At 58.6% G+C, this 111,243-nt stretch carries 109 protein-coding genes and 3 pseudogenes (2 of these 112 only partly in view); 57 read left to right on the top strand and 55 right to left on the bottom strand.

Annotation, left to right across the window (positions count from 1 at the left end; all coding sequences use genetic code 11):
* Positions 1–554: pseudogene (tnpC, locus tag BLQ41_RS26600) on the top strand (IS66 family transposase); it begins 711 nt to the left of the window's first position.
* A gap of 38 nt (positions 555–592) precedes the next feature.
* Positions 593–772 (top strand): annotated as a pseudogene (locus tag BLQ41_RS31080) (hypothetical protein); the annotation flags it as partial.
* A gap of 402 nt (positions 773–1,174) precedes the next feature.
* Here the strand turns inward: BLQ41_RS31080 and BLQ41_RS26590 are convergent.
* Complete coding sequence (locus tag BLQ41_RS26590) at positions 1,175–2,380, bottom strand: adenylyl-sulfate kinase (RefSeq protein ID WP_090186532.1); 1,206 nt, start codon at positions 2,378–2,380, stop codon at positions 1,175–1,177.
* A 28-nt stretch (positions 2,381–2,408) separates the two neighbouring features.
* Positions 2,409–3,614 carry a CDP-glycerol glycerophosphotransferase family protein gene (locus BLQ41_RS26585; RefSeq protein WP_090186529.1) on the bottom strand — a complete coding sequence of 402 codons (1,206 nt, stop codon included), beginning with the start codon at positions 3,612–3,614 and terminating at the stop codon, positions 2,409–2,411.
* Between the two features lie 284 nt (positions 3,615–3,898).
* Between BLQ41_RS26585 and tnpB the strand changes: the two genes are divergently transcribed.
* The 7 genes and pseudogenes from tnpB to fabF all read left to right on the top strand — a co-directional run bounded on the left by tnpB (position 3,899) and on the right by fabF (position 10,709).
* Positions 3,899–4,258: an IS66 family insertion sequence element accessory protein TnpB gene (gene tnpB, locus BLQ41_RS26580; RefSeq protein ID WP_231997070.1), complete on the top strand. Its 360-nt coding sequence runs from the start codon at positions 3,899–3,901 to the stop codon at positions 4,256–4,258.
* A gap of 27 nt (positions 4,259–4,285) precedes the next feature.
* The gene (locus BLQ41_RS31485) at positions 4,286–4,462 is read left to right on the top strand and encodes a hypothetical protein (RefSeq protein ID WP_408003481.1); all 177 of its coding nucleotides are present in this window, start codon (positions 4,286–4,288) and stop codon (positions 4,460–4,462) included.
* Positions 4,463–5,292: pseudogene (tnpC, locus tag BLQ41_RS26575) on the top strand (IS66 family transposase). It abuts the gene before it with no gap.
* A 674-nt stretch (positions 5,293–5,966) separates the two neighbouring features.
* Positions 5,967–7,961, top strand: a complete 1,995-nt coding sequence (locus BLQ41_RS26570; RefSeq protein WP_090186523.1) for a polysaccharide biosynthesis protein — start codon at positions 5,967–5,969, stop codon at positions 7,959–7,961.
* A 112-nt stretch (positions 7,962–8,073) separates the two neighbouring features.
* Positions 8,074–8,409 (top strand): ComEA family DNA-binding protein, encoded by a 336-nt coding sequence (locus BLQ41_RS26565; RefSeq protein WP_090186520.1) that lies wholly within the window; start codon positions 8,074–8,076, stop codon positions 8,407–8,409.
* Between the two features lie 198 nt (positions 8,410–8,607).
* On the top strand, positions 8,608–9,402 hold the full coding sequence (locus BLQ41_RS26560; protein ID WP_090186516.1) for an SDR family NAD(P)-dependent oxidoreductase: 795 nt from the start codon (positions 8,608–8,610) through the stop codon (positions 9,400–9,402).
* A gap of 32 nt (positions 9,403–9,434) precedes the next feature.
* A complete protein-coding gene (gene fabF / locus BLQ41_RS26555; protein ID WP_090186513.1) occupies positions 9,435–10,709 on the top strand; it encodes a beta-ketoacyl-ACP synthase II in 1,275 nt (424 codons plus the stop codon).
* On the opposite strand, the gene BLQ41_RS26550 is transcribed toward fabF, so the two are convergent.
* Complete coding sequence (locus BLQ41_RS26550) at positions 10,706–11,263, bottom strand: TetR/AcrR family transcriptional regulator (protein ID WP_090186510.1); 558 nt, start codon at positions 11,261–11,263, stop codon at positions 10,706–10,708. The genes fabF and BLQ41_RS26550 overlap by 4 nt on opposite strands.
* A gap of 176 nt (positions 11,264–11,439) precedes the next feature.
* Here BLQ41_RS26550 and BLQ41_RS26545 point away from each other — a divergent pair, with 176 nt between their 5' ends.
* Together BLQ41_RS26545 and BLQ41_RS26540 are read left to right on the top strand one after the other, a co-directional pair.
* A complete protein-coding gene (locus BLQ41_RS26545; protein WP_090186507.1) occupies positions 11,440–12,090 on the top strand; it encodes a GntR family transcriptional regulator in 651 nt (216 codons plus the stop codon).
* 15 nt (positions 12,091–12,105) lie between these two features.
* Positions 12,106–12,957, top strand: a complete 852-nt coding sequence (locus tag BLQ41_RS26540; RefSeq protein WP_090186504.1) for an urea carboxylase-associated family protein — start codon at positions 12,106–12,108, stop codon at positions 12,955–12,957.
* A gap of 44 nt (positions 12,958–13,001) precedes the next feature.
* Here the strand turns inward: BLQ41_RS26540 and BLQ41_RS26535 are convergent, their stop codons facing one another.
* Positions 13,002–13,169: a DUF2897 family protein gene (locus BLQ41_RS26535; RefSeq protein WP_090186501.1), complete on the bottom strand. Its 168-nt coding sequence runs from the start codon at positions 13,167–13,169 to the stop codon at positions 13,002–13,004.
* 124 nt (positions 13,170–13,293) lie between these two features.
* Positions 13,294–14,658: an ethanolamine permease gene (eat, locus tag BLQ41_RS26530; protein ID WP_090186498.1), complete on the bottom strand. Its 1,365-nt coding sequence runs from the start codon at positions 14,656–14,658 to the stop codon at positions 13,294–13,296.
* Positions 14,659–15,073: 415 nt separating this feature from the next.
* Between eat and kdpF the strand changes: the two genes are divergently transcribed.
* The 6 genes from kdpF (at position 15,074) to BLQ41_RS26500 (ending at position 23,071) form a co-directional block, all read left to right on the top strand.
* Positions 15,074–15,163: a K(+)-transporting ATPase subunit F gene (gene kdpF, locus BLQ41_RS26525; RefSeq protein ID WP_007899818.1), complete on the top strand. Its 90-nt coding sequence runs from the start codon at positions 15,074–15,076 to the stop codon at positions 15,161–15,163.
* Positions 15,164–15,171: 8 nt separating this feature from the next.
* Positions 15,172–16,866 carry a potassium-transporting ATPase subunit KdpA gene (kdpA, locus tag BLQ41_RS26520; RefSeq protein WP_090186496.1) on the top strand — a complete coding sequence of 565 codons (1,695 nt, stop codon included), beginning with the start codon at positions 15,172–15,174 and terminating at the stop codon, positions 16,864–16,866.
* 10 nt (positions 16,867–16,876) lie between these two features.
* Positions 16,877–18,934 (top strand): potassium-transporting ATPase subunit KdpB, encoded by a 2,058-nt coding sequence (gene kdpB, locus BLQ41_RS26515; RefSeq protein WP_090186494.1) that lies wholly within the window; start codon positions 16,877–16,879, stop codon positions 18,932–18,934.
* A gap of 104 nt (positions 18,935–19,038) precedes the next feature.
* On the top strand, positions 19,039–19,584 hold the full coding sequence (kdpC, locus tag BLQ41_RS26510) for a potassium-transporting ATPase subunit KdpC (protein ID WP_090186491.1): 546 nt from the start codon (positions 19,039–19,041) through the stop codon (positions 19,582–19,584).
* 87 nt (positions 19,585–19,671) lie between these two features.
* Positions 19,672–22,323: a sensor histidine kinase gene (locus tag BLQ41_RS26505; protein WP_090186487.1), complete on the top strand. Its 2,652-nt coding sequence runs from the start codon at positions 19,672–19,674 to the stop codon at positions 22,321–22,323.
* Positions 22,324–22,372: 49 nt separating this feature from the next.
* Positions 22,373–23,071, top strand: coding sequence for a response regulator (locus tag BLQ41_RS26500; protein WP_090188849.1), 699 nt, complete (start codon positions 22,373–22,375; stop codon positions 23,069–23,071).
* A 141-nt stretch (positions 23,072–23,212) separates the two neighbouring features.
* Here the strand turns inward: BLQ41_RS26500 and BLQ41_RS26495 are convergent, their stop codons facing one another.
* A complete protein-coding gene (locus tag BLQ41_RS26495; protein WP_033055757.1) occupies positions 23,213–24,253 on the bottom strand; it encodes a patatin-like phospholipase family protein in 1,041 nt (346 codons plus the stop codon).
* Positions 24,254–24,474: 221 nt separating this feature from the next.
* Between BLQ41_RS26495 and BLQ41_RS26490 the strand changes: the two genes are divergently transcribed.
* From BLQ41_RS26490 to BLQ41_RS26480, 3 genes are all read left to right on the top strand, one after another.
* Positions 24,475–24,753 carry a hypothetical protein gene (locus tag BLQ41_RS26490; RefSeq protein WP_090186485.1) on the top strand — a complete coding sequence of 93 codons (279 nt, stop codon included), beginning with the start codon at positions 24,475–24,477 and terminating at the stop codon, positions 24,751–24,753.
* A 46-nt stretch (positions 24,754–24,799) separates the two neighbouring features.
* Entirely contained in the window at positions 24,800–25,567 is a 768-nt protein-coding gene (locus tag BLQ41_RS26485; protein WP_090186483.1) for a CHAD domain-containing protein, read from the top strand.
* Positions 25,568–25,802: 235 nt separating this feature from the next.
* Positions 25,803–26,600, top strand: coding sequence for an acyl-CoA thioesterase (locus tag BLQ41_RS26480; RefSeq protein WP_090186481.1), 798 nt, complete (start codon positions 25,803–25,805; stop codon positions 26,598–26,600).
* On the opposite strand, the gene BLQ41_RS26475 is transcribed toward BLQ41_RS26480, so the two are convergent.
* The 3 genes from BLQ41_RS26475 to BLQ41_RS26465 all read right to left on the bottom strand — a co-directional run bounded on the left by BLQ41_RS26475 (position 26,601) and on the right by BLQ41_RS26465 (position 29,595).
* Positions 26,601–26,966, bottom strand: a complete 366-nt coding sequence (locus BLQ41_RS26475; RefSeq protein ID WP_090186478.1) for a terminase — start codon at positions 26,964–26,966, stop codon at positions 26,601–26,603.
* 218 nt (positions 26,967–27,184) lie between these two features.
* Positions 27,185–28,666, bottom strand: a complete 1,482-nt coding sequence (locus BLQ41_RS26470; protein ID WP_090186475.1) for a methyl-accepting chemotaxis protein — start codon at positions 28,664–28,666, stop codon at positions 27,185–27,187.
* Positions 28,667–28,785: 119 nt separating this feature from the next.
* Positions 28,786–29,595: a TatD family hydrolase gene (locus BLQ41_RS26465; RefSeq protein ID WP_090186473.1), complete on the bottom strand. Its 810-nt coding sequence runs from the start codon at positions 29,593–29,595 to the stop codon at positions 28,786–28,788.
* Between the two features lie 235 nt (positions 29,596–29,830).
* Between BLQ41_RS26465 and BLQ41_RS26460 the strand changes: the two genes are divergently transcribed.
* From BLQ41_RS26460 to BLQ41_RS26450, 3 genes are all read left to right on the top strand, one after another.
* Positions 29,831–31,252, top strand: coding sequence for an MltF family protein (locus tag BLQ41_RS26460; RefSeq protein WP_090186471.1), 1,422 nt, complete (start codon positions 29,831–29,833; stop codon positions 31,250–31,252).
* Between the two features lie 103 nt (positions 31,253–31,355).
* Complete coding sequence (locus tag BLQ41_RS26455) at positions 31,356–31,790, top strand: DoxX family protein (protein ID WP_090186469.1); 435 nt, start codon at positions 31,356–31,358, stop codon at positions 31,788–31,790.
* A gap of 248 nt (positions 31,791–32,038) precedes the next feature.
* Positions 32,039–32,347: a hypothetical protein gene (locus BLQ41_RS26450; RefSeq protein WP_090186466.1), complete on the top strand. Its 309-nt coding sequence runs from the start codon at positions 32,039–32,041 to the stop codon at positions 32,345–32,347.
* Between the two features lie 17 nt (positions 32,348–32,364).
* Here BLQ41_RS26450 and greB read toward each other — a convergent pair whose 3' ends face one another.
* From greB to BLQ41_RS26435, 3 genes are read right to left on the bottom strand one after another with little or no spacing between them, the layout of a single operon-like run.
* Positions 32,365–32,862: a transcription elongation factor GreB gene (gene greB / locus BLQ41_RS26445; RefSeq protein ID WP_090186464.1), complete on the bottom strand. Its 498-nt coding sequence runs from the start codon at positions 32,860–32,862 to the stop codon at positions 32,365–32,367.
* 34 nt (positions 32,863–32,896) lie between these two features.
* On the bottom strand, positions 32,897–35,401 hold the full coding sequence (locus BLQ41_RS26440) for an ABC transporter permease (RefSeq protein WP_090186460.1): 2,505 nt from the start codon (positions 35,399–35,401) through the stop codon (positions 32,897–32,899).
* Positions 35,401–36,084, bottom strand: coding sequence for an ABC transporter ATP-binding protein (locus BLQ41_RS26435; protein ID WP_007943616.1), 684 nt, complete (start codon positions 36,082–36,084; stop codon positions 35,401–35,403). The genes BLQ41_RS26440 and BLQ41_RS26435 overlap by 1 nt, the downstream gene beginning before the upstream one ends.
* Positions 36,085–36,094: 10 nt before the next feature.
* Between BLQ41_RS26435 and BLQ41_RS26430 the strand changes: the two genes are divergently transcribed.
* From BLQ41_RS26430 to BLQ41_RS26420, 3 genes are all read left to right on the top strand, one after another.
* Positions 36,095–36,700, top strand: coding sequence for an arylesterase (locus tag BLQ41_RS26430; protein WP_167360508.1), 606 nt, complete (start codon positions 36,095–36,097; stop codon positions 36,698–36,700).
* Positions 36,701–36,756: 56 nt separating this feature from the next.
* Positions 36,757–37,050: a hypothetical protein gene (locus tag BLQ41_RS26425; protein WP_003226812.1), complete on the top strand. Its 294-nt coding sequence runs from the start codon at positions 36,757–36,759 to the stop codon at positions 37,048–37,050.
* Positions 37,051–37,152: 102 nt separating this feature from the next.
* Positions 37,153–38,124: a L,D-transpeptidase family protein gene (locus tag BLQ41_RS26420; RefSeq protein WP_090186455.1), complete on the top strand. Its 972-nt coding sequence runs from the start codon at positions 37,153–37,155 to the stop codon at positions 38,122–38,124.
* Between the two features lie 123 nt (positions 38,125–38,247).
* Here the strand turns inward: BLQ41_RS26420 and oprI are convergent, their stop codons facing one another.
* Positions 38,248–38,499, bottom strand: a complete 252-nt coding sequence (gene oprI / locus BLQ41_RS26415; RefSeq protein WP_002553018.1) for an outer membrane lipoprotei OprI — start codon at positions 38,497–38,499, stop codon at positions 38,248–38,250.
* A gap of 644 nt (positions 38,500–39,143) precedes the next feature.
* Here oprI and BLQ41_RS26410 point away from each other — a divergent pair.
* Positions 39,144–39,431 (top strand): GNAT family N-acetyltransferase, encoded by a 288-nt coding sequence (locus BLQ41_RS26410; RefSeq protein ID WP_020800382.1) that lies wholly within the window; start codon positions 39,144–39,146, stop codon positions 39,429–39,431.
* Positions 39,432–39,501: 70 nt separating this feature from the next.
* On the opposite strand, the gene BLQ41_RS26405 is transcribed toward BLQ41_RS26410, so the two are convergent.
* Positions 39,502–40,578: a 3-deoxy-7-phosphoheptulonate synthase gene (locus tag BLQ41_RS26405; RefSeq protein WP_090186452.1), complete on the bottom strand. Its 1,077-nt coding sequence runs from the start codon at positions 40,576–40,578 to the stop codon at positions 39,502–39,504.
* 161 nt (positions 40,579–40,739) lie between these two features.
* Positions 40,740–41,183: a PilZ domain-containing protein gene (locus BLQ41_RS26400; protein ID WP_090186450.1), complete on the bottom strand. Its 444-nt coding sequence runs from the start codon at positions 41,181–41,183 to the stop codon at positions 40,740–40,742.
* Between BLQ41_RS26400 and BLQ41_RS26395 the strand changes: the two genes are divergently transcribed.
* The 5 genes from BLQ41_RS26395 (at position 41,182) to cysB (ending at position 45,139) form a co-directional block, all read left to right on the top strand.
* Positions 41,182–41,568, top strand: coding sequence for a thioredoxin family protein (locus BLQ41_RS26395; protein ID WP_090186449.1), 387 nt, complete (start codon positions 41,182–41,184; stop codon positions 41,566–41,568). The two genes, BLQ41_RS26400 and BLQ41_RS26395, sit on opposite strands and share 2 nt — an antisense overlap.
* Positions 41,565–42,521 (top strand): putative 2-dehydropantoate 2-reductase, encoded by a 957-nt coding sequence (locus BLQ41_RS26390; RefSeq protein WP_090186448.1) that lies wholly within the window; start codon positions 41,565–41,567, stop codon positions 42,519–42,521. The genes BLQ41_RS26395 and BLQ41_RS26390 overlap by 4 nt, the downstream gene beginning before the upstream one ends.
* A 25-nt stretch (positions 42,522–42,546) precedes the next feature.
* The gene (locus BLQ41_RS26385) at positions 42,547–43,452 is read left to right on the top strand and encodes a 5'-nucleotidase (protein ID WP_090186446.1); all 906 of its coding nucleotides are present in this window, start codon (positions 42,547–42,549) and stop codon (positions 43,450–43,452) included.
* 95 nt (positions 43,453–43,547) lie between these two features.
* Positions 43,548–44,051: a universal stress protein gene (locus BLQ41_RS26380; RefSeq protein WP_090186442.1), complete on the top strand. Its 504-nt coding sequence runs from the start codon at positions 43,548–43,550 to the stop codon at positions 44,049–44,051.
* A gap of 113 nt (positions 44,052–44,164) precedes the next feature.
* Positions 44,165–45,139 carry an HTH-type transcriptional regulator CysB gene (cysB, locus tag BLQ41_RS26375; RefSeq protein WP_008148549.1) on the top strand — a complete coding sequence of 325 codons (975 nt, stop codon included), beginning with the start codon at positions 44,165–44,167 and terminating at the stop codon, positions 45,137–45,139.
* Between the two features lie 6 nt (positions 45,140–45,145).
* Here the strand turns inward: cysB and BLQ41_RS26370 are convergent, their stop codons facing one another.
* Both BLQ41_RS26370 and BLQ41_RS26365 read right to left on the bottom strand, forming a co-directional pair.
* Positions 45,146–45,628: a GreA/GreB family elongation factor gene (locus BLQ41_RS26370; protein WP_090186440.1), complete on the bottom strand. Its 483-nt coding sequence runs from the start codon at positions 45,626–45,628 to the stop codon at positions 45,146–45,148.
* Between the two features lie 2 nt (positions 45,629–45,630).
* Positions 45,631–46,041: a hypothetical protein gene (locus BLQ41_RS26365; protein WP_090186437.1), complete on the bottom strand. Its 411-nt coding sequence runs from the start codon at positions 46,039–46,041 to the stop codon at positions 45,631–45,633.
* Between the two features lie 123 nt (positions 46,042–46,164).
* On the opposite strand from BLQ41_RS26365, the gene earP reads away from it, so the two are divergent.
* Both earP and BLQ41_RS26355 read left to right on the top strand, forming a co-directional pair.
* The gene (gene earP, locus BLQ41_RS26360; RefSeq protein ID WP_090186435.1) at positions 46,165–47,322 is read left to right on the top strand and encodes an elongation factor P maturation arginine rhamnosyltransferase EarP; all 1,158 of its coding nucleotides are present in this window, start codon (positions 46,165–46,167) and stop codon (positions 47,320–47,322) included.
* A 48-nt stretch (positions 47,323–47,370) separates the two neighbouring features.
* Entirely contained in the window at positions 47,371–47,940 is a 570-nt protein-coding gene (locus tag BLQ41_RS26355) for an elongation factor P (RefSeq protein WP_007943632.1), read from the top strand.
* A 245-nt stretch (positions 47,941–48,185) separates the two neighbouring features.
* On the opposite strand, the gene BLQ41_RS26350 is transcribed toward BLQ41_RS26355, so the two are convergent.
* Both BLQ41_RS26350 and BLQ41_RS26345 read right to left on the bottom strand, forming a co-directional pair.
* Positions 48,186–48,605, bottom strand: a complete 420-nt coding sequence (locus tag BLQ41_RS26350; protein ID WP_047527178.1) for an organic hydroperoxide resistance protein — start codon at positions 48,603–48,605, stop codon at positions 48,186–48,188.
* 273 nt (positions 48,606–48,878) lie between these two features.
* On the bottom strand, positions 48,879–49,340 hold the full coding sequence (locus BLQ41_RS26345) for a MarR family winged helix-turn-helix transcriptional regulator (RefSeq protein WP_090188847.1): 462 nt from the start codon (positions 49,338–49,340) through the stop codon (positions 48,879–48,881).
* Positions 49,341–49,588: 248 nt separating this feature from the next.
* Between BLQ41_RS26345 and BLQ41_RS26340 the strand changes: the two genes are divergently transcribed.
* Positions 49,589–50,323: a sulfite exporter TauE/SafE family protein gene (locus BLQ41_RS26340; RefSeq protein WP_408003523.1), complete on the top strand. Its 735-nt coding sequence runs from the start codon at positions 49,589–49,591 to the stop codon at positions 50,321–50,323.
* Here the strand turns inward: BLQ41_RS26340 and BLQ41_RS26335 are convergent.
* On the bottom strand, positions 50,313–51,167 hold the full coding sequence (locus BLQ41_RS26335) for a LysR family transcriptional regulator (protein WP_090186430.1): 855 nt from the start codon (positions 51,165–51,167) through the stop codon (positions 50,313–50,315). The two genes, BLQ41_RS26340 and BLQ41_RS26335, sit on opposite strands and share 11 nt — an antisense overlap.
* Before the next feature lie 96 nt (positions 51,168–51,263).
* On the opposite strand from BLQ41_RS26335, the gene BLQ41_RS26330 reads away from it, so the two are divergent.
* On the top strand, positions 51,264–51,479 hold the full coding sequence (locus BLQ41_RS26330) for a DUF1127 domain-containing protein (RefSeq protein WP_090186426.1): 216 nt from the start codon (positions 51,264–51,266) through the stop codon (positions 51,477–51,479).
* Positions 51,480–51,543: 64 nt separating this feature from the next.
* Positions 51,544–52,773: a winged helix-turn-helix domain-containing protein gene (locus BLQ41_RS26325; protein ID WP_090186423.1), complete on the top strand. Its 1,230-nt coding sequence runs from the start codon at positions 51,544–51,546 to the stop codon at positions 52,771–52,773.
* A 42-nt stretch (positions 52,774–52,815) separates the two neighbouring features.
* On the opposite strand, the gene BLQ41_RS26320 is transcribed toward BLQ41_RS26325, so the two are convergent.
* Entirely contained in the window at positions 52,816–54,162 is a 1,347-nt protein-coding gene (locus BLQ41_RS26320; RefSeq protein ID WP_008017196.1) for a class II 3-deoxy-7-phosphoheptulonate synthase, read from the bottom strand.
* Positions 54,163–54,310: 148 nt separating this feature from the next.
* On the opposite strand from BLQ41_RS26320, the gene BLQ41_RS26315 reads away from it, so the two are divergent.
* On the top strand, positions 54,311–55,066 hold the full coding sequence (locus BLQ41_RS26315) for a spermidine synthase (protein WP_090186421.1): 756 nt from the start codon (positions 54,311–54,313) through the stop codon (positions 55,064–55,066).
* A gap of 131 nt (positions 55,067–55,197) precedes the next feature.
* Here BLQ41_RS26315 and BLQ41_RS26310 read toward each other — a convergent pair whose 3' ends face one another.
* Positions 55,198–55,989 carry a crotonase/enoyl-CoA hydratase family protein gene (locus tag BLQ41_RS26310; protein WP_090186418.1) on the bottom strand — a complete coding sequence of 264 codons (792 nt, stop codon included), beginning with the start codon at positions 55,987–55,989 and terminating at the stop codon, positions 55,198–55,200.
* 423 nt (positions 55,990–56,412) lie between these two features.
* Here BLQ41_RS26310 and BLQ41_RS26300 point away from each other — a divergent pair, with 423 nt between their 5' ends.
* Positions 56,413–58,086, top strand: coding sequence for a DEAD/DEAH box helicase (locus BLQ41_RS26300; protein ID WP_059403638.1), 1,674 nt, complete (start codon positions 56,413–56,415; stop codon positions 58,084–58,086).
* 108 nt (positions 58,087–58,194) lie between these two features.
* Here the strand turns inward: BLQ41_RS26300 and BLQ41_RS26295 are convergent, their stop codons facing one another.
* Positions 58,195–58,962: a DODA-type extradiol aromatic ring-opening family dioxygenase gene (locus BLQ41_RS26295; RefSeq protein ID WP_090186415.1), complete on the bottom strand. Its 768-nt coding sequence runs from the start codon at positions 58,960–58,962 to the stop codon at positions 58,195–58,197.
* 103 nt (positions 58,963–59,065) lie between these two features.
* On the opposite strand from BLQ41_RS26295, the gene BLQ41_RS26290 reads away from it, so the two are divergent.
* Positions 59,066–59,719: a thiopurine S-methyltransferase gene (locus tag BLQ41_RS26290; RefSeq protein ID WP_090186413.1), complete on the top strand. Its 654-nt coding sequence runs from the start codon at positions 59,066–59,068 to the stop codon at positions 59,717–59,719.
* 192 nt (positions 59,720–59,911) lie between these two features.
* Here the strand turns inward: BLQ41_RS26290 and htpX are convergent, their stop codons facing one another.
* Together htpX and BLQ41_RS26280 are read right to left on the bottom strand one after the other, a co-directional pair.
* Positions 59,912–60,799: a protease HtpX gene (gene htpX / locus BLQ41_RS26285; protein WP_090186410.1), complete on the bottom strand. Its 888-nt coding sequence runs from the start codon at positions 60,797–60,799 to the stop codon at positions 59,912–59,914.
* Between the two features lie 316 nt (positions 60,800–61,115).
* Entirely contained in the window at positions 61,116–62,327 is a 1,212-nt protein-coding gene (locus BLQ41_RS26280) for a pyridoxal phosphate-dependent aminotransferase (RefSeq protein WP_090188845.1), read from the bottom strand.
* A gap of 225 nt (positions 62,328–62,552) precedes the next feature.
* On the opposite strand from BLQ41_RS26280, the gene msrB reads away from it, so the two are divergent.
* From msrB to BLQ41_RS26265, 3 genes are all read left to right on the top strand, one after another.
* Positions 62,553–62,948 carry a peptide-methionine (R)-S-oxide reductase MsrB gene (gene msrB, locus BLQ41_RS26275; RefSeq protein ID WP_090186407.1) on the top strand — a complete coding sequence of 132 codons (396 nt, stop codon included), beginning with the start codon at positions 62,553–62,555 and terminating at the stop codon, positions 62,946–62,948.
* A gap of 103 nt (positions 62,949–63,051) precedes the next feature.
* Entirely contained in the window at positions 63,052–63,537 is a 486-nt protein-coding gene (locus BLQ41_RS26270; protein ID WP_090186405.1) for a glutathione peroxidase, read from the top strand.
* Positions 63,534–63,995, top strand: a complete 462-nt coding sequence (locus BLQ41_RS26265; protein ID WP_090186402.1) for a MarR family winged helix-turn-helix transcriptional regulator — start codon at positions 63,534–63,536, stop codon at positions 63,993–63,995. Before BLQ41_RS26270 ends, BLQ41_RS26265 begins: the two co-directional genes overlap by 4 nt.
* Here BLQ41_RS26265 and BLQ41_RS26260 read toward each other — a convergent pair.
* The gene (locus tag BLQ41_RS26260) at positions 63,979–66,300 is read right to left on the bottom strand and encodes a hybrid sensor histidine kinase/response regulator (RefSeq protein ID WP_090186400.1); all 2,322 of its coding nucleotides are present in this window, start codon (positions 66,298–66,300) and stop codon (positions 63,979–63,981) included. The two genes, BLQ41_RS26265 and BLQ41_RS26260, sit on opposite strands and share 17 nt — an antisense overlap.
* Positions 66,301–66,468: 168 nt before the next feature.
* Between BLQ41_RS26260 and BLQ41_RS26255 the strand changes: the two genes are divergently transcribed.
* Positions 66,469–67,359: an ATP-binding protein gene (locus tag BLQ41_RS26255; protein WP_090186397.1), complete on the top strand. Its 891-nt coding sequence runs from the start codon at positions 66,469–66,471 to the stop codon at positions 67,357–67,359.
* Entirely contained in the window at positions 67,356–67,838 is a 483-nt protein-coding gene (locus tag BLQ41_RS26250) for a GAF domain-containing protein (RefSeq protein ID WP_090186394.1), read from the top strand. Before BLQ41_RS26255 ends, BLQ41_RS26250 begins: the two co-directional genes overlap by 4 nt.
* Here BLQ41_RS26250 and BLQ41_RS26245 read toward each other — a convergent pair whose 3' ends face one another.
* The 9 genes from BLQ41_RS26245 to BLQ41_RS26205 all read right to left on the bottom strand — a co-directional run bounded on the left by BLQ41_RS26245 (position 67,839) and on the right by BLQ41_RS26205 (position 79,653).
* Positions 67,839–70,784, bottom strand: coding sequence for an HD domain-containing phosphohydrolase (locus tag BLQ41_RS26245; RefSeq protein WP_090186392.1), 2,946 nt, complete (start codon positions 70,782–70,784; stop codon positions 67,839–67,841).
* A 48-nt stretch (positions 70,785–70,832) separates the two neighbouring features.
* Positions 70,833–74,474 carry a transporter substrate-binding domain-containing protein gene (locus BLQ41_RS26240; protein ID WP_090186390.1) on the bottom strand — a complete coding sequence of 1,214 codons (3,642 nt, stop codon included), beginning with the start codon at positions 74,472–74,474 and terminating at the stop codon, positions 70,833–70,835.
* An 8-nt stretch (positions 74,475–74,482) separates the two neighbouring features.
* Entirely contained in the window at positions 74,483–75,109 is a 627-nt protein-coding gene (locus BLQ41_RS26235) for a response regulator transcription factor (RefSeq protein ID WP_090186388.1), read from the bottom strand.
* 246 nt (positions 75,110–75,355) lie between these two features.
* Entirely contained in the window at positions 75,356–75,760 is a 405-nt protein-coding gene (locus BLQ41_RS26230) for a response regulator (RefSeq protein WP_090186385.1), read from the bottom strand.
* A 159-nt stretch (positions 75,761–75,919) separates the two neighbouring features.
* Positions 75,920–77,251 carry a deoxyguanosinetriphosphate triphosphohydrolase gene (locus tag BLQ41_RS26225; protein ID WP_090186381.1) on the bottom strand — a complete coding sequence of 444 codons (1,332 nt, stop codon included), beginning with the start codon at positions 77,249–77,251 and terminating at the stop codon, positions 75,920–75,922.
* A gap of 67 nt (positions 77,252–77,318) precedes the next feature.
* Positions 77,319–78,482 (bottom strand): EAL domain-containing protein, encoded by a 1,164-nt coding sequence (locus BLQ41_RS26220; protein ID WP_090186379.1) that lies wholly within the window; start codon positions 78,480–78,482, stop codon positions 77,319–77,321.
* Between the two features lie 126 nt (positions 78,483–78,608).
* Positions 78,609–78,950 (bottom strand): hypothetical protein, encoded by a 342-nt coding sequence (locus BLQ41_RS26215; RefSeq protein ID WP_090186376.1) that lies wholly within the window; start codon positions 78,948–78,950, stop codon positions 78,609–78,611.
* Complete coding sequence (locus BLQ41_RS26210) at positions 78,947–79,336, bottom strand: phage holin family protein (RefSeq protein WP_090186373.1); 390 nt, start codon at positions 79,334–79,336, stop codon at positions 78,947–78,949. Before BLQ41_RS26210 ends, BLQ41_RS26215 begins: the two co-directional genes overlap by 4 nt.
* A gap of 2 nt (positions 79,337–79,338) precedes the next feature.
* On the bottom strand, positions 79,339–79,653 hold the full coding sequence (locus BLQ41_RS26205; protein ID WP_090186370.1) for a DUF883 family protein: 315 nt from the start codon (positions 79,651–79,653) through the stop codon (positions 79,339–79,341).
* Positions 79,654–79,958: 305 nt separating this feature from the next.
* Between BLQ41_RS26205 and BLQ41_RS26200 the strand changes: the two genes are divergently transcribed.
* Positions 79,959–81,167: an ammonium transporter gene (locus tag BLQ41_RS26200; RefSeq protein WP_090188842.1), complete on the top strand. Its 1,209-nt coding sequence runs from the start codon at positions 79,959–79,961 to the stop codon at positions 81,165–81,167.
* A gap of 1 nt (position 81,168) precedes the next feature.
* Here BLQ41_RS26200 and BLQ41_RS26195 read toward each other — a convergent pair whose 3' ends face one another.
* Positions 81,169–82,884 (bottom strand): cation:proton antiporter, encoded by a 1,716-nt coding sequence (locus BLQ41_RS26195; protein WP_090186368.1) that lies wholly within the window; start codon positions 82,882–82,884, stop codon positions 81,169–81,171.
* 207 nt (positions 82,885–83,091) lie between these two features.
* Between BLQ41_RS26195 and BLQ41_RS26190 the strand changes: the two genes are divergently transcribed.
* The 3 genes from BLQ41_RS26190 to BLQ41_RS26180 all read left to right on the top strand — a co-directional run bounded on the left by BLQ41_RS26190 (position 83,092) and on the right by BLQ41_RS26180 (position 84,775).
* The gene (locus tag BLQ41_RS26190; protein ID WP_090186365.1) at positions 83,092–83,328 is read left to right on the top strand and encodes a glutaredoxin family protein; all 237 of its coding nucleotides are present in this window, start codon (positions 83,092–83,094) and stop codon (positions 83,326–83,328) included.
* Between the two features lie 167 nt (positions 83,329–83,495).
* Positions 83,496–83,813, top strand: coding sequence for a transcriptional regulator (locus BLQ41_RS26185; protein ID WP_090186362.1), 318 nt, complete (start codon positions 83,496–83,498; stop codon positions 83,811–83,813).
* A gap of 71 nt (positions 83,814–83,884) precedes the next feature.
* On the top strand, positions 83,885–84,775 hold the full coding sequence (locus tag BLQ41_RS26180) for a pseudouridine synthase (RefSeq protein WP_090186358.1): 891 nt from the start codon (positions 83,885–83,887) through the stop codon (positions 84,773–84,775).
* A gap of 68 nt (positions 84,776–84,843) precedes the next feature.
* On the opposite strand, the gene BLQ41_RS26175 is transcribed toward BLQ41_RS26180, so the two are convergent.
* Together BLQ41_RS26175 and mobA are read right to left on the bottom strand one after the other, a co-directional pair.
* Positions 84,844–85,065 carry a YgdI/YgdR family lipoprotein gene (locus BLQ41_RS26175; protein WP_090186354.1) on the bottom strand — a complete coding sequence of 74 codons (222 nt, stop codon included), beginning with the start codon at positions 85,063–85,065 and terminating at the stop codon, positions 84,844–84,846.
* A 76-nt stretch (positions 85,066–85,141) separates the two neighbouring features.
* Positions 85,142–85,744: a molybdenum cofactor guanylyltransferase MobA gene (gene mobA / locus BLQ41_RS26170; RefSeq protein ID WP_090186351.1), complete on the bottom strand. Its 603-nt coding sequence runs from the start codon at positions 85,742–85,744 to the stop codon at positions 85,142–85,144.
* Positions 85,745–85,825: 81 nt separating this feature from the next.
* On the opposite strand from mobA, the gene moaB reads away from it, so the two are divergent.
* Positions 85,826–86,365: a molybdenum cofactor biosynthesis protein B gene (gene moaB / locus BLQ41_RS26165; protein WP_090186349.1), complete on the top strand. Its 540-nt coding sequence runs from the start codon at positions 85,826–85,828 to the stop codon at positions 86,363–86,365.
* A gap of 22 nt (positions 86,366–86,387) precedes the next feature.
* Positions 86,388–87,575 (top strand): molybdopterin molybdotransferase MoeA, encoded by a 1,188-nt coding sequence (locus BLQ41_RS26160; RefSeq protein WP_167360551.1) that lies wholly within the window; start codon positions 86,388–86,390, stop codon positions 87,573–87,575.
* 66 nt (positions 87,576–87,641) lie between these two features.
* Here the strand turns inward: BLQ41_RS26160 and BLQ41_RS26155 are convergent, their stop codons facing one another.
* Entirely contained in the window at positions 87,642–87,950 is a 309-nt protein-coding gene (locus BLQ41_RS26155; protein WP_090186343.1) for a hypothetical protein, read from the bottom strand.
* A gap of 323 nt (positions 87,951–88,273) precedes the next feature.
* Here BLQ41_RS26155 and yegS point away from each other — a divergent pair, with 323 nt between their 5' ends.
* Entirely contained in the window at positions 88,274–89,179 is a 906-nt protein-coding gene (gene yegS / locus BLQ41_RS26150) for a lipid kinase YegS (protein WP_090186341.1), read from the top strand.
* On the opposite strand, the gene BLQ41_RS26145 is transcribed toward yegS, so the two are convergent.
* The 3 genes from BLQ41_RS26145 to BLQ41_RS26135 form a co-directional block, all read right to left on the bottom strand.
* On the bottom strand, positions 89,176–89,835 hold the full coding sequence (locus BLQ41_RS26145) for a response regulator (RefSeq protein WP_090186338.1): 660 nt from the start codon (positions 89,833–89,835) through the stop codon (positions 89,176–89,178). The two genes, yegS and BLQ41_RS26145, sit on opposite strands and share 4 nt — an antisense overlap.
* Entirely contained in the window at positions 89,832–90,725 is an 894-nt protein-coding gene (locus tag BLQ41_RS26140) for a sensor histidine kinase (protein ID WP_090186336.1), read from the bottom strand. Before BLQ41_RS26140 ends, BLQ41_RS26145 begins: the two co-directional genes overlap by 4 nt.
* Positions 90,726–91,153: 428 nt before the next feature.
* Positions 91,154–91,624: a hypothetical protein gene (locus BLQ41_RS26135; RefSeq protein WP_090186333.1), complete on the bottom strand. Its 471-nt coding sequence runs from the start codon at positions 91,622–91,624 to the stop codon at positions 91,154–91,156.
* 463 nt (positions 91,625–92,087) lie between these two features.
* Here BLQ41_RS26135 and BLQ41_RS26130 point away from each other — a divergent pair, with 463 nt between their 5' ends.
* Positions 92,088–93,023 (top strand): chemotaxis protein CheV, encoded by a 936-nt coding sequence (locus BLQ41_RS26130; protein ID WP_090186330.1) that lies wholly within the window; start codon positions 92,088–92,090, stop codon positions 93,021–93,023.
* A gap of 91 nt (positions 93,024–93,114) precedes the next feature.
* Entirely contained in the window at positions 93,115–93,921 is an 807-nt protein-coding gene (locus tag BLQ41_RS26125; RefSeq protein ID WP_090186328.1) for an MOSC domain-containing protein, read from the top strand.
* A 73-nt stretch (positions 93,922–93,994) separates the two neighbouring features.
* Here the strand turns inward: BLQ41_RS26125 and ppnP are convergent, their stop codons facing one another.
* The 8 genes from ppnP to BLQ41_RS26085 all read right to left on the bottom strand — a co-directional run bounded on the left by ppnP (position 93,995) and on the right by BLQ41_RS26085 (position 103,435).
* Complete coding sequence (gene ppnP, locus BLQ41_RS26120; RefSeq protein WP_010461229.1) at positions 93,995–94,279, bottom strand: pyrimidine/purine nucleoside phosphorylase; 285 nt, start codon at positions 94,277–94,279, stop codon at positions 93,995–93,997.
* A gap of 61 nt (positions 94,280–94,340) precedes the next feature.
* Positions 94,341–94,889: an exonuclease domain-containing protein gene (locus tag BLQ41_RS26115; RefSeq protein ID WP_090186325.1), complete on the bottom strand. Its 549-nt coding sequence runs from the start codon at positions 94,887–94,889 to the stop codon at positions 94,341–94,343.
* Positions 94,890–94,960: 71 nt separating this feature from the next.
* A complete protein-coding gene (locus BLQ41_RS26110; protein ID WP_090186324.1) occupies positions 94,961–96,922 on the bottom strand; it encodes an acetyl/propionyl/methylcrotonyl-CoA carboxylase subunit alpha in 1,962 nt (653 codons plus the stop codon).
* A 108-nt stretch (positions 96,923–97,030) separates the two neighbouring features.
* On the bottom strand, positions 97,031–97,828 hold the full coding sequence (locus tag BLQ41_RS26105) for an enoyl-CoA hydratase/isomerase family protein (protein ID WP_090186321.1): 798 nt from the start codon (positions 97,826–97,828) through the stop codon (positions 97,031–97,033).
* Positions 97,825–98,982, bottom strand: coding sequence for a citronellyl-CoA dehydrogenase (gene atuD, locus BLQ41_RS26100; protein ID WP_090186319.1), 1,158 nt, complete (start codon positions 98,980–98,982; stop codon positions 97,825–97,827). The genes BLQ41_RS26105 and atuD overlap by 4 nt, the downstream gene beginning before the upstream one ends.
* Positions 98,983–99,115: 133 nt before the next feature.
* A complete protein-coding gene (atuC, locus tag BLQ41_RS26095; protein WP_090186316.1) occupies positions 99,116–100,732 on the bottom strand; it encodes a geranyl-CoA carboxylase subunit beta in 1,617 nt (538 codons plus the stop codon).
* A 3-nt stretch (positions 100,733–100,735) separates the two neighbouring features.
* Entirely contained in the window at positions 100,736–101,620 is an 885-nt protein-coding gene (locus tag BLQ41_RS26090; RefSeq protein WP_090186314.1) for an SDR family oxidoreductase, read from the bottom strand.
* A gap of 12 nt (positions 101,621–101,632) precedes the next feature.
* Positions 101,633–103,435, bottom strand: a complete 1,803-nt coding sequence (locus tag BLQ41_RS26085) for an acyclic terpene utilization AtuA family protein (RefSeq protein ID WP_090186311.1) — start codon at positions 103,433–103,435, stop codon at positions 101,633–101,635.
* A gap of 177 nt (positions 103,436–103,612) precedes the next feature.
* On the opposite strand from BLQ41_RS26085, the gene BLQ41_RS26080 reads away from it, so the two are divergent.
* Positions 103,613–104,239, top strand: a complete 627-nt coding sequence (locus BLQ41_RS26080; protein WP_090186308.1) for a TetR/AcrR family transcriptional regulator — start codon at positions 103,613–103,615, stop codon at positions 104,237–104,239.
* Between the two features lie 92 nt (positions 104,240–104,331).
* Positions 104,332–105,126, top strand: a complete 795-nt coding sequence (locus tag BLQ41_RS26075; RefSeq protein ID WP_197678902.1) for a substrate-binding periplasmic protein — start codon at positions 104,332–104,334, stop codon at positions 105,124–105,126.
* Between the two features lie 16 nt (positions 105,127–105,142).
* Here the strand turns inward: BLQ41_RS26075 and BLQ41_RS26070 are convergent, their stop codons facing one another.
* Positions 105,143–105,691, bottom strand: a complete 549-nt coding sequence (locus BLQ41_RS26070) for an RNA polymerase factor sigma-70 (protein WP_090186305.1) — start codon at positions 105,689–105,691, stop codon at positions 105,143–105,145.
* 330 nt (positions 105,692–106,021) lie between these two features.
* On the opposite strand from BLQ41_RS26070, the gene BLQ41_RS26065 reads away from it, so the two are divergent.
* Positions 106,022–106,834, top strand: coding sequence for an alpha/beta fold hydrolase (locus BLQ41_RS26065; protein ID WP_090186302.1), 813 nt, complete (start codon positions 106,022–106,024; stop codon positions 106,832–106,834).
* A 70-nt stretch (positions 106,835–106,904) separates the two neighbouring features.
* Here BLQ41_RS26065 and dsbG read toward each other — a convergent pair whose 3' ends face one another.
* From dsbG to BLQ41_RS26045, 4 genes are all read right to left on the bottom strand, one after another.
* A complete protein-coding gene (dsbG, locus tag BLQ41_RS26060; RefSeq protein WP_090186301.1) occupies positions 106,905–107,675 on the bottom strand; it encodes a thiol:disulfide interchange protein DsbG in 771 nt (256 codons plus the stop codon).
* Positions 107,651–108,517, bottom strand: coding sequence for a TlpA disulfide reductase family protein (locus BLQ41_RS26055; RefSeq protein WP_090186299.1), 867 nt, complete (start codon positions 108,515–108,517; stop codon positions 107,651–107,653). Before BLQ41_RS26055 ends, dsbG begins: the two co-directional genes overlap by 25 nt.
* Entirely contained in the window at positions 108,517–110,259 is a 1,743-nt protein-coding gene (dsbD, locus tag BLQ41_RS26050) for a protein-disulfide reductase DsbD (RefSeq protein ID WP_090186296.1), read from the bottom strand. The genes BLQ41_RS26055 and dsbD overlap by 1 nt, the downstream gene beginning before the upstream one ends.
* A 124-nt stretch (positions 110,260–110,383) precedes the next feature.
* Positions 110,384–111,243, bottom strand: the 3' portion of a protein-coding gene (locus BLQ41_RS26045) for a tetratricopeptide repeat protein (protein WP_090186294.1). The gene runs 91 nt beyond the window's last position; only the last 860 of its 951 coding nucleotides appear in the window; its start codon lies beyond the right edge, outside the window; the stop codon is at positions 110,384–110,386.

Raw genomic sequence — 111,243 nt, 5'->3', positions numbered from 1 at the left:
GCGCGACGCAAGTTTGTCGAGGCGCAAAAAGTGCAACCCAAAGGCAAAACTGGGCGTGCCGATATAGCCCTGAATCTGATCAACAAGCTGTACGGTATCGAGCGAGATTTAAAAGAAGTCGGCGATGAACATCGTCATGAAGGTCGACGGCAAAACAGCCTGCCGGTCCTGGCGCAGTTACACGCCTGGCTGGAGAAAACGCAGCCTCAGGTGACGGCGCAAAATGCGCTGGGCAAAGCCATCAGTTATCTGGTCCGCAACTGGGACAAGTTAGTCCGTTACACCGAAGCCGGTTTTTGCCAATCGACAACAATACGGCGGAGCGTGCGATCAGGCCCTTCGTGATCGGGCGCAAGAACTGGCTGTTCAGCGACACGCCCAAAGGCGCGACGGCCAGCTCTCAACTTTACAGTTTGGTCGAGACGGCTAAAGCCAACGACCAAGATCCCTATGCGTGGCTGCGCCACGCACATTGAACGGTTGCCGCAGCAGCCGCAGTAGAAGACTTCGAAGCCTTTCTGCCGTGGAACTGCACGCCGCAAATACCAAGATAGCTATACCCCCACCTTTTAAATGTGGGGTTCATGGATCGCATACGGACATTCGGCGTTTGTTCGAGGGCTTCCATTTCGAGACGCTTGACATCCGTTACAGCAATTCCAATCAGCGACAGGGGAAGGCCGAGCTGAGTGGTGAACTGGTTATCATGAATTGGGAGCTGTCGGCTTTTGGAGGATTGTTCAAGCCATTGCTGTGTAGATCTTGGTGCTGAAAGACGGGCGCATGAGCGCGGCACCTTGCCAAGGCTTATGCTTTAGTGGCCGCCAAAACGCCAAGCGAGCACCCCAGTGGCCTGCCATGGACGTGGTGCGACTGGTTCGGTTGCCAGGCGCGCCGTCGCTCTTGAAGGTTTGACTCTAGTCACCGGCCAGTCAGGTGCTGCTGTTGTCATTCATGAGCGGATCGCTTTCGTAGAGATAGACTTTTTCGGCTTTCGCGCCGAGCGTATAATTATAACTGGCTCCTGAAAGAAATCGGGAGCACAGCATCAGGTTTTAAATGGCGGTATTGAATGTGTGGCCGATGGATCGCTTACATTTCTTCTTTATGAGAGAGGATGCAAGAAGAAATAAAAATCTCGCTGAAAATAATTAACATGCTCGTATTGGCGAGTTTAAGTTATCTTTCTTGCGATAACGCGCGCTACTGTAGGATCATCATCGCCATGTTTGGCCAGGCCACTCCTCTCTAAACAATAGTCGATAGCAAATCCTATCTGAGCGAGTCGTTCGCAAAAATCATCAAGGTTTATAAAGCGTCTGTAGTGGTCAGTTAAACGCTCGTTTAAGCCCACAATGACCCCGTCATTCATTAATCTATCTTTATCTGTTCTAAACTCTAAGTAGATTTTTCCTTCCGGCTTGAGTACTTGGTAAGAGTAATTGAGTGCTTGAATTTCATCTTCAAGAGACATTGCATGCATCACAAAGCGTCCATACACTACATCTACAACCGCTGGCATGCCTGAGGTTTTTTTACCAAATTCGCCATCAACGAAGTCTATGTTTAAAATGCCTTCGTCACGCGCTCGTTGCTTATTTGTATTAGTGGCTACTACTGATTGGTCAATTGCTGTTATTCGATGTTTTTTGGAAAAATAAAATGAGTCCCTTCCGTTTCCGCATCCGAACTCCAGTACATGACAGTGGTTGCCGAAGTGGTTTTCATTGCAGAATATGGCAAATGAAGAGGGAGGGGTCGGAGCGACTCGTTTTTTGTAATAAGAGTCCCAATACTTTGCTCGCTCATTATAAGAGGCGGGAATAGGTAGAGAAACTGCGTCCGCTAGCGGCAACGTATTCATGAACTTTTCTATGATTTCAGTTGCTGCAATTTGAGGAGTGGTTTTACCGAAGTTTTTGACGATAATATCCGGATTGCTCGGTTCCTCAAAACCAACAGATGTGGACAAAATATTTCCTGTCGCTTTTGCTGCAAGGTAAATACCTTTCGGGTCACGCTCTGCTCTTATATCTAGTGGGACGTCAAGATAGGCTTCAAGGTAAAATAGATTGGATAAACGATTTTCGGCTCTAACGGATTCAAACATTGCGACAGTGGCGATGACTACAGTTATGCCGTTATCACATATCCGTTTGCATAGCCTAGAATAAACATAAGCCAGCCGTTTTCGCTCATCCAAGTCGTGCCCGAATTTTTCCCCGAGAATACTTCTCAAGTCATCTCCGTCCAAAAAAAGCACAGGAAGCCCTTTCGATTTCAACTCTTCGCTAACGATTCTTGCGACCGTAGATTTCCCGGCTCCTGAATAACCGGTCACCCAAATTAAACCACCTGCTTGCATAATTTTACTGCTCATTTAGTACCCCTACTCAGAAGGAGTCAATTTAAAGTGACTTAAGAAATTTGGCGACTCGAGCGGAACCGCCACCTCTTGTAGATCCAAAGTATTTGTCGAAAAGATAGTCTATCAATTTTTGATTTTCATCCAAAGATATTTGGGAGGTCAAAAACTTCGGCAGAGTTTGAATATTTTCTGGTGTGAATACTGGTAGATATTTTTTTAATTCTAGAACTGAAGAGTCTACATTGATCGGCAGGGAGTCAGCTCCAGGTACATCTAGGAAAATTACATTTTTTCCAATAAATATTGATGAAAATGGGGTGCCACCATAGTCGGCTATGATCAAGTCGGCCGCGCTAAAAAGCTCATTCATGTTTCGAGTGGAGCTACGGTCAATTTTTAAATTGTTTCTTTCAAGCTCATAGATAAAATCTTTTTCTTGCACGAACGATAATGGGTGTGGCCTTACAATAACGTTAAATTCACCATCCAGATCAGCGATCAACTTAGCATAAACTGGGATTGATGAGCCGACGCCGCCAAGGGTTGGCATCCATAGAAGAGTCTTTTTTTGGTCGGACACATCAAATTCTTTTTTGATGCTGGAAAGATCAATTTTCGAATCAAAATAATCGTCGTAACGCGGATAGCCCATGATAAACGTTTTTCCTGAAAAACGCTCTTTGACTATTCGCTCATCGTTTACTCCGTGGCATAGAAATATATCGTATATTTCGTTCCAGTCCATCAGGCTCCAAGCATCACTAAGGTCCGCACCGTACATGTATCTAATCTGTTTTCTTCCGATTTGCAGTGGAAGAAGGAGTTCGATATCAACATTGTATTGCCATATTGGTTGGCGCCCAAGAGCTATCAATATTCGATTGAGCAGCTTTTTTGAAATGTCTTTTTTTGTGGTTTTTTTTATAGATTTGGTTGTCCCCGATATCGGGTGATTTGTTACCACGTAATCGAAAAATATGCCGCTGTTGATGAGGTGCTGTATGTCAAATACTTGGTATTTTTCTTGTCTGATATGGTTGAAGAATGATGGAGTACCTTCTTTTTCATCCCCGTTTTCATCGATATAAAACTGCTCGGTAAGCACGATGGCGAACTCAGAGTTTCCCAATGCTTTCCAAACGTTTTCATAATGATTCAACATCATGGGTTCGTGCAGTAAAAAAGCATATTTTTTAGTTGGGTAAATATACTTAATATTTAAAAGTTTTTGCTGTGCCTTTTTCATAATGTTGTTGTTAAGAAGTTCCTTTGCAGCTGAGCTCGAAAGCCATAGTGGCGACGTTGTATAGTACCAGTTCTGGTCTCGGGAGGCTTCGAGTCATCCGTGCCCATCGACTCAACGCCGTCGAACGCACCGGCCCTCGTCATTGGAGGAAAGAGCTGGATGTTCAGCTACAGGGGCGACGGCCAAGGCATCATAATTTCTCACGGAGAGCCTCCGACCTTGATCGGTAACCGCTATTTGATGCCTGATGCTGTGCTCCTGATCTCTTTCAGTAGCCAGCGGCCATGATGCGTCCCGATGCCAAAGTTGAAAAAGTATACCTCTACCCTAAACCCGTAGACTTTCGAAAATCCATCGACGGCCTAGCCGCACTGGTGGAGCTGGATATCAAAGTGGCGGTGTTCGATCCGGTGCTTTTCGTCTTACTCAACAAACCCCGCAATCGGGTGAAGATTTTGTATTGGGAACGCAACGGCTTCTGCCTTTGGCTCAAACGCCTTGAATCCGAACGCTGCAAAACATCGCCTGACCATACCGACGAAGCCATCGTGCTAACAGTCCAGGAGCTGAACTGGCTGCTCGATGGTTTTGATCTGTGGCGCAACCGTCCACATCAGGTTTTGACAGCTCGATTTGTCGCCTGATTCGGTATAATCCAGGGCATGGTTTCCATGCCCAAGGACCTTCCTAGCGATCCGGTTTTGCTCAAGCAACTGCTTGCGCAGATGTTGAGTGAGCGCGAGTCGGACAAGGGCAAAATCGTTCATCTCGAAGAAGAAAACTCGCTGTTGCGTCAACGCCTTTTCGGGCGCAAGTCAGAGTTGGCTGCCGATCCTGCGACCCCGTAAATGGCCTTGTTCAACGAAGCTGAAAGCGTCGCCGAGTTGGTCGACGAAGCGGTTGAAGAAGAGGTCATAGCGCTGACCAAGCGACGGGGCAAACGCAAGCCTCTGCCCGCCGATCTTCCGCCTATTGAAGTCATTCACGAACTGCCCGAGCACAAGCTGACCTGCGCCTGCGCCTGCGCCTGCGCCTGCCGCAAGCACTCCATTGGCGAGGAAATCAGCGAGCTGCTGGAGATCGTGCAGATGCAAATCCGTGTGATCAAACATGTGCGCAAGGTCTACGGTTGCCGCGATTGCGAAACCGCACCGGTTACCGCAGACAAGCCTGCGCAACTTATCGAAAAGAGCATGGCCAGCCCCAGTGTGTTGGCGATGTTGCTGACGGCCAAATACGTCGACGGTTTGCCGATTCGCCGCTTCGAAGAAGTCCTCGGTCGCCACGGCGTCGATATTCCACGCCAGACCTTGGCGCGCTGGGTTATCCAGTGCGGTGAACACCTGCAGCCCTTGTTGAATTTGATGCACGACCGGCTACTGGAGAGCCGCGTCATCCACTGCGATGAAGCGCGTGTTCAGGTAATGAAAGAGCCAGATCGAGAGCCCACCAGCCAATCCTGGATGTGGGTGCAAACCGGTGGCCGCCGAATCAGCCCGTTTTCTTGTTTGACTACGCGACCAGTCGGGCGCAGCAGGTTCCGTCGCGCTTGCTCGAAAGCTATCGGGGCTACCTGATGACCGATGAATACGCTGGTTACAACGCGCTAGGTGTACAGCCTGGTATCGAGCGTATGGGCTGTTGGGTAGAGGCCCGGTTGAAACCGCCGGAGAGATAGCGAAATGTATGGGTGTCTCTGAGAATAGGGCGTGGCCAGGGCACGTGTTTACAGATTTTACCATCCCGACTGGGTTTAATTCTTTAAGCTTTCCGAAGTCCTGTGTTTCTATTATATGGAACAATTTGTCGCCGGCTGGAAAATATTGTGATCGGCCCTTGGATTTTATTGTTCTTGATAAAACGATGCCGGGTTCGTTACCTCGAAATGAGTTTGAGAAAGTACTGGCTTCAACTGATGAAAAACTAGTGGTGTCAAAAAAAACGACCGTGCCGCCCGGATTGAATTGGCTGGAACAGGTGCGTTTAACAACCAACACTTTAAAAGCGTATGCGATATGCCAACCGTGCAAGTGTTTGAGGTTGTCCAGTAGTTGTTGCTGAAAAATAGTGATTGATTTACCGGTCGTTCGGCGAATAGAGACACGGCACAAAACATCAAATTGAGTCCCTCACTGCAGAGAGGGGCGCCGCAGGTACAGGTGTGGGGGCGGTCGACGGTGTCGCATGATGGTTCTATTTGGCGTTGACTTGGGCAGTCACATAGCGAATTCTCTGTGCTTTTCCGATTCGACGCAGACGAATTGTGATTTTTCTGTGACGATACTCCTCCCCCTACGTACAATGAGGCTGCCGATTAACCCAAGGGAGTAGGCCGGATTGGTAAAGGGGTATATGGATAGATTACGCGCGTTTTTGCTGGCGTTACCGCGTCGGCGGAAACGGATGATCCAGGTTTTTACTGACGTAGTATTGGTCTGGGGTGCCCTGTGGATGGCATTTATCGTGCGGCTGGGCATCGACGACATGGTGAATCCATTCCGCGAGCATTTGTGGTTGTTCGTCAGTGCTCCGCTGATCGCCATTCCGCTGTTTATCCGGTTTGGCATGTATCGTGCGGTGATGCGCTACTTTGGCAATGATGCGCTCATCGAGATATTCAAGGCCGTCACGTTATCTTCCTTGATACTTTCCGTCATTGTTTACTGGTACAGCAACCATCAGGCCGTGGTGCCGAGGTCCATCGTCTTCAACTATTGGTGGCTCAGCCTGGTCATCATTGGTGGCCTGCGTCTGGGTATGCGCCACTATTTTATGGGCGACTGGTTTTCGGCGTCTAACAGAAAGCCTTTCTCCCGCCGCGAAGATGGCCTGACGAAAGTTGCCATCTATGGTGCGGGCGCTGCCGGTAATCAGTTGGTTGCCGCGCTACGTATGGGGCGTGTAATGCGCCCTGTAGCGTTTATCGATGACGATGCTGGTATTGCCGACCGGGTCATTTCGGGGTTGCAAGTCTACAAACCTAAACAAATTCAACAGATGATAGATGTGACCGGGGCTCAGGAGGTCCTGCTTGCCGTTCCTTCTTCGAGCCGTGGGCGCCGTCGAGAAATCCTCGGCTTCCTGGAAGGGTTTCCGTTACACGTGCGCAGTGTGCCCGGCTTCATGGATCTGGCCAGCGGCAGGGTCAAAGTCGATGATATCCAAGAAGTAGATATCGCCGACTTGCTGGGGCGAGATGCCGTTCCAGCACAGCACGCTTTGCTGGAGCATTGCATCAAGGGTCAAACGGTCATGGTGACCGGTGCTGGCGGTTCCATTGGTTCTGAGCTATGCCGGCAGATCATTGAGTTGGCGCCTACGACATTACTGTTGTTTGATCACAGCGAGTTTAATCTGTACACCATCCTCTCCGAACTGGAGAGACGAATCCTACGCGAGTCATTGCCGGTCAGGTTGTTGCCGGTTCTGGGGTCGATCCGTCATCCACACAAGCTCCTTGATGTGATGAAGACCTGGCGTGTGGATACCGTTTATCACGCGGCGGCTTATAAGCACGTACCCATGGTCGAGCACAACATCGCCGAAGGGGTGCTCAATAATGTCATGGGCACACTTAATACCGCTCAGGCTGCGGTGCAAGCTGGTGTTTCCAACTTCGTATTGATCTCCACCGACAAGGCAGTAAGACCGACCAATGTGATGGGGAGTACCAAGCGACTTGCCGAGTTGACCCTTCAAGCCCTGAGCCGCGAAATCGCCCCAGTCTTGTTCGGCGACAAAGGCAATGTTTCGCGCGTCAACAAAACCCGTTTCACCATGGTTCGTTTCGGCAATGTGTTGGGTTCGTCGGGCTCAGTCATCCCGCTGTTCCACAGCCAGATCAAATCCGGTGGTCCGTTGACGGTTACCCACCCGAAGATTACTCGTTATTTCATGACCATTCCCGAAGCCGCGCAATTGGTCATCCAGGCTGGCTCCATGGGGCAGGGCGGCGATGTGTTTGTCCTGGACATGGGCGAGCCGGTGAAGATAGTCGAACTGGCTGAAAAAATGATTCACCTGTCGGGGTTGAGTATTCGTTCGGAGAAGAACCCACAAGGGGACATCTCTATTGAATTCACCGGTCTGCGCCCGGGCGAGAAACTCTATGAGGAGTTGTTGATCGGTGACAACGTCGCGGCTACCCAGCATCCGATGATCATGAGCGCTAACGAAGACCATCTACCCTGGGATGTCCTCAAGGGGCGTTTGGCGGAGTTGCTGGGGGCTGTAGAAGAGGACGACTACGCCCGCGTCCGCCAACTCCTTCGCGAAACAGTCAGCGGCTACACCCCCGACGGCGAGATCGTCGACTGGATCTACCAGCAACGCCGTCTCGAACCCTGATTGTTTCACATCCTGCAATAGACACACTTTTGACAGCTCCACCACATCGCCTAAGTTTGGAGGGCAGCTTCGGAAAAGCTGCTTTCCTAATCGATGTCATGGAGCTTCAATTATGCGTACTGGTTATTTCTACTCCCTGGTTTTTGCCCTGCTCACCAGCGCCTCTATTGCTGCAATTGCCGCGCCTACGGTGAAGCCTGAGACAGGCAACGCACCTTTGGTGCTGGAAGTTTCCCCTCAAGCGCAAACTGGAAAAGTCGATCTTAATGGCGCTGATGCACCCACCCTGCAGCGTGAGCTGTCCGGTATCGGGGAAGCCAAGGCCAAGGCGATTGTTGCTTATCGTGACAGTAATGGTCCATTTTCGTCCGTAGACGAATTGCTGGAAGTGAAAGGCATCGGTAAAGCGATCCTGGATAAGAATCGCGAGAAGCTGGAAGTGAACTAAGCTTTAACATCAACGCCGAGAGGCCGGTCATTGACCGGCCTTTTTGCATTGTGGCGTAAAGCGAGGTGGCGTGCCTTTCATCGGAGTCAAAAAAATTACGGCTATCATATTGCTTTAAGATTATGCCTATAATAATTCTCCTATTTGCTGATGCGCCCAAGCGCTCATCTCTCTATCGCATCTCTCAGGAGCACACTCATGAACACTCTCCAGACCCAAGGTACAGCCCTCGTCACCGGAGCATCCTCCGGTATCGGTGCCATTTACGCTGAGCGTTTGGCAGCTCGTGGTTTTGATTTGTTGCTGGTTGCTCGTGACGAGCAGCGGCTGGAGGCTGCGGCGAGCACGTTGCGCGCCGAGCATGGCATCAAGGTGGAAGTGCTCAAGGCGGATCTCACACAACGGGATGATGTGCTGAAGGTTGAGCAACGGCTTCGCAGTGATTCGAGTATCAGCCTGTTGCTCAACAACGCAGGCGTAGCTGCCGATGGTTTGTTGGCAAACGCCGACATGGAGCAACTGGAGCGCCTGATCCAGCTGAACGTTACGACAGTCACCCGCCTGGCATCAGCAGCAGCCGCCAGTTTTGCCAAGGCCGGGCGCGGCTCTATCATCAATATTGCCTCGGTGGTGGCGTTGTTCCCCGAGCGATTCAATGCGACTTACAGCGCCAGCAAGGCTTATGTGTTAAGCCTGACCCAGTCGTTGAATGCGGAGCTGGAAGGCACCGGGGTCAAAGTGCAGGCGGTGTTGCCAGGCGTAACACGCACCGAGATCTGGGAGCGTTCCGGTATCGATGCAACACAGATTCCGGCGGATATGGTGATGGAGGCGGGGGAAATGGTCGATGCGGCGTTATCCGGCCTGGACCAAGGTGAGCTGGTCACCATTCCATCGTTGCCAAACGCCGCGGAGTGGGACGACTTTGTAAAGGCTCGCCTGGTCATGGCGCCGAATCTTTCCAAAAGTACGGCCGCCGCGCGCTACAAGTGAGGCGCCTTCAATCGGTTTGAGGTAAATGCGGTATGAGTGATCGTCGAGTAGTGGTAACAGGCATGGGGCTGGTTTCTCCGCTGGGTAGCAGCGTTGAGGCCGTGTGGGAGCGTCTGTTGGCGGGGCGCTCCGGTTTGCGTCAGTTGCCTGACGAGGTGGTCGCTGATCTACCTGCCAAGGTCGGAGGCGCAGTGCAGACGTTGGCGGAGGATCCCGAGGCGGGTTTCGACCCGGATCGTGCGACGCCGCCCAAAGAGCAGAAGAAGATGGACCGCTTCATCCTGTTTGCCATGGAAGCTGCGCGTCAGGCGTTGGAGCAGGCCGGCTGGCAAGCTCAGGATGCCAATGCCCAGGAACGCACGGCCACGATCATCGGCTCGGGCGTCGGTGGTTTCGGTGCGATTGCCGATGCGGTTCGGACCACCGACAGCCGCGGCCCGCGACGTTTGTCGCCGTTCACCATTCCTTCATTTCTGGTCAACCTGGCGGCCGGCCATGTGTCGATCCAGCATGGATTCAAGGGCCCGTTGGGTGCTCCGGTGACGGCGTGTGCGGCCGGGGTGCAGGCGATTGGAGACGCCGCGCGGCTGATTCGATGTGGTGAGGCGGACATCGCCGTGTGCGGTGGCGCGGAGGCTGCGATCGATCGCGTCAGTCTTGCCGGGTTCGCCGCGGCTCGCGCGTTGTCCAGCGGTTACAACGACACTCCGGAGCGTGCCTCAAGGCCGTTCGACAGTGGCCGTGATGGCTTCGTGATGGGTGAGGGCGCTGGCCTTCTGGTGATCGAATCACTGGACCATGCGCTGGCTCGCGGTGCTCAACCCTTGGCTGAACTGGTCGGTTACGGCACCACTGCGGACGCCTTTCACCTGACCGCGGGCCCTGAAGACGGCAGCGGTGCGCGTCGGGCAATGTCGTTGGCGTTGGCCCAGGCAGGCATTTCGGCTGCACAGGTGCAGCATCTCAACGCTCATGCCACCTCCACTCCGGTGGGCGACCTTGGAGAGTTGGCGGCGATCAAGTCGTTGTTTGGTTCGGACAACAAGATTGCGGTGACTTCGACCAAGTCGGCGACCGGGCATTTGCTTGGCGCAGCAGGCGGGATCGAGGCGATTTTTACCCTGTTGGCGATCCGCGATCAGATCGTTCCACCGACCCTCAACTTCGAAAACCCGGATCCAGCGGCGCAAGGCGTAGACATCGTCCACGGTCAGGCACGGCCGATGGCTATCGAGTATGCATTGTCCAACGGCTTTGGTTTTGGCGGTGTGAACGCCAGCGTGCTGTTCAAGCGCTGGGAGGGTTAAGCCAGAGGCTGTTTGAGAAACTCGCCGGTCACGTCGAGAATCCGCTGGGCCAGGTCCGGGTTCTCGACACTGCGCGATAGCAGCAACGCCCCGACCAGGGCGGACATTATGACGATGCTGCGATCAGCGGCGTCTTCACCTTCAAGCGTGCCTTGTACTTGTTCAAGCCTTGCGTGGAGCACCGCATCGGAAGTCGGGCTGGGTTGTCCGCGCAATCCCAGTTCCGATGACATGGTCGGCAGCGGGCAACCTTCATGGGGTGAAGTCTGGTGCCATTGTGACAAGTAGGTGTCGATGAACGCTTCCAGCGGATGTTCCTGAGCGAACAGCTCGGCGCAGACAACGTCGCACTGTTCACCGGCAGCCTGCAGGGCTTTCTCCACCAACTCGTCCTTGGACTTGAAGTGTGAGTAAAAGCCGCCGTGCGTCAATCCCAATGCTTTCATCAGCGGTTGCAGGCCGGTCGCGCCGATACCGTCACGGCGAAATCGTACTGAAGCTTCTTTGATTATGCGTTGGTGTGTCTGGGCTTTATGGTCCTGCGAGTAACGCATCGTGTATCTCCGCAACAATGCGCCATCTTAACCAATGAAAATGGGATGGTGACTGTACTTCTACTTCTAAAAAGCATGCAGATGCGTCGATCTTGGTCGAAGGGTATTCCCAGTGGTGGCACGAATAGTGATTACTCATTAGCTGACGATTGTTGAACAATCCTGAGGCGATGAATATGAACAGTGGTATGTCGCTGGCCGACCACATCACATTGGAGCTACGTGCCGACATCATTGGCGGCCGTTTACTGCCTGGCATGGCGTTGGTAGAGAACGATCTGGTGTCCGCCTACAACGCCTCTCGCAATACAATACGCGAGGCGTTGCATCGCCTGGGGCAGGAAGGCCTGACCCGTTACGTGCGCAACAAGGGCGTTATGGTGCGCAGGCTGGGTGTCGATGACGTGCGGGACTTGTTCAACGTGCGTCGCACCCTCGAATTGCAAGCCATCAGTGCCAGTCTGCCGCTGCGCAGCTATCAGTCCGATCGCATGCTCCAAGCCCTGGAAGCCACCGAGCTTGCTCGCGAGCGTGAGGACTGGCGCGCCGTCGGGACCCACAGCCTGGCCTTTCATCAACACATTGTCGGTTTGCTGCGCAGTTCGTTGTTCGATGAGTTTTTCACCAACATCGTTGCGCAACTGCGCCTGGTGTTTTGCTCCGCGCCGGATGAATCACGGTTTCAGGCGCCCTGGCTGGCTCGAGACCGGCAGATTCATGACCTGCTGACCGAGGGCGAAAAGGCCGCGGCTCAAGATGCCATGAGCCTTTATCTCGACGATTCCGAACACCTCCTTTTGCAAATGCTTGCTCCTTCCCATCACTGATCGAGGATTCGTGCCATGTACAAAGACTATCCGGCGGCCTATCAAGTCAGCAAAGGCTCGGCCTTGCAGGTGGACACCGCCTTCTACGAGCGGATCCGCGATGCGAAGGAGGGGCGCACGTTGATCGAGCAGTTCGAAGTGCCGATCCGCACTGGTCGGGCCTGGAACGTGCCAGCCGGGCATGTGTTTCGGGTGACCACGCCGGTCGGCCCGCAAGTCGGCGACTTCAACGTCTGGAATGCCAACGACCCACGCGAACGTCTGTGGGCGGCGCGGACCCGGCAGTTGCAAGGCGCGCATGTCAGCACCCATGACCGGCTCTGGTCGAACCTGCCATTTTTACGGCCGCTGGTGACGATTACCGACGACAGCCTGGCCGGATACGGCATCGATGAACATGGCGGTCGTTTGCACGATTTGCTCGGCACGCGCTGCGACCCCTACGTGAACAAAATGCTCACCGGCGAGGACTTCCACCATCACTGCCATTCCAACCTGACTCGCGCCGTGTTGCCCCATGGCCTGACCGAATTTGACGTGCATGACGTGCTGAACATTTTCCAGTGCACGGGCCTGAACCACGACGACATGTACTTCATGAAAGCCTGTCCGGCGCAGAAAGGCGATTATCTGGAGTTCTTTGCCGAGATCGATTTGCTGTGCGCGCTTTCGACCTGCCCGGGCGGTGACCTGTCGCTGGCCATGTGGGGGCCCGATGCGCAGGATCCGCTAAGCGTCTGTCGCCCGCTGGGGGTGGAGATTTATAGGTTGGAGGAATCTTTGCTCGAGGGCTGGAGCCAGCCCGAGCGCGCGGCCTACAAAGGGCTGCACGGCTTGCACATTGCCAAGGCGGATTGGGAAAAGTAGCCACGCAAAACCCTGTCGTTCATTAAGAGCGACAGGGTTTTTGTTCAGCGGTCCTGCGCATCCTTGGCGTCCGCTTGTGCGTTACGTTCCGCGACACGTTTACGTTGTTCTTCGGTCAGATCGACCTTGGTGGCGGTGTCGCGCAACATCATCAAACCGCCAACGATCGAGCCGATTGCAACGACCAGAATCAACCAGGCATACCAGGGCATAGGGCTCTCCTTGAGGGCAGGACGGTGGGCGGATTTCGCCAACCGATCGTGCATACCACTTTGAGCGATGGAAAATCGCAGTGGTTCCATTCTATGCCTGATATGAGTGCAGCCAGTGAGCTGTTTATAGCCCGGTCAGCATGGCGTCCGCTGGCGCATCGGCGCGCAGTTGTGCGGTGAGCATGAAGTACACGAAACCCACCGCCATGAAGCCGAGGAAAATCACCCCGATCAGTGCGTTGAACCACGCCATCGCCACCAGGCACACCACGGCCAGTACCAGCGCAATCATCGGCACCAGTGGATAGCACGGCGCGCGAAAAGTGCGTTCCAGGTTCGGTTCGGTTTTACGCAACTTGAACAGGCTGAGCATGCTCATGATGTACATCACGATCGCGCCGAACACGGCCATGGTGATCATCGCCGCCGTCAGGGTCATGCCGCCGAGGTTGATCAAACCGTCGCTGTAGATCGCCGCAATACCGATCACGCCGCCCGCGATGATCGCCCGGTGTGGCGTCTGGAAGCGCGAGAGCTTGGCCAGGGATTTGGGCAGGTAACCGGCCCGGGCGAGGGCGAAGAACTGCCGAGAGTAACCCAGGATGATCCCGTGGAAACTCGCCACCAGACCGAACAGGCCGATCCATACCAGCATGTGCAACCAGCCCGAGCTTTCGCCGACCACGGTTTTCATGGCTTGTGGCAGCGGATCGTTGATGTTCGACAGGGTGCGCCAGTCGCCGACGCCACCGGCAAAGAACATCACGCCCATCGCCAGCAACACCAAGGTCAGAATGCCGCTGATGTAGGCCTTGGGAATCGTGCGCTTGGGGTCCTTGGCTTCTTCGGCGGCCATCGCTGCGCCTTCGATTGCCAGGAAGAACCAGATGGCAAACGGAATCGCCGCGAACATCCCGGCTATCGCCGGCGCCCCGAACACATCGGAACCGGCCCAGCCATTGAGCGCGAAGTTACTGAAGCTGAACGCTGGAGCGACCACGCCCATGAATACCAGCAACTCGGCGACGGCCAGCACGCAGACCACCAGTTCGAAGGTTGCCGCCAATTTCACCCCGAGAATGTTCAACCCCATGAACACGATGTAAGCGCCGACCGCTGCGTGTTTCGGGTCGAGGGCCGGGAATTGCACGTTGAGGTAAGCGCCGATGGCCAAGGCAATCGCCGGCGGCGCGAAGACGAATTCGATCAGTGTCGCCAGTCCGGCAATCAATCCGCCTTTTTCGCCAAAGGCGCGGCGGCTGTAGGCAAAGGGACCGCCCGCGTGAGGAATCGCGGTGGTCAACTCGGTGAAACTGAAGATGAAGCAGGTGTACATCGTGGCGACCATAAACGAGGTCACCAGAAAACCCAGCGTCCCGGCCACACCCCAGCCATAACTCCAACCGAAGTATTCACCGGAAATCACCAGCCCGACGGCGATGCCCCACAAGTGCAACGTGCCGAGTGTGGGTTTGAGTTGTGTGTTCATGCGTTTGCTCCCTGAACGGTTTGGAAAGCGTCGGGGAGGGCGTTTGCAGTGGGCGTGCCAGTGTTCGGATAGCGGTCGTAAAGCGCCAAAAGGTGTCGTATCGGGGATGTTCGACGCTGGATGTGCGCATTTTGGTGCGCCAGCTGAGGGCGTGGGTGCCTGTAATGCCGCCTTCGCGGGCAAGCCCGCTCCCACAGGGATCGCGTTGTATGGGCAAACGCATTTCAAATGTGGGAGCGGGCTTGCCCGCGAAGAGGCCCGCCCAGACACAACAAAACCTCCCTGTAACCCCCGCGTAAACCCACTCTTTACGCTTTCTTTATGCCCAGCCAACCCCCTCGGTCTCGTTCCTTTACAGCCTCCCTGCCGACAATGACTCCACACGCGGCAATACGCCGTAACACGGAGAACTTCCATGAGCGTTCTGGACGGGGTGTCACTGCTATTGGCAGTGGGGCTGTTCATTTATCTGTTGGTTGCGCTGTTGCGCGCGGACCGGAACTAGGAGCGGCTATGCACAGTTATGACTATTGGCTGATCCTCGCCTTCTTCGCCCTGGTGCTGATCCCGGCACCGTTTCTGGGGCGGTTCTACTACAAGGTCATGGAAGGTCAGCGCACTTGGCTGTCGCCCATCCTTGGACCGGTCGAGCGCGGTTGTTATCGGGTGGCCGGCGTTGATCCGCAGGCCGAACAGAGCTGGCAGAAATACACCCTGGCCTTGCTCGCCTTCAACCTCGCAGGCTTCTTGCTGTTGTTCATGATCCTGCTGTTCCAGGACCACTTGCCGCTCAACCCGCAGAACCTGCCGGGTCAGGAGTGGACACTGGCGTTCAACACCGCCGTCAGCTTCATGACCAACACCAACTGGCAGTCCTACAGCGGTGAAGCGTCGCTGAGCTACCTGAGCCAGATGGTCGGCCTCACCGTGCAGAACTTCGTCAGCGCCGCGACCGGCCTGGCAGTATTGGTTGCGTTGTGCCGCGGTATCGGTCGCAAGTCGACCAAGACCCTGGGTAACTTCTGGGTCGACATGACCCGCGCGACCCTCTACGGCTTGCTGCCGCTGTGCCTGCTGCTGGCGTTGTACCTGGTCTGGCAAGGCGTACCGCAAACCTTCGCGCAGTATGTGAATGCCGTGACGATGCAAGGTGTCGATCAGGTGATCCCGCTCGGCCCGGCCGCCAGCCAGATTGCGATCAAGCAACTGGGCACCAACGGCGGTGGCTTCTTCGGCGTCAACTCGGCGCATCCGTTCGAGAACCCGACGGCGTGGAGCAACCTGTTCGAACTGGCCTCGATCATTCTGATCCCGGTCGCCCTGGTGTTCACCTTCGGCCATTACGTGAAAGACCTGCGTCAGAGCCGCGCAATCATCGCCTGCATGCTGGCGCTGTTCCTGATCGGCGGTGCGACGTCGCTGTGGGCTGAATATCAGCCGAACCCGAGCCTGAACAACGTCGCCGTTGAACAGACCGCGCCGCTTGAAGGCAAGGAAGCGCGCTTCGGCACCACCGCCACCGTGCTGTGGTCGGTGACTACCACGGCGGCGTCCAACGGTTCGGTCAACGGCATGCACGACAGCCTCAACCCGCTGAGCGGCATGGTCGCGATGGTCAACATGATGGTCGGCGAAGTGATCTTCGGCGGCGTCGGTGCCGGGCTCTACGGCATGTTGCTCAACGTGCTGATCGCCGTGTTCCTCGCCGGCCTGATGATCGGCCGCACCCCGGAATACCTCGGTAAGAAACTGCAAGCGCGGGAAGTGCAACTGCTGGTGGTGACCTTGCTGGTAATGCCGGTCGGCGTGCTGGTGCTGGGCGCGATTGCCGCGAGCCTGCCTGGTCCTGTTGCGGCGGTGAGTAACCCCGGCGCCCACGGTTTCAGTCAGTTGCTCTACGCCTACACCTCGGCCAGCGCGAATAACGGTTCGGCGTTCGGCGGCTTTAGTGCCAACACCACGTTCCACAACTTGATGCTCGGTCTTGGCATGTTGATCGGTCGCTTCGGTTACATCCTCCCGGTACTGGCGTTGGCCGGCAGCCTGGCGATGAAGAAAACAGCACCGATCGGCCAGAACAGCTTCCCGACCCATGGTCCGTTGTTCGTGACGTTGCTGACCGTGACCATTTTGCTGGTGGGTGGTTTGACCTTCTTGCCGACGCTGGCGCTGGGCCCGATTGCCGAACATCTGAGTATGGGCTTCTAAGGAATCCATCATGAATATGCCTGTAAGCAAAACCGCCGTCGTCAAGACGCCGGAACAACCGAAAACCGCGATCTCGGCCCTGTGGCGTCCGGCGCTGGTGCAAGCCTTCGTCAAGCTCGACCCTCGACAGTTGCAGCGTGCGCCGGTGATGCTGGTGGTCGAGCTGACCGCGATCCTGACCACCGTGCTGTGCTTCATTCCCGACACCGCCGTGCCGACCTTCGTCGCCGCGCAAATCGCCCTGTGGTTGTGGTTCACCGTGCTCTTTGCCAACTTCGCCGAAGCCTTGGCCGAAGGGCGTGGCAAGGCTCGCGCCGACAGCCTCAAGGCCGGCAGCGAGGGCTTGAGCGCGCGCCGCAAAACCAGCAACGGCAGCTTCCAAGTGGTGCCGGCCACCAGTCTGCGCAAAGACGATGTGGTCCGCGTCGAAGCAGGGGAAATGATCCCCGGCGACGGCGAGGTGATTGAAGGTATTGCCGCGGTCAACGAAGCGGCAATTACCGGTGAATCCGCGCCGGTGATCCGCGAATCCGGTGGCGACCGTTCCGCCGTCACCGGCAACACGCGGCTGGTGTCCGACTGGCTGCTGGTGCGCATCACCGCCAACCCCGGTGAGTCGACACTGGACCGTATGATTGCGTTGGTCGAGGGTGCCAAACGGCAGAAAACCCCGAACGAGGTCGCGCTCGACATCCTGCTGATCGGCCTGACCCTGATCTTCCTGTTGGTGGTCGTGACGCTGCAACCGTTCGCCCACTTCGCCAACGGCAACCTGCCGCTGGTGTTCCTGGTGGCGTTATTGGTCACGCTGATTCCAACCACGATTGGCGGCTTGCTGTCCGCCATCGGGATCGCCGGGATGGACCGTCTTGTGCGCCTGAACGTGATCGCCAAATCCGGTCGCGCTGTGGAAGCGGCGGGGGACGTACACGTCCTGCTGCTGGACAAGACAGGCACCATCACCTTTGGTAACCGTCGTTGCACAGCGGTTCATCCGGCACCGGGCGTCACTGCCAAGGAGCTGGCCGAAGGTGCGTTATTTGCCTCGTTGGCCGATGACACGGCTGAAGGCAAATCCATCGTCGAATACCTGCGTGGGACCCACCCACAATCCGAGCCAGCGGCCGATGTGTTGACCGCTGTGCCGTTCAGCGCTGAAACCCGCCTCTCTGGCGTCGACTATCAGGGCCGCGTGTATCGCAAGGGCGCGGTGGATTCGCTGCTGGCGTTCGTCGGCCTGAAACGTGCTGACATGGCACCAGCCCTGTCGCGGGAAATCGACAAGATCGCCCAGAGCGGCGGCACGCCGTTGCTGGTTTGCGCCGAAGGTAAATTGCTCGGTGCGATCCACCTCAAGGACGTGGTCAAACCCGGCATTCGCGAGCGTTTCGCCGAGCTGCGCAAACTTGGGATTCGCACGGTCATGGTCACCGGCGACAACCCGCTGACCGCCGCGGCGATTGCCGCCGAAGCGGGCGTCGACGACGTGCTGGCCGAAGCCACGCCGGAGAAAAAACTGGCGCGCATTCGTCACGAGCAGAACGACGGTCGCCTGGTCGCGATGTGCGGCGACGGCGCCAACGATGCCCCGGCCCTGGCCCAGGCGGATGTGGGCATGGCGATGAACGACGGCACCCAGGCGGCGCGCGAGGCGGCGAACATGGTCGACCTCGACAGCGATCCGACCAAGCTGCTGGACGTGGTGCAGATCGGCAAGGAATTGCTGGTGACCCGTGGCGCGCTGACGACCTTTTCCATCGCCAACGACGTGGCCAAATACTTCGCGATCCTGCCGGCGCTGTTCGCCTCGATCTATCCGCAACTGGGCGTGTTGAACGTCATGCATCTGACCAGTCCGCAGAGCGCGATCCTGTCGGCCATCGTGTTCAACGCCTTGATCATTGTGGTGCTGATTCCACTGGCGCTGCGCGGCGTGCGGGTGCAGGCGGCAAGTGCGGCGGCGCTGTTGCGACGCAATCTGCTGATCTATGGCCTGGGCGGGCTTCTGGTGCCGTTCGTGGGCATCAAGGCTATCGATATGTTGTTGACGGCGTTGCATCTGGTTTGACCCGGAACGGCGGTGTGTCAGACACACCGCCTTCGCGGGGCTTGCCGCGATGAGAGCAACTCGGTGCTCCTGAGTGAGCACTTTACGAATTCGAGGAGTTTGAAATGTCCACAATGATACGTCCGGCCCTGAGCCTGCTGGTCCTGATGACCCTGATTACCGGCGTCGCCTACCCATTGGTCGTCACCGGTGTCGCCCAGGTCGCTTTCCCGGATCAGGCCAATGGCAGCCTGGTGCGCGACGCTGCTGGCAAAGTCCGCGGCTCGTCACTGATCGCTCAGGATTTTGTCGGTGACGCCTGGTTCCATCCACGGCCATCAGCCGGTGCCTTTGCCACCGTGTCGAGCAGCGCGAGTAACTTCTCGCCGAGCAACCCGGCCTTGGCCACTCGGGTGATCGACGATGCCAATAAACTGCTGGTGCCAGGCCAGGGTCCGGTGCCATTGGCGATGCTGACCACCTCCGGCAGTGGTCTCGATCCCCACTTGCCTCCGGCGGCGATTGCCTATCAACTGGCGCGTGTCGCGGCGGCGCGTAATCTTCCAGTGACGACGCTTCAGCAACTGCTGGATGCGCACATCGAGCAGCCGCTCGTTGGCCCGCCTGTGGTGAATGTGCTGGCGTTGAACATGGCGCTGGAAAAACTGTAAATCTGTGGTGCCGCCAATCGCGGGCTTGCCCGCGAAGAGGGCCTGACAGTCACTGCATCAACATCAGAATGAGAGAGAGCTTCAAGCATGAGTGACTCCGGCCGCGCCGATGCGTTGTTAGCAGACCTGCCCCGCGATGGCCGTGGCCGGCTCAAGGTTTTCCTCGGCGCCGCGCCCGGCGTTGGCAAGACCTACGCCATGCTGCAAGCGGCTCATGCGCAAATGCGCCAGGGCGTAAAAGTCATCGCCGGCGTGGTCGAAACCCACGGTCGCGCCGAGACCGAGGCGCTGCTCGGCGGCTTGCCGCAACAGCCCTTGGTGCGCTCGGAATACCGTGGCGTGATGCTCGAAGAAATGGACCTCGACGGCCTGCTCGCAGCGAAGCCAAAACTGGTGCTGGTCGACGAACTGGCCCACACCAATGCTCCGGGCAGTCGTCACACCAAACGCTGGCAAGACATCCAGGAACTGCTCGCCGCCGGCATCGACGTGTTCACCACGGTCAACGTCCAGCACCTGGAAAGCCTCAACGATCAAGTGCGCGGCATCACCGGCGTACAGGTTCGTGAAACCCTGCCGGACTGGGTGCTGCAGGAAGCCTACGAACTGTTGCTGATCGACCTGCCGCCGCGCGAACTGCTCGAGCGTCTGCGCGACGGTAAAGTCTACGTGCCGGAGCAGGCGCGGGCAGCCATCGACGCCTTCTTCACCCAGACCAACCTCACCGCCCTGCGCGAACTAGCGATGCAAACCGCCGCCGCCCAGGTCGACGATGATCTGGCCCAGGGTTATCGCCAACTCGGTCAGGACGCGCCGGCGGTGCGCGGTCGCTTGTTGGTGGGCGTCGATGGCGATGCCCAGGCCGAGCGCCTGGTGCGTCACGCCAGCCGCGTCGCCCAGCGTCGACACCTGCCGTGGAGCCTGGTGCATGTGGACAACGGCCGTGTGCGTGACGAGCAATCGCGCTTGCGCCTGCAAAGCGCCCAGCAGTTGGCCGAGCGCCTGGGTGGCGAAGTGGTGTTGCTGCGCGCAGGCGAGGTTGCCAAGACGCTGATCCAGCACGCCGCCGAACGCCGCGCCAGTCTGGTGTTGGTCGGCCAGTCCCGTCCGTGTTTGCGTCGTCGCTTGTTCGGCGGCGGGTTGGCGTCACGCTTGCTGCGCGATGCGCGCGGGCTGGAAATCAACGTGCTCGACAGTGATCACGAACCGAATCAGCCGCGTCAGCGTTCGTCGCAGTCGCTGGTCTGGTTCGACTACGCGCTGGCGGTGGTGGCGACGGTGTTGGCCAGTGGATTGGCCTGGGCTGTGGCGAGTGTCTTGCCGCTGCCGAACATCTCGCTGGTGTTCCTCGCGGCGGTGTTGCTGGTCGCGGTGCGCAGCAGTCTTGGTCCGGCGTTGGCCTGTGCGGCGCTGTCGTTTCTGACTTACGACTTTTTGTTCATTCCGCCGAATTTTTCCTTCAGCATCCAGCGCGAAGAAGATGTGCTGACCTTGCTGTTCTTCCTGCTGATGGCGGCCCTCACCGGTAACCTGGCGGCACGCCAACGGCGGCAATTGCAGGCGTTGCGCGACACCCAGGAAGAGACCACCGAACTGCTCGACCTGTCGCGCAAACTGACCGCCGCCACCGACCGCCAGGCTGTGGTCAGCGCCGCTGCCCAGCACCTGAATGGCTGGAGCGATCTGAAATTATGCCTGCTCAATCGGGACGGCCAGGGCGGCTGGAAAGTCGAAACCGGTGGCCCGCTGGAGTTTTCCGAAGCCGAACGCGCCGCCGCTGATTGGGCCTGGCAACATGACCAACCGGCGGGAGCGGGCACCGGCACGCTGCCGTTCGGGCGTTGGTGGTGGTGGCCGCTGTCGGTGGAAGACGGGCCGCTGGCGTTGCTCGGCGTGTGCGCCAAAGAGGGCCAGACTCTGAGCGGGCAGCGGCGGCGCTTGTTGACCGCGTTGAGCCAGCCGCTGGCTCAGGCCCTGGCCCGTGCGCAACTGGCCGAAGACCTGGAAGCGGCGCGGCTGCACGGCGAAACCGAACAGTTGCGCAGTGCGCTGCTGGCCTCGGTGTCCCACGATTTGCGCACGCCGCTGACCTCCATGCGCGGCAGCATCGACAGCCTGCTGGCCCTCGGCGAAGCGATTCCGCTGGAGGATCGCCGCGAACTGCTCGAAGGCACCCGCGATGAAGCCGAACGCCTCGATCGCTACATTCAAAACCTGCTGGACATGACACGCCTCGGTCACGGCGCCCTGAAGCTGGCGCGGGACTGGGTGTCGCCGGCCGACATTGTCGGCAGTTCGCTCAATCGCCTGCGTGCGGTGCTGGCGCCGTTACAGGTCAGCACCGAAGTGCCGCCCGAATTGCCGCTGCTCTATGTGCACGCCGCGCTCATTGAGCAGGCGTTGGTCAACGTACTGGAAAACGCTGCGCGATTTTCCCCGGCCCATGGGCGTGTGCAATTACGCGCCGGGGTCGATGACAACGAGCTGTTTTTTTCAGTGAGCGATGAAGGACCGGGGATTCCGGAAGAGGAGCGGGCCAAGATTTTCGACATGTTCTACACCGCCGCCCGAGGCGATCGCGGCGGGCAGGGCACCGGGCTGGGTCTGGCGATCTGTCAGGGCATGGTCGGTGCCCATGGCGGGCGGATCAGCGTCGCCGATGGCATCGAAGGGCGGGGCACCTGCATCACGCTGCACTTACCTTTGCAGGATCAGCCAGACGCTGAAATTGAGCGTTGAAAGTGAAGCCTGATACCCTCTGGACATCTTTATGCTGCGATCCGAAACCATGAGCCAGACCGCGACCATTTTGGTCATCGACGACGAACCGCAGATCCGCAAATTCCTGCGCATCAGCCTCGCTTCCCAAGGCTACAAAGTCCTGGAGGCCGGCACCGGCAGCGAAGGCCTGGCGCAGGCGGCATTGAACAAACCCGATTTGCTGGTGCTCGACCTCGGCCTGCCGGACATGGATGGCCAGCAAGTACTGCGGGAGTTTCGCGAATGGTCGACGGTGCCGGTGCTGGTGCTCTCGGTGCGCGCCAGCGAAGGGCAGAAAGTCCAGGCGCTGGATGGCGGCGCCAACGATTACGTGACCAAACCGTTTGGCATCCAGGAGTTTCTCGCCCGGGTGCGCGCCCTGTTGCGCCAGGCCCCGGTCGGCGAGGCTCAACAGGCTGCGCTGACGTTTGGCCCGTTGACGGTGGATCTGGCGTATCGCCGGGTGCTGCTCGACGGCAGCGAGGTCGCGCTGACCCGCAAGGAATACGCGGTGCTGGCGCAACTGGCGCGGCATCCGGGACGGGTGATCACGCAGCAGCAATTGCTGAAAGATATTTGGGGCCCGACCCATACCGACGACAGCCATTATCTGCGGATTGTGGTGGGGCATTTGCGGCAGAAGCTGGCGGACGATCCGACCCAGCCGCGGTTTATCGTGACCGAGGCGGGGGTTGGGTATCGGCTGTTGAGTGAACTCAGCCTTTAGGTTGTGTATTGGATGTTCCGGCCCCATCGCGGGCAAGCCCGGCTCCCACAGGATAAGTGTCGTTCACAGATGTTGTGGTTACCTCAAAACCTGTGGGAGCGGGCTTGCCCGCGATGGGGCCCGTTACATCACTCGAGAACTTCAGGAATCGCGCTCGTTCTCATACCGGTCCAGCGTGTCCCGCGCAATTTCCCGCCCCAGCGCGATCAGCTCCGGCGCTTTGTAAAACTCGAAAAACCGGCACACCCGCTTTGGCACGTTGATCAGGATGTCCGGTGGATACCCGGCAATCTTGTACTGGGCCAACGACGTCTGCATCACCTCGAAACTCTGGTTGATCAGGTCCAGCAAGGACGCCGGGCCGACGTTGTCGATGATGAACGAGCCTGTGGCCGACTTCGGCGCGCCATCGCGCTCCGGGGCGGCAGCCGGTTGTTGGGCTTCGGGTTCGGCGGATTCGATCCAGGGGTTGATCTCGGCCGCTTCCGCCATCAGCGCTTCCTTTTCCAGCAGCAGCAATTGTTCGGCCTGCTTGCGCCGGAACGGTAATTTTGACCCCAGGGAACTGATCAGGCTGTCGAAACGGGTCTTGAACGCGGCGGGGCGCTGGATCACCGGCAGTTGATAGTGGCGCTGGTTGGTGGAGTTGAGGTTGACCGCGATGATCAGGTCGCAATGGCTCGAGACCACGGGCACGATCGGTAAAGGGTTGAGAATGCCACCGTCCACCAGCATCCGGTTGCCTTGCATCACTGGCGTAAACAGGCTGGGAATCGCCGCCGAGGCGCGCATGGCCTGGTGCAGGCAACCTTCCTGGAACCAGATTTCCTGCTGGTTGGTCAGGTCGGTGGCCACCGCCGTGTAGGGGATGCGCAGGTCCTCGATGTTGATTTCACCGACGATCTTGCGGATCTGCCCGAAGACCTTTTCCCCACGAATCGCCCCCAGACGAAAACTGACGTCCACCAGGCGCAGGACGTCGAGGTAGTCCAGGCTCTCGATCCAGTTGCGATATTCGTCGAGTTTGCCGGCGGCGTAGATGCCGCCGACCACCGCGCCCATCGAACAACCGGCGATGCAGGCGATGTCATAACCGCGCCGTTCGATCTCTTCGATGACCCCGATATGGGCATAACCCCGTGCTCCACCCGAGCCCAATACCAGCGCGACACGCTTTTTCATGAATCGCCCTCGTCTGACAAGGTTCAACAATGCACCCATCAAGGGGCGCGCTTCAATCGCCAAGGTCGCTCGATCGGCCGAGGGTGTCGTTTTTTCGACACTGCGTGGCGGCACATGGGTATTCTTACGAGCGCTATAGTTTCCCCTGGCGATCAAAGGCACTTTTCACGCGCCAGACCGTCTTACCTGCACGACTGTTCCCCTGACATGAGGTGTTATTGATGAAAGCCTGGATTTGTGTGCCCTTGATCGCTCTGGCACTGGCTGGTTGTGCGGGAAAAACGGCCTACCGCGATACCTGCGGCAGCCAGATCGATGCCGCCTGGCACGAGCTGGATCTGGCCAAGGCCGAAGGTTTTGCCGGTACTGTCAGTTACTCCAAAGCTTTGTCGCTGCTGACCGGGGCCAAGACCCAGCAACAATTTGAAGCCTATGAAGGTTGCGCCAGCAAAGCCGAGAAGGCTCGTTTCTACATCCGCGAGTCGCGCGCCGGTCGTTGAGGCATGATGTAGTCATCAGCGCACATTCGATTTCAAGGAGCTAGCGATGTCTGCGATGGTTGACCGATTGGTTGCACAGGTTCTGGGACTGGAGGTTCGCGTGCTGGCCTGTCAGGCGCGCTTGAGTGCCCGTACTGACCCCGAAGCATTGCACGACCTGCGCACCACGGTCCGCCGTCTACGCAGCCTGTTGCGGCCGTTGCGCGGTCTTCCCGGCGTCGAGCAGGTGGAAGCGGCGGCGTCCCGCGTTGGCGAACTGACCACGCCGTTGCGCGATCGGGAAGTGCTGGCGGCGTACTTGCTCCAGCATGATCAACCCGAGGCCGCGCATCGGCGCATGGTGCAGATGGCCGAGGCATACCCTGCGGTGGCTGGCAGTCCCGAGTTGGCGCATTTGTTGATGATCCTTGACGCGTTTCCGCGCTTTTTGCGGGCTTCACAGCGCCAGGGATTACTCAAGAGTTTGCGCAAACGCATCGAAAAGCGCCTGGCCAAGCAGTGGGAAAAACTAAACGTCGCACTGCATGATCCCGCGCACGACCGCCATCGCCTGCGACTTTTGATCAAACGCGTGCGCTATGGCATCGAAGCCTATCCCGAGCTTGATCGTCTGCCGAAGGCGGCGATGCCGCGCCTCAAGTCGGCGCAGGCTGCACTGGGCGATTGGCATGATTGCTTCCAATGGCTGGCCAGGGCCGAACAGGAAGCCGATTTGCGCCCCTGTGTCGCGGTCTGGAAAACCACCATGACCAAAGCCGAAGAGCGTGCCGACCGCGTCCTCGAAAAACTCAGCGCCCGCTGCTTCAAATCCTGAAAAAACCTCAATCACCGTAGGAGCTGTCGAGTGAAACGAGGCTGCGATCTCTTGATCTTTAGCGCCATTACCGACGCCGAAGATCAAGAGATCGCAGCCTCGTTTCACTCGACAGCTCCTACAGGGGGCGGATTTATTCGGCCTATCTGTCAGTCTATTTGGCCGGAATAAGCGCTGTGCCGGCCTCGCTGGCTGATTAAGATCACAACAACTTTTTCATGTCTGTGAGGTTTTCATGCGTTTTTCCGATCTGCTCGACGCGGTCCGCAGTCAGCCGCTGGAGCTGTCTATTCCGGCCGAATGGGCGCAGGGCCGTGCCAGTTTCGGAGGCCTTGTCGCTGCGTTGCAATACGAAGCCATGCGCGCAAAAGTCCCGGCGGACCGGCCCGTGCGTTCGCTGGCGATCACCTTTGTCGGCCCGGTCGAACCCGAAGTACCGGTCAGTTTTGAAGTCGACGTGTTGCGCGAGGGCAAAGCCGTCAGCCAGGTGCTGGGTCGTGCGCTGCAAAAGGGCCAGGTGGTGACGTTGATCCAGGGCAGCTTCGGTGCCTCGCGTCCTTCCGAAGTCACGGTCGCGGCTGAGCCAGCGCCTGAAATGAAGCACTGGGACGAGTGTCAGGAGCTGCCGTACATCAAGGGCGTGACTCCGGAATTCATGCGGCATCTGGCGATGCGCTGGGCAGTAGGCGGCATGCCGTTCACCGGCAACAAATCTCGCGAGATGGGCGGTTGGGTGCGATTGCGTGGGGATGTGAAGGAAGAGGCGGTCAGCGAGTCGCATATCCTGGCGTTGGTAGACGCCTGGCCACCGGCACTGTTGCCGCACCTGAACAAACCCGCGATGGGCAGCACGCTGACCTGGACTATCGAATTCGTCCAGCCGTTGCTGGCGTTGAGCACGCTGGACTGGTGCAAATACTTGGTTGAAATCGAGTATGCCGTCGACGGCTACGGTCACGCGGCGGCGAAGCTGTGGAGCGCGGACGGTCAGTTAATCGCCATGAGCCGGCAGACCGTGACGATTTTCGCCTGATCAGTGACGACGGTGGCGCTCACGCCAGGCGCGCCACCAGCCACCGCTCAGGAAAAACCTTGGAAAGGTCAGGAACTGCTCGACCAGCAAGCGCGATACGGCATCTTTGCGATCACTGAACGGCTCGGAGGCTTGCGCCTCCAGGCTATGGCCGTGACGTTGTAAACCCAGTGCTGCGAGCAAGCCGATCACGCCAATGGCGATGTTGACGAAGCTCAGACTGAACACTCCGGAAACAATCAGCAGAAAGGCCACGATGAACAGCGGCACGGCAATCAGGTGCAGGACCAGGTTGGTCGGGTGCTGGTGATTGCCCGGGTACGCGCGCCATTGCCAGGCGGGAAGGTTGGGGTGACGTTTGCCCATGATGCTGATCCTCGATCCATGTTGAACACATGATTTAAGAATAGGCGGGGCGGTGGCGCGGGGCGAATCGAGGTTGGCTATCGGTGTGATAGTGGGCATGGTCGAGATTGAAGGTGACTGAACTGACGCCATCGCGGGCAAGCCCGCTCCCACAGGTAATGCGCGAATCTCCAAATAGCGCTAATCCTGTGGGAGCGGGCTTGCCCGCGAAGAGGCCCTTACAGCTTGAGTTGCCCGATGGCCTTGCTCAATTCTCCCGCCAACGCCGCCAACTCATTGCTGGTGGTCGCCGAGTCCACGGTTTGCTGCACCGTGTTTTCGGTCACATCGCGAATACTCACCACCGCCCGATTCATCTCTTCTGCGACCTGACTTTGCTGCTCGGCCGCCACGGCAATCTGCGTATTGCTTTCGCGCATCTGCGCCACCGCGCTGGTGATTTGCCCCAACGCAACGCCGGCTTCCTGAGCCTGCTGTACGCAATCGTCAGCCTTGAACGAGCTTTCCTGCATGAAGTCCACCGCATCCCGCGTCCCGGCTTGTAATGCGGCAACCATCAACGTGATCTCATCGGTGGACGTCTGCACACGCTTGGCCAGGTTGCGCACTTCATCGGCGACAACGGCAAAGCCTCGGCCCATTTCACCGGCCCGGGCGGCTTCAATCGCGGCGTTGAGCGCGAGCAGATTGGTCTGCTCGGCAATGCTGTGAATCACGCTGACCACGCCGTTGATTTTCTGACTGTCCTCGGCGAGGCGCTGGATCATCTCGGCGGTCTGCTGCACCCCGCTGGACAGCCCGGCAATCGATTTCTGCACCCGAATGACCACTTCCTGGCCGCTGCCGGCCAAGGTGTCAGCGCTCTGCGAGAGGTCGCGGGTGGCGCCGGCGTGCTGGGCGATGTGGTAGACGGTGGCGGTCATTTCGTTGATCGCCGTGGCGGCCTGATCGGTTTCGCTTTGCTGGCCAAGCATGCCGTGGCGCACCTCGTTCATGCTCGACGCCAGTCGTGCGGCACCGACATCCAGTTGCCGGGCGGTGCTGGCGACGGTGTTGACCACGCGCTGGTAACCGGCCTGCATCGCGTTGAACGCGTTGGCCATCTGCCCGACTTCATCCTTGCACGCCAGCGGCACCCGCGCCGACAGATCGCCGGTTTGCTCGACATGGAGCATGACGTCTTTCAAGGTATTGAGTTGGCTGAGCAGGAAGCGGATCAACAGCTGCGAGGCGCCAAGCATTGCCAGCATCAGGATGAACACCGCTGCCGCGTAGTTGGAGAAGCGCTCGGCAAAGACCTGGCTCAGGCTCGGGCCATAGGCGATCACCGCGACGTGCTGGCCATCGTTGCGGGTAAATACCTCGGCACCGCTCAACGGGTTGTCACCAAACAGCGGCATTGAATTGATCTCGACCCAGCCATTGGCATCGGCCAGCTCCAGCAGCGGTTGCCCGTTCAGCAACGGCGCTTGGTTGCGGCTGAAGGTCAGCAGATGCTCGGCCTTGGGCAGCGGTTGCCCCGCAGGCCAGGCATTAAGCAAGCGTGCCTGAGCCTGGGCCGACGCTTGAGCGGCATGGCTGCGAGCCTGTTGTTCGAGCTGTACGGCGTACAGCACCAGCAAGAGGGTGGTGAAGAAGGCGACCGCATTGACCGCCCAGAATTTATATTTCAGCGAGATATTGCTAAGCCAGGCACCCATGGAGGTTTTCTCTGATAGCGGAAACAGCATTGGCAAGGTGCCAGCATTGTGCCGCTATGCAGGGATTCAGATGTTGATGCAGGTCAATGGGCAACAGCTCCCGCAGGGAGGATTCAGGGTTATTGAGGGATCGTAGGCAAGCCGTAGAACGCCCGTGCGCAGGCAGTCGTGTGGGCGGCCAGGTCTTCCTCCGTTTCCCCACGATGCAACGCCACCTCGCGCAGCACCTCGGTCAGATACGCTGGTTCATTGCGACCGTTCTTTGGTTTGGGCCGCAAGCTGCGCGGCAGCAGATACGGCGCATCGCTCTCGAGCATCAGGCGTCCGCGCTTGATCTCTTTCACCAGTGGATGCAGGTGCGTGCCGCGGCGCTCGTCACAAATCCAGCCAGTGATGCCGATGTGCAAATCCAGATCCAGGTAACTGAACAGCGCCTTCTTTTCGCCGGTGAAGCAATGCACCACCGCCGCTGGCAACTGATCACGGTAATCACGCAGGATTTCCAGCAACCGCTGACTGGCATCGCGCTCATGGAGGAACACCGGCAATTGCAGATCGACCGCCATCGCCAGGTGTTCTTCGAGGACCTTTTCCTGCTGGGGGCGCGGCGAGAAATCACGATTGAAATCCAGCCCGCATTCACCCACGGCGACCATGTTGGTTTCCTTGAGCAAACTGCGCAAACGTTGGGCGCTATCAGCGTTCCAGTCACTGGCCGAATGAGGGTGAATACCCGCGGTGGCAAACAGCCGTTGCGCGCTTTCGTCCAGTTGCCGGCACAGCTCCAGCGCCTGTTCACTGCCCTCGACACTGGTGCCGGTCAGTACCAATTGGCAGACCCCGGCGGCATACGCGCGCTCGAGTACAGCCTGGTGTTTGTCGTCGAAACTGGGGTTGGTCAGGTTGACGCCGATATCGATGAGTTGCATGGTGCTACCTCGGACCAAAGGCCGGAAAGCATATCAGAGCTGTAGATTTATAAGAAAAGCCAAGAACTACAACGAGTTAAAGCTGTCTGTTGATGCCGCGAGGTAGGTCGTGATGGCCAGAGTGCCATCACTGTGCCAGTCTTTCGTGCTTTGCCAGCGCTCAAAGCGCTCTGTTTCTGTCGTTCGGTTTCAAGAAATTTCTTGGGATCGGCCCAGTATTCTTTCCGGAGAGTGGATGACACGTCCCTCGATTTTGCTGCTGCTGTGCTGTTCGTTGCTGCTGCCGTTGCCGGCGGTTGCACGCTTGGCTGGGCCGTTGCAAGCCGTGCCGGCGACCAAGGTTCGCGACCTGGCAGAGATCCGCAGCAGCCGGGTATTACGCGTGCTGGTCAACCAGAGCCGCAACAGCTCCGGCGAAGTCCAGGGACAAGCCATCGGCGTCGAATATCACCGCTTGCGTGCGTTCGAGCAATACCTCAACGGTCACGCCCGTGACGGTCAGGAAATCACTCTCAAGATCATCCCCAAATCCAAGGATCAACTGCTTGGCGCGTTGCAGCGTGGGGAAGGGGATCTGGTCGCGCCGGGAGAACTGCTCGATTTGCAACCGGGCCATGCTGTCAGCAGCAGCGAACCGATTGCCAGCAACATCCCGTTGGTACTGGTAGGAATCAAGGGTGAGCGCCGCTACACCCGGGTCGAACAGCTGTCCGGGAAAACCCTGGCATTGCCCACGGGCAGTGCGGCGGGGGATGCGGTCAGTCAGATCAATTCAAAGCTGGCGCTGCACAAACTGGCTCCGGTGAAAGTCGAGTGGGTCGATCCCAGTCTTGCCGTCGAGGATGTGCTGGAGATGGTCCAGGGCGGGATCTTTCACCTGACGATCGTCGAGCAACCGATAGCCGAGCGCTGGGGCAAGATCCTGCCCAAGTTACGATTCGATAAACAGGTGCCGATCAGCGATCCGGGCGAAGAGTTCTGGTTTGTCCGCCGCGACGCCTCGATGCTTCGGGCAAGCATCGACCGCTTTCTGACCACCTACAAGAAACCGTCGGACCAGGATGCGGCGTTCCTGCGAATCTATCGACGCCTATATCAAGTGCACTATCCATTGGCCAAGGCTGATCGCCAGCGCCTGGAAAAACTGCGTCCAGTGCTGCAAAAGCACGCTGACGCTCAAGGCATGGACTGGCTGAACCTCGCGGCGCTGGCCTTCAAGGAGTCAGCGCTACAACCCGGCAACCGCGGTGGCGGCGGCCCCACCGGGCTGATGCAGATCACTCCGACCGCGGCCCAGCGTGTGGGCGTCAACAACGTTCAGGACCTGGATGCCAATGTGCAGGCCGGGGCCAAGTACCTGGCGATGATTCGTCGCAAGTTCTTCGCAAGTCCCAAACTCAATGAGCGCGAGCGCATGGCATTTGTGCTGGCGGCCTACAACATAGGACCCGAACGGGTCCAGGGCATGCGCGCCGAGGCCCGGCGCCGCGGTTTGAATCCCAATCAGTGGTTCTTCCAGGTCGAACGAATTGCCATGGAGCAGGTGGGAATGGGCCCCGTCAGCTATGTTAATAGCGTGAACAAGTATTACCTGGCGTTCGATCGTGAGCGAGAGTCGTTGGAGCCCCAGGGGCAGAAACTTGCCTTACGGAAATGATCGACTAAATTGATTGTTATGTCGCAATTATTGCGCTTTTAACATTATATTTATTGATTAATATGGCGGCCAACCACACACACACTCCAAGGGATGACACAGCATGAGCTCACTGATCAACAAGGTGATGTTTACCCGCGCCAGCTACGGCCTGACCGTTTTGCGCATCTTCGTCGGCATAATTTTCGCCGCGCACGGTTCACAAAAACTCTTTGGCATGTTCGGTGGCTACGGCATCGCCGGTACCGCGCAGTACATGGAAAGTCTTGGCCTGGCACCAGGTCATCTGATGGCGATTCTGTCGGGTGGTACCGAGTTCTTCGGCGGCCTGGCACTGATCATCGGTCTGCTGGTGCGTCCGGCAGCGCTGGGGCTGACCTTCCTCTCGCTGGTCGCCATTTTCACCGTGCACATCAGCCACGGTCTGTTCATGGCCAACAACGGTTATGAATTCGCCCTGGCCCTGCTCGGCGGCAGCATCGCCGTACTGATCGAAGGCGCCGGCAAGCTGTCGGTCGACCGTGCCATCGCTGGCTGACCGCTCTGCCTCAACGAAAAGGCCCGCATTGCGCGGGCCTTTTTTGTTGCGCGTCATTCTTGACACTGTCCGGTCAGCTTCTCTAGGATGCTGCTCATGCGCCGATTTAAACAGCTACTTGCGGGGCGCCAGGTGACTCATTCAGTTGCCGATAGAAGCTTGGAACAGGCTTCGAAATACCGCTAAAGCGCTGGTTCGGTGTTGCCTCTCACCTGCCATGCAGACTTTTGAGGCAGAGACACGACACGATGAATGCACTAAGCCCTGTTGTACGCCCCGCGCCGATCACGGCACACCTCACCCAACGCAATCCAAAAATCCTGCTTGGCGGTAAACATCAGCCGACGCTGCTGCGTTATCTCGACGGCTGGCCTCGTCGCACCGGCGGACCCGCCGCGTTCCTGATCCAGTTTGTCGAAGACGGTGAATCACTGGCTCGATTTGCCAGCGACAGTTTCGATCTGGCGGTGATTCAATCGCCCAGCGCCGAGGATGCCGTCGAGGTGATCAAGCAACTGACTCGCGTTGCCCGACAAGGTCTGATCACTCGCCGCTAAGCTTCAGGCACAGGGCCTCACAGGTACTCGATCGCCACGATATACACGCATTGCTCACCGGTCGGTGTCTGGACCCGAACTTCGGCGTCCAATGCCTTGCCGATCAGCGCGCGTGCCAGTGGCGAGTCGATGCTGATCAAGCCCAGTTTCAAGTCCAGCTCGTCGGGGCCGACGATACGGTAGCGCGACTCTTTGCGGTCTTCGTCTTCGATGGTGACCCAGGCGCCGAAGTAGACCTTGTTCGGATCGCTGGGCTTCTCGCTGACCACCTTCAACGCTTCAAGCCGCTTGGTGAGAAAGCGCACGCGACTGTCGATCTCGCGCAGCATTTTTTTGCCATAGGTGTATTCAGCGTTTTCGGAGCGATCGCCTTGTGCAGCTGCCTCGCTGACCGATTGCGTGACCTGAGGCCGCCGTATATGCCAGAGTTCATGAAACTCGGCGCGCATCCGCGCTTCACCTTCGGGGGTGATCAGTGCGGTGCCGGCGGTGCGGGGAGGGCGATAACGGCTCATGGCACATTCTTTTGATTGAGAGTGTTTGAGTCTATCAACCCTCGCGCAAGACTGTCAGGGGGCTGGCGTTCAGTGCGCGTCGAGTGCCGAATACGCCGGCACCGCCGATCAGCAAGGCGCCGATCAGCGGCAGCACCAATAACCACGGATGAGGGTGCCACGGCAGGTCGAAGGCGTAACGGTAAAGCACCAGGCTCACCAGTTCCGATCCCAGGGCCGCCAGCAAACCGCTGACTGCACCCAACAGGCCGAATTCGATTCGCCGCGCCTTGACCAGTAATTGTCGTTCGGCCCCCAGCGCTCTGAGCAGTGCGCCTTGGCGAATGCGCTCATCGAGCGTCGCCTGCAAGCCGGAGAACAGCACCGCCATCCCCGCCGCCAATACAAACAACAGCACATACTCCACCGCCAGGGTGACCTGGGCGAGGATGCTGCGCAGTTGCTCCAGCAGGGCCTCGACCTGCAGGATGGTCACCGCCGGGAAGCTGCGCGACAGGTCGACAATCTGCTGATCGTGATCCGCCGCCAGATAGAAACTGGTCAGGTAAGTCGCAGGCAAGTCCTTCAGCGTGCCGGGCTGGAAGATCATGAAGAAGTTGGGCTGGAAGTTGTCCCAGTTGATGTCACGCAGACTGGTGACCTTCGCTTCACGATTGACCCCGCCGACACTGAACACCAGGTGATCGCCGAGCTTGAGTTTCAGGCTTTCGGCGACTTTGCCTTCCACCGACACACCGGGAATCTCATCGGCAGGCTGTTCGCTCCACCAGTTGCCTGCGGTCAGTTTGTTGCCGGCCGGCAGGTCTGCCGCCCAGGTCAGGCTCAGGTCGCGCTGGATCGCCCGGTCACCGGCCGAATCCTTGCTGACGATTTGCTGCACCGGTTCGCCATTGATGCTGATCAGGCGTCCAGGCACCACCGGGTACATTGGCGCTGATTGCGCTGAGAGTTCGATCAGACGATCGGTGAAAGCTTGTTTGTCGGCAGGCAGAATATTCAGCGCGAAATAATTCGGCGCGTTTTTCGGCAGTTGATTCTGCCAGGTGTCCAGCAGTTCACCGCGCAACAATGCAATCAACGTCATCGACAACAGGATCAAGCCGAAGGCCAGGGCTTGTCCGGCGGCCGCCAGCGGATGACGCAGCAGCTGGCCCAACCCCAGGCGCCAAGGCAATGAAGCGCGCGCCAGCATCCGGCGCAGGCTTTCGAGCACAAGCAACAACAGACCACCGAGCAGCAGCGCCGCAATCACGCCACCTCCGAGCAGGGCGAAGGTCAGCAGCAGATCAAGGCTCAGGCGCCACATGATCAGGCCGAGGGCACCCAGCGCTGCGCCATAGACCATCCAGGTGCTTGAAGGAATCGGCAGCATGTCTCGACGCAACACGCGCAATGGTGGTACCCGGCCAAGTGCCGCCAGTGGTGGCAGGGCAAAACCGGCTAACGCGACCAGCCCGGTGCCAATCCCGGCAATGGCCGGAAACAGCCCGCCCGGCGGTACATCGGTCGGCAACAGGTCATGCAGCAACGCAAACAATCCGAGCTGAGCCAACCAGCCGAGGAGGGCGCCGCTCGCGCTGGCGAGCAGGCCAAGTACCGTCAGCTGCAAACTGAACAGCACCATGGTGTCCCGACGCGACAAACCCAGGCAACGCAGCAACGCGCTGGCATCGAATCGGCGTGTGGCAAAGCGCGTCGCCGACAGCGCCACGGCCACACCGGACAGCAGCACCGCGACCAGGCTGGCCATGTTCAAATAACGCTCGGCCTTGCCCAAGGCGCCGCCGATCTGCCGGTTGCCATCGCGGGCGTCCTGAATGCGCTGGTTGGCGGCCAGTCCGGGTTTGATCAGTTGACGATAAGTTTCCAGCGCCTCGGGTGTGCCGCGCCAGAGTTCGCGGTAACTGACCCGGCTTCCGGGTTGCACCACGCCGGTGGCGGCGAGGTCGCTGAGGTTGATCAGCACCCGAGGCGTCAGGCTGTAGAAATTGCCGGCGCGGTCGGGCTCGTAAGTGAGGACGCGCGTCAGTTTCAGGGTCCGCATGCCGACATCGATGCTGTCACCGATCTTCAGATTCAGCGCCGTCAGCAGACGCCCTTCGACCCAGGCTTCACCGGGTTTTGGTCCGCCGCCGGGTTGTTCCGGGGCAAAGGGGGCCGGGGCACTTTTCAGTTCGCCGCGCAGCGGATAAACGTCGTCGGCCGCTTTGATGCTGGACAGCTGAATGCCGTTGTCAGTGGCGATGACGCTGGAGAACTCCACCACTTGAGCGTGCTCAAGCCCCAGTTCCGTGCCACTTTTGATCTGTTCGGGGCGAGCAGGAGAACTGCCCTCAAGCAGCAAGTCCGCGCCCAGGAATTCGGTGGCGCGCAACATCATGGCGCCATTCAGGCGGGCGCCAAAGTAACCGATGGCGGTGCTCGCCGCCACGGCGACCACCAAGGCGAAGAACAATACGCGCAACTCTCCGGCACGGGTGTCGCGCAGGAGTTGGCGGATGGCAAGGCTGAACAGGCGCAGTAGCGGCAGGCGTGCCATCAAGGCTCCAGAGGGGCGACCAGCAGGCCGGCTTCAAGGCGAATCAGACGCCGGCAGCGATGTGCCAGGCGTTCGTCGTGGGTCACCAGCACCAGGGTCGTGCCGCGCTCTTGGTTGAGTTCGAATAACAAATCGCTGATGCGCTCGCCGGTGTGGCTGTCGAGGTTGCCGGTGGGCTCATCGGCGAACAGCACATCGGGTTCGGCGGCAAATGCACGGGCAATCGCCACACGTTGCTGTTCGCCCCCTGAGAGCTGGCGCGGTGAATGGGTCAGGCGCTGCCCCAGGCCGACTCGCTGCAACAGTTCGGTGGCGCGTTCACGGGCATCTTTGCGGCCGTCGAGTTCGAGCGGCAGCATGACGTTTTCCAAAGCGTTGAGGCTGTCCAGCAGCTGAAACGACTGGAACACAAAACCAACGTGCTCGGCGCGGATGCGCGCGCGCTGGTCCTCATCGAGTGTGCTCAGGCCTTGCCCGGCGAGGGTGACTTCGCCACTGCTCGGCAGGTCGAGGCCGGCGAGCAGGCCGAGCAGGGTAGATTTGCCGGAACCGGAGGCGCCAACGATGGCCAGGCTGTCGCCCTTGTTCAGTTCCAGACTGAGTTCGTGCAGGATAGTCAGTTCACCTTCCGCGCTAGGAACCACTTTGCTGAGGTTCTTCGCGGTGAGAATGCTTGCGCCCATGGAGAATCCGATGCGTGTGTGGTTTTTGAGTGCTGGCCTGGCCTTGATGTGCATGGCCCAGAACGCAGCGGCGGGTACTGTCCTGATCGTTGGCGATAGTATCAGCGCCGGTTTCGGACTGGATACCCGCTTGGGGTGGGTCTCGTTGCTCGAGCAACGGCTCAAGCGCGAAGGTTTCGACGATAAGGTAGTCAATGCCTCCATCAGCGGCGACACCAGTGCTGGAGGCCAGGCGCGCCTGCCTGCGCTGCTTGCAGAGCATAAACCGGCGTTGGTAATCCTTGAGTTGGGCGGCAACGACGGGCTGCGTGGGATGCCCCCGGCTAATTTGCAACAAAACCTTGCATCGATGATCGACAGCTCCAGGGCGAGCGGTGCGAAGGTGTTGCTGCTGGGCATGCAGTTGCCTCCCAACTATGGCAAGCGTTATACCGACGCGTTTGCCGAGGTCTACGGCAAACTGGCCGAGGAAAAAAAGATCCCGCTGGTGCCCTTTTTCCTCGACGGTGTGGGCGGCCATCCAGACCTGATGCAGGCCGACGGATTGCACCCGGCTGCCGGGGCTCAGGACAAGTTGCTGGAAAATGTCTGGCCGACACTGAAACCGCTGCTTTGACGCTTTTCTAGCGGCGGTGTTTCGGCTAAGGTGGCGCCCCCGATTTGGAGCCCCCGATGCCGCGTCCCGCCTGGTCCCTTTTTGCCTACCAACTGATCGAGCCTGACGAACAGCTGGATCTGTTCGCCTGCCAGGAAGTGCGGGTACATCTGGTGACCCGTCAGCTGGAGCTGGGCGGCTCGGCTGATCGAACCTTGTGCGGCAGCCTGCTGCCTGCGCAACCGCGTTGGTCGAGTGTCGACCGCCGCGTGTTTCAGGACCAGCGCCTGTGCTCGCTGTGCCGGGCGATCCTGGAATCGCAAAAACGCGGCACCTCGCCGATCTGGCCAGAGCTGCGGTTCGAGCTGTAAAGCATTAAAGATAGCGTGCTATCGGCCAACTCCCCGAAGTTCCAGATGCCAGTGTACAATCCCGTTTTTATACCCTTGTCGATCATGCGAAGGACTTTCCGGATGTTGCCGCGTTTTCCTGCCGTCACCCGCTGCCTGTCTCTTGCCGCCCTTTGTGTGGCGGGTCCCGTAGCCGCATTGGAGCTGCCCCTGCCACCACCTGGTGAAGACATCATCGGTCAGGTGCAGGTCATCAAGGCCAAGTACGAAGATACCTTCGCCGACCTTGGCACAACCTACGATCTGGGCTATCTGGAAATGGTCGCGGCCAACCCGGGCGTCGATCCGTGGTTGCCGGGCGCCGGCACTGAAGTCATCCTGCCAACGCGCTTCATCCTGCCGCCGGGCCCGCGTGAAGGCATCGTGATCAACCTGGCTGAATACCGCCTCTACTACTACCCGAAAGGCCGGAACGTGGTGTACACCTTCCCGCTGGGTATCGGTCGTGAAGGCTGGGGCTCGCCGATCGCCCACACCACCATCACCGCGAAAACGCCGAACCCGACCTGGACCCCTCCAGCGTCGATCAAGGCCGAGCACGCCGCCGACGGTGACCCATTGCCGAATGTGGTGCCGGCCGGCCCGGACAACCCGCTGGGGCCGTTCAAGTTCAGCCTGGGCACTCCGGGCTACCTGATCCACGGCTCGAACAAAAAGTTCGGCATCGGCATGCGTACCAGCCATGGCTGCTTCCGTATGTTCAACAACAACGTGCTTGAGATGGCGAGCATGGTGCCGGTCGGCACGTCGGTGCGGATCATCAATGACCCGTACAAGTTCGGCGTCAGCGGTGGGAAGGTTTACCTGGAAGCACACACGCCGCTGGACGACTCGGGCAACCCGTCGGTGGTCGACAAGCACACCGCCGTGATCAACGCGATGCTCAAGCGCGAAGACATCACCAACAACTTGCGCATGAACTGGGATGTGGTGCGTGATGTGGTGGCCGCTGAAGATGGCCTGCCGGTGGAAATCGCCGTGCCGAACACTTCCGCGCCACTGGTGACGAGCGCGCCGCTCGACCCGCTGCAGTAAGGCTTGCACAGAACCCGCCGATGCAGGCTGCGTCGGCGGGTTTTTTATGGCCGGTGCAAAACGACAGGCAATAAAAAAGCCGACCCAAAAATGGGTCGGCTTGATAACAATCCCGAAGGACTATTACTTGCGGCTAGCTTTGTCCAGCATGCGCAGAGCACGCTCGTTAGCTTCGTCAGCAGTCTGTTGTGCTTTTTGAGCAGCAGCCAGAGCTTCATCAGCTTTACGGTAGGCTTCGTCTGCACGAGCCTGGGAGCGAGCTGCTGCGTCTTCAGTAGCGGTCAGACGTGCTTCGGTTTCTTTCGATACGCTGCTGCAACCGGTAGCCAGAACTGCGGCCAGAGCCAGAGCAGAGAATTTCAGAACGTTGTTCATCGTGTTCCCCTTCAAGGACTTTCAATTAAGTAGCTGTCTCCTCAGAGTGAGGAAATGGCCGGCGTACATACTACCCATTACTTCTAGTAAGTAAACTGACGTGTAGCAAGAAGCAAAAAAAATTGTAGGCGTTGATTCTTTTTCGAGCAACTTTTAACTGCATTGTTTAAAAAATATCCAGCTAGGAAGCCCGAGCCTGAGCGAGCCGCCGAGAAAAAGTTTCCGGCACTCGTCGCTGTTTTTCTCAATCTTGGCTAAAGTCTGTCTACATGGATTCGTCCATACTTCTGCTCGGATTTTGCGCAGCGGCTCTCATAATCTTTATCCATCTTGGTGGTGACTTTAAGAGGGCTGCTTCGTCTTAAGTCTCAACATCCGGCAATGTTCAGGCTATCGATCCGGGGGATACCTTCGGTCGAGCCGTCTCTGCGTAACCTGGAGCAGCACCCGTTACCTGTGCGCGATGACGAGCGTACCTTGAGCATTTCTGCCAATGGTGCCTACTATTTGATACGTGCTCGGTTGCGCGAGATTGGTGCAGCTCTTCTCGGTGTCCATTCAGGCACGAGGTGGCGTAGATGTTCCTTCGCCGGAAAAACATCGGTAAGGTAGGGGTCAGAATTCAAGACCCGCGAGGAGTAGTGATGAGCGAGGCGTTGTCCATCCACCATGACCAGGCTGGTCATCAGTTCGAGACCAATGTGGACGGTCATCGTGCCTACCTGACCTATATGGATCTGGGGAAACAGACCCTGGATATCTATCGTACCTTCGTGCCCAATGCACTGCGGGGCCGTGGCATTGCTGCGGCGTTGACCGAGCAGGCGCTGCAGTATGCTGAGGAAATGGGCTACACCGTCATTCCTTCGTGCTCTTACGTCGAGCGCTACATGGAACGTCACCAGCGCCATGCCGCCAAACTGAGTCAGTGATTTTCAGTAAAACGAACGCATAAAAAAACGCCGGGTAAAGCCCGGCGTTTTTGTGTGCGGCGAAAGGCGATCAGGTGCGATCGCGTTTGGGCAGCACATCCTTGAGCTTGGCGTGCATGCTGCGCAAGGTGGTTTCGGTGGCAGACCAGTCGATGCAGGCATCGGTGATCGACACGCCGTATTGCAAGTCGGCGAGGTCTTTGGGAATGGCCTGGCAGCCCCAGTTCAGATGACTTTCGACCATCAGGCCGATAATCGACTTGTTGCCTTCGAGGATCTGATTGGCAACGTTTTCCATCACCAGCGGTTGCAGGGCCGGGTCCTTGTTGGAGTTGGCGTGGCTGCAATCGACCATGATGTTCGGCTTTATCTTCGCCTTGTTCAGCGCTTGCTCGCAGAGCGCGACGCTGACCGAATCGTAGTTCGGCTTGCCGTTGCCGCCGCGCAATACAACGTGACCGTAGGCATTGCCTTTGGTGGTGACGATCGACACGCCACCTTCCTGGTTGATGCCCAGGAAACGGTGCGGGCTCGACACTGACTGCAGGGCGTTGATCGCCACGGTCAGGCCGCCATCGGTGCCGTTCTTGAAGCCGACGGCCGAGGACAGGCCGGAAGCCATTTCACGGTGCGTCTGGGATTCGGTGGTGCGCGCGCCGATGGCCGACCAGCTGATCAGGTCCTGCAAGTATTGCGGGGAGATCGGGTCGAGGGCTTCGGTCGCGGTGGGCAGGCCCATTTCGGCCAGGTCCAGCAGCAGTTGGCGACCGATGTGCAGACCGTCCTGAATCTTGAACGAGTCGTCCAGGTACGGATCGTTGATCAAGCCTTTCCAGCCGACGGTGGTGCGTGGCTTCTCGAAATACACGCGCATGACCAGATACAACGTATCGGACACTTCGGCGGCAAGCGCCTTCAGGCGCTCGGCGTATTCGTGGGCTGCCTTGATGTCGTGGATCGAGCAAGGCCCGATGACGACGAACAGGCGGTGGTCGGTGCCATCAAGTATGTTGCGAATGACTTCGCGACCCTTGGTAACGGTGCGCAGGGCAGCGTCGCTCAAAGGAATATCACGCTTGAGCTGATCGGGAGTGATCAGGGTCTCGTTGGAGGCGACGTTTAGGTCGTTGATCGGTAAATCAGCCATCGTTTACTCGTCAGGTCACGGGTGCCGGCCGCCAGCGAACCCGCGCGGCGGAGCACAGCAAATTAAGCGCGTCGGGGAGCCGAACCTTAGCGCGTTAGGCGCCTGCTCGACAATGGGCAGACGCCGGTTTAGGGGGCATTCTCACGAATTGAGAACGCCACCTAATCCAGCACAGCCTGGGCAAAGGCCCTGCGAACCGTGTCGTGAGAGAACTCGTCGGCATGCTGCTGGACCCATTCGAGGGCCAGGGCCTGGGTTTCCTGCAGGTCGTTATGCGAGTCGTGCTGGCGACAATAACGTTCGATCTGGCACACCTGCTCGCCCATCCGGGCGCTGAACATCATCTGCTCGTCAACGAAGGCGATGCCCACCAGATAGCCGCGCTTTCGGCGCAAGCACCAGGCCACATAGCCCAGAAAACGCAAATCGGGATTAAGGGTCGGCATGCGAACTTCAAGCGCCGTACCGTGGCGCCACGCGCGGTGGTAATTGCAAGCCATGCCGCCCAGGCTGATAGTGTGCAGCTGTTGTCGTGAAATACACTCAGGTTTGAGTAACGTTAATTCAACAGGCACATCGTCAGGATGAGGAATAAAACGTCCCATGAGCACGGACTCCATGTGTCGGCCATCTGACATTGTTCACCCCAGTATAGTGGTCGAATGGGAACTGACTGATTTCGACGCCGACCAACGGCTGCTGGCCTCAAGCGGTGTTTCACTGGTGATTTTCACCAGTGTCGGCTGCGCCTCCTGCCGGTTTGCACGAGAGCAATTGCCAAGACTTGATCTGGCGATCGACCGGCTGTGCTGGATCGATGCGGGGGACAATGGCGGATTGGTCGAGCGTTATCAGGTTTTTCATTTGCCGGCGCTGTTTGTGGTGCGCGACGGCGAGTTCTTCGGGCCAGTACAGTCGCGCCTGACCGGCATCGGGCTCAATGAGGCCCTAGGGCAGGCGCTCAATCGAATTGCAGAGGAGTTGCCATGATGGGGGCAGTTGCCAGGCCGACAATCGGTATTATCGGAACCGGCGCGATCGGCGGGTTCTACGGGGTGATGCTGGCGCGTGCCGGTTTTGATGTGCACTTCTTGTTGCGCAGTGAATTCGCCGCGGTGGCCGAACGCGGTTTGCAACTCGACAGTGCCGTGCACGGCGCGCTGATGCTGAATCCGGTTCAGGCCTACTCGTCGGCTGAAGACATGCCCGCCTGCGACTGGTTGCTGGTCGGCGCAAAAACCACCAGCAACGCGGACCTGGCGCCCGCCATCATTCAGGCAGCGGCCCCGAATGCCAAGGTCCTGCTGCTGCAAAATGGCCTGGACGTCGAAGACAGCTTGCGCGAGTTGCTCCCCGATTCACTGCACTTGCTGGGCGGCCTGTGCCTGATCTGCGTCCATCGCGAAGGCCCGGGCGTGATCACCCATCAGGCGCTTGGCGCGGTCAACATCGGCTATCACAGTGGTCCGGCTATCGACGATCAGGCGCGCATGGCTATTGTCGAGGAAGGCGCCGGGTTGTTCCGCACAGCCGGCATCGACTCCCAGGCCATGCCGAACCTGCACCAGGCGCGCTGGCAGAAACTGGTCTGGAATATCCCCTACAACGGGTTGTCGGTATTGCTCGGGGCGAGTACTGCGCCGTTGATGGCCGACGTCGATAGCCGGGAACTGATCAAGGCACTGATGGCCGAAGTGGTGCAGGGCGCAAAGGCCTGCGGGCACGATATGCCGGCCGGTTATGCTGATTATCTGTTCATGATGACTGAAAAAATGCCCGACTATTGGCCGAGCATGCACCACGATTTTCTGCACAAGCGGCCACTGGAACTGCAAGCCATCTACGCGAGGCCACTGGCGGTCGCCCGGGCGGCGGGGTGTGAATTGCCACGAATCGAAGCCTTGTATCGCAGTTTGAGTTTTATCGATCGACGCAACAGGTGAGTCGATCAACCTGAGGGAGAAGGGCATGGCAAAGACTATCGACGACAAACTGGTGCTGGCGATTTCTTCACGGGCACTGTTCGACCTGAGTGAAAGCCACAAGGTCTATCTGTCGAGCGGCGTCGAGGCCTACCGGCAATATCAGATTGAACACGAAGACGAAATCCTCGAACCCGGGGATGCCTTCCCGCTGGTGGAAAAACTCCTGAACCTGAACACTCGCCTCGGTCGCGCACGGGTCGAGGTGATCCTGGTGTCGCGCAACAGCGCCGACACCGGCCTGCGGGTGTTCAACTCGATCCATCACTATGGCCTGGCGATTTCCCGCGCGGCGTTTGTCGGTGGACGCAGCCCTTATCCTTACCTCAAGGCCTTTGGCTGCGATCTCTTTTTGTCGACCCATGCTGAAGACGTGCGCAGTGCTTTGGACGCTGGATTCGCCGCGGCGACTATTTTGTCGGGCGGTGCCAGCCGCGCGGCCAGCGATGAACTGCGCATTGCCTTTGACGGTGACGCGGTGCTGTTTTCCGACGAGTCGGAACGGGTCTATCAGTCCGGTGGGCTGGAAGCGTTTCAGGCCAGCGAGCGCGAATCGGCTCGCGAGCCTCTGCGGGGAGGCCCGTTCAAAGGCTTCCTCGCCGCCCTCAATCTGTTGCAACGCGAGTTCCCCGATGACGCCTGTCCGATTCGCACCGCCCTGGTAACGGCGCGGTCGGCACCGGCCCACGAACGGGTGATCCGTACCTTGCGCGAGTGGGATATTCGTCTGGACGAGTCGTTGTTTCTTGGCGGCCTGACCAAGTCGGCGTTCCTCGAGGCCTTCGCCGCCGACGTGTTTTTCGACGATCAGGCAGGCCATTGCGAACTGGCCCGCGAAGTGGTTGCCACCGGTCACGTGCCCCATGGCATAAGCAATGAGCAAAAAGTTTAAGCCCACGGTTCAATGCGTTAGGTCAGACGTCGTACTCGCCACGGCACTGCTAAGCTGAATCAAATCTCCGCCATGTTGGCACGCGAGGAGGTCATATGATTCGTTCGATGCTGTATGCCACTGACCTCGGTCTGTACGCACCGTTGGTGATGCAGCATGCATTGGCACTGGCGCGAACCTTCAATGCCGACCTGTATGTGGTGCATGCGGTTGAGCCGATGGGGTTGTTTGCCGAATCAGTACTTCAGAGCTACCTCGATGAACAGGCCTTGAACGAGTTTCACAGTCAGGGCCTGAACACGGTGATTGCCAATATCGAGCAGCGGGTGCTCGACAGCTTTCGCGAAGAGTTGGGGGATGAAGGGGAGCAGGACCTGGAGCGGATTCAAGCGGTGCGGGTGCTGCAGGGCGATCCGTCGCAGGTGATTCTTGACCAGGCGCAGAAACTCTCCGTGGATTTGTTGATCGTAGGTAGTCATAGCCATGGTACTGGCGCGGAAACGCCTCTGGGCAGGACCGCTGCGCGAGTGTTGCAACTGTCTCGGGTGCCGGTGTATCTGGTGCCGCTGGTGGAGCGTCGCCGCAAAGGGGATCGATAGCGCGCGAATAGTGGCAGTTTGATGAAAAAGTTCTAGATTTATTCTTCAAACCATTAATATAGTTATATACCGTCGCTGATGCCCGTGGCGTCTACCTGCTTTGAGGGATTCATATGAAGCTTCAACAACTGCGCTACATCTGGGAAGTGGCGCACCACGACCTCAACGTTTCCGCTACCGCCCAAAGCCTATACACCTCGCAACCGGGCATCAGTAAACAGATCCGTCTGCTGGAAGACGAACTCGGCGTTGAAGTATTTGCCCGCAGCGGCAAGCACCTGACCCGCGTCACCCCGGCCGGCGAGCGCATCATCACCACCGCCGGCGAGATCTTGCGTAAGGTTGAAAGCATCAAGCAGATTGCCCAGGAATTCTCCAACGAGAAGAAAGGCACCCTGTCGATCGCCACCACGCATACCCAGGCGCGTTATGCGCTGCCGCCGGTGATCAGCAATTTCATCAAGCAATACCCGGACGTTGCCCTGCACATGCACCAGGGTTCGCCGATGCAGATCGCCGAGATGGCCGCTGACGGCACCGTCGATTTCGCCATCGCCACCGAAGCGCTGGAGTTGTTCGGTGACCTGGTGATGATGCCGTGCTATCGCTGGAACCGCTGCGTGGTCGTGCCTCAGGGCCACCCGCTGACCAAGCTGTCGAAGCTGACCCTCGAAGCCCTGGCCGAATACCCGATCGTGACCTACGTGTTCGGTTTCACCGGTCGTTCGAAACTCGACGAAGCGTTCAGCCATCGCGGCCTGACGCCGAAAGTGGTGTTCACCGCCGCCGACGCCGACGTCATCAAGACTTACGTGCGCCTGGGTCTGGGCGTGGGCATCGTGGCGAAAATGGCGGTCGATGCCAAACTCGACAGCGACCTGGTCATGCTCGATGCCAGCGATCTTTTCGAGTCCAGCATCACCAAAATCGGTTTCCGTCGCGGCACTTTCCTGCGTGGTTTCATGTGCGACTTCATCGAGAAGTTTGCGCCGCATCTGACCCGTGAAGTCATGGCTAAGGCCATCCAGTGCCACAACAAGCAGGAACTGGAAGAACTGTTCGACGGCGTCGAACTGCCGGTCCATTAATCCTGCTTAAATGACCTCGGTAACGGAAAACTGTTGCCGAGCGCCCGCCACCAGAATCTCCACCTCGTCCCCTTCGAACTTGCCCAGCAGGCTTTTGCCCAGTGGTGAGCGAGGGGTGATGACGGTAATCATCTGTCCCACCAGATCGACCTTCAAGCCCGCCGCATCGGGGGCCAGAAACAACCATTGCTCACGACCCTTTTCGTCTTCCAGACCCAACAGGGCGCCCACTTCGATCCCGCGTTGTTCGTCATACGACCGTAAGGTAAGGTTTTGGCAAAGCGCAAGTGACTGCCTGATTTCTTCCACCCTTTTAGCCTGTCCAGCCGCCAGATAAGAGGCTTCCAGGCCCAGGGTGTCATACTTGTTTTCGGCGATGTTTTCTTCGTGGGTCGCGGTTTCGTATGCGGTTTGCGCGGCACGCTCGGCGATGTCGAGATCGACGCGCAGCTTGGCGAGAATCAATTGGTGGACAGCTTGTTTATTCATGATCAGTCGCAGAATTGCAGGACGTTGGCGCGGCTTTTTTCGCTCGGCGCGGTCTGGTCCTGTTGCAGCCAGAACTGGCATTTCGGATTGGATAGATTGCGGCTGCTGCTGCGAGCCTGATCCATGCGTTGCTGCTGCTCGTTCTTGCGCAGGTTCTCTTCGTATTGTTGAAATATCGGGCTTTGCGGCGGGATGTCCGGTACCTGTCGCGTCACCTCCGGCGGTTTGGCCAATTGCTCCACCACGGCAGCCACCGGCGCGAGTTGCTCGCTGAACAGCAGGCGCGAGGCGAGCCAGCAGGTCAACGCGATGGCGATGAACCCCAGCCATACACCGAGGGCAATGCTGCCACTGAGTTGCAAGGCATTGAGCTGGCCCGGCAACGGGCGGCGCGGGTTGGGACGGTAGGGCATGGCTGCCTCCTGGCGGTGTTCGCGGGGGAGTGGCGATTGTCGCACGAAGATTAATCGCCGTCGGCTCTTCTGCACGAGGTAATTTATGCGGACAATCGGCGCCTTTGCCAACGGGAGCCTGGAATGCCTGAAATGCCTCAAGTGAAAAATCGCAGGCGCTGGGATATTTTTTGCACCGTGGTCGACAACTTTGGCGATATCGGTGTGACCTGGCGCCTGGCCCGACAACTCGTGGCCGAGCACTCGGTCGCGGTGCGTTTGTGGGTCGATGATTTGCGTGCCTTCGAACGGATCTGTCCAGAAATCGACAGGGAAGCTTCGCAGCAGTGGCAGCAGGGAGTGGAAGTGTGTCATTGGCCAACCGACTGGCTACCCACCGAAGCGGCGGATGTGGTGATTGCCGCGTTTGCCTGCCAATTGCCAAGTCCTTACATGGACGCGATGGCTGCGCGGGAAAAGCCGCCGCTGTGGATGAACCTCGATTATCTGAGCGCCGAAGACTGGGTGATTGGCTGCCATGGTCTGCCGTCGGTGAAGTACAAGAACGTGCAAAAGTACTTCTTCTTTCCGGGGTTTCAGAAAGGCACCGGAGGTTTGCTGCGTGAAAGCGGGTTGCTTGAGCGGCGCAGGCAATTTCAGCAAGACCCAGAAGCTCAGCGTGAGTTTCTGCAAGGCCTGGGGATTGATCGTGCGCCAAGCGCCCAACTGATCTCGCTGTTTGCCTACGAGAATGCCGGGCTGGCCAGCTGGCTCGATACGATGGCCGCTGATTCGACGCCCACCCATCTGCTGGTGCCTGAAGGCCGGATCCTGGGGGATGTCGAACGCTGGCTAGGCGTTGACGGGTTAGCGGCGGGCGCGGTGCATGTTCGCGAAGCCTTGACCGTCCAGGTGTTGCCGTTCGTCCGGCAGGATCAATACGATCACCTGCTGTGGTGCTGCGATTTCAACGCCGTGCGCGGCGAAGATTCCTTTGTCCGCGCCCAATGGGCCGGGCGGCCGCTGCTCTGGCACATCTATCGGCAGGACGAAGACATCCACCTTGATAAGCTCGATGCCTTCCTCGCGCTGTACGTCAAAGGCCTGTCCGAGCCTGCCCGCGAGGCGATCAGCGGTCTTTGGCGAACGTGGAATGCAGGTCATGATATGTCTGACCACTGGCTAGCAACCCGTAAACACTGGCCCGAACTGCAAAAACATGCCGAGGCGTGGTGTCTGGAACAGGCCTTGCAGGCCGATCTTGCCGCAGCGCTGGTACAGTTTTATGTAAATTGGATATGATACGCGGCCTAGATTTTTGTAAATCCCATCCAAATTCGGATATTCGCAATGAAAACTGGTAAAGAACTGAAACCCGGTACCGTGATCCGTCTCGAAAACGATCCTTGGCTGGTTCAGAAAGCTGAATTCACCAAATCCGGTCGTAACAGCGCGATCATGAAGACCAAGCTGAAAAACCTGCTGACCGGTTACAAGACCGAAATCGTTTACAGCGCTGACGACAAACTGGACGACGTAATCCTCGACCGCAAAGAAGCGACCCTGTCCTTCATCAGCGGCGACACCTACACGTTCATGGACACCACCGACTACACCATGTACGAGCTGAACGCTGAAGACATCGAAGCCGTTCTGCCTTTCGTTGAAGAAGGCATGACCGATGTTTGCGAAGCGATCTTCTTCGAAGAGCGTCTGGTTTCCGTAGAACTGCCGACCACCATCGTGCGTCAGGTTGACTACACCGAAGGTTCCGCTCGCGGTGACACTTCCGGCAAGGTAATGAAGCCTGCCAAACTGAAGAACGGTACCGAACTGTCGGTTGCTGACTTCATCGAAATCGGCGACATGATCGAAATCGATACCCGCGAAGGCGGTTCCTACAAAGGCCGTGCTAAATAAGCACCGCTTGAGGAATGAAAAAGCCCGACCATTGAGTCGGGCTTTTTTGTGGCCGAAGATCAAAGGATCGCAGCCTCGTTTCACTCGACAGCTCCTACGCGGGATTTCAAAACCCTTGTAGGAGCTGTCGAGTAAAACGAGGCTGCGATCTTTTTGCTTTTTCTATTTCAAATGTTGCTTGAGCTCTTCGCAGCCTTGCAACAACGCCGACCGCGCCGCGGGCTCCTTGCTTACCACTTCAATGCTTAGACGGTAACGTGCAGGCGCACATCAACGTTGCCACGGGTGGCGTTCGAGTACGGGCAGACTTGGTGGGCGGCGTCGACCAGGCTTTGCGCGTCGGCTTGTTCAAGACCCGGCAGGCTGATGTGCAAATCGATATCCAGACCGAAGCCGCCAGGGATCTGGCCGATGCCGACATGGGCGGTGATCGATGCGTCGTTGGGGATGCTGCGCTTGGTCTGGCTGGCGACGAATTTCAGTGCGCCGATGAAGCAGGCGGAGTAACCGGCTGCGAACAGTTGCTCAGGGTTGGTCGCTGCGCCGCCAGCACCGCCGAGTTCTTTCGGGGTGGCGAGTTTGACGTCGAGGATGTTGTCGCTGGAAACCGCACGACCGTCACGGCCGCCGGTGGAGGTTGCGATTGCGGTGTAAAGAGTTTGCATGGTGTGAGCCTCATTTGGGAGCGGATGGTTTGCGCTAAATGTTTGCGCGCTAAGTAAGTGCGAAGTGAATGTACTTCGCTAATATTTAGCGCGCAAGATAAATTTTGAAAAAACCTTTTGGCTTTAAGACGGGTGTCGGTCGGGAATGCTGAGGTAGAGCTGTCGCAGCCAGATTTTTGGCGAGAGTTTTTTTAAGTGGCGCGGGTCAGTGGGGGGCTTTGCAAGACAAATGTGGGGGGCGAGCCTGCTCGCTCCCACAGAGGATAGTGGTAATCAGAGACTGTCTTGCAGATGACTGCGCAGATCCTGAAGCTCAGCTTGAAGCTTCTGCAGATGCTCCAGTGTTTGTCCGCTGGCGGCGAGGATGCACTGGGGAATGCTGCGAGCCTTGTCGCGCAGCGCGCGTCCCTGTTCGGTGAGTTCGACAATCACCACCCGTTCGTCTTCACGGCTGCGGGTACGGGTCAGCAAGCCTTCGACTTCCAGGCGCTTGAGCAGAGGCGTCAGTGAGCCGGGATCGGTCAGCAGCTGCGAGCTGATTTCACCGACGGTCAATCCGTCCTTCTGCCACAACACCATCATCGCCAGGTATTGCGGATAAGTCAGGCCCAGCGCCTGCAATAGCGGCTTGTAGACCTTGGTCATCAGCAGCGAAGTGGAATGCAGGGCGAAGCAGATCTGGTTATCCAGCAGCAGCTGTTCGTAGGTGTCAGGGGTGTTGCTCTCGGTGTCCATTTCAAAACCTTGATCAGTGATCGTCATGAATCTAGCGGGCGAATCTTTAATGCGCCAGATAATTCTGGGCTAGCGACTATGCATATTGTTCTGCAACGGCAAATCCCTCGGCGGGATGGGGCTCAACCTCGTTTTCAGGTATTCGAGGTTGGCATAGTCGTTATGCGTTGCTTTGCGTTTCCCCGCCAGCGTCGACTGCGTAGGATGGGCGGCCTGACAAAAGGAAATCGCTCGTGATTGAAATCTTCATGTACCTGGCCTTCGGCGCAGCGTTGGGAACCCTGGGCGGCATATTCGGCATCGGCGGCGGTTTGATCGCAATACCGTTGCTGGGTGTGTTGTTCGGTCTGGATCAACAGATCGCCCAAGGCACGGCGCTGGTGATGGTAGTGCCTAATGTCATGCTGGCGCTGTGGCGTTATCACCAGCGCAATCGCATCGAAATGCGTCATGCGCTGCCGTTGGCCGCGATGGGTTTCTGCTTTGCCTGGCTTGGTTCGATCTGGGCCGTCGGCATCGACGCACAAACCATGCGAATCGGCTTTGTCGCGTTCCTGATTGTTCTATCGGCTTACAACCTTGTGCGCATGTTTACCGCCAACGCGCCGGCCTCTGCACAAATGCGCTACTCCTGGCCTTGGTTGGGGGTGTTGGGTGCGGCATCCGGCGCCATGGGCGGACTGTTCGGGGTTGGCGGTGCAGTGGTGGCAACGCCGGTGTTAACCAGCCTGTTCGGCACCACCCAAGTGGTGGCCCAAGGGTTATCGCTGGCGTTGGCGCTGCCCAGCACCGGCGTCACCCTGGTGACATACGCAGTACACCATCAAGTGGACTGGATGATCGGCCTGCCCTTGGCGGTCGGTGGCTTGATGAGCATCAGTTGGGGCGTGAGGATTGCCCACGCCATGCCGGAGCGACTGTTGCGCGGGTTGTTCTGCGGATTCCTGGTGCTGTGCGCGGTGATGCTCGCGTTTAAAGTTTGAAGCCTTCGACGATATGCTCGGCCAGGCACTCGGTGATCGGTGACGGGTTGTGCAGGTTGCGCACCAGCATGATGCAGGCTTCCGGCAACAGCGGCAGCTCTTCGGCGGCGCCGAGAATGCGCATGTCCGGTGTGATCAGGCTTTCCAGTTGCGCGGTGACGGCCAGCCCGGCGCTGACCACGGCCATCAGCGCCGACAGACTCGAACTGTTATAGGCGATGCGGTAATCGCGCCCCATCGCGTCCAGTGCATTACACGCCCACAGCCTGCAGAAACAATCACTGTTGAACATCGCCAGCGGCAACGGCGTCTGCTCATGGGCGCTGAAGCATTGTGCTTCGGCCCAGACAAAGCGCTCCTTGCGCAGCAACTGGCCAATTTCGGTGCCAGGCTCCCGGGTGATGATCGACAGATCGAGGTCCTGACGCTGGAGCAACTGCTTGGTTGATTCGCAGTGAACTTCGATCTGGATCAGCGGATAGATCTTGGCAAAGCGCGACAAAATCCCTGGCAGGAAGCGCATCACATAATCATCCGGCGTGCCGATGCGCACCGTGCCGACCATATGCGGCTCGCGCAGGGTATTGAAGACTTCGCTATGGAGTTTGAGGATGCGCCGCGCATAGCCCAGCAGCACTTGGCCTTCCGCCGTCAGCTTAACCTGACGCCCATCGCGCTCGAACAACTGGCGCTGCAATACGTCTTCTTCCAGGCGCTTCATCTGCATGCTGACTGCGGACTGCGTGCGGTTGACCAATTCACCGGCACGGGTAAAGCCGCCGTGGTCGGCGATGGCGACAAAGGTGCGCAGTACATCGGTATCGATACTGGGGTACGCCGACATCCATCAATCTCCGAGATGGTTACCATCAGAAACATTCGTTGGATTGATCTTAGCGCTGAGGCGAGACTTGAGCCATCCCCAACGGAGGACATCAAGATGAAAGGTCAAAACGAACATGTAACGGTAGATAAATTCTCAATCCACGCGGTTTCCGATCTGCTGCACAAGTTTGGTCGCTGGTACGAGCTTCATCGTGAACGTGAGCTCCTGGCGAGTTTGAGCGACGAAGCTCTGAAAGACATCGGCGTGAGTCGCGCGGATGTAGAGCACGAATCGGTCAGACCGTTCTGGGACGATCCGATGCATAAATGATGAGCCCATCGCTACACAAACCACTTCCCGGTGAGGTAGGTTGCGAGCAGACAAGGAGATGCTCATGCCCGCAACAGTGTCCTTTACCCTCAAACAGGCTCGACGTCTGGCGCTGGCCGCCCAAGGGTTCAACGGGCGGCAACCGCCAGCGGCGATCAAACCGGTCCAGCTCAACCGGCTGATCGAACGACTGGGCATCGTGCAGATCGATTCGGTCAATGCGTTGGTGCGCTCGCACTACCTTCCTCTGTTTTCCCGCCTTGGTAATTACTCCCCCGATTTGCTCGACCAGGCTGCCTGGAGTAAAGGCCGGCGACGCACGTTGTTCGAGTATTGGGGCCATGAAGCCTCATTGCTGCCCTTGTCGATGTATCCCTTGATGCGCTGGCGCATGCAGCGTGCAACCCGCGGCGAAGATATCTATCAGCAACTGGCGCGATTCGGGCGTGAGCAGCAAGAGACAATTCGTCGGGTGCTGGCTTCGGTCGAGGAGCTCGGTGCCTTGGGCGCAGGAAGCCTGTCGACCCGTCAAGAGCGGGCAGGGCCGTGGTGGGACTGGAGCGCTGAGAAGCATGCACTCGAATGGTTATTCGCCACCGGTGAAGTCACTGTCGCCGGCCGGCGGGGCTTTGAGCGCCTTTATGACCTGCCGGAGCGGGTGATTCCTTCGGCCATACTGCAACAGCCGCTGCTCAGTGAGGCTGAGGCCCAGCGTGGGCTGTTGTTGCACGCCGCGACCGCATTGGGTGTCGGTACGGAAAAGGACCTGCGCGATTATTTTCGCCTGAACCCGGCGGACAGTCGGCCGCGGCTGGCGGAACTGGTGGAAGCGGGTGAGTTGCAGACTTGTGAGGTTCAGGACTGGCGCCAACCGGCCTACTGCCTGCCCGAGCCGAAAGTGCCGCGCAAAGTCGAGGCCAGTGCATTGCTTTCACCCTTTGATTCGCTGATCTGGGAGCGTAGTCGAACCGAGCGCTTGTTCGATTTCCGTTACCGGCTGGAGATCTATACGCCGCAGGACAAGCGGGTCTATGGCTATTACGTGTTGCCGTTTTTGCACAATGAACGGATAGCCGCGCGGGTTGACCTGCGCGCCGAGCGGGCGTTGAGCCGCTTGGCAGTGCATGCCGTGCATGAGGAAGAGCCGGGGCTGGACGAGGCGGGGATGCTGGCGTTGGCGGCCAATCTGCAGCAAATGGCCGATTGGTTGGGGCTTGAGCGGATTCAGTTGAATTGTCAGCGGGAGAGTGCGGCGAAGTTGCGGGTGGCATTGGCTCGGCTTGGCGGTAACTGACCTTGCCCCATCGCGAGCAGGCTCGCGATGGGGCGGCGCGGTTTAGCGTCGAACCTGCTTCAAGGTCTCGGCAATCAGAAACGCCAGTTCCAGCGACTGATCGGCATTCATCCGCGGGTCGCAATGCGTGTGATACCGGTCCGACAACCCGTCTTCAGTAATCGGCCGCGCGCCACCAATGCATTCGGTCACGTTCTGCCCGGTCATCTCGATGTGGATACCGCCGGCGTAACTGCCTTCCGCTTCGTGAACCTGGAAGAACTGTTTCACCTCGCCGAGAATCTGCGCGAAGTCGCGGGTCTTGTAGCCGCTGCTGGCCTTGATGGTATTGCCGTGCATCGGGTCCGAACTCCAGAGCACCTGCTTGCCTTCACGCTGTACGGCGCGGATCAGTTGCGGCAAGTGATCGCCGACCTTGTTCGCACCCATGCGCGCGATCAGGTTCAAGCGACCTGGGTCGTTGTCCGGGTTGAGCACGTCGATCAGGCGAATCAGGTCATCAGGATTCATGCTCGGACCGACCTTGACCCCGATCGGGTTGTTCACCCCGCGCAGGAATTCGACGTGGGCGCCGTCGAGCTGACGAGTGCGGTCGCCGATCCACAACATGTGCGCCGAGCAATCGTAATAATCGTTGGTCAGGCTGTCGCGGCGCACGAAGGCTTCTTCGTAGTTCAGCAGCAAGGCTTCGTGGGCGGTGAAGAAACTGGTCTCGCGCAGTTGTGGCGAGCTGTCCATGCCACAGGCGCGCATGAAGGCGAGGGTTTCATCGATGCGATCGGCCAGGTGGCTGTATTTTTCAGCCAGCGCCGAGTTGGCTATGAAGTCCAGGTTCCACTTGTGTACCTGATGCAGATCGGCAAACCCGCCTTGGGCGAAGGCGCGCAGCAGGTTCAGGGTCGCGGTGGACTGGTGATAAGACTGCAATAGGCGTTCCGGGTCCGGCACGCGGCTCTTTTCGTCGAAGCCGATGCCGTTGACGATGTCGCCACGGTAGGCGGGCAGGGTCACGCCATCGATGGTTTCATCGTTGGCCGAACGCGGTTTGGCGAACTGACCGGCCATGCGCCCGACCTTGACCACCGGGCACCCGGCGGCGAAGGTCATGACGATCGCCATTTGCAACAGCACTTTGAAGGTGTCGCGAATTTTCGCGGCGGAAAACTCGGCGAAACTCTCGGCGCAGTCGCCACCTTGCAACAGAAACGCGCGGCCTTGGGTCACTTCGGCAAACTGACGGCGCAACTCCCGAGCCTCACCGGCAAACACCAGCGGCGGATAACTGGCCAGGGTTTGCTCGACCTGCTGCAAATGTGCGGCGTCAGGGTATTGGGGTTGTTGCTGGATCGGCAGGGCGCGCCAGCTGTCAGGACTCCAGGGTTGGCTCATCATGTTCTCTAGGTTTTTCCGCTCGGACGTCCATGTTATCAGCAAATTAGTGCGTGACCTGTTCCGGTCGCTTCGCGGACAATCGCGCCTTTGCCGCTTCATGTTGCGGTTTATCGCGTTGCCGGGCCGGTAACGATCAGGAGACGAAATGACTGAGGAGCGCGTCGAGCATCTGCTCGCCGAGGTACAGGATGAGTTCGGCGTGATTCGCGTGCTGGAAGTGGCCGATTACCGGTTTCTGGAGTTCGGTGATGCCATCGAGCAGAGCTGCGTATTCACCGCCGATCCAAGCTGGCTCGAGTACGACTACACGCGGGCCATGTTGATTGGCGCGCTGTGTCACGAACACCCGGAAAGTGCGCTGTTTCTGGGCCTTGGGGCCGGCACGCTGACTCAGGCGTGCCTCAAGTTTCTGCCGCTCGAAGACGTCGAAGCCATCGAGTTGCGCCCGGATGTGCCGCGCCTGGCGATCGAATACCTTGGGCTGGATGACGATCCACGTCTTTACATTCGCGTCGGCGATGCGCTGGACCTGCTGGAGACGGCAGAGCCGGCGGACCTGATTTTCGTCGACCTTTACACCGATGTCGGCCCGGGTGTCGGGCATCTGGCGTGGAGTTTTCTGGAAAACTGTCAGAAACGGCTGAATCCGGGTGGCTGGCTGGTGATCAATCAATGGGCCACGGATGACGGCAAGCCGTTAGGCGCGGCGCTGTTGCGCGGGCTCTATCACCGCCATTACTGGGAGCTGCCGGTGAAGGAGGGCAACGTGATCCTGCTGGTGCCTTCGGAGCTCGACCAGGATCTGGACATGGATGGGCTGATTGCCCGGGCTGAAGGGCTTGCGCCGCGGTTGGGCTATTCGTTGCAGTCGTTGATCAAGGCGATTCGCCCGGCGACTTGATTTGTTGCCTGGACTGGCCTCTTCGTCGGAGCGCCGCCCGGAGCAAGCCCGCTCCCACAGTTATTTGCATCGATCACAAAACCTGTGGGAGCGGGCTCACCCGCGAAGGGCCCTCATAGCCAACACATCCCTCAAAGCCCTTTAAAGACGCCCGGTCGCTTCTCAATCATCGACCGCACACCCTCCTTGGCATCCTCGCTCGCCAGCAGCTTCTTCACCAGCGGCGGTAACGCCTGTGCCGCCACGGTTTCTCCTTCATAACGAGCCTGGCGCGCAGACATCAACGTCGCCTGAACCCCCAGCGGCGCCTGCCGTGCAATGCGTTCAGCCAATTCGATCGCCCGTGGCAGCAGATCCTCGCTGGCCATGACTTCCTGCACCAACCCCAGGTGCAGCGCCTCGTGGGCATCGAACTCATCGCCGGTCAGCAGCCAGCGCATGGCATTGCCCCAGCCGGCGACCTGATGCAAGCGCAAGGTGGCACCGCCGAAGGGAAAGATCCCGCGCTGCACTTCTTTCTGGGCAAAACGGGTGTTGCTGGCGCAGAGATTGATATCTGCGGCCAGCATCAGCTCGATACCGATAGTCAGGCAGTAGCCTTGAGCGGCGACAATCACCGGTTTGCTGACCCTGGGCCCGGCAAACACGCCCCACGGATCGCAACCTCCGGGCGGCGCCTGCCAGCCTTCGGCCAGCGCCGCGCTGGCACTGACCAGGTCGAGCCCGGCGGTGAAATGCTCGCCATGACCGAACACCACTGCCACACGCGCTTCGCTGTCGGCCTCGAACTCGCCATAGGCCAGGCTCAGTTCATTGAGCAGGTCGAGGTCGAACGCATTGCGCTTGGCCACCCGATCCAGGCCGATCATCAGGACATGACCGTGTCGCTCGCGGGTTACACGACTGGAGCCGGACTGATTCATGAAGCTTTTCCTCGGGGGCGCAAAGGAGAGGTCAGACCGAAGGTCTGCATCGCTAGGGTGAACCGTTTTAGCGTCATCGTCAGCGGGGCCGGGCCTTTGAAAAATAGACCGTTGCACAAATATCCGCAAAGCCTGTGACACAACGGTGAATCCGTCAGTTTTCCGACAAATAATGCTCCCTTTTTGGGCGAATTCCGGTATAGTGCGCGCCGGCCTTTAACCGGGCCGCGTTTAGGTAGCGCAATTCCCCGAAGTCAGCTTCGGCTGCACGTCCGCACAGCGGACTCTCCCTTAACGAATCTTTTTCATTCATTCGTTTTCGCAAATCCCCGCCGACAAAGCAGCCAGGGCGACTCTTGAGTCTTACACGGCATGCGCAGCTTTGGAGCATGGGTCTTTGCGGATGCACTTAGAGGCAGACCCATGACCCAGGAAACCGGCGGCTTCGCCGCTTTTAATCTTAATCCGAATATTCTTGCAGCCGTCATCGCGACTGGCTACGAAGAGCCTTCGGCTATTCAGCAGCAATCGATCCCGATCATCATGGCCGGTCACGACATGATTGGTCAGGCGCAAACCGGTACGGGTAAAACCGCCGCGTTCGCCCTGCCGATCCTGCATCGCATCGATCCTGCAAAGCGCGAGCCGCAAGCCCTGATCCTGGCGCCAACCCGTGAGTTGGCGCTGCAAGTAGCAACCGCTTTCGAAACCTACGCCAAGCAAATGCCGGGCGTTACCGTTGTGGCCGTTTACGGCGGCGCCCCGATGGGCCCACAACTGAAAGCAATCCGTAATGGCGCACAGATCGTTGTCGCCACTCCGGGCCGTCTGTGCGACCACCTGCGTCGCGACGAAAAAGTCCTGTCGACCGTGAACCACCTGGTTCTGGACGAAGCGGACGAAATGCTCAAACTGGGTTTCATGGACGACCTCGAAGTCATCTTCAAGGCTCTGCCTCCAACCCGTCAGACCGTATTGTTCTCGGCCACCTTGCCGCAGTCGATCCGTGCCATTGCCGAACGCCATCTGCGCGATCCGCAACACGTGAAGATCCAGACCAAGACTCAGACCGTTACCGCGATCGAACAGGCTCACCTGTTGGTTCACGCTGACCAGAAGACCTCGGCTGTATTGAGCCTGCTGGAAGTGGAAGACTTCGACGCCCTGATCATGTTCGTGCGCACCAAGCAAGCGACCCTGGACCTGGCCAGTGCCCTGGAAGCCAAAGGCTACAAAGCCGCTGCGCTGAACGGTGACATTGCCCAGAACCAACGTGAGCGCGTAATCGAATCCCTCAAGGATGGCCGTCTGGACATCGTTGTGGCGACCGACGTTGCTGCTCGTGGCCTGGACGTTCCGCGTATCACTCACGTGTTCAACGTGGATATGCCTTACGACCCGGAATCCTACGTTCACCGTATCGGCCGTACTGGCCGCGCCGGTCGCGAAGGTCGTGCGCTGTTGCTGGTGACTCCACGTGAGCGCCGCATGCTGCAAGTGATCGAGCGTGTAACCGGTCAAAAGGTTGCCGAAGTTCGCCTGCCGGATGCTCAAGCTGTTCTCGATGCCCGCATCAAGAAGTTGACCAACAGCCTGTCGCCACTGGTCGCTGATGCCGAATCGACTCACGGTGAACTGCTGGATCGCCTGACTGCCGACATCGGTTGCACCCCGCGTGCACTGGCCGCTGCTCTGCTGCGCAAGGCAACCAACGCTCAGGCGTTGACCCTGGCTGCAATCGAGAAAGAACGTCCACTGGTGCCGAACAACGCACCGCGTGGCGATCGTCCAGAGCGTACCGGTGATCGTCCGGACCGTGGTGATCGTGAGCGTCGTGCTCCGGTTCCATTGGCCGAAGGTCGTGCTCGTTGCCGTACCGCGCTGGGTGCGCGTGACGGTATCGCCGCCAAGAACCTGCTGGGCGCTATCCTCAACGAGGGTGGCCTGGCGCGTGAAGCGATCGGTCGCATCCAGGTGCGTGACAGCTTCAGCCTCGTCGAGCTGCCGGAAGATGGTCTGGAGCGTCTGCTGACCAAGCTGAAGGACACTCGCGTTGCTGGTAAGCAGTTGAAGCTGCGTCGCTATCGCGAAGATTGATCCGCTCTCGGGCTGATTGATCGCACATAAAAAATCCCCGACTGGTTCGGGGATTTTTTTTGCCTGCGATTTGTGCCTGCTAGCGTAGGGCGTGAATCGGTTTACCGGTTAGCCAAACCGGTAAATGTCCATCCCCAGCGCTCCCATGGTGAATCCTTGATGGGCAATGCTGAACGCTCCTCCGGCACCCCGGGCAAAGTACAACGGCAGTAAATGCTCATCGCTGGGATGATTGCGCACCGCGTTCGGTGCCTGCTGACGATAATCGTGCAGCGCGGCTTCGTCGTTGGCCGCGAGTTTTTCAATCATCCAGTCACGAAAGGACTTGGCCCAAGGCTCCACGCTTTCCGGGCCGGCATGCCAGTCCAGTTCGCGCAGGTTGTGGGTAATGCTGCCGGAACCGATCAACAGCACGCCGTGTTCGCGCAGGCTGGCCAGCGCATGACCGACACGGGTTTGCAGGGCCGGGCCGCCACGGGTTGGCAGCGACACTTGCACCACCGGGATATCGGCTTGCGGGTACATCAATGACAGCGGCACCCAGACGCCGTGATCGAACGGGCGCTTGGCGTCGATGCGCGCCGGCAATTCAGCGGCTTTAAATAACTCGACAACCTCTGCCGCCAGTTGCGGATCACCGGGTGCGGGGTATTGCACCTCGAACAAGGCCTTTGGGAAGCCACCGAAGTCATGCCAAGTGTCGGGCTGCGGGTTGCCGCCGACCAGCAGCTCGTTGCTTTCCCAGTGCGCGGATACAATCACGATGGCCCTGGGCTTGGGCATTTGTGCAGCCAGGCGCGCAAGAGCCGGGCCGCTGGCACCCGGTTCCAGTGCCAACATCGGCGAGCCATGGGATATGTACAGGCTGGGGAACATGAATGAGCTCCTGAGGGGTAAGATGGCACCATCTTCAGTCAGATCATTGATCTAAATCTAATATAAGTTTTAGAGTCTTTTGATCGAATTTTCGGGATTAATTATGCAGCCGGAGTTTTGGCACAAGCGGTGGACGTCGAATCAGATCGGCTTTCACCTGCCGCAAGTGAATCCATATCTGCAAAGGTACTGGCCGCAGCTGGACCTGGAAGAGGGCGCGCGCGTACTGGTGCCCTTGTGTGGCAAAAGCCTGGACCTGCTGTGGCTGGCGAAATGCGGTCACGAGGTGCTGGGGGTCGAGTTATCGGAAAAAGCGGTGGAAGACTTTTTCCACGAGCATCAATTTGATCCGGACGTCACCGACCAAGGCCCTTTCACGGTCTATCGGGCGGGTTCGATCGAAATCTGGTGCGGTGATTTCTTCGCGCTGACGGCTGGCGATGTTGCCGATTGCAGCGCGTTGTACGACCGCGCTGCACTCATCGCCTTGCCACCGAAGATGCGTGAGCAATACGCCGAACATCTGAAGCGGATTGTGCCGAAGGATTCCCTGGGTCTGTTGATAACCCTGGATTACGATCAGGCGCAAATGGAAGGGCCGCCATTTGCGGTGCTGGATGGCGAAGTGCAGCGGCTGTTCGGCTCATCGTGGACGTTGAAGATTCTCGAGGATCAGGACGTATTGAGCGAGAACGGGAAGTTCATCGAGAACGGCCTTACGCGGCTGGAAGAGCGGGTGTATCGGGTTTCCAGCTGACAGGTTGGTGTTGCATGTGCCAGCCCTTTCGCGGGCAAGCCCGCTCCCACATTAGACCGTGCCCGTTTGAACGACTCGGTCAACTGTGGGAGCGGGCTTGCCCGCGAAGGAGCCCTGAAGAGCACCACACCAATCAGCAGACAAAAAAAAGGCCCGCAGTGATGCGGGCCTTTTCTATTGGTGCAGAACCGATCAGCCCCGACGACGCAACGCGTCAATACGCTCTTCCAGCGGCGGGTGGCTCATGAACATGCGGGCGAACCCTTGCTTGATGCCACCGTTGATGCCAAAGGCGTTCAAGGTGTCCGGCATATGCACCGGCAGACCCTGTTCGGCACGCAGGCGTTGCAGGGCACTGATCATCGCACCGGTGCCGGCCAGGCGTGCACCGGCGTCGTCTGCACGGAATTCGCGTTTGCGCGAGAACCACATGACGATGGTGCTGGCCAGAATGCCCAGGACCAGTTCGGCGAAGATGGTCGCCACGTAATAAGCGATGCCCTGGCCCTCTTCGTTCTTGAAGATCACCTTGTCGACGAAGTTGCCGATGATCCGGGCGAAGAACATCACGAAGGTGTTCACCACGCCCTGGATCAACGCCAGGGTAACCATGTCGCCATTGGCCACGTGGCCAATTTCGTGGGCCAGAACCGCCTTCACTTCATCCGGAGTGAATCGCTCGAGCAAGCCCTGGCTGACTGCAACCAGCGCGTCGTTCTTGTTCCAGCCCGTGGCGAACGCATTCGCCTCGTACGCCGGGAAAATCCCGACTTCGGGCATCTTGATCCCGGCTTCGCGGGACAGTTGCTCGACGGTTTGCAGCAGCCATTGCTCATGACGTGTGCGTGGCTGGCTGATGATTTGGGTGCTGGTGCTCATCTTCGCCATCCACTTGGAGATGAACAGCGAGAACAACGAGCCTGCGAAACCAAAGACCGCACAGAAAATCAGCAGCTGATTGAGGTTGAGATCAACCCCGTTGGCCGCCATGAACCCGTTGAAGCCAAAAAGGCTCAGGGTGATGCTGGCAATCAGCACGACCGCCAGGTTAGTGGCCAAAAACAGCAGGATGCGCATCATGGTTGTAGAAATCTCCTCATGCTAAAGATGTAGCGTACTGCGGGGTATATAAGGTGCTGCACCGGGCTATTCAACCGGGTGACTATTTCAAACTGTGTCCTACGGCAACAGTCTAGCTGCATGCAGGGCATTTCCGAGGTTGATGCGCGATGCGTTTGTCAGCCGATTCGCGCCCCGGCCCCCGTCGTTGTTAGGCGCGGCCACGAAACGTGGCAAGAGCCAGCGTTGGCAACGGTGATGTCAGGCGGGTTGCAGAGATATGTTGCTGAATCAATCACCGTGCGACATTCGTAGGCGTCGCACGGTGACTGCCTGCTTACTGGCGATAGGATTTGAGGAAGTTGCCGATCCGGCCGATGGCCATGTCCAGATCATCGACCCGCGGCAGGGTCACGACGCGGAAGTGGTCCGGCCAAGGCCAGTTGAACGCCGTGCCTTGTACCACCAACAGCTTCTCGGAGAGCAGCAGGTCGAGCACGAATTTTTCATCGTTGTGGATCGGGCAGACTTTCGGATCGATCCGCGGGAATGCATACAACGCACCCATCGGCTTGACGCAGCTCACGCCGGGAATGTCGTTGAGCAGTTCCCAGGTACGATTGCGTTGTTCCAGCAGGCGACCTTGTGGCAGCACCAGGTCGTTGATGCTTTGGTAACCGCCCAGGGCGGTCTGGATCGCGTGCTGGCTCGGCACGTTGGCACACAGGCGCATGTTGGCCAGCATGTCGATGCCTTCGATGTAGCTCTGGGCGTGGTGTTTCGGACCGGAAATGGCGATCCAGCCGGAACGGAATCCGGCCACGCGATAGGACTTGGACAGGCCGTTGAAGGTCAGGCACAACAAGTCCGGCGCGAGGGATGCGGTGCAGATGTGCACGGCATCGTCGTACAGAATCTTGTCGTAGATTTCGTCGGAAAACACCACCAGGTTGTGCTGGCGTGCCAGTTCGAGCATGCCCAGCAACACTTCCCTGGAATACACCGCGCCGGTCGGGTTGTTCGGGTTGATGATCACCAGCGCCTTGGTGTTCGGGGTGATTTTGGCCTTGATGTCAGCCAGGTCCGGCCACCAGTTGGCCTGCTCGTCGCACAGGTAATGCACCGGGTTGCCGCCAGACAGGCTGACAGCGGCGGTCCACAGCGGATAGTCCGGGGCCGGCACGAGTACTTCGTCGCCATTGTTCAGCAATGCCTGCATCGACATCACGATCAGCTCGGAAACGCCGTTGCCCAGGTAGATGTCTTCAATGCCGACGCCTTCTACCTGTTTTTGCTGGTAATACTGCATGACGGCTTTGCGGGCGCTGAACAGGCCCTTGGAATCACTGTAGCCCTGGGCCGTCGGCAGATTGCGGATCACGTCCTGAAGAATTTCATCCGGCGCTTCGAAACCAAAAGGCGCAGGGTTGCCGATGTTCAGCTTGAGGATGCGATGGCCTTCCTCTTCCAGGCGTTTGGCGTGCTTGAGCACTGGGCCGCGAATGTCGTAGCAGACGTTGGCGAGCTTGTTCGATTTGCTGACCTGCATGGCGATGTGTTCCCGAAAATGAACGATCCAGGCGTCGTATGAACGACCGTACTGGGAATCCTGCGTCTTCACACAGGTCTGACGCCTTGAGTGGCGACACTCATAATCCGTTTGAATGCGCGTGGCGTGGCTGCCAGACTGGCGTTTGACGAGGCGCAATCATACGTGCCGCCTGATCCGTGGAAAAGGTACAGATCGGGCTTTTTCAGCTGCTGAGGTGTGACGATGGAAAAGTTGGATAAAACCCTGGAAGAATGGAAGGCAATGCTCGATCCGGAGCAATACAACGTTTGTCGCCTCAAGGGCACCGAACGTCCGTTCTCCGGTAAATACAACGACACCAAGACCGAAGGTGTGTACCACTGCATCTGCTGCAACGAGCCGTTGTTCGACTCCAAAACCAAGTTCGACTCCGGCTGCGGCTGGCCGAGCTTTTACGCACCGATCGGTGACAGTGCGATGGTCGAGATCCGTGACGTCAGCCACGGCATGATCCGCACGGAAGTGGTCTGCGCCAAATGTGATGCGCATCTGGGCCATGTGTTTCCGGACGGCCCGCCGCCGACCGGCCTGCGTTATTGCATCAACTCGGTGTGCCTGGACCTGGTGCCGCGCGAGTAAGAACTCGGGAGCGATCCATGGATCGCTCATCGAATTATTAAATTGCACGCAATTCAATTGCTCGCTATGTTTGGCCCATCTTCCCTCATTCAGAGTCCGGACCATGAGCGACAACCTGCTGAGCATCCCTTGCACCACCATCACGGGTGAGCAAAAGACCCTGGCCGATTACGCCGGCAAGGCCGTGCTGGTGGTCAATACCGCCAGCAAATGCGGATTCACCCCACAGTACAAAGGCCTCGAAGAGTTGTGGCAGACCTATAAGGATCAAGGCTTGGTAGTCCTCGGCTTTCCGTGCAATCAGTTCGGCAAGCAAGAGCCGGGCAATGAAGGGGCGATCTCCGAGTTCTGCGAGCTGAATTTCGGTGTCAGTTTCCCGCTGTTCAAAAAGATCGAGGTCAATGGCGCCGGGGCTCACCCGTTGTTTGTGCAGTTGAAAAAGCGCGCGCCGGGCGTTCTCGGTTCCCAGGGCATCAAATGGAACTTCACCAAGTTCCTGATCGGCAAGGACGGTCAGTTGGTCAAGCGCTTCGCCCCCGCGACCAAGCCGCAGGACCTGAGCCGTGAGATCGAAGCCCTGCTCAAATGAACACGTTGTCAGTCGATTCGCTCAAGCTCGACAGTCAGTTGTGTTTCAAGCTGTACGCTGCGTCGCGGGCGGTGATCCGCGCCTACAAGCCGATGCTCGATCAACTCGGCCTGACCTATCCGCAGTACCTGGCAATGCTGGTGTTGTGGGAATGGCAGGAAGCGGCGCCGGAACAGCCAACGGTCAAGGCACTGGGGGAGCGTCTGGCGCTGGACTCCGGCACCCTGACGCCGCTGCTCAAGCGTCTTGAGCAACTGCAATTGGTGCAGCGCCAGCGTTCGGCGCGCGATGAGCGCGAAGTGCACTTGAGCCTGTCGCCAGCCGGCAAGGCATTGCGCGAACAGGTCAGGCCGCTCAAGGCTCGCCTGTTGTGCGACAGCGGCGTGGATCTGGATCGCCTGAACGATCTGCGCGATGGCCTCGATCACCTGTTGGGGCAAATCAAAGCACTGTCGTAGTCGGTATCCACAAGTCGAGCAGGCTGGCCAGCTCTTCCCGGCGGAAGGGCTTGGCCAGGTAGTCGCTCATGCCCGCCGCGCGGCAGCGTTCGCGTTCCTCCGACATGGCGTTGGCGGTCAGGGCGACGATGGGCAATTGTGGCCAGCGCCCGCTGCGGCGGATCTGCCGACTGGCTTCATAGCCGTCCATCACCGGCATGTTGCAGTCCATCAGCACCAGGTCGAATTCCCTTTGCTCGAGCTGATCCAGCGCTTCGGCACCGTGCGCGGCGACGATCACCTCGCAACCGAGTTTTCCAAGCATGCCCTTCGCCACCAGTTGATTGACCGGGTTGTCCTCCACCAACAGGACGCGCCCGCGTTTCAGGGAGGTGAGTGCTTCGACCCGGGCGCCGTTGATCAGGTTGGTTTCCGGCTGCAAAATCCGCCGCAATGTCTGATAAAGCGCATTGCGCGCCAGAGGGCGGGCCTGCTGTTGCAGAGGCGCCAGGGCGCTTGCTTGTTCGCTGGGCATGAAGTTGCCGTAGGCAGTCACCAGCAGAATCGGGGCGTCCAGAGTAGGGCGCAGGCGGAACAGGCATTCGGGGCAGTCGGTAATCAGTACATCGCAGTCCAGACCGATCAACGAGTCATCCATGGAGCGCTGTTGGTAGTCGAGTCCCCAGCCGGGCAACAGTTTTTTCAGCAGTTCGGCCAAGCCGCTGCTGGCGGCAGTGATCGCGGTGACCTTGCCCGGCAAAGGGATCGGCGGCATGGCCCGGGTGTGTGATGGCAATGGCAGGTCGGCACAGAACTGGCTGCCGAAGCCCGCTTCAGAGCTGATGGTCAGGCGCCCTTGCATGGCTTCGCAGAGGTTGTAGGTCAGCGCCAGACCCAGCCCGGTGCCGCCGAACTGGCGGGTGATGCCTGCCCCGGCCTGAGTAAAGGGCTGGAAGATCTTGACCTGGGCATCCTGGGCTATCCCGATACCGGTGTCGCAGACTTCAATGCGTACGCCGTCCTCGAACGTGGAAAGACGCACGTCGACGCGACCGAAGCGGGTGAACTTGAGGGCGTTGGACAACAGGTTGCTGACGATCTGCCGGACCCGGGTCGGATCCCCCAGAACCAGCGCTGGAAAGTGCGGATCGATCAGGCAGGTCAGCTCGACGCTGGGCGCGGCGTTCTGCGACAACAGGTTGGCGGTGTCTTCGATCAGCGAGCCGAGGTCGAAGGGGATGTGTTCGAGTTCGAGCTGGCCGGCATCGAACTTCGACAGGTCGAGGATATCGTTGAGCAGTTCCACCAGCACTTTGCCCGAGTCATGGGCAATGGACAGCTGTTGCTGTTGCTCGGCATTGAGCGGGCCGTCCAGCGAGAGTGCGATCATGCCCAGCAGGCCGTTGAGCGGTGTGCGAATTTCGTGGCTCATGTTCGCCAGGAACGCTGCACGCGCTTCGGCCATGTCCAGCGCGGTGCTGCGGGCGACTTCCAGTTCCTCATTGGATTGACTGAGCCTGGCGTTGATCGCCTTGAGTTCGGCGGTGCGGGCCGAGACGATGTTTTCCAGTTGCCCTAAATAGTCGGTGAGGCGGTTTTCGGCGTTGCGTCGTTGCTGAATCTCGGTGGCAATGTTTTCGAACTGTTGATTGGCTACTTTGACCAGGACGCCGATTTCATCGTTGGAGTGCCCGGCCGGACATTCCAGTGAAGTGGGCTCTACACTGCGCGGATCGCGACCACTGAGTTCACGGATGACCCGCACCAATGGCTTGGTCAGCATGACGTAGAACAATGCGAGCAAAATGCCGGTCAGGATCAGGCTGCGGGCGAAGCCGTTGATCAATGTCACCTCGGCGCGACGCAGGAAACGGCTGCCAAAGGCGTACGTATCGACTTGCAGTTGCAAGGTGCCCAATGACTCGTCTGGCAAGTGGTCGAGGTAGAGGCGGTCTTCAAATTGGCGGTTGGCGCCGAACAGGAAGTCGCTGATCATCCGGTAGTTGTTTTGTATGGCTGGGCGTTTGACGCTCGCCAGTACGGTATTGTTGTTGTCAGTCAGTTTCGCCTTGATGATCGCCGGCGAGCGCAGCAGGCCCATGGTCAGCTCCTGGGCGAGTTCGGCATCGATGTTGTAAGCGATACGCGATGCCGGGTTATGGCTGATTTCCAGCAAAGACAGTATTTCGCGGTTGATGGAGGCGTCTTCACTGGCATAATCAATGCCAATTTGCAGCAGGCTGAGCAGCGTGCCCAGAATGAATCCGACAAGCACAGTAAGCCTGGCTTGCTTGTATGACAGCCGGTGGGTGAACTTGATATCCATGGGGTGTTGAACCACTTCCGTTTCCCTTCGCTGCTCAAGCATAGTCGATCATGCATCGATACCGATGTTCTCGCGAGCCCTTGCAGAACAAGGGATGCGCCGGACACCAAACGCTGTGTTTCGTCGCTGTAATGCCATCATCACTGTGAACGTGCCCGAGGAGAAGACGTGGATTCCCGATTGAATGCTTTTCTTGAACGCGCCGATGCCGTTCTGGCCCGTATCGAGCCACTGCTGCCAGCGCCTCGGCAAGCCATCGACTGGACTCATTGCCTGGCCGCACGCTGGCAGCGCGAGGGGCGCAGCGGTTTTCTGTTGCCACTGCAAGTGAGCCTCGACACGCGCTTGTCCGACCTGATCGGTGTCGACCGCCAAGTGGAACAACTGGGGCGCAATACCCAGCAGTTCCTCGACGGCATGCCTGCCAACCACGCGTTGCTGTGGGGCTCGCGCGGCACCGGTAAATCGTCGCTGGTGCGTGCCTTGCTGGCCGAGCACGCCAACGCCGGCCTGCGGTTGATCGAGATCGAGCGCGATCACCTGGCGGATCTGCCGCGAGTGGTCGAACAGATTGCCAGGTTGCCCCAGCGTTTTGTGCTGTTTTGCGATGACCTGTCGTTCGAGTCGGGCGAGGGCGACTATCGCGTGCTCAAGAGCGTGCTCGACGGATCGCTTGAACAGGCGCCGGATAACGTTCTGCTGTACGCCACTTCCAACCGTCGCCACCTGGTCCCGGAAAAGGAAAGCGATAACGAAAACTGGAAAAGGGTCGACGGCGAACTGCATCCCAGCGAGGCGGTGGAAGACAAGATCGCGCTGTCGGACCGTTTTGGATTGTGGCTGTCGTTCTATCCATTTACTCAAGAGCATTTCCTAAACGTCGTCGAACACTGGATCGGGCAGTTGGCCGATAAAGCGGGCCTGGCGTGGCAGCGTGACGAACAACTGGACATCCTCGCGGTGCGCTGGGCCACGGGCCGAGGCAATCGCAACGGACGTTGCGCGTATCAATTTGCCCGCTATTGGGTCGGGCTGAAGTTGTTGGAGCAAAAAGCATGATCGATTTACAGAAGAGCGGCCAAGGCCTGGATGGTTACGGCATGTTGTGGGCGCAGTTGGAGTCGTTGCTGGCCGACGAACGTGATTTTATCGCCAACGCGGCGCAATTCTCGGCATTTCTGTTCAACCAGCTCGATGACCTGAACTGGGCCGGTTTCTACCTCAACCGCAACGATGAGCTAGTGCTGGGGCCGTTTCAGGGGCAGATCGCCTGTGTACGGATTCCGTTCGGTCGTGGCGTGTGCGGAACCGCGGCGTCCACCTTGCAGACCCAGCGTGTCGAAGACGTGCACGCCTTTGCTGGGCACATCGCGTGCGACAGCGCCTCCAATAGCGAACTCGTCGTGCCGCTGGTCAAGGACGGTCGCTTGATCGGCGTGCTGGACCTGGACAGCCCGAAGCTGGCGCGTTTTACCGTTGAAGATCAGGCCGGTATCGAGCAACTGGCGGCGATTTTTCTGCGTCTGACCGATTGTTGATCATCCCTTCAAGCCTGCCTTGAGCAGCAGGCTTGAAGGGTCGACCGTATCGATTTGCTGCGGATCGAGAAAGCGCTCGGCGTACTGCTTATAGATGCTGGCGTTGATGAACAATCCAAACAACTGCGGATCGATATGCGCGTCTCGGCACATGGTGGCCATGATGCCCAGCGCTTCGCTCAGGGTCTTGGCCTTCTTGTAGGGGCGATCGGCGGCGGTCAGCGCCTCGAAAATATCGGCAATCGCCATCATCCGCGCCGGAAGGCTCATTTCTTCACGCTTCAACTGTTTGGGATAACCGGTGCCGTCCATTTTTTCGTGGTGGCCGCCGGCTATTTCCGCGACATTCTGGAGGTGGCCGGGGAAGGGCAGGTGGCTGAGCATCAGGATCGTCTGCACCATGTGGTGGTTGATGATGTAGCGCTCCTCGCGGGTCAGCGTGCCTCGGGTGATGCTCAGGTTGTAGAGCTCGCCCCGGTTGTATTTGTAACGCGGTACATCCAGTTTGAAACCCCATGGGTTGTCCGGTGGAATCAGTTCGCTTTCGGCGCGTTCGAACAGATGTTCGGGTTTGTCCGCCAACAAGGGCTCACTGACAGGCAAAGTCGGTGCCGGGGTTCGTGCCTGGCGACGATTTTCCTCCCAGGACACACCCAGGCGGTCATCCAGGGTTCGGGTCCAGGTGCGTTGGGCAATGCTGCGCAGGCGTTGCAGATCAGCTTCGGCCATGGCCTCGCTGCCCAGATTGCAGCGGGCGACAAAGGCGAAATCATCATCGAGCTCCGCCAGGCTGGCATTGCGCAGTTCAGCCAGAGGCTGCTCGTCACCGCCTAATGCGACGCCTTGCCAATAGGCGACCCAGGCATCGCGCTTGAGGACTTCGAAACGGGTACGAACTTCGTGAATGCGATCGTTCAGGGTTTCCAGTTTGGTGGCCTTGTCGACCACGTACTCTGGTGTGGTGACCTTGCCGCAGTCGTGGAGCCAGGCTGCAATGTGCAGCGCTTCCCATTCATCTTCGGTGGGTTGATAGCCGCTGAAGGCCGGCTCCTGACTGGCAGCGGCAGCCTGGGCGAGCATCAGCGTCAGTGCCGGCACTCGCTGGCAATGACCTCCGGTGTAGGGGCTCTTGGCATCGATCGCGCCAGCGAGCAGTTGAATGAACGAGTCCAGCAGCTGTTTCTGTTTGGCTTGCAGACGCTGACTCTCAATGCTCACGGCCGCCGCGCCGGAAACAGCCTGGAGAAACGCAATGCGATCCGGGCGGAGCTTGTCCAGGTCTCGTTGCGTGCCGCTGTCGGCCAATAGCAGAAGCAGCAGGCCCACGGTTTCGTTATGTCGATTGTGCAACCGGATGCCGATCAGGTGAACCCGGGGACACTCCAGCGCGAGCAAGACTTTCTGCAAATCCCCCGCCTGTTCGAAACCCAGGCTGGTCACGACATTGTCGGCGTTCGACAGTGACTGCATCCACTGAGGGCTCTGCGGGTCGTGGAGGTCGTGACCTTCAACAGCGAACGACGGCAATGCCTGTGACGTGTCGTTGATGACTAGGCCATGGGGCTCCATGTGATCGCTATCACGCTCGCGCAGGTAAATAAGACCCGCCTGGGCTTGCCCGATCTTCACGGTTTCAAATAGCACCCGTTGCAACAAGGGTGCGAAACGGGTCTCGGCGCTCAGGCTGTCGGTTATCTGGAAAAAACTCCCTAGGGTGTCCTTCATCCGCGCCATCGAGACGCTCAGTTGGTCGACCTCAAGCACCGGCGAGCGATGGCCAACCGGAAAATTGAAATTGAAACTGCGCACAGCATCGGCTTCCTGCACCAGCGCACGCAATGGCTTGACCAGGATTCTTGAGATCAGCCATCCCACCGGCAGGCACAAAAGCAACGTAGTCAGGGTAATCAGCGCACCTTGCCAGCGCATGCGGTAGGCATCGACGAGTAATTCGTCCTCGGGCACCAGCAGCGCCAGCTGCAGTCCCTGGGGGCCGCCTTCCTGCATGCTGCTACGCGCCACGATCCATTGACGGCCGGCGGCGTCCAGGCGATTGCCGGTCGGCGGATGGGCGAGCAGGGCACCGAGACCGGGGCTCAGATCGGCTGCCTTCATCAGGCGGGCGGTTTGGTCGTCGATGATCAGTTTGCTGCTGTCGGGATAGGCAATGGCATTGCCTTGGGCATCGAACAGCACGATTTCGGTATGGGGGGTGACCACATGCTTGGCCAGGGTTGCCGATAATTCGGCCAGTGTCAGGTCGGCACCGATCACTGCGTCTTCGCCACTGCGCCGTGCCAGGGTGGTGCCGATGTTGTGGGTGGAGAAAAAAATGTAGGGTTCAGTGGTGATCTGGCCCTCGTCGCCGCGCGCGCTGGAAAACCAGGCCCTGGTTCGCGGATCGAACGTTTCGTCGGGATTGTCCTGGCGGCCGAGCAGGTTCAGGGATTGATCAAAAAACAATGATTGGGAGCGGGGCTGACCAGTGCTGGCGTCGTGATCGATGCTCCAGACTTGATACACCGCAGTATCCGGCGCACTCAAGGCCGTTTTCAGTGCCGTGGTTCGCAGGGGACGAACCATGAAAAAGTCGCCGTTGCTGTAGCCCAGGTACAACGATGCCAGATTGGGATTGTCATTGAGCGATTGGCTGAACGGCTTGAGTAAAGCCAGGCGCTGCTCCAGATCCTGCGCCTGAGTCGCCGGGTAGTCCACCAGCAGGCTTAGCAGATGGCGAATGGGTTCATAGGTGCCTTGCAGGTCCAGGCGGACATCCTGCTCGATGCGGTTGAAGAGCTTTTCGCTGCTGGAAAGAATGATCTGAGTAGTTTGCCCGTAGTTGAAAATGCCCAGCACCACGCCGGTCAGCAACAGCAGGAAAGTAAACATCACACTGATGTGAACGTGCAGGGGGAACCGACGTTCGGGGCGCAGTGGGCTGGGCATTACGGTCTCTCCATGATGTTTAACACACTGCTCAGCGTCCAAGCATAGTTAAGGCTCCACCGTTCTGCCTTTGTCGTGTTGCGCTATTTGTTGCTGCAACGCCTGTTCCAGTTCGTGCATGGCACGCTCCATGGCTCTGACGCAGTGAGCCACTTCATCGTGGTGGAACGCGGTGTGGCAGGCGGTTTCGAGCGCTTCGCAGCTGTCGATCAATCGGCAGGCCTGGACGATGCGCGCGGCACCCTTGATTTTGTGCGCCACATCGATGAATGACTGTCCACCGTGTGAAGGGGATAACGCCCGCAGTTCCTGCCGGTCCAGGCGGGTGCTGTTCAGTAGCTCGGACAACAATCGCTGGTCCAGGATCGGGTTGCCCCCCGTTAACAGGTGCAGACCTTCCAGGCTGAAGGCCGGATCGCGGGCCGTTGGCGCCCGGCCTTCAACCCATTGACTCAAAGCGGTCAGGGTGAGGGGTTTGAAAAGGCAATCGTCCATCCCGGCGTTTTTGCAGCGTTGGATTTCCTCCAGTTGTGCGTTGGCGGTGAACCCCAGAATGGTGCATGGCCTGGCCTGGGTTTGTTGTTCGTGTTGGCGAACGGCGCGAGCCAGTTCGTATCCATTCATGAGCGGCATGTTGCAGTCGGCAATCACCAGGTCAAACGCTCCGTCCTTCCAGGCCTGCAGTCCTGCCTCGCCATCCGGTGCGGCGCTGAAGCGATGCCCCAGAAACTCCAGTTGCTGGCACATGAGCAAGCGATTGGCGGGATGATCGTCGACCACCAGGACGTTCAACGCAGCCTTGGTGGTGTGAAGGTGCGGGTCAGCGGTTTCGGGCACCTGCCTGGGCGGCAACGTTGCAAGGTGCAACGAGACCTGGACCTGAGTGCCGACGCCGCTCTGGCTGCTCAATTGCAGGCTGCCGCCCATCATCTCGCACAGATTTCGGCTGATCACCAGACCCAGTCCCGCACCGCCTCTGGCCGATTGCCCTGAATCATTGGCCTGGGCAAAAGGCTCGAACAGACGCTGCTGATCCTGTTCACTTATCCCGATCCCGCTGTCTCGAACTTGCAACTGCAACAGGACCCTGTCGGCGTCTTCGGTGGGATGCAACTCGACCAGAATCCTCACCTGACCCTGCTCGGTAAACTTGATGGCGTTGCTCACCAGGTTGGACAGCACCTGCTTGAAGCGCATCGGGTCCAGCATGACGTCGCAGGGCGGGTTCGCAGGATCGAAATCCAGCATCAGCACCAGATTTTTCTGGCGGGCCAGACCGTCGAAGATCCGCACCACCGATATCACCGTTTCACTCAGGTTGACGCGCTCCGGGCTCAAGCTCAAACGCCCGGATTCGATCCGCGCAATGTCAAGAATGTCCCCGATCAGCTCCAGCAACTCTTTGGCGGAGTGATAGGCCACCTCAATGGCCGGACGATCGCAATGGTTGTGGTCGATACGTTTGAGGGTGAGCTCAAGCATGCCGATAATCGCGTTCATCGGCGTGCGGATCTCATGACTCATGGTGGCCAGAAAGGTACTTTTGGCACGACTGGCTTCATCTGCACGCTCTTTTGCTGCCCGCAGATCATCGAACAGTTGTCGCCGCTCGCTGATATCGATCCAGCCGCCGATAACGCCTTGAACCTCGCCGGTGGAGTTCCGGTAGGGAAGAATCCAATGATAAATCGTCAGCATGCGGTCACCGATGTGCAGTGGCCGGTCGAGAATCAGCGGCCTGCCTTCGGCCACGACGCGCTGGTAATCCGCTAGATACTCACGCGCCTCGGACGAGTTGTTCATGCTGCCCTGTGTGACATTCTTGCCGATCACGTCTTCGCGGCTCACGCCAAACGTCTCCAGGTAACTGTCGTTGCAGCTTTGCAGCAAGCCTTGGCGATCACGCACGTAGATCGGATGAGGTGTGCCGTTGACCAGCGACCGCATGAATTCGAGTTGATCGTTCAGCGCCAGTTCGGCGGCTTGGCGCTGACGGATCTGGCGACGCATGTAAGCATTCCAGGTGACGGAAATCAGTAGCAGCACGCCGACGCCAATAACAATCTGATAGAACACTCGGTGATAGTTGTGCCAGGTTTGCGAGACCGACGAGTAGCCTCGCCAGCGGCTGTTGATAATGCCCAGTTCTTCCGGTGTGATGCTCAGCAGTGCCTTGTCGAGGATCGAGTTCAACTCGTTGTCGTCGTGCCGGGTCGCCAGGGAGAACGCGGCTTGCCGGGTGCCAATGGTGGTGCTGATCTGCAGGGTGTTTTCGAAGATTCTGGAGGAGATGAAATAGTTGGCGATCACCAGTGAGTTCACGGCACCTTCAGCCTGACCCTCGGCGAGCATTTCCACGGCACTGAAGGCGTCCGGGGTTTCTATCAGATGTATACCGGGGAAGTCATGACGAAGGTAATCCACCAGTGGATTGCCTTGGGCAATCGCCAGGCGCTTGCCTGACAGCTGCATCAGAGTGGTGGGGCTGCCGGCCGCCTTGCGAGTCAGCAGGACAACCGAGTTTTCCAGATAGGGGCGGCTGAAGTTCAGCTCCGTTTCCCGTTGCGCGCTTGGCAGCAGGGCGGCGATGAGGTCGGCCCGATGGCTGCTGACCTGCTCGATCATCTCGTCATCGTTGCGGCTACGATGGATCTCGAAGCGCAAACCGGTGCGCAACCTGATCAGCTCGAGCAAGTCTGCCGTAACGCCCCGAAAGTTGGCGTCGCTGTCGAAAAAGGTCAGCGGTGCGTACGCCTCGTTGACCACGACGCGCACCACAGGATGTTGCGCCAGCCAGCGCTCTTCGCGGTGGGTGAGTTGCAACTTCTGATCGGTGAGCAGGATGTCACTGCCCGCACTCCAGCGTTTGGCGATGTTTTCCCGTTCATTGGCCGGGATCGCCTTGAGTATCGCGTTGATGATTTCAAGCAGTTGCGGATTGTCTTTGTGCACGGCAAAACTGAATCCATGGGCCTCGTGTTTACCAAAGTTGGCCATGCGGATGTTGTTCAGATAACCCTTGTTGATCATGTAGTGGGTTGAAATCGTATCGCCGAGAAACACATCGGCCTGGCCGAAAGCCACTGCATTGATTGCATTCTGGTAGGAGGGGTAGGCGGTGATGATCGCCTTGGGATACAACGCTTTGACTTCTTCCAGCGGTAGATAGTGATACACCATGCTCAGGCGCAGCCCTGCCAGGCCATCGCTGAGGGATCGGGTCTCTCCTTCTCGTGTCACCAGAACCGGTTGATCCACGGCATAGGGCGTGGACAGCACAATATCGGCATTGCGAGCTTCAAAGCCGTTGGCGCTACCGAGCAGATCGACCTCGCCTTTTTCCAGTGCCTCTATCGCATCTCCCCGGGATGCGTAACGCTGAACCTTGACGGGTAACCCGGTGGTCTGGCCCAGGATGCCCGCGTAGTCGGCGGTAAAACCTTCATAATCGCAGCCACTGACGGTCAGGTCGAAAGGAGGGTAATCGGGGGCAGACGTGCCCAGAATCAATTCGCGCTTATTGTTAACCCATTGCTGTTGGGAATTATCCAGTTGGACTTCCATGTTCCTGATCATTGAGCGACTGAGCAAGGTGTAGGCCTCGCTTGCGGTCGGTGCGGCGGGCGCTGAGGTGCTCAGGCATAAACCCGCCGTCATCAATAGTAGACAATCCTTTAAACGACTGGGCATCCGGTCTCTCACACTAATGCGTTGCGTTTTGCCATATCAATAAGTTCAACGAGCGATTTGGCTTTGAGTTTTTGCATGAGGCGTTTCTTGTAGGTGCTGACAGTCTTGTTGCTCAGGAACATGCCCTTTGCAATTTCCTTGTTGGTGCGCCCCTGGGCAAAAAGTTGCAATACCATTAACTCCCGGTCGTTGACTGATTTGAATAACTCAAGGTCGGCGTATCGAATGTCATCACTTCGAACCGGATTCAAGGCCTGACTGGGGAAATAGTTGTAACCCGATAGTACCGCTTTGATTGCACTCACCAGTTCACTGAGGTCCTCTTGTTTGCAAACATACCCTGAGGCGCCGGATTGCATGCAGCGAATACCGAAAAGTGTCGGGCATTGTGCCGTTAACACTAATGTTTTAAGGGGGGTACTCATGGCGTTGAATCGGGACAGAACTTCCAGCCCGTCCAGCTTGGGAATGCTGATGTCGAGAATGACCAGGTCGGGCATGCATTCACGTACCATCTGCATGGCATCGACCCCGTTGTCCGTTTCGCCGACAACTTTGTAACCTTCGTGTTCGAGCAACATTCGGACTGCAAGACGGATGACAGGGTGATCGTCAACAATAAAAACGGAGTTCATAATCAGATCCCATAGGCGCTCAAATAAAGCGCGCACCTTAGCTCAGATAGTTGAGGGGGCGCATGAACCGACTGGGCGATAGCAGCAATATAGGACAAATCCTACAAAGGAAGAAGAATCAGACTACGTATCAACTAGGTTTTGCATGAAGACCAGTGAAAGTGTTGTAGGAGCGTCCGCGTAACTGGAGTGCCGAGTTAATCGATTTATAATTGTCGGTTGCTGTCTGTGTTTGTTGGGGTGGTTTTATAGTGAGGCTAAGGTCAACAAGTTTCTAAAGTCTGATTGTTTCAATGGCTTTATCAAGTAGCCCAATAACGGTAATCCGTTTTCGCCGGCCACTCTTTTAAGTTCGTCCAGTTCAATGGATGTCAGGCTACTCAGCAATATTGCTTGCCTGATCATTCCCCTCTGGCTCGCCAGTTCGATCAACTCCAGGCCGGGAAGGTCAGGCAGACATTGATCGCACAGGAGAATGTCGAAAGGGTGCAATGCATTGTCCATCTGCTGCAAGGCGGCTTCGGCGCTGTCGGTGGCGGTGAGTTGGCTGAAGCCGTAACTCTCAAGCAGATATTGGGTCGCCCTGAGCTGAAAGGGATGGTCTTCCACCAGCAAGATGCGGCAATCGTGTTTAAACATAGGATTTTTCATGCTTCATCTGTCGGGCAGAGAGGGCGCCCATTATTTCGCGATTCGTCCGCGCAATCGATCAGTCAGCTCTGTACACGGTGTAGGGCAATTCGTTTGACGTTGAAGTGCGGGTGACTGTCGATCAGCCGTCGCCAGTCGGGACGGCTGATCGAAAGGTTTTCACCCGTGGCTGGCGCGACCGGTCATTTCCAGTGCCATCTCACTGGCATAGCTGTCGGTCATGCCGGCAATGAAATCGATCATTCTCAGGAAAGAGGTGTGTAAAGGACCGTGAGGGTCGGGCGCGTTGTTGCCCAACAGGTCAAGGATGCGGCGGCTCTTGAAGGATGGCGTGCGACCGTTGTGTTGTTCCAGTGCCGCACCACAGAACGCATTGAGCAGGATTTCGAGCGTGGTGTAAGCGCCGATCTCATGCAGCGTCTTGCGCTTGTCCTGGAAGATTTTTTTGCGCGCCATGTCTTTGGCATTCAAGACGCAACGTTTGGCCGGCCCGTGCATATGTTCCACCAGGTCTCCAGTCAGCGTGCCGGCCAGCAGCGCGTCCTGTTGCTCGACGAAGGCCCGGGCGGCGGCATTGGTCAGGTGCTCGATGGCTTTACCCCGCAGGATTGCCAATTTGCGCCGACGCGAATCCAGTGGCCCTAATTGGCGATAGGTTTGCGGAAGATCGTCGCCCACCAGGTCAAGCAGCAGCGACTCGACCTCGGCGTACTCCAGCAGATCCATTTCCAGACCATCTTCCAGATCGATCAGCGCGTAACAGATGTCATCGGCAGCTTCCATCAAGTACACCAGCGGATGTCGCGCCCAGCGCTGTTCCTCAAGTTGGGGAAGACCAAGTTTCTGAGCAATCTGCTCCAACAGTCCAAGCTCGCTCTGATAGCAGCCGAACTTGTGCTTTTTGTAGCCCAGTGAGTCGGCGTGTTTTGCCGTCCATGGGTACTTCAGGTAAGTGCCCAGGGTGGCGTAGGTCAGTCGGGTGCCTCCGTCGAACTGGTGGTATTCAAGCTGGGTGAGCACTCGAAAACCTTGGGCGTTGCCTTCGAAATTAAGGAAGTCGTCACGTTCGACCTCGCTCATGGCGTCCAGCCAGCCCCGGCCTGCGGCCTGCTGGAACCAGTGACGAATCGCGTCTTCGCCGGAATGACCGAAGGGCGGATTGCCGATGTCATGGGCAAGACAGGCCGATTGCACCACCATCCCCAGATCGCTCGGTTCGCACCAGTCGGGCAAGGCGCCGCGAATGGTTTCACCGACCCGCATGCCCAGGGATCGACCCACACAACTGACTTCCAGCGAGTGGGTCAGGCGAGTGTGGATATGATCGTTGCTGGAGACTGGATGGACCTGGGTCTTGCGCCCGAGGCGGCGAAAAGCTCCCGAGAAAATAATGCGGTCGTGGTCTTTGTGGAAAGGGCTGCGGCCAAGTTCTTCAGGGCTGTGCAGTGGCTTTCCGAGGCGTTCGCGGGTAAGCAGTGTTTGCCAATCCAAGGCTGGGCTCTCCGTCTGGTGACTGATGCTCTAGCTTCGGGGTTCACGCCTGCGCCCGCAAGTAGAACTAGAGCCCGGCGGCATCAATGTCGATGAGCAGCAGTCGCTCGCCGTTGTCAAAAAATTGCCCGGCGGTGAGGCAGTACTGATTGCTGGTGGCATCGCGGTAAGTGCTCGAGAGTGTCAGGCGCCGCTCCTCCCAGCCCTCGGCCAGCAGGTGATAAAAGTAAGGACGCCATGACCAGTTGTGGCCCAGGTAGCGGTTATCGGCTTCCCACCTGTTGTTGCGCCATTCCAGGTTGGGTGTCAGTTGTGTGCCATGGCGGTCGCATTGATAAAAGCGCAACAGCCAGGGAAACGCGTCCAGTTGCGGCAAGGCGCTCAGCGGTGCCCGGGCCTGGGCCCAGACTTGCAGAATGGCCATCAATTCGCAGAGTTGCTGGCGCATGATATTCAGTCGGCTGCGTTCGCCCAGTTTCTGTTGAACATAGCGCTGGCGCAGTTGTGCGAAATGCTCGACGAAGGCATTGGAAGCGAAAAAGTCCGCTTGCGCGCGGGCAAACAGAAAACCCTGTACATAACGTGAGCCGCACTCGAGGGCGAAATTCAGTTGGGCCTCGGTTTCCACCCCTTCGGCGATGATCCAGCAACCGGTTTTCTCGGCCATTTGCGCCAGTGCCTTCACCACTTCACTACTGGGACCGCCTAATGCCGCGGCCTGGAACAGCCGCATGTCGAGCTTGAGAATGTCCGGCTGCAGGGCCAATACGCGATCGAGCTGGGAGTAGCCGGCACCGAAGTCATCGATGGCGATCCTTGCGCCGGCCTGCCGGTAGCGGGCCACGACGTCGGCCAGACGCTGAATGTCGCCCCCAAGCTCGGTGATTTCGAAGACGATACGCTGCGGGTCGACATTGTGCCTGACCAGTTGCTTGAGGCTCGGTAGCGCCTGGTTCGGCCGCAAGCGGTTGATCCATCGGGGTGAAATATTCAGGCTCAGAAACCAGTCCGACGGCGCTTCATGCAGGCGGCTCAGGGCTTTGTCGCGAATCTGTCGATCAAGACGACGCAGGGCAATGGCAGGCGTTCGCGGGTCTGCGAACAGCGGTCCCACCGAGGCGAGTTGACCGTCGGGTTGTCGAAGTCGACCCAGCGCTTCCACACCCGCGATACGGCCAGTGGCGGTATCAATGAACGGCTGAAAGCAGGCGAGCGGTTGCCCGTCGATCACGAGGCCTCCTTAGTAAGGTCTTGTTTTTGGATAAACCTGCTCACCGGATCGGCACACAGGATTGAACCTCTCGATAAAGAGGTCAATCCCGGTGGTATTGCAAGAATGCAGCCAGATAAAGACTGTTCAGTCTTTGCGCGAAGAGTTTTGCATGACCAGCTTGATCAACGGACCCAGCGAGGTGCCAAGGCGAACCAGTCGAGTCAGGCTGCTGACACCACCGCTCTTGGCACCTTTACCCGTCAGAAACCCGAGTAATGTCACGGCCGCCATGCCCCACAGCGGGGCGTGTTTGATGCCGAAGCCATCCTGCAGGTTTTGCGTCATCCCGCGTACTCGCTGCAAGGGCAGCAGCAGTTGCGCCGATTCGTGACGAATTTCCTGGCGATGCATTTCCATGCGCAGGCGGATCAGCGCCTTGCGCATTTCAGTGCGAGAGCTGTTATGGGGAAGTTCAGGCAGGCTCATGGCAGCAGGCGCTCCCGATCATTGGCCAATTCTTCCAGGGTGCCGTGGAAGGGCGAGGACTCATCGAAAATGGCTGCCTTCAGGCGCATGGCACAGAAGATCGCTGCGAGCGTATAGAACACGCAGAGCCCGATGATCGCCGGCAAGCGATAGGTGTCCCAAAACAGGATCAGCACCAGTGTCGACAACCCCACCAGCAACAGCAAGGCAAAGACCAGCGCCAGGCCTGCGAACAGCAGCAGGCTTACGGTGCGCGCTTTTTGTTCCTGCAACTCGATGCCGAACAGTTCGACATGGCTGTGCAACAGTCCAAGGAAAGCGGCACCCAAGCGCCGCGATGAAGAGCTTGTGCCCGTCGCGGACGAGCCGAATTCACCGATAGACATAATTAGCGCCGAGTAGCCAGCAGGCCAATCAGGAAGCCGACGCCCGCCGCGATCCCGACCGATTGCCATGGATTGGTTTGAACATAGTCTTCGGCGGCGGTGACGGCGGCCTGGCCGCGTTCGCGCAGGGAATCTTCGGTCAGCTTCAAGGTTTCGCGGGCACGCAGCAGACTCTCGTGAATCTGGCTGCGCAACTCATCGGCCTGATCGCCGGCCAGAGTTGCGGTGTGCTCCAGCAACCGTTCGGTGTCGCTGACCAACGTTTGAAAGTCGTTCATCAGGATTTCTTGAGCAGTCTTTGCTTTGATGCTGGCCATTGATGATCTCCGTAAGTGGCTTCTGAAACGTTCGAGTATGAGCCCAGTGTGAAGGTTCAGTGCAAATGAGTGGTACAACTTTTGCTACGTGATGGTGCGTTAACCCATGCCGCTGCGCTGTTGCCGAGCATGATTTCAGCAAAACCCTAACTCAAACAAACAAAACTCGCGTGAAGGTGACGACCTTGTGCGCCAAAGCGGTTCATCGCGATCACGCGTTGATCATGGCGAGCCGCAACTTGGTGCACGAACGACTTTGCGCGAACCGCTTTGGTGCTTTTTTAGCCTTCAGGTCTGCCAACTCCATGGAAAATCTGCAAAGCGCTGTGGACAGTCTGGTCCATAGCTCCAATACATTGTTCATCCTCATCGGTGCGGTCATGGTGCTGGCCATGCACGCCGGTTTTGCCTTTCTTGAAGTCGGCACGGTTCGACAGAAAAACCAGGTCAATGCCTTGTCGAAGATCCTCAGCGACTTTGCCATTTCGACCCTGGCCTACTTCTTTATAGGCTATTGGATTTCCTATGGGGTCACCTTCCTGCAGCCGGCGGCGGTCATTAACGCCGATCATGGCTACGCACTGGTTAAGTTTTTCTTTCTGCTGACCTTTGCAGCCGCCATTCCGGCGATTATTTCCGGGGGCATTGCCGAGCGTGCCAGGTTCGTCCCGCAGCTGTGTGCGACGGCGCTGATCGTGGCATTCATCTATCCCTTTTTCGAGGGCATGGTCTGGAATGGCAACTTCGGGTTGCAAGCCTGGTTGCTGGCGCGTTTTGGCGCCAGTTTCCATGATTTCGCAGGTTCTGTAGTCGTCCATGCCATGGGCGGCTGGCTGGCGCTCGCGGCCGTGTTGTTGCTCGGGCCACGGCAAGGGCGTTATCGCGAAGGGCGGCTGGTGGCATTTGCTCCATCGAGCATTCCGTTTCTCGCTCTGGGTTCGTGGATTCTGATTGTTGGCTGGTTCGGCTTCAACGTCATGAGTGCGCAGACACTGCAGGGCGTCAGCGGGCTGGTGGCGGTCAATTCGTTGATGGCCATGGTCGGCGGCACGATGGCGGCGTTGATCGTCGGGCGTAATGACCCAGGTTTTTTGCACAACGGTCCGTTGGCCGGGTTGGTGGCAATCTGTGCCGGTTCTGACCTGATGCACCCGGTAGGTGCGCTGATAACGGGCATCATTGCGGGGGCGCTGTTTGTCTGGTGCTTCACCGCAGCGCAGGTCAAATGGCGTATCGACGATGTGCTGGGTGTCTGGCCGTTGCATGGATTGTGCGGTGTCTGGGGCGGGATCGCTTGCGGCATTTTTGGCCAGAGCGCATTGGGTGGTTTGGGCGGCGTGAGCCTGGTTAGCCAGTTGATCGGCACCGCTCTGGGGATCATCGTGGCGTTGGCCGGCGGCTTTACGGTGTATGGCGTGATCAAGGCGTTCCATGGTCTGCGCCTTAGCCAGGAAGAGGAGTATTACGGCGCGGACTTGTCGGTGCACAAGATTGGTGCCGTAAGCCAGGACTGACTCACTGTTCTTCATCGTCGTCGGCTCCAGGATAAAAACCGTGCAGCAAGCGATAACGATCATGGCGTATCTGATCAGCCCGCTCCTGAACCTGGTGGGCGGGCAACCCCAGCATGATCAGTGCGTGGGAGGCGAGCATCAGGCTCGACTCCAACAACTCGGGAACGACTTCATTGGCGCCGGCCGCTTTCAACTCGGCCAGCTGGCTGTCGTCTCGGGTGCGTACCAGGATCGGAATCGTCGAGTTCAATCGGCGAGCTTCCTCGAGAATCAGCAGCGCGATGTCGCTTTGGTCCACGGCAATCACCAGCAGTTTTGCGCGCGCCAGACCAACCGCGAGCAGCAGTTCACCGCGGCGCGAGTCTCCGTAATGCACACAGGTTTCATTGATGGCGGCTTCCTGGACACGCACCGGGTCGGTGTCCAGCGCAACGTAGGGTTGCATCGCGTTACGTAGGGCTCGGCCGATCGACTGACCGACGCGACCATAGCCACAAATCACCACATGGTTGTGCAAGTCGGCATTGAGCGCGCTGATTTCTGCCAGTTTTGCTTCTTCGTTCGGTTTGCGATGCAGGCGTGTCGCGAGGTGGGGGGCGGCGCGCAGCAGTAATGGCGTGACCAGCATCGAGCAAAATGTCGCGGCCAGCAAAAGACCGCCGAAATCGGCGGGCATCATTTTGTTTTGCTGCATCTGTGCCATCAGCGCAAAGCAGAACTCGCCGCCCTGAGCCAATGCCAGACCACTGCGCCAGGCGGTTTCGCCATCGCTGCCGCGCCATTTGACCAGCAACGCAACCACCGCGCCCTTGATCACCAGCAACCCAAGTGTCAGTCCAAGGATCGCCAAGCCGTGACTGGCAAACAACTTCAAGTCGATCAACATGCCGATACTGACGAAAAACACCCCGAGGAGAATGTCGCGGAATGGCCGGATATCGGCCTCGATCTGATGCCGGTAATGGCTTTCCCCCAGCAACATGCCGGCCAGAAATGCGCCCAGGGCTGGGGAGAGACCGAGCAAGTGAGTCAGCCAGGCAGTGAGCAAAACGATGACCAGCGCCAGGAGCACGAAAAGTTCGGCAGAGCGGGCGGCGGCGACTTCATGAAACAGGCGGGGCAGCAACCAACGGCTGGCCAGCAGCAGGCCGATAAACAGCACAATTGTCTTGCCCAGTGTCAGGGGCAAAGCCCAGTACCAGGCCTGATCGCTGTTGCCGGCGAACACCGGTACCAGGGTCAGCAGTAACACCGCGACCACATCCTGGAACAGCAGTACGGCGATGGCATTCTGGCCGTGGCTGCTGAAAATTTCTCCGAGGCTGCTCAACTCCTTGCTGACAATGGCCGTTGAAGACAGCGAAAGGCCGGCACCCAGTAACAGGGCGGGGGTAGTGGGCATGCCAAGCAAAATCAGCAAGGCGCCCAGCACCGCCCCCGTACCGAGCACTTGCAGGCTGCCCAGGCCAAACACGACTCGGCGCAGGGCGATCATTTTTGACAGGGAAAACTCCAGCCCGAGGGAGAACAACAGGAACACCACGCCCAATTCGGCAAGGTGCGGCAACTCTTCGCTTTCATTCACCCAGTTGAACGCCGTCGGCCCGATCATTAACCCCACGCACAGATAGCCGAGCACCGGCGGCAACCGCAGGCGTTGGAACAGTGCAATCACCACCAGTGAGGAGGCGAAGATGATCAACAGGTTGGCGAACACAAAAAACTCCGGTGCTGGGTTCTGGCTATTCAAGCGTAGAAGTAAAAGAAACCTGAGCATCGCGGAAATGGCATTTGCGGCGACTGATATGAATCAGAGTTTTGCCTGAATCATGGCGATTCGTGAGCCAGGCCAGAGAATTCAATGGCTCGACGGCTTTTGGGGGCAGGTCTAGAATAGTGACTTAATTTTTTAGGTTGAGCGCTCATGCCTCCTGAATGTCAGCTGTTCGGCACTCTTGGGTGCCATCTCTGTGAAGTCGCCGAAGCGGAGCTGATGCCGTTTGTCGAACATGGTCTGCTGGTTGAATTGGTGGACATCGCTGACGACGAAATGTGGTTTGAAGCTTACAGCTTGCGTATTCCGGTGCTGCGTCGAGTCGATACCGGGGCTGAATTGGACTGGCCATTCAGTGCCGATGAGGTGGTAGCGTTCCTGCGTTAAGCGGTTTTTGCGGCCTCACTTACCCGTCTGTCGAACTTTGCGATGGATCCCCTTGGCTTAATCGGTCCTCTTCGGATGCTGTATGCGTATACAGCTATTCGTTTGTCTGACGGCTACTCCTGGTTTTCAGTGGGGAGAGTCGGTTCGGGGCATGAGAGGGATTAATCGTGGTCAATGTCGAACAATTGAAAAACAGCGTGAACAAGATGTCGGTCGATGTTGTGCGCGAGGCTGTCATCGAGTTGCGTCTGGACGGGCTGGTCACGGAAGGAAAAACCCCCTTCAACAAGCTGCATTTCAATACCTGCTTCGCCGAAATAGAGGCGTTGTTCCAGCGCGCCGGTTATCACCGGCAGCTGGATGTCGTGGGGTATCAGGGGTTGTTGTATGCGCTTTATGATCCCGGTCGCTGGGAAGCGGTTGATGTATTGCGCTGGCTCAAGGAGTTCACTGAGGCGGCAGCGCGTACGCAGATACCGGCGTGAGGATTATCTTCTAGGTGTGATCCGGCCAGTGCGGGATAATGCCGTCCTGCATTAAGGGTCAGAGCTTTCGTATGTCCACTTCATCTTTTTCTGCTGCACATAACCAGGCCAGCACGCTTTATTTGCCGCCGGGGCCGTGGCAGACCGTCCTCGATTGTTTGTGCGAACATTTCAGTGCAATCGGTCGTGAACAATGGCTGGACCGAATTGCACGTGGCCGTGTGCTCGACGCGCACGGGATGCCGATTGCGCTTGATCTGTCTTACAAGGAAGGCCTGCGGATTCACTATTTTCGTGAGGTCCCGGACGAAAAAGAGATCCCGGTGGTCGAGTCGATCCTGTACGCCGACGAGCACCTGGTAGTGGCGGACAAGCCGCATTTTCTGCCGGTGACTCCGGCTGGCGAGTATGTAGAGCAGACGTTGTTGCGACGGCTGATCCGTCGACTGGATAACCCGCATCTGGTGCCATTGCACCGTATTGACCGGCATACCGCGGGGTTGGTGCTGTTTTCTGCGAACCCTCAGAGCCGTTCGGCTTACCAGTCACTTTTTCCTACACGACAAATCGAAAAACGCTACGAAGCGATCGCCCGGGCATTACCTGAGCTTTCGTTTCCACTGGTTCATAAAAGCCGGTTGATCGATGGCGAGCCGTTCTTTCGCATGCAGGAAGGTCCGGGCGCCAGCAATACCGAGACAGCCGTGGAGGTCAGGGAAAGGAACGGTGATCTCTGGCGCTATGGACTTTATCCCGTGACCGGCAAGAAACATCAGTTGCGAGTACACATGACCGCGCTCGGTGCCAGTATCTGCAATGATCCGTTCTATCCACAGGTGCTCAAGGATGCCCAGGACGACTACGCCAACCCCTTGAAACTGCTGGCGCAGGGTTTACGGTTTTTGGACCCGGTCACGGGGCTTGAGCGTGAATTCGAAAGCACCATCACCCTGCAATGGTGATCGCAATCCTTCAGGCAAGAAAAAGCCCGCATCAAGCGGGCTTTTTCGTATCAGGAGGTGCCTAAAGATTACAACTCTTTAACGGTACGGACCTGATCCTTGTTGATGCGGGTGTGTTTGCCATCGAGTTGTTCGAACTCGTAGAAACCCGACTCCTCATCGTATTTTGGCGCGTCGACGGCCTGGATTTCGCGACCATCATTCAAGGTGATCACTGTAGGCGATGCGCAACCGGCGAGGGTCGCAAGGCCCAAGGCGAGCATGAAAGAGGCGAGGGTCCGTTGAGTCATGAGTGTGTCTCCGAATATGAATTCTTTTGGTTACTGAGCTTGAGACGTATACATCGTGCGCAAGTTCCTTCTCCCGTCAGTCTGACACAGTGTTGTGTGAGCTTAATAGCTCCGGTGTATTGAGGTTGGCCAGGCGAGGGTCATTTTCGGGGCACTGCAGGGCAGTGGCACCCAGTTTGCGCATGAGACGCCCCGGACTGCGTTCACCTTCATTCCATGCCTTTTCGAAATCCATCAAGAGGGTCGTCGGGATAATGCAAAGCAAGGGTTCCCAGTGTTCGCCATGCCGCAGCATCAACGGTTTACCCGGATGCTGGTGGGCGGTTTCGCGCATGTCATGGAGCAGGGCGGCATCAATGCGTGGGACGTCGCAGGGCAACACCAGTAATAACCCATGACGGGCAGCCTTGAGGCCGGCGCGGATACCCGCCAGCGGTCCCGGGAAATCACCTTCGTCGTCATGGACCAACTGGTCGGCGTAAGGCGCGTATTTTTCCAGGTTCCTGTTGCAGGAGATGATCAGGTCATCGCTCAACGCGCGGGTTTTGCGATGCAGATGCGCAATCAGTGGCTCGCCATGCCATTCCAGTAATCCCTTGTCCTGACCGCCCATGCGTTGGCCTCGCCCCCCCGCCAGGAGCAAAATGGAGCAGGGCGGTAAATCTGTATTCGGGATCATGGCAAGTCTCCATGGGGGCGTCGAAAAAATGAGGCGCTGTGATATAACACCGGGCTGTTTATCCTACAACTGGACGAGCCTATGAAAGCCAAGGCTGATGTACCTTTCGCGCCGCTCAATATCGCGGTGTTGACTGTCAGTGATACCCGTACCCTGGAAACCGATACGTCAGGACAGGTCTTTGTCGACCGCTTGAGCGCTGCCGGTCATAACCTGGCCGCTCGGGTTTTGCTTAAAGATGACCTCTACAAAATTCGTGCACAAGTCGCCAACTGGATTGCCGACGATGTCGTGCAAGTGGTGTTGATCACCGGTGGCACCGGGTTCACCGGGCGCGACAGTACACCGGAAGCAGTGAGTTGCCTTCTGGACAAGCAGGTCGATGGTTTCGGTGAGTTGTTCCGGCAGATTTCAGTAGCAGACATCGGCACTTCGACAGTTCAGTCCCGAGCCTTGGCGGGGTTGGCCAATGGCACGCTGGTCTGCTGTTTGCCCGGTTCGACCAACGCGGTGCGTACCGGCTGGGACGGCATTCTGGCCGAGCAGCTGGATTCGCGGCACCGCCCATGCAATTTCGTGGCTCATCTGAAACAGGCGGCACCCTGTGAATCCCGCGGGTAAGGCCGGCAAAACCGGCAGCCTCATGGCTGTCGAGGTGGCGCTGGCGCGTCTGCTGGAAATGGCGGAGTCGTCAAAAATACCTGAGCGTATACGCCTGCCGTTGGCACAGGCCGAAGGGCGTGTGTTGGCCGAAGACCTGATCTCGACGCTCGATCTGCCGCCCTGGCCGAACAGTGCCATGGACGGCTATGCCTTGCGCATCGCTGACTGGACGGGAGAACCGCTGCCGGTCAGCCAGAAGATTTTTGCCGGTCAGGCACCTGAGCCGTTGAAGCCAGGAACCTGTGCGCGGATTTTCACCGGCGCACCGGTGCCCGCAGGGGCCGATTGCGTCGAGATGCAAGAGAACGCCGAGGTTCAGGCGGATGAGCGAGTCCGATTCGTGGAGACCCTGAGTGTCGGTCAAAATATTCGGCCGCAAGGCCAGGAGACGACTGTTGGCGAGCTTGTATTGCCCGCAGGTACGCGCCTGGGGCCCATCGAACTGGGCCTGGCGGCGTCGTTGGGATGCGCTGAGCTGGAGGTGGTGCGCAAGGTTCGGGTTGCAGTCCTGTCTACCGGGGACGAATTGGTAGAACCTGGACAGGGGCTTGGACCGGGACAGATCTACAACAGCAATCGTGTGCTGCTGTGCAGCTGGTTGTGGCGCCTGGGTTGTGAAGTGATCGATGCCGGCATCCTTCCCGATGATTTATCCACCACCCGTGCTCGCCTGGAGGAGTTGAAGGATGTCGACCTGATCCTTTCAACCGGCGGGGTGTCTGTGGGTGAGGCAGATTTCCTGGGCATCGCCTTACGCGAAGAAGGTGAATTGTCCTTGTGGAAACTCGCCATCAAACCTGGCAAACCGCTGACGGTCGGACATTTTCACGGCGTGCCGGTGATTGGTTTGCCCGGTAATCCGGCGTCGACCCTGGTCACCTTTGCCTTGTTGACCCGGCCCTATCTCTTGCGCCGTCAAGGAGTGAAAGAGGTTGAGCCGTTAAAATTTCAGGTGCCTGCGGGATTCGACTGGCCCAAGGCTGGCAATCGCCGGGAGTACTTGCGTGGACGCCTGGAAAATGGTCGGGCAACCATCTACAAGAACCAGAGCTCTGGGGTACTTCGCAGTGCCGCCTGGGCCGATGGCCTGGTCGAGGTGCTGGAAGATCGCACGCTGGTTGCCGGTGAATATGTGAGCTTCATTGCGCTAAGCGAGTTGCTTGGCTGATCCCTGTCACTGCGTAGTCGCGCAAGCCCGGTTGCGTCTACCGGGCCTTGCGTGCATGTCTGAGGTTCAACGGGCCAGAAGTGTCACGACCTGTTCGAAGCGGCTGTTGGCGACCCAGCCCAGCAACCCAAGGACCACGGCTGTTCCGCCCGCCGAGTAGGCCAGTCGGTGTTTGATGGATTTAACGTCATTACGCACTTCGTCCATGTCTCTGCGGATGTATTTGAGGTGTGTCTCCAGTTCAATGACACGGGGTTCCATTTCAACTCCTCCAGTGGACTTTGCACTGTTGTCAGATTCAGCATGATGATTGATGCGACTTTCTGCGAACGGCGGCACCGCCCCCATTGGTAACCTGAGGTCATGGCTTTGCATAGGCTGAAACGCTCCTTGCGTTGAGATCACTGGAGCGGCCGATACCGTTGTCGATTGTGCTTTTCAGGGCTTTTGTAGCGGGGTTGTTCATTGTGTGCACATCCATGTGGGGTTGCTAATGATGATTGAAAACCACAGGCACCAAGGTCTACTAATCCCCCTGACGGGTCAATTGAGCCGATTCCTCACGTTTCGTAAGAAAAATCCCAGCCCTGTAGGACGCCAACGCACTGGTGTTGAAATAATTCAATTTCTGCCGACTTTTTTCGGCACCCCTGAGGTCAACATCTCTCATACGGATTTCAACCATGGGGACGAAAACAATGGGTGAGCGCAAGGCGCTGTTGATTCTGCACGGTAAGCAGGCACTCAACGAGGAGGTCCGCACGGCCGTCGAAGGCAAGCGCAAACAGGGCTGGGAACTGGCCGTCCGATTGACCTGGGAGGCGGGTGACGCCCAGCGATTGGTAGAGGAGGCGCTGAGTGCAGGGTATACGCACCTGATTGCTGGTGGAGGTGATGGCACCCTGCGTGACATCGCCGAGGCCATGGCGGGGCAATCAACCCAGGCCAGTCTGGTGCTGATGCCTTTGGGTACCGCTAACGATTTTGCTCGCGCCGCCGGTGTACCGCTGGAGCCGGCGCTGGCCCTGGACCTGCTGGAGGCTGCACCCCACGCCATTGATCTGGGGGAGGTTGGCGGGCAGATCTTTCTGAATATGGCCACCGGCGGGTTCGGTAGCCAGGTGACGGCAAACACTTCCGAAGACTTGAAAAAGGTCCTCGGTGGGGCCGCCTATCTGTTCACAGGTTTGTCGCGCTTCAGCGAGCTGCATGCCGCTTATGGTGAGTTGCAGGGACCGGACTTTCACTGGAGTGGTGAGTTATTGGCATTGGGCATCGGCAATGGCCGGCAAGCAGGCGGTGGTCATGTGCTGTGCCCGCAAGCGCTGGCGGACGATGGTCTGCTGGATATCAGCATCTTGCCGGCGCCGCAGGAGGTAGTCAGTACGTTGAAGAACCTGCTGGCCGACGGATTTGGCATCGACAACATGTTTGTGCGAGCCCGCTTGCCATGGGTAGAGATCAAGGTTTCCGAGGGCCTCTACATTAATCTGGATGGCGAGCCTCTGGAGGGCGATAGTCTGCGCTTCAGTGCGCGCCCGGCAGCGTTGCGCGTGCATTTGCCTGAGCACTCGCCGCTGCTCAGCACATCGAAAAACAGCTAGTCGTCCAGGCTGATGATTTGCTCGCGCACGGCAAACAGGACCAGGCCCGCCACGTCGTAGATCTGCAAGCGCTTCATGATTTGCGAGCGATGGGTTTCAACGGTTTTGATACTGAGGCCCAGGCCATTGGCGATTTCCCGGGTGGATTTTCCGCGGACAATCAGTCGCAGAATTTCCAGTTGCCGAGCAGTCAGGTTGTGCGAGTCCGTGGTCTGCGGCGGCTGTTTCTGGTTGCGGATCAGTGCCTGGTTGATCACCGTGTGAGCGATGGCCGGGCTCAGATAACGTTCGTTGTTGCGCAGGGCGTCCAGGGCATGTTCCAGCTCGGTCGCCGTGGTGTCCTTGAGCAAGTAGCCGTGAGCTCCAGATTCGAGCGCCTGCATGATCAGCGCAGGATCGGTGTGCATCGACAGGATCAGCACCTTGCTTTGCGGGCGCACCCGCTTGAGCCGTTGCAAGGCTTCAAGGCCGCCGGTCTCTCTCATGGAGATATCCAGCAGAACGATGTCGGGGGACAGTTTCTCGACCATTTCCAGTAGTTGCGAGCCGTCGTTGGCCTCGCCGATTACCGCGTAGCCAGGAATGTCCAGCACCAGAGCGCGCACGCCTGCCCTGATAAGCGAGTGGTCATCCACCAGAAGTAAGTTACAAGTCAATGCATAACCTTATTCGAACTGGCCCGTTCAAGCGCCCGGGGCGCCCAGGGAAAGAGTGCTTCAATTTGAGTGCCTTTGCCCGGCTCGCTGGTCACGGACAGGGTGCCGCCCAGTTGCTCGATCCGTTCCAGCATCCCGGCCATCCCGCGTTGTCCCTCTCTGCCGGGGTCGGCTGCTGGCGCGAAACCCCGGCCATCGTCACTGATTAACAGCGTCAGGCCCTGGGGCAAACGTTGCAAGCGGACCAACAGATTTTTCGCTTCGGCGTGACGCAGAATATTAGTCACCGCTTCCTGGGTGATTCGAAAGGCGGCCACCGACATTTCCTCCGGTATTCCGGTCAGGCGCTGGTGGCATTCCAGGCTCCAGTGTATGGAGGTATTGGCCAGGGTCTTGAGCAGATGTGCCCGCAGGCTGGCTTCCAGGCCGAGACTGGTCAGCTGTCTCGGGTTGAGGATGGCCGAGACATCGCGAACCTTGGTCAGGGTTTCGTCCAGTGTGTCGCAGAGCGTCGAACACTGGTCCTGCATTTCTTCCGGCATCCGGCGTTTGAGCCATTCACTTTGGAGTTTTGCAGCGGTCAGCAACTGGCCGATGTCGTCATGTAATTCGCGGCTGAGCCGGTGGCGTTCGTTTTCCTGGACTTGCAGCAGGCGGTCCGCCAGTTCTTGCGGCTCAAACTTGATCGACTTGCGCGAGAAATGACCTTGCCCCCAGACGACCGCCAGCACCACCAGGTTTAGGACCATCAGGCTCGCCGGCAGCGGTGCGGAAATGCAGAAAATCAACACACTGCCAAGCGCCGAGCACAGGCATAGCAAAAGCGTGAGCCGCCGCGCATTTTTTGGGGAAGGTGGCCATGGCGTGAGTGACTTGAGGCTGGCGTACATAGCGGATGGAGCCAATGAATGTTCGCTGCGGGCAGCTCCACCATGGTCGCTGACGGGGCTGGATTTGAAAATCGTTAATGACTCGTTTCAAGCAATGTGCAGTCCCTTGATTAAGAAAGCTTCCAACTTTTATGGGCGCTGTTTCTTGCTCTGGCTTCACTATGCCATTAATTGGCGTCAACTAATGGTCGGCATAATACCACTTAAGATACCGTTGGTCGCGTTCGCTATATATGTCCATAAGGTCAGCAAAATCGCTATTGGACGATAGTTCTACAATGGAAAAAGTTTGCGGGAATGGAGAGTTTTTATTGATATCGAACTGTCGTTGACAGGTATGAAATATTCAATTGCGACATGAGCGTACTCAAGTTACCGAGCAGCCTCATGGCAATAAGAATAGGTGACACGGCGGGGTATCTGGCGAATTAAGCCTGGTGTTCCGAATAAGAAACGAGCGTGAACGGTTTGGAATTAACCGACGGCTGAAATTGACGGTGTCCGACCTGAAACGCAAAGGCTTCGATCAGGGAAGCCTGTTCACTGTCATCCAGGCTGAGCTGGCCGGTGGTCTGATCGATAAGTTCGAGTTGCCAGGCCATCAACGTGAAGCAGTCCTTCAAGGCCTCCAGCGCCTGTTCGTGCAAGTCCGTGTGGTTTTGGGCGTGATTCAACAAACCATGGATATGCAGTGAGAATTCAGACACGGCTTCCAGTGCGAGGGCATCGGCCCTGCTCGCCAGTTTTAGCAGACTGCTGAGCATGCAATCGATTGCGTCTTTGTCATTGCTGATGAGTTGCAGATGGCTCAGGCACTCCTCCGACTTGGCCAGGAGCGTTTCAGCTTCGACAAGAAACTCGGGTAATCGCTGGGCCCACTGCTTGGGTTGGTTTGGCATGCTTATCTCCACAACGTCGTGTCAAATGAGGGGATGTCGCGTGTGTCAACGAGGACGTCCAATGTCCCGACACTGCCATGCCGGCATGAGATCGCGCTCCGGCAAGCCTGGACACAGGCTGGGGAACTCGAGAGGGTGGATGGCCACTTACCTGCGATCGCACACAAAAGCCTGACTCCGTTCATGCAATGAGAATGGCGTCACATTAATGGCTATTGGATATTGCGAACATCAGGTTGGGCCTGATTGTTACTAGGGGAATCCCTTACACGGGGGAACCGAACGTGCAAACCGAGGTCGCGCCGCAAGGAATGTAGCAGATGAGATCACGTAGCCAGTAAAGCATGATGTTAATGTGACATCAATGTTCGTTCGTGGCATTTTGTCTTGGGGTCAAGATCTGGCGATAACAGCCGATAACTCCCTTTAGTGAATTCAACAGAACAAGCCCAGGAGTCATTTGATGGCCGGCATTCTCGACACGGTAGACCAACGCACACAACTAGTGGGTGAGAATCGCCTGGAAATTCTCATGTTCCGGTTGGCCGGCCGGCAATTGTTCGCAATTAACGTCTTTAAAGTGCAGGAAGTGTTGCAACTGCCAAAACTGACGTTGATGCCGCAGCGCCATCCCTTTGTCTGTGGCGTGGTCAATCTGCGGGGGCAGACGTTGCCTGTGATCGACTTGTCCCAGGCCATCGGCATGCGTCCGCTGGTGCCAAGCCCGACCAGCACGATTATCGTCACCGAATACAACCGCTCGGTACAGGCGTTCCTGGTAGGGGGCGTCGACCGCATCGTCAACATGAACTGGGAAGCGATCCTGCCCCCTCCGACCAGCGCCGGCCGCCAGCACTACTTGACGGCCATCAGTAAGGTCGACGATCAGTTGGTGGAAATCATCGACGTCGAAAAAGTGCTGGCTGAAATCGTGCCGTACAACGCCAAGGTCTCCCGTGAAAAACTTGACGACCCGGTGCTGGAACGCGCCCGTGGTCGTGAAGTGCTGCTGGTGGACGATTCCAATGTGGCCCTGTCGCAATTGCGCGACACGCTGGGTCAGTTGGGCGTGAAGATGCACATCGCCCGCGACGGCTTGAAGGCGCTGAACATGCTCAAGGCATGGGCCGATACTGGCGTGTCCATGACTGACAAACTGTTGATGGTGTTCACCGACGCAGAAATGCCGGAAATGGACGGCTATCGCCTCACCACCGAAATCCGTAACGACCCGCGCCTGCGTGGCCTTTACGTTGTGTTGCACACCTCGTTGTCAGGCAGCTTCAACGACTCGATGGTCAAGAAGGTCGGCTGTGACAATTTCCTCTCCAAGTTCCAGCCGGACAAACTCGTCGACGTGGTGCGCCAGCGCTTGATGCTCGACGAAGTCCCTGCCTGATTACAACCCGACAGGCTGGCGCTGATGCCAGCCTTTGATTCGGCGATCAAGCTCGTATAGGGTGGCGTTTTTGTCCACCAGGGAGCTGGCCATGCTGCGTCTGAGCGCGCTTTACCGTTATCCATTGAAATCCGGCAAGGGCGAGAGCCTGCAATCGATCGGCCTCGATAAACTGGGGTTGGACGGTGATCGACGCTGGATGCTGGTGGACGAGGCCAGCGGGCGCTTTCTGACCCAGCGTGCGGTGGCGCAGATGAGTCAATTGTCGGCGTTGTGGAACGCCGCTGGCGGCTTGACCCTCAGCGCCGCAGGCCGCACACCCATCGACATCGCATTGCCCGCCAGCGACGCGGAACTGCGAGGCGTGACGATCTGGCGCGACACCTTGCGTGTGCCGGATGCTGGTGTCGAGGCGGCTGCCTGGGTCAGCGAATTCATCGGCAAACCGACGCGCCTGGTGCAAGTGCCGCTTGATCGCGCGCGAACGACCCAATCGGGTTACGGCAAGGACGATGATCAGGTCGCGTTCGCCGATGGCTTCCCGCTGTTGCTGATCGGCCAGGCGTCCCTGGAGGACTTGTCGCAAAAGGTCGGGCGCTCGCTGGAAATGCAGCGCTTTCGGCCCAATCTGGTGATCGAGGGCAGCGAGGCGTATGCCGAGGATGGCTGGAAGCGTATCCGTATCGGCGATGTCGAGTTCCGTGTGGTCAAGTCTTGCGCGCGCTGCATTCTGACCACCATCGACCCGCAAACCGGTGAACGCAGCGAAGATCGCGAACCCTTGGCTACGTTGCAGAAATACCGTTCCGAGGCCGATGGCGCGATGTTCGGCCAGAATCTGGTCAACGATAGCAACGGCCAACTTGAAGTCGGTATGCCGGTGACGATCCTGGAATAAAATGCCCTGAACGAAAAATGCCCGCGTCCCAAAAGGACGCGGGCATTTTTTGTCGCGGTGAAAACCCGGGGTTTTAGCCGCGGTATTCGCACAGGTAAGCGGTATCGACGGCTACTTTCAGCTGGAACTTGCTGTTGGCGGGCACGTTGAACTGGCTGCCGGCGGCGAAGGTTTCCCAATCGGTGCTGTCAGGCAGTTTGACGGTCAGGGCGCCGGTCACCACGTGCATGATTTCACGCTGGCTGGTGCCGAATTCGTATTCGCCCGGAGCCATGACGCCAATGGTCGCAGGACCTTCAGCGGTGCCAAAGGCGATCGACTTGACGGTGCCGTCGAAGTACTCGTTGACTTTAAACATGGGCGATTCCTCGAAAAGGGCTAAAAAGGGCTGGCCAGTATGCACAAGGCCTCGAACGCCGTCACCTCTCGAGGGGTAGAACCTGTGGCAACAAACGCGCTGTATTGCGCGCATCTTCCAGCGCCCGATGCTGTTGGCCATTGAACTGCATGCCCGCCAGTTGCAATGCGGCATTGAGTCCCAGCGGGCGCTCCAGGCGCCGGGCCTTGGCAAAGCGTTGTTTGAGATTCATGTGCGGTACGCTGCCCAAAGCGCTGTCCAGTTGCAGACGCTGCCACTCCTGCAGCAGTTGCTTGCGATCGTAGTCGCCCCAACTGGCCCATCCCTCCAGAACCGATTGATGTTGCCCCAGCCATTGCTCGAACGAAGGCCAGACCTCGCTCAGTGTCTGAGCGGCGTCGACGTTGGCCTGAGTGATATGGGTCAGCTCCCGGCAAAACGGTGTCAGCAGCGGCCGTTTCAAGGGTCGAACGAAGCATTGGAAATAATCCACCTCGCGCCCTTTGCGGTCCACCAGGGTGGCACCGATTTCGATGATTTCCATTTCTGTAACGGGCCAGCCACCGTCATCGGTGGTGGCCTCCAGATCGATTACCAGCCAATGAGGCATCGCAGGGTTCCTGGTATCCGCGTCCTGATAGGACTTGAGCGTAGCCAAACCCGACGGATCCGCCTAGCGGCTTATTCGACCTCCAACAAAATCTGACGATTTTTAACCTGGTCGCCGACCCGAACCTGCAAGCGCTTGAGCACTCCGTCGATGCCTGACTTGAGCGGATGCTCCATTTTCATCGCTTCGAGCACCACCAGCAGCTGACCTTTGCTGACCGGGCTACCTTCGCTGACCAATACATCGACGATCGCTCCGTCCATCGGTGCCTTCAAGGTGCCGCTGCTGACGCTGGCCTGAGAGCTGACCAGCGCCTGGGTCCGATCGATCAACCGCAGACTGCCGGGACGGGTGGACAGCCACAGTTGGCCAGCGTCGAGACGGTAGGCATGGCGCTGACGAATGCCATCGATGTCCAGCGTTGCCCAGCGCCCGTCGCACTGGATGACCTTCAAGTGGAGCGTTCGGGCGCCGACCGTCAACTGGTAAGGTTGATCAGGCAGCGCGTTCAGTTCCACCTGCCAGTCCTGATCCTCTACGCCGATGCGATAGTGCAGAGGCACGCTGGCGTTGTTGCGCCAGCCGGCCAGTGGAGCGAGGTAAGCCTGTGCCGAGGCGTGATAGAACAGCGCCGCAGCGATGGCCAGTTCTTCAGCGCCTGGAACGTGCGGATGCAGGCAAGGATGGTCGGCGAAACAGCTCGGGATGAACCCGGTACTGAACTCACCGCTGATGAACTGCGGGTGTTGAAGCAAACTGGCGAGTAAACGCTGATTGCTTTGCATCCCCAGCAAAACGCTGTCCTGCACGGCCCGCAGCAATTTGCGCCGAGCCTCTTCGCGGGTAGCGCCATGGGCGATGATTTTGCCGAGCATCGGGTCATAGAACGGGCTGATGGCCTGGCCTTCGATCAAGCCATGATCGATGCGCACACCGTCCTGCAACGCAAGTTCCCAGGCCTCGATCCGACCGGTTTGCGGCACAAAGCCCTGAGCCGGGTCTTCGGCGTACAAGCGCACTTCCATGGCATGCCCGTTGAGTGGCACCTGCTCTTGTCGCAACGGCAGCGGCAAGCCTTCGGCGACGTGCAGCTGCCAGGCCACAAGGTCCAGGCCGGTGATCAATTCAGTGACCGGGTGTTCCACTTGCAGCCGGGTGTTCATCTCCAGGAAGTAAAACTGCCCGCGCGCATCCAGCAGGAACTCCACGGTGCCGGCGCCGACGTAATTCACCGCGCGTCCAGCCTTGAGCGCCGCGTCGCCCATGGCCTGACGCAACTCGCTGGTCATGACCGGGCAGGGCGCTTCTTCGATGACTTTCTGGTGGCGACGCTGGATCGAACAGTCGCGCTCGCCGAGGTGGATCAATTGGCCATGTTGGTCGCCGAACACTTGCACTTCGACATGCCGTGGATCGATCAGCGCTTGTTCGAGGATCAGCTCGTCGCTGCCAAACCCGTGCAGGGCTTCGGAACGCGCGGTTCGCAGTTGCTCCACCAATTCCCCCGCGCTGTGCACCAGGCGCATGCCGCGTCCGCCACCCCCGGCGCTGGCCTTGATCATCAGCGGGTAACCGATGCGCTCGGCTTCGCGGCTCAGGGTCGCGTCGTCCTGTTCGGGGCCTTGATAGCCGTTGATGCAGGGCACGCCGGCCGCGAGCATGGCGAGCTTCGACAGGCGCTTGCTGCCCATCAGCTCAATGGCTTCCGGGCTTGGGCCGATAAAGGTGATGCCGGCGTGTTGGCAAGCGCGGGCGAATTCGGCGTTTTCGGAAAGGAAACCATAGCCGGGGTGAATCGCGTCGGCACCAGTGCGGCGGGCGGCGTCGAGGATCGCCGGGATGTTCAGGTAGGACTGCTGCACCGGGGCCGGGCCGATGTTGACGGCCTGGTCGGCCATTTGCACGTGCAGGGCGTCAGCGTCGGCATCGCTGAAGACGGCGACGGTGCGGTAGCCCAGGGCTTGGGCCGTGCGCTGGATGCGGCAGGCGATTTCACCGCGGTTGGCGATCAGGATTTTTTTGAGGGCGGGCATTGGGTCTTCTCTCAAGTTGTGCGGTGAAAGTGCTGGCTTCATCGCGGGCAAGCCCGCTCCCACAGGGGAATGCATTTCAATGTGGGAGCTGGCTTGCCTGCGATGCTTTTAAGAAGCCCACCCCGGTTTGCGTTTTTGCACGAACGCCATCGTCCCCTCGATCCCTTCCGCGCCAGTGACCGCTTCGCTGAACCATTCAGCCGCCTCATCAAGCAGTGCATCGGATGGCTGACCGGCGCTCGCCAGCAACAGCTTTTTCGTCGTCGCATTCGCCCCCGGCGCGCAGCACAACACATGGGCGAGCACTTCATCGAGACGTTCGGCCAAGGCTTGCGCGTCATGCTCGACGAAATGCACCAGCCCCATGCGCCGCGCCTGGGTGCCATCGAACCGCGCCGCCGTCAGCGCCAGTCGACGCGCCTGGGTCAAGCCGATGCGCTGAACCACCAACGGCGCAATCTGCGCCGGCAACAGACCCAGGCTGGTTTCCGGCAGGCCGAATTGCGCGTTGTGATCGGCCAGGGCAACGTCACTGACGCACGCCAGGCCCAATCCACCGCCGAGCACCGCGCCTTGCAGCACGGTGATGACCACTTGCGGCGCGTGTTGCACCGCTTGCAGTAGCGCACCGAAGGCTCTGTTCAAGTCGCGATAGGCGCTTGCCCCATGAGCCCGGGCACTGGCCATGTCCTTGATGTCGCCACCGGCGCAAAAATGCCCGCCGGCACCGCCGATCACCAGTGCGCGAACCGCTCGATCATCGCGCACGGCCGCCAGCACCGCGCGCAGTTCGTCGACCATCTGCAAGCTCATGGCGTTGCGGCTGTCGGGGCGATTAAGGGTGATGTGCAGAACGCCGTTGTGTGATTCCAGGAGCAAGGTCTGGCAAGCAGGCAGGGCGCTCATTTCTTTTTCCCCGGCAGGATGCCCATGAGTTTGCAGATGATCCCCAGCATGATTTCGTCGGCGCCGCCGCCGATCGAGACCAGCCGCACGTCACGGTAGGCGCGGGCCACCGGGTTGTCCCACATGAAGCCCATGCCGCCCCAATATTGCAGGCAGCTGTCGCTGACCTCGCGACCCAGTCTCCCGGCCTTGAGTTTGGCCATCGACGCCAGGCGCGTGACGTCCTGGCCTTTGATGTATTGCTCGGTGGCCTGATAGACCAGTGCGCGCAAGCATTCGATTTCGGTTTGCAGTTCGGCGAGGCGGAAGTGAATGACCTGGTTATCGATCAGCGCGCTGCCGAACGTCTTGCGTTCCTTGCAGTACTCGATGGTGCTGTCGACGCAGTATTCCAGGCCCTTGATCATGTTCGCCGCGCCGAACAGGCGTTCTTCCTGAAACTGCAACATCTGCATCATGAATCCCGCACCTTCGTGGCCGATGCGGTTGCGCTGCGGCACGCGTACGTTGTCGAAAAACACCTGGGCGGTTTCCGAACTGCGCATGCCGAGCTTGTCCAGGTGCGAGCTGAGGCTGATGCCGGGGGTGTTCATCGGCACCATGATCAACGACTTGTTGACGTGCGGTTTGTCGTCCGAGGTGTTGGCCAGCAAGCAGATGAAATCAGCGCTCGGCGAGTTGGTAATCCACATTTTGCTGCCGTTGATCACGTAATCGTCGCCGTCCTTGCGAGCGGTGGTTTTCAACCCGGCCACGTCGGAACCGGCGCCGACTTCGGAGACGCCGATGCAGCCAACCTGCTCGCCGGTAATCGCTGGGCGCAGGAACTCTTCGCGCAGTTCATCGGAGCCGAAGCGGGCGAGGGCCGGCGTACACATGTCGGTCTGCACGCCGATGGACATCGGAATACCGCCGCAATGGATGGTGCCGAACTCTTCGGCCGCAACGATCGAATAGCTGTAGTCGAGGCCCATGCCGCCAAACTTTTCCGGTTTGGAAATCCCCAGCAACCCGAGGTCGCCGGCCTTGCGGAAGAGCTCGTGAATCGGGAAGCGCCCGGCCTTTTCCCATTCCTCGACATGCGGGTTGATCTCATGATCGACGAACTGGCGGACGGTGCGACGCAGTGCTTCGTGTTCCTGGGTGAAGATCATTCTTATTGTTCTCCTGACGAACCCGATCGTTCCCACGCTCTGCGTGGGTACGCCTCTATGGACGCTCTGCGTCCGCTTTTGGGACGCGGAGCGTCCCGGGCTGCATTCCCACGCAGAGCGTGGGAACGATCAACTAAAACCGTGCGACGCCAAAACTGTTGGTTTGCAGCGGCCGAACGTCGGCCTCATGACAGATGTCCAGCAGATACCCGAGCAACGTGCGGGTATCGCGCGGGTCGATCAAACCGTCGTCCCACAGATTGGCGCTGCCATAAAGCGCCGTGGATTGGCTGTCGAGTTTCTGTGCGGTGACCTGCTCCAGCATGTCGAGCATTTTCGGGTCGGGCACCAGACCGTCCTTGAGCTGCTTGGCCTCGGTGACGATGCGCAGCACTTTGCCGGCCTGGGCACCGCCCATCACCGCCGTGCGGCTGTTGGGCCAGGCGAAGATGAAACGCGGGTCGAGGCCACGGCCACACATCGCGTAGTTGCCGGCGCCGTAGGAGCCGCCGACGACGATGGTCAGCTTGGGCACTCGGGCGTTGGCCACCGCTTGAATCATCTTCGCGCCGTGCTTGATCACGCCTTGCTGTTCCGATTCGGTGCCGACCATGAACCCGGTGGTGTTGTGAAAAAACAGCAGCGGTGTCTGGCTCTGGTCACAGAGCTGAATGAACTGCGCCGCCTTGCTCGCCCCCTTGGGCGTGATCGGGCCGTTGTTGCCGATGAATCCGCAGGCGCGTCCCTGAATGTGCAAATGGCCGCAAAGGGTTTGCTGATCGAACTCGCTCTTGAATTCGAGGAAGCTCGAACCGTCGGCAATCCGCGCGATGATTTCGCGCACGTCATAGGGTTTTTTCGGGTCGTCGGGAATCAGCCCGAGCAGCTCCTCGATAGGGTAGAGCGGGTCTTCCCAATACCTGGCGGGCGCGGCGGGCAAGCGCGCGTTCCACGACAGCAGGCTGACGATTTCGCGGACCTGGCGCACGCCATCTGCGTCGTTCTCGGCCAGGTATTCGGCAGTGCCGGCGGTTTGCGCGTGCATCTCGGCGCCGCCCAGTTCTTCGTCGGTGGCGACCTCTCCGGTGGCGGCCTTGAGCAGCGGCGGGCCGGCCAGAAACAGCTTGGCTTTGCCCCGCACCACCACCACGTAATCCGAGAGCCCCGGCTGGTAAGCACCGCCCGCCGTGGCCGAGCCGTGGACCACGGTGATCTGCGGCAGGCCCATGGCTGACATCCGCGCCTGATTGGCAAAAGTGCGCGCGCCTTCGACGAAAATCTCTGCCGCGTAATTGAGGTTCGCACCGCCGCTCTCGGCGAGGGTGATCACCGGCAGTTTGTTCTCCATGGCGATCTGTTGCAGGCGCAGGGACTTTTTCAAACCACTGGGGGAAATGGTCCCGCCCCTGATCGCGCTGTTATTCGCCACCACCAGCACCCGCACGCCGGAGACGTAACCGATGCCGGCAATCAGCCCGCCACCGGCCGAGCTGCCGTCCTTGTCATCGTGCAGTTTATAGCCGGCCAGGCTCGCCAATTCGAGGAAGGGCGCGCCAGGGTCGAGCAGCAGATTGAGGCGTTCACGGGGCAGCAACTGGCCGCGCTTGTCGAACTTGTCTTTGGCTTCGGCCGCTTTGTTCAGCAGATTGTGTTCGAGCTGGCGCACCTGCTCGATACCGGCCAGCATCGCGGCACGGTTATAGGCGAACTGTTCACTGAGCGGGTCGACTTGAGACTGGATCACCGGCATGGCTTATTCCTTGTCCTTAAGCGCTTCTGGTCTGAGCACGTCTGGTAAATAGGCGCGGTGGAAACCGTTGTACGACACACTGTTGGTGGCCTTGTGAATCGGCCACGCCCGGCCGCCCAGGCTCGCCGCGCCGTCGATACGCAAGGTGCTGCCGCTGACGAACGCGGCGGCCGGGCTCAGCAGGAAAACAATCGCCGCGCTGACTTCCGATTCCGTGCCGATGCGCTTGAGCGGCACGTGTTCGCGCAGGGTCGGAATCACTGCTTTGAACGCGCCCTCGTAAGTGTCCATGCCGCTGGAGGCGATCCAGCCCGGCGCCACGGCGTTGACCCGCACCCCGGCGTAGCCCCATTCGAATGCGGCGGTCTTGGTCAGGTTGTCCATGCCCGAACGCGCCGCGCCCGAATGGCCCATGCCGGGCATGCCACCCCACATGTCGGCGAGCATGTTGACGATGGCGCCGCCGTGCTTGCTCATGGATTGATTGAATACTTCCCGGGCCATCAGGAAACCGCCCACCAGGTTGGTGCGCATCACGGTTTCAAAACCCTTCTGATTAATCGACGACAGCGGCGAAGGGTATTGCCCGCCAGCATTGTTGACCAAGCCGTGAATCGGCCCGTACTTGCGAATCAACTCGCTGACCAGGTGCGTGACCGCTTCTTCCTCGCGAATGTCGCAGGTGGCCCAGTCCGCCTTGCCGCCGTCTTCGGCTATCTCGGCAGCGACGCTTTTCAACTTGTCTGCCTTGCGTCCGACTAACAACACATGCGCACCGAGGGCCGCCAGTTCGTGGGCGGTGCAACGGCCGATGCCACTGCCGCCGCCGGTGACGATGATAGTTTGGCCGGCAAACAGATCGGCTCTGAAAATCGAATCGTAAGCCATGGCGACAGTCCTCTAGTTGACCTGGTCGGCGATGCGCTGGGGCACCGGAATCTGGATCTCCAACAGCTGCTGGGCGAAAGCCTTGCCTTGCGGATCGATGCGCAGGCTTGCCACGCCTCCGCCGCCGAGCGCGTTCTCCAGAAGAAAATTGAAGCTGTGGGTGCCGGGCAAATACCAGCGTTCGACACGTCCGTGAATCGGGTCGAGGACGTGGCTCATCCAGTCGACCATCACTTCGGGTGTCAGGGCTTCGGCGATCCACGGCAGATACTCGGGCTCGCGGGCCATGACGCCGATGTTGCTGTGATTGCCTTTGTCACCCGAGCGGGCCACGGCGAGTTTGATCAGCGCCACGCTGGCATCGGCGCGGCCAGTGGGTTTGGGCGGATCGAACGGCACGGGCAAGTCAGCCGGGTCGAGCACATCGACGGCGGGCAGGGCGCACGGGTGGCGTTGCCCCTCAAGATCAATCTCCAACGTGCAGGCGGTTTTGTCGATGAGGAACGAGAACAGCCGGATCAGCGGATACACCGTCGGGCGACCCCCGACAATTCCGGTCAACCCCGGCGCCATGCCCGTCGCGGCCTGGGCGATTTCCCGGGAGAACACAATCAGGGCCTGTTTGTTCGGATGGCGCACGGCGAGTTTGATCACCACTTCGCGACTATCTTGGCGCTGGCCGTGCGGGCCGTAGGTGGCCTCGCTGCCGAGCAGCTCGATGTTCACTTCGCTGTAGGGCGCCCAGCCGCGCTGGCTGAAGATTTCCGAGGTTTTGTTGATGATCGCCTCGCTGACTCGCCGGGCCTTGTCGACCGCGTCGATCCCCGCGATCAGGCAACTGGCGGTGCAGCGGAACCCGTCCGGGTACGTGGCGCTGACCTTGTACTGATCGGTAGGCGGCAGGCCTTTTGCGCCATGCACCTGAACCGCGCTCAAGCCTTGTTGCACCAGTTTGACTTCAGTGAAATCGCAGACCACGTCCGGCAACAGATAGGCCTGTGGGTTGCCGATTTCATACAGCATCTGCTCGCCGACGGTCAGCGGCGTGACCAGTCCGCCGGAGCCTTCGGGTTTGCTGACGATAAATTGGCTGTCGGCGCTGACCTCGACGATGGGGAAACCGATGTGCTCGTAATCGGGTACGTCACGCCAATCGGTGAAATTGCCACCGGTGCACTGGGCGCCGCATTCGATGATGTGCCCGGCCAGGGCCGCCTGGGCAAGTTTGTCGTAGTCATGCCAGGACCAGCCGAATTCATGCACCAGTGCGGCGCTGACTACCGCGCTGTCGACCACGCGTCCGGTGATGACGATGTCGGCGCCTAATCGCAGGGCTTCGACGATGCCCGGTGCGCCGAGGTAGGCGTTGGTCGAGACGCACATCGGTGGCAATGGCGCGCCGCTGAACATCTCCTGGACGCCAAGGCTGCTCAGCTGTTTGAACTGCGGTTGCAAATCATCGCCCAGCAGCACGGCGATTTTCAGCGCCACGCCGGCTTTGTCGCACGCGGCTTGCAGGGCGGCGGCGCAGGCTTGCGGGTTGACCCCGCCGGCGTTGCTGATGACACGGATCTGTTGTTCGGCGAGTTGTCCCAACAGCGGGCTGAGGACTTCGATGAAGTCCCCTGCATAGCCTGCCTGCGGGTCTTTCATCCGTGCGCCGGCCATGATCGACATGGTGATTTCGGCCAGATAATCAAAGACCAGGTAGTCCAGGCGCCCACCTTCCACCAGTTGCGCGGCGGCGGTCGAGGTGTCGCCCCAGAACGCGCTGGCGCAGCCGATGCGAATCGTTTTAGGCGCAGTCAATTCCATAACCCCCTCCGACAGAAGTGCATCGAGACTACCAAGCAAGCGCTTGGTTTGTAAACGGCTGAAATATCTTCTCCCCGAGCGCTTGCTTGGTAGCCGTTGCCAGCTTAAATTGCCCGCGCATCCCGCTGTTTTCGCGGCGAGCGGCGCATCTGATTGATCGACTGTAGGAGAGAACGGGTGGACGAGCAAAAAGCCCTGAGGGTCATGCGCGAATTGGTCGACAGCGGCCAATTGACCGACCCGGACAGCGCCCGCGGCAAACTGCTGCAAGTGGCGGCTCACCTGTTTCGCAACAAAGGCTTTGAACGCACCACTGTGCGCGATCTGGCCGGCGCCGTGGGTATTCAGTCGGGCAGCATTTTTCATCACTTCAAAAGCAAGGACGAAATCCTGCGGGCGGTGATGGAGGAGACTATCCGCTACAACACCGCGTTGATGCGCGCAGCCCTGGCTGAGGCCAGCAACGTGCGCGAACGGGTATTGGCGCTGATTCGCTGCGAATTGCAGTCGATCATGGGCGGCAGTGGCGAGGCGATGGCGGTGTTGGTGTATGAATGGCGTTCGCTATCCGAAGACGGGCAAGCGCAAGTGCTGGCCTTGCGTGACATCTATGAAGCGCTTTGGCTGCAGGTGCTGGGTGAAGCCAAGGATGCCGGTTTTATCCGCGGTGATGTGTTCATCACGCGTCGCTTCCTGACGGGTGCATTGTCCTGGACCACCACCTGGTTTCGTGCCGACGGCAGCATGAGCCTCGATCAATTGGCCGATGAAGCACTGATTCTTGTACTCGAAGAAAAACAATAAGTGTGTTTTGAAGCCGCAGGAAACTGGCTAAGTGGCCGAAACCGCCTAGCTTGAATGCATTGATGCGTATTTTTGGGGAGTGGGTTGTTTTGATGTCTTCGCCAATCAGGATGGCCTCGCGGCTTTTGCTGGCATCGCTTGCAGCGTTGTGGGTATTGCCGTCCCAGGCTGCGCAATTGGTGCGGGTCGGTGCCGCACATTTTCCGCCCTATACCGTTCGCCCCGAATCCGGTGCCGACACGGGCCTGCTCCCGCAATTGGTGGAAGCCTTGAATGGGTTGCAGAGCGACTATCAGTTCGTCCTGGTGCCCACCTCGATTCCCCGGCGATTCGGCGATTTCAAGCAAGGCCGGGTCGACATGGCGATTTTCGAGAACCCGGACTGGGGCTGGAAGGACATTCCCCACACCAGCGTCGACATGGGGCTTGAAGACGCTGAGATTTTTGTCGCGCAACGTGAGCCCGATCGCCAGCAAAACTATTTTGCCGATCTCACCGGCAAACGTCTGGCGCTGTTCAGCGGGTATCACTACGAGTTCGCCAACTTCAACGCCGAACCGAAATTTCTCGCGCAAAACTACAACGCCACGCTGACCTATTCCCATGACAGCAACCTGCTGATGGTGCTGCGCGGGCGGGCGGACATTGCCCTGGTGACGCGCTCTTACCTGAGCGATTACCTGCTGCGCAACGAGAAAGTTGCCGACCAGTTGCTGGTGTCCCAGCGCATCGATCAGGTGTATCACCACTACGCCATCCTCCGCCCGGCCGGGCCCATCAGTGGCGAAGCATTCGGCAAATTACTGCAAAGGTTGCGGGACAATGGCCAGATGTTGAAGATTTTCGATCCATACAAGATCGCTGTGGTGCCGGTTCCAGGAAGCTGAAATCGCGCCACAGATATCAGTGACGGGCAAAGGTATCCGTGCGATTACCGGACACCTTGCGGCAGTGCACCAGCGCATCGCGAATCATGAAGTTCACCAGAGTCGGCGATACGCCAAGCTCCTTGGCGATGTCTTTTTGCGGCACGCCGTGCAGGCGGTACATCTCGAAGGCGTAGCGGGTGCGGCTGGGCAGCTCCGTCAGCGCATCGGCAATATGTTCCAGCGTCGAGAAATTGATGTGCGAAGTTTCTGGCGAAGCGCCCTGGATCACCACGTTCAGACCTTCTTCTTCCGGGCCTGAATACTTCTGCTCCAGCGCCTGTTTGCGGTAGTGATCGATCGCCAGGTTGCGCACGATCTGGAACAGATAACTGAGCTGAGCCTTAAAGGATGATGTGATCTGCGGCGCTGATTGCAGCCGGAAAAACGCATCCTGCACGACGTCTTCGGCGCGGAATCGGCAGCCCGTGATGCGCGCTGCAATTTTGACCAGAATCAGTCGATTGTCGACGAAAGCCTGAAGTAGCGGTGAATCGCACGTGCTTGTGGATACTTGTTCCGTCATTGGAAATCACCTTGTTGCAAATAGGTTAGTGGGACGACGAGCGACCTGTGCCGTCCTACACATCGAGCGACAAACTATGTCTAATGATAATGATTGTCAATCGCTGTCGCGGCGCGACTCCCTTGTTGGGGCGCACGTGCTGAAGGTCGAGAAGGGCGGCCTTCTGGACAAAATCTTCGAGCTGGCTCGCGCCCGCCATGGATCTGTGTTCGCAGGACTCATGTGGGAGCGCGCCTGATCGCGATGGGGACGGCGCAAGCACCACAAGGTTGACTGCGGACCACTGGCGGCACAGTCTTCCCGCTCCAATTTTCAAAGAGGAGACAGTCGATGCCTTTCGCCACGGTTGACGGACAACCCCTTCACTACATCGATCAAGGCAACGGCCCGGCCGTTCTGCTGGCCGGCAGTTACCTGTGGGACCAGGCCATGTGGGCTCCGCAGATTGCTGCCTTGTCGCAGCACTATCGGGTGATTGCCCTGGACCTGTGGGGCCACGGTGAATCCGGTCCTCTTCCCGAAGGCACGAAGTCACTGGATGACATTGCGCGTCAGGCCTTGGCGTTGCTCGATCATCTGAATATCGAGCGTGTCACGTTGGTCGGCCTGTCGGTCGGTGGCATGTGGGGCGTGCGTCTGGCGCTCTCGGCGCCACAGCGAATCAACGGCCTGGTGCTGATGGACACCTATGTTGGTGTCGAACCGGAACCGACTCGCCAATACTACTTCTCGCTGTTCAAACAGATCGAAGACACCGGCGTGATAGCCCCGCAACTGCTCGATATCGTGGTGCCGATTTTCTTCCGTCCAGGGATCGATCCGCAGTCGGCGCTGTATCAGGAATTTCGCGCAAAACTGGCGGCGTTATCGCCGGAGCGGCTACTTAGAAGCATCGTGCCGATGGGGCGGATTACGTTTGGACGCGATGATCTTTTGCCGCGTCTGGGCGAGCTGAATGCCGAGAACACGCTGGTGATGTGCGGTGATCACGACAAACCGCGGCCACCGAGTGAAACGAAGGAAATGGCCGAGTTGATCGGTTGTCCTTATGAACTGGTGCCGGAGGCGGGGCATATCTCCAATCTGGAGAATCCGCAGTTTGTGACTGAGGTGTTGTTGAAGTTTTTAGCTGAAAGAACTTAGTGGATCTATTGGCGCCATCGCGAGCGCGATGGCGCCAGTGCAGTTACCGCAAATCTGACGGCAGAACTGCTTACTTCGGCCCGAGAATCTTAGCCAATTTGTCCGGCGACGGCGCACCTTGCTGTTGTTGCAACTCGCCCTTGTCATCCATATAGAAAATCGCCGGAGTGGCCTGTAGCTCCAGGTCTTCCATCAACTGCATATTGGCCGCGAGCTTGGCCTGAATCGCTGGCGGTACATCTTTCAGGGCTTTGAGCGAACTGCCTTTGCCAGACTTTTCGTGCTCTTCCAGCGCCTTGCTCGGGTCCTTGGCGGCGAGCAGCGCGGCGGACTTGCCCGGGCTGTCTTCGCGAATGATCCCGACCATGATATGGCGCAATTGCACCTTGCCGGCCTTGACCCACGGCCGCGCCTGTTCCCAGAACATGTTGCAGTAAGGGCAGTTCGGATCGCTGAACAGGTAGACGACACGCGGTGCATCCTTGGCGCCGTCACCGATCCAGTTGCTGGCTTCCATTTTCCCCCAGATTTCCTTGGCCATCGGTGCGTAGACCAACTTCTGCAACGGAGCGTTGCTCAGGTCATTGCCTTCGGCGTCGTACAAATTGCCCAGCAGAACGTGTTTGCCATCCGGGGTCAGGTACAGCGCCATGCCACGGTTCTGGTATTGCGCCGCGTAACCACGCAGACCATCGGGCGCATCGAACTGGCCGACGATTTTGGCGCCTTTGGCTTCGATTTTCTTGATTGCGTCAGGCAATTCTTCGGCGGCCTGCACTGACGGCAGGTGCAGAAGCGCGGCACCGAGGGTCAGCGTCAGCAGGTGGCGGAGGCGGGGCATGGCAATTTCCTTGAAGGGGTGGCCGAGGTGGCAGGAAGAGGGGAGTCGAAATTTTCCAGGGCTCGGGCCAGGCTGGCATCCGACAGTTCGCCCAAATGGCTGCCCAGCAAGCGACCGTCCGGGCTATAGAACAGCGTCGTCGGCAATGCCATGGAGCCCACGGCCTGGCCCAATCGACCGCTGCCATCGAACAGCACGTTGGTCAGGCTCAGGCCCTGGGTCTCGAGGAACGTACTGACGCTTTGCATGCTTTCGGCCTGATTGACGAACAGAAAGGTCAGGTCCGGGCGCTGCTGCTGGGCATTTTCCAGCACCGGCATTTCCCGACGGCAGGGCGGACACCAAGTGGCCCACAGGTTGATGACCAACGGGCCGCCCTTATAGTCCGCCAGTTGCACGGTTTCGCCGGCGGCATTGCGCAGAGTGATTTCCGGCAGGCGGGTGCCTTGTTCGTAAATGCTCAGGGAGAAGGTCGCCAGCAGCCAGAACGCCAGGCCGCTGGCCACGCCAAAGCCCAGCGGACGGCGCAGGCCCGGGCGTCGCCAACTGCGATACAACGCCGCGAGTAACAGCACCAAGACCCCGGGCCAGGCGAGGAAACCACCATCACGCAGGTCGATGATCTGCCACGGATCGTTGCGATATTGCGCCCAATAGGCGACCACGAAACTGATTCGGGCTGCCAACAGACCGAGCAAGAACAGGCTGAACAGCACCGACTCCGGATTTTCGCCGCCGCGCTTGGCCACTCGCCAGCCGACAAAGGTCGCCAACGCCAACGCACTGATCAGCAGCAAATGGTTAAGCGCGATGGCAAAAGTGCCGAGGGTAAAGGTCAGCATTAACGAGCGTCTCGGGTGGTGGTCCAGCGTTGCAGGAATGTGTCGGCATCCACCTCACCGGTGATGCGCTGGCTGCGGCGTTCTTCACCGTCGGCGCCGATCCACACGAAACTCGGTGGCCCCGGCACTTTATAACGGCCGAGCAGTTCGCGGCTGGCGGCATTGTCGGCCGTCACGTCCAGCCGTAGCAAGCGCACATCACTCAAGGCTTGCATCACGTTGGCTTTGCCGAAGACCGTTTTTTCCATGACTTTGCACGACACGCACCAGTCTGCGTAGTAGTCCAGCAACACCCATTGGCCCTGGGCCTTGGCGGCGTCCAGTTCCTGTTGCAGCGCTTGTGGACTGTTGATCGTGGTGAACGCCTCGTGACCGCTTGGGCGAGTGGTATTGCCGGAAGCTGCGGCGCTGTAGATCTGCAACGGTTTCAGCAGATCACCACTGCCGCCGGCGGCACCGATCAGCAGCAGGCTGCCCCAGATCCCGAGCAGCAGCGAGCTGGCGCCAAACAGGTGGGCAATGCGGCCAAAACCCTGCGATTGTTTCCAGGCACTGAACGCGGCGATCAGCAGCAAGGCACCGCACAGGCCGATCCACAACGACTCATCCAGCACCGGGCGCAACATCAGCAAAGCCGTCGCCAGGAACAGGAAACCGAACACGCCTTTGAGCAGGTTCATCCAGGCACCGGGTTTGGGCAGGAAGCGATTGCCCACCGTCACCAGCAACAGCAGCGGCACACCGATGCCGATGCCCATGGCAAACAGAATCAACCCGCCATGCAAGGCGTTGCCGCTTTGCGCGATATAAAGCAGGGCGCCGGCCAATGGCGCGGTCATGCACGGGCCAACCAGCAAACCGGACAAGGCCCCCAGCACGCCGGCGCCGACCAGGCTGCCCCCGCGCTGATTGCGCGAGACGTTTTCCAGTCGATCGCGCACGGCCACCGGCAGTTGCAACTCGAAGAAGCCGAACATTGGCAATGCCAACAGCACGAACACCGCCGCGAAGCTGCCCAGCAGCCATGGGTTCTGCAACAACGCCTGAAGGTTCGCACCGAGCAGCGCGGCCAACACGCCCATCGCGGCATACACCAGCGCCATGCTGACAACGTAGCTGCCCGCCAGGGCAAACCCGCGTTTGGGCGCGGCACCACTGCCGACGATCAAACCGGCCAGGATCGGTAGCATCGGCAACGAACAAGGCGTGAACGCCAGCAGCAGGCCCAAGCCAAAGAACACCAGCAAGCTCCAGCCCAGTGCCCGTTGTTGCAGGTCACTGGCCAGGGCTTGATCCGGCGCCTCGTCGGTCGCAGCGACCGTCGATGTTGCGCCCAGATCCACGACCTGGGTTTGCGGCGGATAACATAAGCCAGCATCGGCGCAGCCCTGGAAGCCGACCTTGATCAGCCCGGTCACGCCTGCTGGAACCTTCAGTTCAAGGCCCTGGCGATAAACCTCTTGTTCACCAAAGAACTCGTCACTGTGGGATTCGCCTTCCGGTAATACAGGATGCTGCTCCGGGGTCAATCCCTCGAACTTCAGACGTTTCTGATACAGGTAATAGCCGTCGGTGATTTGCCAATAGAGTTGTGTTTCGCCCGACTCAAGGCGTTCGGACGTGAAGATGAAGGCTTTGCCAACGGGAAGGAAGTCGGGTTTGGATTCAAATGGATTGTTGCCAGCCTGTGCCTGAGCGAGGCTGGCAAACAATCCAAAAACAAGCAGGAAAAAAACACGCATCGGCAACGCCTTGGAATTTACAGGTGCCGATCACGATGAGGGGCATCGATTAACCGGGTGTTAACGCAAGGCGTCAGCGAATGTCTTGATGTTTCAAACGTGCTCCGCGGTTCAGCTTGTGTATTTAGCGAGCATCGTTATAGGTCAGTCGGTATTCGGACAGGGCACCATGAGTGCGCTTCCACTCCTGTGCGAAGGTCGTGGCTGACTCGATTTGTGCTGCGGTCATGCCGCCACCTATTTGCGCAAGATTACTGATCGCGGTATCGAGTTGGAGAAAGTCACGAGTGCTGTCAATCACCAGCCAGATCAACCCATAACCTTTCACAAGGTCTTGTTCATATCCGTATTCATTGGCGTCTTCCTCGTCTGTGTAGTCAAAGGCGAGCGCGTACCCATAATCGAGTACCGCATTGACGTCGCTGAGCTGCACCCTTTTTTCCAGCCATTGGCGCTTTGCAGCTTTATCATTGCTGCCTGGTCTGCGATTGCTATACCAGAGCATGGCTTTAGGGAATCCGGCATCGGCGGCCTTTTTAAGCAGATCATTAACGGCCGCATGACGAACGACTGCGTCCGAAATAAGCGTTGTATCCTTGTCATACCGCAGTGCCAGGATGTATTGCCCTTCTTGAAAGTTCGCCTCGGCGGATTTTTTCAGCCATTCAATATCCTGGGTCAGTTCATACATCTGAAGCATTGCTTCGCCGCTGCCTCCATCGGCTGCTGCCTGAGCCAGCGTTTTGGCTTTCTTCAGGGAGGCCTCGTCTGCCAGCCGCATCAAGGCGTAAACATGATCCTGGGCGGCGGCGAGCCGGTACCATTTTTTTGCTTCTTCGCTCACAGCTTTGTCCTGTCGCCTGAACACTTCGCCCAAGGCAAACTGCGCCGTAGCATCACCGGCACAGGCCGGAACCTTCAAATAAGCTTCCGCATGGGTGAACTCGCCCAGGTTGTACAGTTCCATTCCTCTTTTTTTTGCGA

Origin of the sequence: Pseudomonas arsenicoxydans, assembly GCF_900103875.1 — a bacterium.
Classification (GTDB): domain Bacteria; phylum Pseudomonadota; class Gammaproteobacteria; order Pseudomonadales; family Pseudomonadaceae; genus Aquipseudomonas; species Aquipseudomonas arsenicoxydans.
This window is presented reverse-complemented; position numbering and strand designations above follow the sequence as displayed.

Bases quoted from the DNA above. Each gene is read 5' to 3' on its own strand.
- yegS (WP_090186341.1), top strand. From the start codon at position 88,274: ATGGGTGAGCGCAAGGCGCTGTTGATTCTGCACGGTAAGCAGGCACTC.
- BLQ41_RS26130 (WP_090186330.1), top strand. From the start codon at position 92,088: ATGGCCGGCATTCTCGACACGGTAGACCAACGCACACAACTAGTGGGT.
- BLQ41_RS26065 (WP_090186302.1), top strand. From the start codon at position 106,022: ATGCCTTTCGCCACGGTTGACGGACAACCCCTTCACTACATCGATCAA.
- BLQ41_RS26355 (WP_007943632.1), top strand. From the start codon at position 47,371: ATGAAAACTGGTAAAGAACTGAAACCCGGTACCGTGATCCGTCTCGAA.
- BLQ41_RS26465 (WP_090186473.1), bottom strand. From the start codon at position 29,595: ATGCAACTCATCGATATCGGCGTCAACCTGACCAACCCCAGTTTCGAC.
- kdpF (WP_007899818.1), top strand. From the start codon at position 15,074: ATGAGCGTTCTGGACGGGGTGTCACTGCTATTGGCAGTGGGGCTGTTC.
- BLQ41_RS26590 (WP_090186532.1), bottom strand. From the start codon at position 2,380: ATGAGCAGTAAAATTATGCAAGCAGGTGGTTTAATTTGGGTGACCGGT.
- BLQ41_RS26270 (WP_090186405.1), top strand. From the start codon at position 63,052: ATGAGCGACAACCTGCTGAGCATCCCTTGCACCACCATCACGGGTGAG.
- BLQ41_RS26455 (WP_090186469.1), top strand. From the start codon at position 31,356: ATGAGCTCACTGATCAACAAGGTGATGTTTACCCGCGCCAGCTACGGC.
- BLQ41_RS26565 (WP_090186520.1), top strand. From the start codon at position 8,074: ATGCGTACTGGTTATTTCTACTCCCTGGTTTTTGCCCTGCTCACCAGC.
- BLQ41_RS26340 (WP_408003523.1), top strand. From the start codon at position 49,589: ATGTACCTGGCCTTCGGCGCAGCGTTGGGAACCCTGGGCGGCATATTC.
- BLQ41_RS26245 (WP_090186392.1), bottom strand. From the start codon at position 70,784: ATGCCCAGCCCACTGCGCCCCGAACGTCGGTTCCCCCTGCACGTTCAC.
- mobA (WP_090186351.1), bottom strand. From the start codon at position 85,744: ATGATCCCGAATACAGATTTACCGCCCTGCTCCATTTTGCTCCTGGCG.
- BLQ41_RS26370 (WP_090186440.1), bottom strand. From the start codon at position 45,628: ATGAATAAACAAGCTGTCCACCAATTGATTCTCGCCAAGCTGCGCGTC.
- BLQ41_RS26115 (WP_090186325.1), bottom strand. From the start codon at position 94,889: ATGCCTCATTGGCTGGTAATCGATCTGGAGGCCACCACCGATGACGGT.
- BLQ41_RS26280 (WP_090188845.1), bottom strand. From the start codon at position 62,327: ATGCAGGTCAGCAAATCGAACAAGCTCGCCAACGTCTGCTACGACATT.
- BLQ41_RS26425 (WP_003226812.1), top strand. From the start codon at position 36,757: ATGCCGCGTCCCGCCTGGTCCCTTTTTGCCTACCAACTGATCGAGCCT.
- BLQ41_RS26240 (WP_090186390.1), bottom strand. From the start codon at position 74,474: ATGCCCAGTCGTTTAAAGGATTGTCTACTATTGATGACGGCGGGTTTA.
- BLQ41_RS26500 (WP_090188849.1), top strand. From the start codon at position 22,373: ATGAGCCAGACCGCGACCATTTTGGTCATCGACGACGAACCGCAGATC.
- BLQ41_RS26140 (WP_090186336.1), bottom strand. From the start codon at position 90,725: ATGTACGCCAGCCTCAAGTCACTCACGCCATGGCCACCTTCCCCAAAA.
- oprI (WP_002553018.1), bottom strand. From the start codon at position 38,499: ATGAACAACGTTCTGAAATTCTCTGCTCTGGCTCTGGCCGCAGTTCTG.
- BLQ41_RS26325 (WP_090186423.1), top strand. From the start codon at position 51,544: ATGCCCGCAACAGTGTCCTTTACCCTCAAACAGGCTCGACGTCTGGCG.
- BLQ41_RS26160 (WP_167360551.1), top strand. From the start codon at position 86,388: ATGGCTGTCGAGGTGGCGCTGGCGCGTCTGCTGGAAATGGCGGAGTCG.
- BLQ41_RS26260 (WP_090186400.1), bottom strand. From the start codon at position 66,300: ATGGATATCAAGTTCACCCACCGGCTGTCATACAAGCAAGCCAGGCTT.
- BLQ41_RS26505 (WP_090186487.1), top strand. From the start codon at position 19,672: ATGAGTGACTCCGGCCGCGCCGATGCGTTGTTAGCAGACCTGCCCCGC.
- BLQ41_RS26295 (WP_090186415.1), bottom strand. From the start codon at position 58,962: ATGTTCCCCAGCCTGTACATATCCCATGGCTCGCCGATGTTGGCACTG.
- BLQ41_RS26335 (WP_090186430.1), bottom strand. From the start codon at position 51,167: ATGTCGGCGTACCCCAGTATCGATACCGATGTACTGCGCACCTTTGTC.
- BLQ41_RS26450 (WP_090186466.1), top strand. From the start codon at position 32,039: ATGAATGCACTAAGCCCTGTTGTACGCCCCGCGCCGATCACGGCACAC.
- BLQ41_RS26315 (WP_090186421.1), top strand. From the start codon at position 54,311: ATGACTGAGGAGCGCGTCGAGCATCTGCTCGCCGAGGTACAGGATGAG.
- BLQ41_RS26400 (WP_090186450.1), bottom strand. From the start codon at position 41,183: ATGGGACGTTTTATTCCTCATCCTGACGATGTGCCTGTTGAATTAACG.
- BLQ41_RS26085 (WP_090186311.1), bottom strand. From the start codon at position 103,435: ATGGAATTGACTGCGCCTAAAACGATTCGCATCGGCTGCGCCAGCGCG.
- msrB (WP_090186407.1), top strand. From the start codon at position 62,553: ATGGAAAAGTTGGATAAAACCCTGGAAGAATGGAAGGCAATGCTCGAT.
- moaB (WP_090186349.1), top strand. From the start codon at position 85,826: ATGAAAGCCAAGGCTGATGTACCTTTCGCGCCGCTCAATATCGCGGTG.
- BLQ41_RS26540 (WP_090186504.1), top strand. From the start codon at position 12,106: ATGTACAAAGACTATCCGGCGGCCTATCAAGTCAGCAAAGGCTCGGCC.
- BLQ41_RS26075 (WP_197678902.1), top strand. From the start codon at position 104,332: ATGTCTTCGCCAATCAGGATGGCCTCGCGGCTTTTGCTGGCATCGCTT.
- dsbD (WP_090186296.1), bottom strand. From the start codon at position 110,259: ATGCGTGTTTTTTTCCTGCTTGTTTTTGGATTGTTTGCCAGCCTCGCT.
- BLQ41_RS26485 (WP_090186483.1), top strand. From the start codon at position 24,800: ATGTCTGCGATGGTTGACCGATTGGTTGCACAGGTTCTGGGACTGGAG.
- BLQ41_RS26410 (WP_020800382.1), top strand. From the start codon at position 39,144: ATGAGCGAGGCGTTGTCCATCCACCATGACCAGGCTGGTCATCAGTTC.
- kdpB (WP_090186494.1), top strand. From the start codon at position 16,877: ATGAATATGCCTGTAAGCAAAACCGCCGTCGTCAAGACGCCGGAACAA.
- BLQ41_RS26330 (WP_090186426.1), top strand. From the start codon at position 51,264: ATGAAAGGTCAAAACGAACATGTAACGGTAGATAAATTCTCAATCCAC.
- earP (WP_090186435.1), top strand. From the start codon at position 46,165: ATGCCTGAAATGCCTCAAGTGAAAAATCGCAGGCGCTGGGATATTTTT.
- BLQ41_RS26300 (WP_059403638.1), top strand. From the start codon at position 56,413: ATGACCCAGGAAACCGGCGGCTTCGCCGCTTTTAATCTTAATCCGAAT.
- BLQ41_RS26365 (WP_090186437.1), bottom strand. From the start codon at position 46,041: ATGCCCTACCGTCCCAACCCGCGCCGCCCGTTGCCGGGCCAGCTCAAT.
- BLQ41_RS26535 (WP_090186501.1), bottom strand. From the start codon at position 13,169: ATGCCCTGGTATGCCTGGTTGATTCTGGTCGTTGCAATCGGCTCGATC.
- BLQ41_RS26210 (WP_090186373.1), bottom strand. From the start codon at position 79,336: ATGTCTATCGGTGAATTCGGCTCGTCCGCGACGGGCACAAGCTCTTCA.
- BLQ41_RS26405 (WP_090186452.1), bottom strand. From the start codon at position 40,578: ATGGCTGATTTACCGATCAACGACCTAAACGTCGCCTCCAACGAGACC.
- htpX (WP_090186410.1), bottom strand. From the start codon at position 60,799: ATGATGCGCATCCTGCTGTTTTTGGCCACTAACCTGGCGGTCGTGCTG.
- BLQ41_RS26215 (WP_090186376.1), bottom strand. From the start codon at position 78,950: ATGAGCCTGCCTGAACTTCCCCATAACAGCTCTCGCACTGAAATGCGC.
- BLQ41_RS26175 (WP_090186354.1), bottom strand. From the start codon at position 85,065: ATGACTCAACGGACCCTCGCCTCTTTCATGCTCGCCTTGGGCCTTGCG.
- BLQ41_RS26585 (WP_090186529.1), bottom strand. From the start codon at position 3,614: ATGAAAAAGGCACAGCAAAAACTTTTAAATATTAAGTATATTTACCCA.
- BLQ41_RS26380 (WP_090186442.1), top strand. From the start codon at position 43,548: ATGATTCGTTCGATGCTGTATGCCACTGACCTCGGTCTGTACGCACCG.
- BLQ41_RS26090 (WP_090186314.1), bottom strand. From the start codon at position 101,620: ATGGCTTACGATTCGATTTTCAGAGCCGATCTGTTTGCCGGCCAAACT.
- BLQ41_RS26320 (WP_008017196.1), bottom strand. From the start codon at position 54,162: ATGAGCCAACCCTGGAGTCCTGACAGCTGGCGCGCCCTGCCGATCCAG.
- BLQ41_RS26180 (WP_090186358.1), top strand. From the start codon at position 83,885: ATGTCCACTTCATCTTTTTCTGCTGCACATAACCAGGCCAGCACGCTT.
- ppnP (WP_010461229.1), bottom strand. From the start codon at position 94,279: ATGTTTAAAGTCAACGAGTACTTCGACGGCACCGTCAAGTCGATCGCC.
- BLQ41_RS26495 (WP_033055757.1), bottom strand. From the start codon at position 24,253: ATGAAAAAGCGTGTCGCGCTGGTATTGGGCTCGGGTGGAGCACGGGGT.
- BLQ41_RS26310 (WP_090186418.1), bottom strand. From the start codon at position 55,989: ATGAATCAGTCCGGCTCCAGTCGTGTAACCCGCGAGCGACACGGTCAT.
- BLQ41_RS26545 (WP_090186507.1), top strand. From the start codon at position 11,440: ATGAACAGTGGTATGTCGCTGGCCGACCACATCACATTGGAGCTACGT.
- BLQ41_RS26055 (WP_090186299.1), bottom strand. From the start codon at position 108,517: ATGCTGACCTTTACCCTCGGCACTTTTGCCATCGCGCTTAACCATTTG.
- kdpA (WP_090186496.1), top strand. From the start codon at position 15,172: ATGCACAGTTATGACTATTGGCTGATCCTCGCCTTCTTCGCCCTGGTG.
- BLQ41_RS26265 (WP_090186402.1), top strand. From the start codon at position 63,534: ATGAACACGTTGTCAGTCGATTCGCTCAAGCTCGACAGTCAGTTGTGT.
- BLQ41_RS26570 (WP_090186523.1), top strand. From the start codon at position 5,967: ATGGATAGATTACGCGCGTTTTTGCTGGCGTTACCGCGTCGGCGGAAA.
- BLQ41_RS26480 (WP_090186481.1), top strand. From the start codon at position 25,803: ATGCGTTTTTCCGATCTGCTCGACGCGGTCCGCAGTCAGCCGCTGGAG.
- tnpB (WP_231997070.1), top strand. From the start codon at position 3,899: ATGATGCGTCCCGATGCCAAAGTTGAAAAAGTATACCTCTACCCTAAA.
- dsbG (WP_090186301.1), bottom strand. From the start codon at position 107,675: ATGCCCCGCCTCCGCCACCTGCTGACGCTGACCCTCGGTGCCGCGCTT.
- BLQ41_RS26435 (WP_007943616.1), bottom strand. From the start codon at position 36,084: ATGGGCGCAAGCATTCTCACCGCGAAGAACCTCAGCAAAGTGGTTCCT.
- BLQ41_RS26440 (WP_090186460.1), bottom strand. From the start codon at position 35,401: ATGGCACGCCTGCCGCTACTGCGCCTGTTCAGCCTTGCCATCCGCCAA.
- greB (WP_090186464.1), bottom strand. From the start codon at position 32,862: ATGAGCCGTTATCGCCCTCCCCGCACCGCCGGCACCGCACTGATCACC.
- BLQ41_RS26390 (WP_090186448.1), top strand. From the start codon at position 41,565: ATGATGGGGGCAGTTGCCAGGCCGACAATCGGTATTATCGGAACCGGC.
- BLQ41_RS26200 (WP_090188842.1), top strand. From the start codon at position 79,959: ATGGAAAATCTGCAAAGCGCTGTGGACAGTCTGGTCCATAGCTCCAAT.
- kdpC (WP_090186491.1), top strand. From the start codon at position 19,039: ATGTCCACAATGATACGTCCGGCCCTGAGCCTGCTGGTCCTGATGACC.
- BLQ41_RS26110 (WP_090186324.1), bottom strand. From the start codon at position 96,922: ATGCCCGCCCTCAAAAAAATCCTGATCGCCAACCGCGGTGAAATCGCC.
- BLQ41_RS26350 (WP_047527178.1), bottom strand. From the start codon at position 48,605: ATGCAAACTCTTTACACCGCAATCGCAACCTCCACCGGCGGCCGTGAC.
- BLQ41_RS26470 (WP_090186475.1), bottom strand. From the start codon at position 28,666: ATGGGTGCCTGGCTTAGCAATATCTCGCTGAAATATAAATTCTGGGCG.
- BLQ41_RS26230 (WP_090186385.1), bottom strand. From the start codon at position 75,760: ATGAAAAATCCTATGTTTAAACACGATTGCCGCATCTTGCTGGTGGAA.
- BLQ41_RS26420 (WP_090186455.1), top strand. From the start codon at position 37,153: ATGTTGCCGCGTTTTCCTGCCGTCACCCGCTGCCTGTCTCTTGCCGCC.
- atuD (WP_090186319.1), bottom strand. From the start codon at position 98,982: ATGATCTTCACCCAGGAACACGAAGCACTGCGTCGCACCGTCCGCCAG.
- BLQ41_RS26250 (WP_090186394.1), top strand. From the start codon at position 67,356: ATGATCGATTTACAGAAGAGCGGCCAAGGCCTGGATGGTTACGGCATG.
- BLQ41_RS26235 (WP_090186388.1), bottom strand. From the start codon at position 75,109: ATGAACTCCGTTTTTATTGTTGACGATCACCCTGTCATCCGTCTTGCA.
- BLQ41_RS26135 (WP_090186333.1), bottom strand. From the start codon at position 91,624: ATGCCAAACCAACCCAAGCAGTGGGCCCAGCGATTACCCGAGTTTCTT.
- BLQ41_RS26475 (WP_090186478.1), bottom strand. From the start codon at position 26,966: ATGGGCAAACGTCACCCCAACCTTCCCGCCTGGCAATGGCGCGCGTAC.
- BLQ41_RS26105 (WP_090186321.1), bottom strand. From the start codon at position 97,828: ATGAGCGCCCTGCCTGCTTGCCAGACCTTGCTCCTGGAATCACACAAC.
- BLQ41_RS31485 (WP_408003481.1), top strand. From the start codon at position 4,286: ATGCCCAAGGACCTTCCTAGCGATCCGGTTTTGCTCAAGCAACTGCTT.
- BLQ41_RS26290 (WP_090186413.1), top strand. From the start codon at position 59,066: ATGCAGCCGGAGTTTTGGCACAAGCGGTGGACGTCGAATCAGATCGGC.
- eat (WP_090186498.1), bottom strand. From the start codon at position 14,658: ATGAACACACAACTCAAACCCACACTCGGCACGTTGCACTTGTGGGGC.
- BLQ41_RS26345 (WP_090188847.1), bottom strand. From the start codon at position 49,340: ATGGACACCGAGAGCAACACCCCTGACACCTACGAACAGCTGCTGCTG.
- BLQ41_RS26395 (WP_090186449.1), top strand. From the start codon at position 41,182: ATGAGCACGGACTCCATGTGTCGGCCATCTGACATTGTTCACCCCAGT.
- fabF (WP_090186513.1), top strand. From the start codon at position 9,435: ATGAGTGATCGTCGAGTAGTGGTAACAGGCATGGGGCTGGTTTCTCCG.
- BLQ41_RS26155 (WP_090186343.1), bottom strand. From the start codon at position 87,950: ATGCAAAGCCATGACCTCAGGTTACCAATGGGGGCGGTGCCGCCGTTC.
- BLQ41_RS26430 (WP_167360508.1), top strand. From the start codon at position 36,095: ATGCGTGTGTGGTTTTTGAGTGCTGGCCTGGCCTTGATGTGCATGGCC.
- cysB (WP_008148549.1), top strand. From the start codon at position 44,165: ATGAAGCTTCAACAACTGCGCTACATCTGGGAAGTGGCGCACCACGAC.
- BLQ41_RS26550 (WP_090186510.1), bottom strand. From the start codon at position 11,263: ATGCGTTACTCGCAGGACCATAAAGCCCAGACACACCAACGCATAATC.
- BLQ41_RS26190 (WP_090186365.1), top strand. From the start codon at position 83,092: ATGCCTCCTGAATGTCAGCTGTTCGGCACTCTTGGGTGCCATCTCTGT.
- BLQ41_RS26205 (WP_090186370.1), bottom strand. From the start codon at position 79,653: ATGGCCAGCATCAAAGCAAAGACTGCTCAAGAAATCCTGATGAACGAC.
- BLQ41_RS26490 (WP_090186485.1), top strand. From the start codon at position 24,475: ATGAAAGCCTGGATTTGTGTGCCCTTGATCGCTCTGGCACTGGCTGGT.
- BLQ41_RS26385 (WP_090186446.1), top strand. From the start codon at position 42,547: ATGGCAAAGACTATCGACGACAAACTGGTGCTGGCGATTTCTTCACGG.
- BLQ41_RS26125 (WP_090186328.1), top strand. From the start codon at position 93,115: ATGCTGCGTCTGAGCGCGCTTTACCGTTATCCATTGAAATCCGGCAAG.
- BLQ41_RS26560 (WP_090186516.1), top strand. From the start codon at position 8,608: ATGAACACTCTCCAGACCCAAGGTACAGCCCTCGTCACCGGAGCATCC.
- atuC (WP_090186316.1), bottom strand. From the start codon at position 100,732: ATGCCGGTGATCCAGTCTCAAGTCGACCCGCTCAGTGAACAGTTCGCC.
- BLQ41_RS26070 (WP_090186305.1), bottom strand. From the start codon at position 105,691: ATGACGGAACAAGTATCCACAAGCACGTGCGATTCACCGCTACTTCAG.
- BLQ41_RS26460 (WP_090186471.1), top strand. From the start codon at position 29,831: ATGACACGTCCCTCGATTTTGCTGCTGCTGTGCTGTTCGTTGCTGCTG.